Below are 115,343 nucleotides of genomic sequence, written 5' to 3' on the forward strand. Positions count from 1 at the left end.
TACGTGATCATCGCGCACGACCTCTCCGTCGTCCGCCATGTCTCGGACCGCATCGCGGTGATGTACCTCGGCAAGATTGTCGAACTCGCCGACCGCACCTCGCTGTACGAGGCGCCGATGCACCCGTACACCAAGGCCCTGATGTCGGCCGTGCCGGTGCCGGACCCCAAGCGCCGGGGTGCCAAGAGCGAGCGGATCCTGCTCAAGGGCGACGTGCCCTCGCCGATCTCGCCGCCGAGCGGCTGCCGCTTCCACACGCGGTGCTGGAAGGCGACGGAGATCTGCAGGACGGCCGAACCGCCGCTGCTCCAGCTCGCCCCCGGACGCCAGGTGGCCTGTCACCACCCGGAGAACGCCGAGGACCAGGCGCCGGGCGACACCAAGCTGCTCGCGGTCGCCAAGGAGGCGATCGAGGTGGTGACGCTGGCGCGGACGGAGGCGGACGACGCCGACGACGGGTCCGAGGTGCCGGCCAAGTCGGCGGCCGAGGAGTCGGCCGCGGAGCCGGCTGCGGATGCGGTTGAGGTGCCGGCTGAAGAGTCTGCCGATGCTCCCGAGGCGGATTCCGGCACCGGTGACGACAGTGGCGTACAGCCGTCGGACGACGCGGGTGACGCGGACGGGACGGACGAGGCACAGGGGTCGTCGGACACGTAGCGGGGATTTGACCGAGCAGGTCATGTACACGCCCTGACGGGAGAGTGCAGAGTCTGCGTGTCCCTTACATCGGAACACGCGTGAAGGGACGACTTATGGCACTCTCCCGTTCGGCACGTCTGGCGGCGGTCGCGACAGCGGCCGCCCCGTTCTGTCTGATCGCCGCGGCCCCGGCCCCCACCCCCGGCTCGGACGGCATCGGCGACCCGTACTTCCCGCAGCTCGGCAACGGCGGTTTCGACGCCACCCGCTACGACCTGAACGTGGCGTACGACCCCGCGACCGACCGCCTCGACGGCGTCACCACCGTCACCGCGCGCGCCACTCAGAACCTCTCCTCCTTCGACCTGGACCTCCAGAAGCTGACCGTCACCTCGGTCGAAGTGAACGGCAGACGCGCCCACTTCATGCGGCAACGCGCAGACCGCCGACTTCATCCGCCTTGCCGAGAAGGCCTCCGGGCAGGACCTCGACGGCCTCTTCCAGACGTGGCTCTACACGAAGGGCAAGCCCGCGCTGTAGGCCACGCGCCACACCTGGCTCGGGGCGGCACCCGGCCGTGCGTAACAATGTCGGGTGCTTCTGGAACTCTTCACCCCCTCCGTCCAGCACTGGCTGGACCTGGTCGGGATCTTCGTCTTCGCGATCTCCGGCGCCCTCCTCGCGGTCCGCAAGAACTTCGATGTCTTCGGCATCGCCGTTCTCGCCGAGGTCACCGCGCTGGGCGGGGGGCTGTTCCGCGACCTGGTCATCGGCGCCGTCCCGCCGGCCGCGTTCACCGACCTCGGGTACTTCCTGACCCCGCTGTTCGCCGCCGGCCTCGTGTTCTTCCTGCACCCGGAGGTGGAGCGCACCCAGGTAGCGGTGAACATCTTCGACGCGGCGGGCCTCGGCCTGTTCTGCGTCACCGGCACGGTCAAGGCGTACGACTACGGGCTCGGGCTCACGGCCTCCGCGGCGCTCGGCCTCGCGACCGCCGTGGGCGGCGGTGTGCTGCGCGACATCATCGCCAACGAGGTCCCGTCCCTGGTCCGCTGGGACCGCGACCTGTACGCGGTACCGGCGATCGTCGGCTCGACGATCATCGTCCTGTGCATCCGCTTCGACGCGCTGTCCGCGTTCAGCAGCGGCGCCGCGGTCATCACGGTGTTCGTGCTGCGGCTGCTCGCGATGCGCTACCACTGGCGGGCGCCACGGGCCTGGCACCGCAGGTCGTCGGCGACGGAGGTGCTGGAGGAGACGCCCTGACCTGGACTGTTATGCAGGTCGACCGCAAAAGCTACCGCTTAGTAGTTTTCTGTTGTACCGTACCTGCATGGCACAGGTATCGTCCGCCGCGCAGGCGGTCATCGGCGACAGTGAGTTCGACCGCGACACCGCGGTCACCCGGCGCGAGCCCGGTGTGTACGACATCGACCTCTCGGCCGGCTGGACGATCATCAGCGCCGTCAACGGCGGCTACCTGCTCGCCGTTCTCGGCCGCGCCCTCGGCGACGCGCTGCCGCACAGCGACCCGTTCACCATCTCCGCGCACTACCTGACCGCGTCCCGGCCCGGCCCCGCCGTGATCAGGACCGACGTCGTACGCACCGGCCGCACCCTCTCCACCGGCCAGGCCTCCCTCTTCCAGTACGACGACGAGGGCGCCGAGGTCGAGCGGATCCGCGTCCTCGCCTCCTACGGTGACCTTGACGCGCTCCCGGACGACGTCCGTACCACCGCGAAGCCCCCGCACTTCCCGCCGGTCGAGCAGTGCTTCGGCGCACAGGACGGCCCCACGCCGATCAAGGGCAGCTCCGCCATCACCGAGCGGCTCGCCCTCAAGCTCGATCCGGCCACGCTCGGCTGGGCGATCGGTTCGCCCTCCGGCAAGGGCGAGATGCGGGCCTGGTTCGGCCTCGCGGACGGGCGTGACGCGGACCCGCTCTCCCTGCTCCTCGCGGTGGACGCGCTGCCGCCGACCGCGTTCGAGATGGGCCTGACCGGCTGGGTCCCGACGGTCGAACTGACCGTCCACGTCCGCCACCGCCCCGCCCCCGGCCCCCTGCGTGTCTCCATCACCACCCGCAATCTCGCGGGCGGTTTCCTGGAGGAGGACGCCGAGGTCTGGGACAGCGAGGACCGTCTGGTGGCCCAGTCCCGGCAGCTCGCGCGCGCGAAGCTGAGCTGAACGGGGCGGCGGATCCGGGTGGGCTGAGCCCGGAGCCGTAGCGGCGTGCACCGGGTCGAGGTGAGCCCGTTGCCGTAGAGCGGCGGCGCCCCGGAGTCCAGCCGGCCGATGCCTGGGCCGTGTTGAAACGCCAGGTCAAGGACAGGCCGGAGGCCGTCGAGGCCACCGCGCGCGTGCGGCGCACCCACATCGACCTGTTCCTGCGGCTGGGCGGCAACGCGCTGACCGCGCCGCCCGCCGACGACGGGCCGCAGCGAGTGGATCACCGTGCGCCTCGGCTACGGGTAGGTGCGCGAGGCGCGCTCGCTCCTGCCCTTCGCCGACAACGTCGAGGTCGCCGGCCCGCCCGAGACCCGGGAGGAACTCGCCCGCTGCGGCGCCGCGATCACCGCCGTGTACGGTCCGCCCACAGGAACTCCGTGACAGCACCGGTCAGTTCGGCGGGTGCGTCTTCCTGCACGAGATGCCCCGCGCCCTCGATCAGCCGCAGTTCGGCGCCGGGGATCAGCTTCGCCAGTTCGTGCCCGCGCGCGACCGGGATCCAGGTGTCCTGCGTGCCCCAGCAGATCAGCACAGGCAGGTCCAACTCCCCGTACCGGCCCTGGATCTCGTCGGTGAAGCGCTGGTCGTTCTGCTCGATCTGACGGTAGAACGCGGGCTGTCCCTCCGGCGTGCACCAGGGGGCGACCAGCCGGTCGAGGGTGGCCGGGTGCAGGCCCCGGTGGCTCGCCGACCTGATGTACTCGCGCACGAGCGCCTCGTGCAGGGCCGGCGGGAGCTGGGCGAACACGTCGGCGTGCGCGCCGAGATGGCGGTACGTGGGGGAGCCCCAGGGGGTGAGCGCCACCGGGTCGACAAGCGCGAGCCGCTCGTAGCGCGCGCCGTGCAGCAGCCGGGCGCGCAGCGCGACACAGCCGCCGAAGTCATGGGCGACGACGGCGGGTTCGGCGCCGGGCCGGTCCAGGCCCCAGTGCCCGAGCAGCTCGGTCAGGACGCGGGCGTGGGCGGCGAGGGTGACGTCCTGCCCGTCGTGTTTCGCCGAGGCGCCGTACCCGGGCAGATCCGCTACGTAGACGCGATGCCGGGCGGCGAGCGCGCGGGCCGGGCCGCGCCAGACGTACGAGGAGAAGGGCGTGCCGTGGACGAGGACGACCGGCGGCGCGTCCGCCGGGCCGAGCACGGCCCAGGCGACGTCGCCGGACGAACTGGCATAGGAGCGGTCGAGATTCCAGTCGGCGGTCATGCATGTCAGGCTAGGGGGTGTCCCGGCTGGGGCGCGGGGACTTGGGCGCCGGTGGGTGGTGGCCCGTGGCCGGCGGCGGTCAGTCAAGCCAGTGCGCCCTGCCGAGGTTGACGAGGCGCAACTGCCGTGTGGCGACGTCGATCGCCGCGTCCATACGCTCCGGCGGGGTCTCCAGGAAGACGGACGCGGTCATCACCATGTGCTCGACGTAGTGCCACGCCAGCATCCGCAGGTCGTCCTGGCTCCAGCCGGCGGACACCGGGTCCGCGGCAAGACCCTCGGCCACCTCCTCGGCGAACCGCGCGAGCTGCCCGCCGATGGCGTCCCGCACGCGCTGGACGCCGCCGTGCCGCTCACGCGCGATGAAGCGCACGTGGGAGGGGTGTGTGCGGACCAGACGGGCGATCAACTCGACTGTCCGGCCCAGACGTTCCTCGTTGCTGCCCGTCGTGGTCAGCATCGTGGTGATCGTCTCGTGCAGGCTGCCGAGCGCCTCCTCGACGAGCGCGACGCCGAGCTCGGCCGTCGAGTCGAAGTGCCGGTAGAACGCGGTCGGAGCGACCCCGACGGCCCGGGTGACCTCGCGCAGCCCCAGGCTCGACAGGCTCTGGTCCTCGAGCAGCTCCAACGCCGCGTCGAGCAGCGCCTGTCGGGTCTTCTGCTTCTGGGCCTGCCGGATGCCGAGGGTGTGACTCATGCCATGCAGTTAACACTTGTTCTCTGTAATTCGGAAGCCGCGTGCGCGCTAGACTCAAGAGTCAGTGAACGGTTGTAATCCTAACCGTCACCGACCCGACCATGAGAGGCACTCATGCTGTTCCTCGTAGCCGCCCTGCTTCTGCTGGGCGTCGCGCTGGGCTCCGTGGCCCACGCGCCTCTTCCCGTCACCCTCGCCGCCGCCGCCGTCATCGGCATCTGGCTGGTTGTCTTCGCCGTGCGCGAGCGGACCGCCCGGCGACGTCACCAGCACTGATCCATCAGCCTGATCACGCCTGATCACGCCTGAACCAAGAGGGGGTACCACCATGAACATCACCGCTGACACCAGTGCCGGCACCGGCACCAGCACCAGCACCAGCACCAGCACCCACGCCGACGCGGTGGCCGGCACGGCCCCTGCGGAGCAGCCCCGCACCGGTGCGCGCGACGCCGACGGAATGGCCGTCGCCTCGTTCGTCCTCGGGCTGCTCGGACTGCTCGTCCTCAACCTCTTCCTCGGCCCGATCGCCATCGTGCTCGCCGGTCTCGCCCTCATGCGCGGCACCGCCCGCCGTGGCCGCGCGCTGCTCGGACTCGGGCTCGGAATCGCCGACCTGGCGGTCCTCGCGGCGTTCGTCGCGACCGATCACACGCTGTCCTGGAGCCTCACGGGCTGACACCTTTGACGCTCTGCGTGGGACGGGACCCCACGCGGCGCGGAGCACCGGGACAGGGGCTCGTAGAATCGAGCCCACCATGGCTTACCTCGACCACGCCGCGACCACTCCGATGCTCCCGGAGGCCGTCGAGGTGATGACCGCCCAGCTCGCCCTCACCGGCAACGCGTCCTCGCTGCACGCAGCGGGCCGGCGCGCCCGACGCACCGTCGAGGAGTCCCGCGAGACCCTCGCCGAATCCCTCGGCGCCCGCCCCAGTGAGGTCGTCTTCACCTCGGGCGGTACCGAGGCCGACAACCTCGCGGTGAAGGGCCTGTACTGGTCCCGCCGGGACGCGGACCCCGCCCGCACCCGCGTCCTCGCCAGCCCCGTCGAACACCACGCGGTCCTCGACGCCGTGCACTGGCTCGGCGAACACGAGGGCGCCGCCGTCGAATACCTGCCCGTCGACGCGTACGGGCGCGTGCACCCGGACGCCCTGCGCGAGGCGATCGCCCGCAACCCCGACGACGTGGCCCTCGCCACCGTCATGTGGGCGAACAACGAGATCGGCACGATCCAGCCCGTACGTGAACTCGCCGACGTGGCCGCCGAGTTCGGCGTCCCGCTGCACGCCGACGCCGTCCAGGCCTTCGGTCAGATCCCCGTCGACTTCGCAGCGTCCGGCCTCGCCGCGATGACCGTCTCCGGCCACAAGATCGGCGGCCCGTACGGCATCGGGGCGCTCCTCCTGGGCCGCGAGTACACCCCCGTACCCGTGCTCCACGGCGGCGGCCAGGAGCGGCATGTGCGCTCCGGGACGCTCGACGTGCCGGCCGTCGCCGCCTTCGCCGTCGCCGGACGGCTCGCCGCCGAACAGCGTGAGTGGTTCGCCCGCGAGATCGGGGGACTGCGCGACGACCTGGTCGACGCCGTGCGCGCGGCCGTCCCCGAGGCGATCCTCGGCGGCGACCCGGCCCCCGGCGGCCGGCTGCCCGCCAACGCCCACTTCACCTTCCCCGGGTGCGAGGGCGACTCCCTGCTGCTGCTCCTGGACGCGCAGGGCATCGAGTGCTCCACCGGCTCCGCGTGCACGGCCGGTGTGGCGCAGCCCAGCCACGTACTGCTGGCCACCGGCACGGACCCGGACCTGGCCCGCGGCACCCTGCGCTTCTCCCTCGGCCACACGTCGACCGAGGCGGACGTAGCAGCGGTGGCGGACGCGATCGGACCGGCGGTGGAGCGGGCCAGGACGGCCGGGCTGAGCTGACGGCCGGGCTCGGCTGACGGCCCGGGCTGAGCCAGGACGCCTTACGCCTTGGCCGTGCGCCCCTCTTCATGGGCGCGCTTCACCAGGCGCATGTACCGGTCCCAGTCCCAGTGCGGGCCCGGATCGGTGTGGTCCGTGCCCGGCACCTCGACATGCCCGATGATGTGCCGCCGGTCGACAGGTATCCCGTAGCGCCTGCATATCCCGGCGGTGAGTCGCGCGGAGGACGCGTACATGGCGTCCGTGAAGTCGGCCGGGCGGTCCACGAACCCCTCGTGCTCGATCCCCACACTGCGCTCGTTGAATTCCTTGTTCCCCGCGTGGAACGCCACGTCCAGCTCGCGGATCATCTGCGCTATGTGGCCGTCCTTGCGCACCACGTAGTGCGCGGCCGCCCCGTGCCACGGGTCCCTGAAGACCTTCAGCGTCCCCTGGTAGCTGCCCTGTGTGACATGGATGATCACGCGGTCGATCATGTAGTCGGCGGGGCGGTCCGCCCGCCGCCAGTTCGCCGCCGCCGCGGCCACCCACTCCGCGCCCCTGAAGTCGACCTCGCCGGCCTTGCGCGGCTTGTCGATGCCGGGCATCTGCCACCACATGTGCGCCAGGTCGCTGCGGGCGAGCAGGCCCACACCGACGGCCGTCGCCGCGCCGCCGATCAGCAGCGTCCGCCGGCTGACCCCCCGGTCACCGTCGCGCTTCGCGCGGCCCCCGGACTTCTGCCGCGACTTCCCCTGTGCTCCCACGACCCGCCCCCCCGTTCACGTCGTACGAGATCCACAACGGATACTCGCGGGATTCGGTTCCCGCGGCCCCGTACCCTGTTAGAGCTATGACTTCGCAGACTCCGCAGAGCACCCGCCCCCTTCGCGTCCTCGCCGCCATGTCGGGCGGCGTGGACTCCGCCGTCGCCGCCGCCCGCGCGGCGGAAGCGGGCCACGACGTGACGGGCGTCCACCTCGCCCTCTCGGCGAACCCGCAGTCGTTCCGCACCGGAGCCCGCGGCTGTTGCACCGTGGAGGACTCCCGTGACGCCCGCAGGGCCGCCGATGTCATCGGCATCCCCTTCTACGTCTGGGACCTCGCCGAGCGCTTCCGCGAGGACGTCGTCGACGACTTCGTCGCCGAGTACGAGGCCGGGCGTACCCCGAACCCGTGCCTGCGCTGCAACGAGAAGATCAAGTTCGCCGCGCTCCTCGACAAGGCGCTCGCCCTGGGCTTCGACGCGGTCGCCACGGGCCACTACGCGAAGGTGGTCGAGCACGCGGACGGCACCCGCGAGCTGCACCGCGCCTCCGACATGGCCAAGGACCAGTCGTACGTCCTCGGAGTGCTCGACGACCGCCAGCTCGCGCACGCCCTGTTCCCCCTCGGCGACACGGTCACGACGAAGGACGAGATCCGCGCGGAGGCCGAGCGGCGCGGCCTCGCGGTCGCCAAGAAGCCCGACTCGCACGACATCTGTTTCATCGCGGACGGCGACACCCAGGGCTTCCTCGCGTCGCGCCTGGGCAAGGCAGAGGGCGACATCGTCGACGAGACGGGCAGCAAGGTCGGCACGCACGAGGGCGCGTACGGCTTCACGATCGGCCAGCGCAAGGGCCTGCGCATCGGCACTCCAGCCCCCGACGGCAAGCCGCGCTACGTCCTGGACATCTCGCCGGTGAACAACACGGTGACGGTCGGCCCCGTCGGCTCCCTCGACGTCACCGCGCTTACCGCCATCAAGCCCCGCTGGTGCGGCACGGCTCCCTCGGGACCGGGTACGTACACCGCGCAGCTGCGCGCCCACGGCGACGAGACACCGGTGACGGCGGAGCTGATCGACGGCACCCTGACCGTCACCTTCGACGAACCCGTACGCGGTGTCGCCCCCGGCCAGGCCATCGTGCTCTACGACGGCACGCGCGTGGTCGGCTCGGCGACGATCGCGACGACCACGCGCGCGAAGACGGCTGCCTAAGGGCTGACCGGGCCTACGCCGGGAAGAAGTCGGTGAGCGGCGGACCGAGCGCGTCCGGATCCACCGCGTGGGTCTGGCCGTCCAGCCGTCGGGAGAGTTCGTCCTCTTGTCCATGTCTGTGAGGACTCCCTCGCCCGGCGGAACTCGTCACGCGGTCAGACGGTCTCCACCTCGTAGAAGCACAGGTGGTCCTTGATCTCGGCCACGTCCGGCTTCGGGTCCGGGTAGGCCCACACCAGGTCGGGGGCGTCCGGCAGGGACCAGTAGGACGCCGTTCCCTTGAAGGGGCAGTACGTCTGTGTGTCGGACGGGGTCAGCAGGTCCGTGCGGACGTCCGCCGGCGGGATGTAGTAACGCACCGGACAGCCCGTCTCGCGCAGCAGCAGCGGGCGGGCGCTCTGCGCGAGCACCACCCCGCCGTGGACTACGCGTACGGAACCGGTGCCCTGCTCGATCGTGATCGTGTGTCCATCAGCCATACCTGCGACAGCACCGGCAAGGCCGCCGTTCTTCCCCCGTACGGTAGGACGCATGAACATCTGCGTCTTCCTCTCCGCCGCCGACCTCGCCGCCCGCTACACCCGACCCGCCCGTGAGTTCGCCGAACTTCTCGGCAAGGGCGGGCACACGCTCGTATGGGGCGGTTCGGAGAGCGGGCTCATGAAGGTGGTCGCGGACGGCGTCCAGGAGGCCGGAGGGCGCCTCGTGGGCGTCTCCGTGGACTTCCTGGCCGCCAAGGCGCGCACGAACGCCGACGAGATGGTGATCGCCCGCGACCTCGCCGAACGCAAGGCGCTCCTCCTGGAGAAGGCCGACGCCGTCGTGATCATGGTGGGCGGCACGGGCACGCTCGACGAGGCCACCGAGATCCTGGAGCTGAAGAAGCACGGCAGGACCACCAAGCCGGTCGTCCTGCTGAACTCGGCGGGCTTCTACGACGGCCTCAAGGAGCAGTTCCGGCGCATGGAGGACGAGGGGTTCCTGCCGGTGCCGCTCACCGAACTCGTCTTCTTCGCCGAGGAGCCCGTCGGCGCGCTGGCCTACCTGGAGGAAACAGTCGGCACGCTCTGATGCGAGCATGGCCCGTATGGCAACACATGTGATCACCGGGGCCGGATCAGGTATCGGCGCGGCCGTGGCGCGCCGTCTGCACGCACGCGGGGACGAACTCGTCCTCCACGCGCGCGACGCGGCCCGCGCCAAGCAACTCGCGGCCCAGTTCCGCGGATCGGGCACACTCGTCGGCGACCTCGCCGACCCGGACAAGCTCTCCTGGGCGTTCTCGCACCAGTCCCTGCCCGACCGGGTGGACTCGCTGCTGCACATCGCGGGCGTCGTCGACCTCGGCCCGGTCGGCGAGCTCACCCCCAAGTCGTGGCGCCACCAGCTGAACGTGAACCTGGTCGCCCCCGCCGAACTGACCCGCCATTTCCTGCCCCAGCTCCGCGTCGCCCACGGCCACGTGATCTTCGTCAACTCGGGTGCGGGCCTCAGCGCGCACGCCGACTGGTCCGCGTACGCCGCCTCCAAGCACGGCCTGAAGGCGCTCGCCGACTCCCTGCGCCAGGAGGAGCACGGCAACGGCGTGCGGGTCACGTCGGTCTACCCGGGCCGCACGGCCAGCGCGATGCAGGTCAAGGTGCACCAGCAGGAGGGCAAGCCGTACGACGCCGCTCGCTGGATCGACCCCGAGTCGGTCGCCACGACGATCGTCATGGCGCTCGACCTGCCGCGCGACGCCGAGGTCAACGACCTCACGGTGCGCCCGGGCCGCTGAGTTCCCCGGCGGGTTCCGCCCGCCCGCGGCGCGTTACGTACGCTTCGCGGGTGAGCGAAAACAGCAAGTTCAGGCCGGGGCCCGCCACCGGTGTCGGATCGATGCCCGGTGGCGACGCGCGCGAGGCGGCCAAGACGGTCACCGGCAGTGTCGAGGAGTTCCCGTATCTGGCGGAACTGCCCGCCCGCGGACCCGGCGCCGACATGATCGGCCGGACCGCCGGACTGCTCGTCGAGCTGTACGCGCGCGTGGAGCCCAGCGGCTGGCGGCTCGGGGACCGGCCGGGCCGCGACACCCGGCGGGCCCGGTCCTGGATGGGCGAGGACCTGGACGCGCTCGAGGAGTTCACGCAGGGCTACCAGGGGCCCTTGAAGGTGCAGGCGGTCGGCCCCTGGACACTTGCCGCCGCCCTGGAACTGCGCAACGGAGAGGTCGCCCTCTCCGACGAGGGCGCCTGCCGGGACCTCGCCGGCTCGCTCGCCGAGGGCCTGCGCCTCCACCTCGACGACGTGCGCCGCCGCGTCCCCGGCGCCGAGATCGTGCTCCAGCTCGACGAGCCGTCCCTCATCGCCGTACTGCGCGGCCAGGTCAGGACCGCCAGCGGATACCGCACCCACCGCGCCGTCGACCGCCAGCTCGTGGAGAGCACGCTCCGCGAGGTCGTCTCGGTCCACGACGGGCCCGTCGTCGTGCACTCCTGCGCCCCCGACGTCCCGTTCGCCCTGCTGCGCCGCGCGGGCGCCGACGCCATCTCCTTCGACTTCTCGCTGCTCACCGAACGTGACGACGACGCGGTCGGTGAGGCCGTCGAGGCCGGAACGCGGCTCTTCGCCGGTGTCGTGCCGGGCACGGACAGCCCTTTGTCAGACCCCGCCGATATCGTCATGGGAGTCAGGACGCTGTGGCGCAGGCTGGGGCTGAATCCCGGCTCCCTCGCGGAGTCGGTCACGGTCACACCGTCGTGCGGGCTCGCGGGGGCCTCTCCCGCGTACGCGCGCGCCGCGCTCGCCCACTGCGTCCGGGCGGCGAGATCACTCGCGGACAACCCAGAGTGACGGCTCGGGATCCGCACAGGGACAAACGGGAGGACGAGACGGTGGCCGGCGAACAGCAGCACGCACAGCCCGCAGAGGTGCCCACGACGGCACGGGAGCAGCACGCGCAGCTCGCCGAGCAGATCGAGGAGCACCGCTTCAGGTACTACGTGAAGGACCAGCCGGTCATCAGCGACGGCGAGTTCGACAAACTCCTGCGCTCCCTGGAGGCGCTGGAGGAGCAGTACCCCGAGCTGCGCACCCCCGACTCGCCGACCCAGAAGGTCGCGGGCTCGTACGCGCCGGTGTCCACGACGTTCACGGCCGTCGAGCACCGCGAACGCATGCTCTCCCTCGACAACGCCTTCGACGACGCCGAGTTGGCCGCCTGGGCGGACCGCATCGCCCGGGACGTCGGCACGTCCGACTACCACTTCCTGTGCGAACTCAAGATCGACGGCCTCGCGGTCAACCTCACGTACGAGGACGGCAGGCTCACCCGCGCCGCCACCCGCGGCGACGGCCGCACCGGCGAGGACATCACGCCCAACGTGCGCACGATCGCCGAGATCCCCCACCGCCTCAAGGGCGACCGCGTCCCGGCGCTCGTGGAGATCCGCGGCGAAGTCTTCTTCCCCATGGAGAGGTTCGAGGAGCTCAACGCGCGCCTGGTCGAGGCCGGGGACAAGCCCTTCGCCAACCCCCGCAACGCGGCGGCGGGTTCGCTCCGTCAGAAGGACCCCCGCGTCACCGCGACCCGCCCGCTCCACATGGTCGTCCACGGCATCGGCGCCCGCGAGGGCTTCGACATCGACCGCCTCTCCCAGGCCTACGAGCTGCTGCACGAATGGGGCCTGCCCACCGCCCGGCACAACAGGGTGGTCGACGGCGTCGAGGACGTACGGGAGTTCATCGCCCACTACGGGCAGAACCGCCACTCCATCGTCGAGCACGAGATCGACGGCGCCGTCGTCAAGCTCGACGAGATCCCCCTCCAGGGCCGCCTCGGCTCCACCTCGCGCGCGCCGCGCTGGGCCATCGCCTGGAAGTACCCGCCGGAGGAGGTCAACACCAAGCTGGTCAACATCCGCGTGGGGGTGGGCCGCACCGGCCGCGTCACGCCGTACGCGCAGGTCGAACCGGTCACCGTGGCCGGCTCGGAGGTCGAGTTCGCGACCCTGCACAACCAGGACGTCGTCAAGAAGAAGGGCGTCCTCATCGGCGACACCGTCGTCCTGCGGAAGGCCGGCGACGTCATCCCCGAGATCCTCGGCCCGGTCGCCGACCTGCGCGACGGCAGCGAGCGGGAGTTCGTGATGCCCGCCCAGTGCCCCGAGTGCGGCACCCCGCTGCGGGCCATGAAGGAGGGCGACATCGACCTCCGCTGCCCGAACGCCCGGTCCTGCCCGGCCCAGTTGCGCGAGCGCCTCTTCTATCTCGCGGGCCGCAAGTCCCTCGACATCGAGAACTTCGGCTACGTGGCGGCCGCCGCCCTCACCAAGCCCCTGGAGCCGTCCGAGCCGGCACTCTCCGACGAGGGCGACCTGTTCGACCTCACCATCGAGCAGCTGCTGCCGATCAGGGCGTACGTCCTCGACCAGGACAGCGGACTGCCCAAGCGGGACCCGAAGACCGGCGAGGAGAAGATCGCCACGGTCTTCGCCAACCAGCAGGGCGAGCCCCGCAAGAACGCCCTGTCCATGCTGGAGAACATCGCGGCGGCCAAGGAGCGGCCCCTCGCCCGCGTCATCACCGGCCTGTCCGTCCGCCATGTCGGTCCCGTCGCCGCCGAGGCACTGGCCCGCGAGTTCCGCTCCATCGACCGCATCGAGCAGGCCACCGAGGAGGAGCTCGCCGCCACCGACGGCGTCGGGCCGATCATCGCTGCCTCGCTCAAGCAGTGGTTCGCCGAGGACTGGCACCGCGAGATCCTGCGCAAGTGGCGGGCCGCCGGGGTCCGGATGGAGGAGGAGGGCGCAGGCGAGGACCAGGGCCCGCGCCCGCTCGAAGGCCTCACGGTCGTCGTCACCGGCACGCTCGAGCACCACACCCGAGATGGCGCGAAAGAGGCCCTGCAGAGCAGAGGGGCCAAGGTGACGGGCTCCGTTTCCAAGAAGACCTCCTTCGTCGTAGTGGGGGACAATCCGGGCTCCAAGTACGACAAGGCGATGCAGCTGAAGGTTCCGGTTCTGAACGAGGACGGGTTCGCCGTCCTGCTCGAACAGGGGCCGGAGGCGGCGGCGGACGCTGCGCTTCCGACCGAGGAGTAGCGGTTGAAGGCCACCCGTTCGGCGCATACCAGATGCATACGGGTGGCTGGGGCGCATTCGGGCAACCGTGGTCGACCGGTGCCCCTGGAAGCCTTCTGCGGCCTACTGTTGAGGGGTGCGCCTGCCGTGCCCGGCTGCGGATGGGGCATCCCGTGCCCACGACAGGCACGGGGCAGGGAACGAGGACGCGGTACCGCTGACGGAAGTCGTCCGCATCGGATCGCGTGGCGTGGGCACCGCCGGCTGTGAGAGGGACGGGAATGGAACCGACCGAGAGCGCCGCTCCGGACTCACGGCTGCGCACGCGCTGGCGCGTGTGGCGAGGCACCGCGAGCCCGGCGCCTGCCGCGCGCACCGTGCCGCGACCGGACGAGACGGACCAGTCCGGTGAGACGGACAACGACACCGGCGAGACGGACCAGTGCAACGGGCGCCCCAGGCGCGGTGGGTGGCGCGCGGCCCTCGGGGACCGCGGCGGTGGGCGTACGCGCCGTCGCGCGGGCTCCGGTGCCCGGGGCGAGAGCGGACGAAGTGGCTCCGCCGGCGCATCGGCCGGATCCGGGGCGCCCGCACCCGGCTGGCCCGCGTCCGGTTCGAACGGCGGAGCCGGGATCGGCGCCTACGGCGTCCGGGGTTCCGGTGCGGCGGCGTCCGGCTGGCCTGCCCCGGGTTCGAACGGCGGGGCGGGCATCGGTGCCCTCGGCGGGACCGGCTCCGGAGCGGCGGTGAGCGGCGGGACCGGCTGGACCGGGGCCGCCGCTGACGGTGGTTCCGGGTGGACGGGCGCCGACGCGGGCGACGCGGGCGGCTGGCCGCACCGCGGATACGGGACCTTCGGCGGAGCCTTCGGTGAGGAAGGGGACGGCCGGGAGCGCTCCTGGCTCGGCGCGCTGCCCATGCTGCCCCTCGCGATCGTCGCCCTCGCCTCCGCCGTGCTCGGCACCGGCTTCTACCGCGCCTTCACCGGCAGCCACGCACTCTTCCCGTCCGGCGCCGCCGGCTGGTCCCTCGCCGTACTGACCGGCATCATCGTCGGCCACCTCGTCGCGCTCGGCCGCGACCGCTGGTGGGGCGGCACCGGCTCGGGCGCGGCCTTAACGCTCGCGGTCCTGCTGCTCTACGGCTGGGTGCCCGCCGGCATGGTCAGCCTCACCGTCGTCGTCCTCGTCGGCATCGCCCGCCGGCACCGCTGGCGCCAGGGCATCCTGCACGGCGCGGTCGACATCATCGGCATCGGCGCGGGCGCCCTCGTGCTCGCCGTGTCCGGCCAGGTCCCGACCGTGGAGTCCCCCTGGAAGCCGGAGACCTGGACGGTTCTCAACGCCCCCGAGGTGGCGCTCGTCGCGGCCGCCTACCTCGCCGTCACCCGCAGCCTGCTCTGGTACGTCCACGCGCCGCGTGCCTCCGGGCTGCCCACCGTCGCCCGCACCGCCCTTCTCCGGCAGGGCCTCGTCGGCGTCGCGCTGCTCGGCATCGCGCCGCTGATCTGCGTGGTCGCCATCGCGCTGCCCGTGCTGCTGCCGCTGTTCGCCGTCCCGCTCATCGCGCTCGACTCGACGCTGTGGATCGCCCGGGCTCGCGCCGAGGAGCAGCTGCGCGACCCGCTCACCGGGCTGCCCAACCGGCAGTGGCTCCTGGAGCGGACGTGGACCGCGCTCGACGACGCCGAGCGGATCGGCGCGCGCAGCGCCCTCATGCTGATCGACCTGGACCGCTTCCGGTCGGTCAACGACACCCTCGGCCACCTCGCGGGAGACCGGCTCCTGCTCCAGATAGCCGACCGGCTCCGGATGGCCCTGCCCCGCGGGGCGGAGGCCGCGCGCCTCGGCGGCGACGAGTTCGCCGTACTCCTGCCCGTGGCCGACTCCACGACGTCCGCCACCCGAGTGGCGCGCACCCTGGTCGCCGCCCTCGGCTCACCGCTCGACCTGGACGGGCTCACGCTGGTCCTGGAGGCCAGCGCCGGACTCGCCGTCTTCCCCGACCACGCGCTCGACGCCGAAGGGCTGCTGCGCCGCGCGGACGTCGCCATGTACCAGGCGAAGCGCGACCGTACGGGCGTCGAGGTCTACGAGTCGAAGCGGGATTCCAACACCCCCGACCGCCTCGGCCTGCTCGGCGATCTGCGCCGCGCGCTCGACGCGGGCGACGTGGAGGTGCACTACCAGCCGAAGGTCCGCTTCGACGGACAGGTCGCCGGCCTCGAGGCGCTGGTGCGCTGGGTGCACCCCGAGCGGGGCAAGGTCCCGCCGGACGAGTTCATCGCCATCGCCGAGTCGTCCGGACTCATGCCCCATCTGACCGAGTACGTCCTGGAGACGGCGCTCGCGCAGGTCGCCCGGTGGCGGGCGCAGGGCCTGCGCGTGCCGGTCGCGGTGAACGTGTCGCCGAGGGACGTGCACACCCCGGGATTCGCCGGCGCGGTTGCCGCGCGGCTCGCCCGGCACGGCGTCCCCCCGGGCGCCCTGCAGCTGGAGATAACCGAGCACGTGCTGCTGGAGGACCCCCAGCGCGCCGCCGACACCCTCGCCGGGCTCACCGGGCACGGCGTGAAGATGTCCCTCGACGACTTCGGCACCGGCTACTCCTCCCTCGTCCACCTGCGTCGCCTCCCGGTCAGCGAGCTGAAGATCGACCGCTCGTTCGTGGCCCGCCTGGCCGTGGACAACGAGGACGCGGAGATCGTCCGCTGCACCGTCGACCTGGCGCACTCGCTCGGACTGCTCGTCGTCGCCGAGGGCGTCGAGGACGACGAGACCTGGGAGCGCCTGCGCGACCTCGGGTGCGACGCCGTCCAGGGCTGGCTCGTCGCCGCCGCGATGCCGCCGGACGAGACGACGGCGTGGCTGCGGGCGCGCGGCTCCCGCGGATGGCAGCGGCCCTCCGTCCTCGCCGCCGAGGCCGAGGACCAGTCGTCGGGCCAGACCGTGAAGTAGCCCGTCCAGGGGTGGGTGAGGGGCGGCCGGGCGCCCGAACGGGAAACCGTTTAACAGGCATGGCCTTGGGCGCCATAGGATTGGGGCCAGTCGTCCCCTTCCCGTCTGTCGTGCGACGCCCGGCACGCACGCTCGCCGCGTTGCCGAATCGTCCACGTGGCTCCGCCACGAGGACGCTCCGGCGCCTTGCGATCGCACGCACCAGACGACGCACGACCCGCCCTTCGGGCGGACGACGGGAAGGGGACGACTGGCCCCGGCTCAAACCACACACACTCACCCCAGAGGATCGCTGCATGCCTGGCATCACGCGCGAGGAGGTCGCACACCTCGCACGGCTGGCGCGTCTGGAGCTGAAGGACGAAGAGCTCGACCACTTCGCCGGACAGCTCGACGACATCATCGGCGCGGTCGCCCGCGTCTCGGAGGTCGCCGACCAAGACGTACCGCCGACCTCCCACCCGCTCCCGCTGACGAACGTCATGCGGGCGGACGAGGTCCGTCCGTCGCTCACCCCCGAGCAGGCGCTCTCCGGCGCCCCGGCCCAGGAGCAGCAGCGTTTCAAGGTGCCGCAGATCCTGGGGGAGGACTAATCACCATGACGGACAGCAACATCATCAAGCTCACCGCCGCCGAGATCGCCTCGAAGATCGCCGCCGGCGAGCTCACGGCCGTCGAGGTGACCGAGGCCCACCTGGCCCGGATCGAGGCCGTCGACGAGAAGGTGCACGCCTTCCTGCACGTCGACCGTGAGGGCGCGCTCGCGCAGGCCCGCGCCGTCGACGCCAAGCGCGCCGCGGGCGACAAGCTCGGCCCGCTGGCCGGCGTACCGCTCGCGCTGAAGGACATCTTCACCACCGAGGGCATCCCGACCACAGTCGGTTCGAAGATCCTCGAAGGCTGGATCCCGCCGTACGACGCCACCCTGACGCGCAAGCTCAAGGAAGCCGACGTCGTCATCCTCGGCAAGACCAACATGGACGAGTTCGCCATGGGGTCCTCCACCGAGAACAGCGCGTACGGCCCGACCGGCAACCCGTGGGACCTCACCCGCATCCCCGGCGGCTCCGGCGGCGGCTCCTCCGCGGCCCTCGCCGCCTACGAGGCCCCGCTCGCCATCGGCACGGACACCGGCGGTTCGATCCGCCAGCCCGCGGCCGTCACCGGCACCGTCGGCGTCAAGCCGACCTACGGCGGCGTCTCGCGCTTCGGCATGGTGGCGTTCTCCAGCTCCCTCGACCAGGGCGGCCCCTGCGCCCGTACGGTCCTGGACGCGGCGCTCCTGCACGAGGTCATCGCCGGCCACGACCCGCTCGACTCGACGTCCATCGACGCGCCGGTCCCGCCGGTCGTCGAGGCCGCTCGCAACGGCTCGGTCCGGGGCATGCGCGTCGGCGTCGTCAAGCAGTTCTCCGGCGAGGGCTACCAGGCCGGCGTCGTCCAGCGCTTCAACGAGTCGGTCGAGCTGCTCACGTCGCTCGGCGCCGAGATCGTCGAGCTGGACTGCCCGACCTTCGACCTGGCCCTGTCGGCGTACTACCTGATCGCGCCGTCCGAGTGCTCGTCCAACCTGGCCCGCTTCGACGCCATGCGCTACGGCCTGCGGGTCGGCGACGACGGCACGACGTCGGCCGAGGACGTCACCGCCCTCACCCGTGAGGCCGGCTTCGGCGACGAGGTCAAGCGCCGCATCATCCTCGGCACGTACGCGCTCAGCTCCGGCTACTACGACGCGTACTACGGCAGCGCCCAGAAGGTCCGCACCCTGATCACCCAGGAGTTCGAGCGGGCCTTCGAGCAGGTCGACGTGATCGTCTCGCCGACGACGCCGACCACCGCCTTCCCGATCGGCGAGCGCGCCGACGACCCGTTGGCGATGTACCTGGCCGACGTGTGCACGATCCCGATCAACATGGCGGGCAACGCCGCCATGTCCCTGCCGTGCGGCCTCGCGCCGGAGGACGGTCTTCCGGTCGGACTGCAGATCATCGCCCCCGCCATGAAGGACGACCGTCTGTACAAGGTCGGCGCTGCCGTCGAGGCCGCCTTCGTGGAAAAGTGGGGTCACCCGCTGCTCGAGGAGGCTCCGTCGCTGTGAGTGCCATGGCAAAGAAGGCCAAGAACTTCAAGAAGTCCAAGACCGGCGCGTACATGTCGCTGGCGAGCACCGCTTTCGGCGCGATCAGTGTCGCGAAGCAGGCGAAGCTGGCCCGCAACGATCACGACACCCTGCGGCTCATCGACGCCGCGGTGTCCGCCGCCGCCATCGTTACCGGCCTGGCGATCCTCTACCGGGAACTGAAGCGCCTGGGCGACGACGACGTCCTGCTGGGCTGAGAGGGAAAGTCTCACCGTGACCGTCACTGAACTGATGTCGTACGACGCGGCACTCGCGACGTACGACCCCGTCATGGGCCTCGAGGTCCATGTCGAGCTGGGTACGAAGACGAAGATGTTCTGCGGGTGCTCCACGGAGCTGGGCGCCGAGCCCAACTCGCAGACCTGCCCGACCTGTCTCGGCCTGCCCGGCTCGCTCCCGGTCGTCAACGCGATCGGCGTCGAGTCGGCCATCAAGATCGGCCTCGCGCTCAACTGCGAGATCGCCGACTGGTGCCGCTTCGCCCGGAAGAACTACTTCTATCCGGACATGCCGAAGAACTTCCAGACCTCCCAGTACGACGAGCCCATCGCCTTCAACGGCTACCTCGACGTACAGCTGGAGGACGGCGAGATCTTCCGCGTGGAGATCGAGCGCGCCCACATGGAGGAGGACACCGGCAAGTCGCTGCACGTCGGTGGCGCGACGGGCCGTATCCACGGCGCCTCGCACTCCCTGCTCGACTACAACCGCGCGGGCATCCCCCTCATCGAGATCGTCACCAAGCCGATCGAGGGCGCCGGGGAGCGCGCGCCGGAGGTCGCGAAGGCGTACGTCGCCGAGCTGCGCGAGGTCATCAAGGCGCTCGACGTCTCCGAGGCCCGCATGGACAAGGGCCAGATGCGCTGCGACGTGAACCTGTCGCTGCGCCCCGGTCCCGAGGCGCCCTTCGGCACCCGCTCGGAGACGAAGAACGTCAACTCGCTGCGTTCCGTCGAGCGCGCCGCCCGTTACGAGATCCAGCGGCACGCCGCTGTCCTGTCGTCCGGCGGCACGATCGTGCAGGAGACCCGTCACTTCCACGAGGAGGACGGCTCCACCACGTCGGGCCGCATCAAGGACAACGCCGAGGACTACCGCTACTTCCCCGAGCCGGACCTGGTGCCGGTGGCGCCGGCCCGCGCCTGGGTGGAGGAGCTGCGCTCGGGGCTGCCCGAGATGCCGCGCGTGCGCCGCAACCGGCTGCGCGAGGACTGGGGCGTCTCCGAGCACGACATGCAGTCCATCCTCAACGCGGGCGCGGTCGACCCGATCGTCGCCACGGTCGAGGCCGGCGCCGACTCCGTCTCGGCCCGCAAGTGGTGGATGGGTGAACTCGCCCGTCACGCCAACGAGTCGGGCACGGCGCTCGACGAGCTGCCCATCACCCCGGCCCAGGTGGCACGGGTGGCGGCGCTCGTCTCCGCCGGTGATCTCAACGACAAGCTGGCGCGCCAGGTCATCGAGGGTGTCCTCGCGGGCGAGGGCGACCCGGACACGGTCGTCGAGAAGCGCGGCCTGAAGGTCGTCTCGGACGAGGGCGCGCTCGGCGCGGCCGTCGACGAGGCCATCGCGGGCAACGCCGGGATCGCCGACAAGATCCGTGGCGGCAAGGTCGCCGCCGTCGGCGCGCTCGTGGGTGCCGTCATGAAGGCGACCCGGGGTCAGGCCGACGCGGCGCGCGTCAAGGAACTGATCCTGGAGAAGCTGGGCGTCTCCGAGGGCTGACGGTTCTTGCGGGGGCTCTGCCCTCGCACCCCCGCCTCCCTTGGCCTCACACGCCGGCCGGACTGAGATGCCCGGCCGGCGTTCGCCTTGGGGGGTACGAATGCGTGGAGCCGCACGTTGAGCACCATCCCCGCCGAACTCCTCTCCGTCACCCTCCTCCTGCTCATCCTCGGCTTCGCCGTGGCGCGTCCCCGGCAGCTGCCGGAGGCCGTCGTCGCCGTGCCCGCGGCGGCGATCGTCGTGGCGGCCGGCGCCGTGTCGCCCGCGCACGCGTGGGCCGAGACGCGGGAGCTGCTGCCGGTCGTCGGATTCCTCGCCGCCATCCTGGTCCTGGCACAGCTGTGCGCCGACGAGGGCCTTTTCAAGGCCGCGGGCGACGCGATCGCGCGCGCCTGCAAGGGCAGTCCGCGCCGCATGCTCGGCGGGGTCTTCGCCGCGGCCGCCGTGATCACGGCCGTACTGAGCCTCGACGCCACCGTCGTACTGCTCACGCCGGTCGTCCTCGCCACGGCCCGCCGGATCGGCGCGAGGCCGCGCCCGCACGTCTACGCGAGCGCCCACCTCGCCAACTCCGCCTCGCTGCTCCTGCCGGTCTCGAACCTCACCAACCTGCTCGCCTTCACCGCGAGCGGACTCACCTTCGCCCGGTTCGCGGGGCTCATGGCCCTGCCGTGGCTGGGCGCGATCGCCGTCGAGTACGCGGTGTTCCGGCGGTACTTCGCCGACGACCTGGCGGCGCCCGCGCATGAGCCGGCCGCGGAGGAGCCGCCGGGCGTGCCGGTGTTCACACTCACCGTCCTCGCCCTGACGCTCGTCGGCTTCGTCGTCACCTCGTTCGCCGGGATCGACCCGCTGTGGGCGGCGATCGTCGGCACGGCCGTCCTCGCGGCGCGGGCGCTCGGGCAGCGGCGCACGACCCCGCTCGCGCTGGTGAAGTCGGCGCACCCGTACTTCTGCCTCTTCGTCCTCGCGCTCGGGATCGTGGTCAAGGCGGTCGTCGACAACGGGCTCGGGGACGGCATCGACCGGCTGCTGCCCGAGGGCTCGTCGCTGCCCGCGCTGCTCGCCGTCGCCGGGGTCGCGGCCCTGCTCGCCAACCTGATCAACAACCTTCCGGCCGTTCTCGCGCTGCTCCCCGTGGCGGGGCCCGCGGGTCCGGGGCCGGTCCTCGCCGTCCTCATCGGCGTCAATCTCGGCCCCAACCTCACCTATGTGGGCTCGCTCGCCACGCTCCTGTGGCGCCGCATCGTCCACGCCCACGACGTGCATCCCGGGCTCGGCGACTTCACGCGGCTCGGCGTGCTCACGGTGCCGGCCACGCTGGTCGTCTCAACGGTCGTGCTCTGGGCGGGACTTCAGTTCCTGGGCTGAACAGCCGTGCGCCCTTGTGACTAAGGCCACGAAAGCGACAAAGGATCACTTCTTGCTGCAAGAGTGTTTGCTCTTGCTCATGTGTTCTTTGCGGGCTGTTCCCGGTGAAGATCCACAAACCCTGGGAGCACGTCCATGGCAGCTCTCGCACGATGGTGTGCACGGCACCGCCTCGTAGTCGTCCTGCTGTGGCTCCTCGCCCTCGGCGGCACGAGCGCCGCGGCGGCCGTCGCGGGCTCCTCGTACTCGAACGACTACGAGGCACCGGGCACCGAGTCGGGGCGCGCCACCCAGCTCCTCAACGACGGTTTCCCCGGCCTCGGCGGCGACAGCGACACCGTCGTCTGGCACACGGACGGCAGCATGATCCGCGCCGCCGACGTGAAAGAGCGCATGATCCGCACGCTCGACAGGATCGAGCGCCTGCCCGGCATCGCCGCTGTCACCGGCCCGTACGAGCAGCAGGGCACGAGTCAGATAAGCGCCGACGGACGCACCGCCTACGCCACGGTCACCTTCGACCAGCAGTCCGGCGACATCGCCGAGGCGGACGCCCAGCGCCTCGTCGACACGGCCAAGGCCGCCGAGAAGAACGCCCCCGACGGACTGCGGGTCGAACTCGGCGGCAGCGCCGTCGCCCTGACCGAGTCCGCCCAGGGACATGCCGCCGAGATCGCCGGCGTCGTGGTCGCCGCCGTCGTCCTCCTGCTGGCCTTCGGCTCCCTCGCGGCCAGCGCCCTGCCGATTGCCACGGCCCTGGTCAGCGTGGGCACCGCCGCCTCCGGCATCGTGCTCCTCGGCCATGTGATGACCGTCGCCGACTTCGCCCCGATGCTCGGCATGCTCGTCGGCCTGGGCGTCGGCATCGACTACGCCCTGTTCATCGTGACCCGGCACCGGCGCGGTCTGAAACAGGGCCTGCCCGTGAACGAGGCCGCGGAGCGCGCCGTCGCCACCACCGGGCGCGCGGTGGTCTTCGCCGGCGCCACCGTCTGCATCGCGCTCCTCGGCATGCTGATCCTGCGCCTCAGCTTCCTCAACGGTGTCGCGATCGCCGCGTCCCTGACCGTGCTCCTCACCGTCGCCGCGTCCGTCACGCTGCTGCCCGCGCTCCTGTCGTTCATCGGCATGCGCGCGCTCAGCAGGCGCCAGCGGCGCAGACTCGCCGAACACGGGCCCGAGCCGGAGCGGCCGACCGGGTTCGCCGCCCGCTGGGCCGCCTTCGTGGAGCGCCACCCCCGGCTCCTCGGCGGACTCGCGCTCGGCGTGATCGCGGTGCTCTCGGTGCCCACGCTCTTCCTGCACCTGGGCACGTCCGACCAGGGCAACAACGCGTCTTCGTCCACGACCAGGCAGGCCTACGACCTCCTCGCCGACGGCTTCGGGCCCGGTGTGAACGGGCCGCTGACCCTTGTCACACCCATAGACGGCGCCGGCGACCAGGTCGCCATGAGCCGTCTGGAGGCCGTGATCGGCTCCGCCGAGGGCGTCTCCTCGGTGACCCCGGCGACGTACAACGGCAGCGGCACCGCCGCCTTCCTGACCGTCGTGCCGAAGTCCGCGCCGCAGTCCCAGAGGACCAGCGAGCTCGTCGACCGACTGCGCAGCGACGTCATCCCCGCGGCCGAGAAGGGCACCTCCCTCGACGTGCAGCTCGGCGGAGTCACCGCCAGTTACGACGACTTCGCCGACGTCATCGTCGGGAAACTGCCGCTGTTCGTGGGCGTCGTCATCGGACTCGGCTGCGTCCTGCTGCTCCTGGCCTTCCGCTCCATCGGCATCCCCCTCAAGGCCGCCGCGATGAACGTCGCGGCCGTCGCCTCCGCCTTCGGCGTCGTCGTCGCCATCTTCCAGTGGGGCTGGGGCAGCGAGATGCTCGGCCTCGGCAGAGCGGGCCCGATCGAGCCCTTCCTCCCCGTGATCATGGTGTCGGTCCTGTTCGGACTCTCCATGGACTACCAGGTGTTCCTGGTCAGCCGCATGTACGAGGAGTGGCTGGAGACCCGCGACAACCGGCGGGCCGTCCGCGTCGGGCTCGCCGAGACCAGCCGCGTCATCAACTCCGCGGCCGTGATCATGATTTCGGTCTTCCTGGCCTTCGTCCTCAGCGGTGACCGCGTCATCGCGATGTTCGGCATCGCCCTGGCCGCCGCCGTCGCCCTCGACGCGTTCGTCCTGCGCACGCTCCTCGTGCCCGCCCTCATGCACATGCTCGGCGGCGCCAACTGGTGGCTGCCGAAGTGGCTGGACCGCCGGCTGCCCCGCATCAGCATCGAGCCGCCCGAGTGCGGCGAGGCGCATGCGAGTATGCCTGGGCAGCGCCCGACCGAGGACGACGCGCTGCTGGACGTACTGGTGAAGGCCGAAGCCGAGGAGCACAAACGCGATGTACACGATCTCCCTGGGTGACGACGGCGCGGAGCTGCGGCCACTTGAGACGTGGCACGCCGAGCAGTTCCTCGCCCATCTGGAACGCGGGCGCGAGTTCATCGGGCAGCACATCGGGTTCGGCTCGAAAGTCAAGGACGCCGCCTGTGCCCGGGACCTGCTCCAGTCCTACGCCGACAAGCGCGCCGCCGACAGCGGGAGCCTGCACGGGCTCTGGCTGGACGGGACGCTCGTCGGCGGCCTGCTCTTCCGGATCTTCGACGCGGAGGGCGGCAACTGCGAGATCGGCTGCTGGCTTGAGCCCGCCGCCGCCGGACGCGGCCTCGTCACGCGCGGCGCGCGCGTCCTCATCGACTGGGCGGTCCTCGAACGCGGCATCCACCGCGTGGAGTGGGTCGCCTCCTCCGCGAACGAGCCCAGCCTGAACGTGGCGCGGCGGCTCGGCATGCGGCGCGACGGGGTGCTGCGCGAGGCGGGCTCGCACAAGGGCGTCAAGCAGGATCTTGAGGTGTGGTCGGTGCTCGCGCCGGAGTGGCGCGCGCGTTAGGCCGTCTGTCCGGGCAGAACACCTAGCTCGCCGGTTGTGAGGCGGGTGACTCGGGGGCGGCGGACTCCGCGCTCGACGGCGGGGCCGACGACGCTCCGGGGGCCTCGGACGACGGTGGCTGCGAGGACTCGGATGACGGGGACGACTCAGCAGACCGGGAAGTCCCGGACGAGGGGGCTGTCGAGGGGGTCGAGGCCCCCGAGGAGGAGACCCCGGGCGGGGTGTGCGCCGTCGTCTTCTGGTCAAAGGCGCCCGTGCTGCCCGCGGTTCGGGTGAACCAGCTCTTGGTCACCGGGTCGTACATCACGAAACTGCTCACCGGCTGCGGCGCCGGCGAAACGACCACCACGTCCGACGAGTTGTACCCGGACCAGGCCTTGCCCTGACGCTTCACCGAGCCCTGCAGAGGCACCGGCGCGAGCAGCGGATTCCCGCACGAGCACCGCACGCGCGGCTCGCCGCGGTCGTTCACGAGCACGGCGGTGCCGGACTGGAGCACGGACTGGAACTTCGTCGGGGCGCCGCTGCGGAAGCCGTGATTCGTGACCCGGGTGTCGAGGCGGAGCTGAACCGGCGTCAGCGACCGCAGATACGCGGGGACCCCCGACGGATCGATGCCGAGTACCGAGGCGAACGCCTTGTTCTTGTCCGGCTCCGCGCCCAGTGCGCGGATCTGCTTCTCCACGTCGCAGCTGGAGACGTTGCGGGTGCCGCCGTACAGGCCGGGGGCGGAGCCCTCGACGCCCCGGACCACGTTCGCGTTCTCCGAAGAGGTCTCCCCGGACGCGCTCGGCAGCGCGGTGGGCGTCGTCGCGGCGGCGCCCTTCCGGGTGCTCGACTCGGTGTACGGATCAGGGCCGGACGAGTCGGCGCTCTGGAGGAAGAGTTCGTCACCGGCCGCGGTTCCCCCGCCACCATTGCCGCCGGAGCTGGTGAGGACGACGGCGAGGACCACAGCGGCGACGATCAGGGCGCCGAGCCCCGCGAGCTTCTTGGGTGTGAACCGCCACCAGGGACGGTCGGGGTGCGGGCCGTGCGGGGGCGGGGTGCCGCCCGGGGGCGGCGGACCGCCGGAGCCGCCGCCCGTGCTGCCAGAGCCAGAGCCAGAGCCAGAGCCGGAGCCAGAGCCGGAGCCAGAACCGGCGCCGGAGCCCGTGCCTTCGCCGGACGGCGGTTCCGAGGGGTGCTCGGGCGGCGGCGGGGGTGCGGGCGCCGCGGGCCGGGTCGGGCCCGAGAGCGGGCCAGATGGGGGGCCGGTGGGGCGGCCGGGCTCCGTCGGTCGGTCACTCACGGGCGCTTCTTCTCACCGTAGGAGGCATGGGGCGGAGAGAGGGAGGGCCCGCCTCTCGGTCCGGCGGCCCGGTCCCCTTTGTCCTGTCACCTCCACATTGTGTGCTCCGTACTCGTACGGCTCGCAAGCCGAACCCGTACGGTCCGCGAGGCGACGCGGTCGGCCCTCCCGAGGGGCGGACCGCCGGGCGCCTGCCTAGCGTGGCCCCGTGAGTGAACAGGCATCCGACGGCCGGTCCGGCACCAGGCGCAGCGCGAAACACGGCTGGGCCGCGGCCCTCGTGGCCGTGCTCGCCGGGCTCGTGGCCATGGTGGTCACGGCCGCCCTCGGACTGTGGGCGGCGGGCGCGACCGGCCTTCCCGGCAGCGCCTTCCCCCGGGTGGTCGCCGCCGTCGTGGTGATGGCGGCCGGCGGCTCCGTCGACCTGGCCGGAAACGCCGGAGAACTCGCCCAGACACACGCCGACATCTCGGTCCTGCCCCTCTCCGTGACCCTCGCCGGAGCGCTGGTGATCGCCGCGGGCTTCCTGCGGCCCCTGCGCCACCGGGCCATCGCGAGCAGCGGCGAACTCCTCGGCTGGGCCGGGCGGGTGGCCGTGCCGTGGGTGGTGGCGCTCATCGCCCTCTCGCTCCTGGCCAGGCAGGACTTCGCCGTCTCCGTCACGGACCCGACCGGCGGCATCATCGAGGACGTCCTGGACGGCGCACCCAAGGTCGGATTCCGGACGAACATGGCGCTCACCCTCCTCTTCGGCCTGCTGTGGCTCGCGGGCGTCATGATCCTCGCCGTCCTCGTGTCGCGCGGCGCCCCGCTCCCCGCCCGCCTCGTCCGCTTCCAGGAGTCGGTGCGCCCTGCCGCGTACGCGATGGTCGCGCTGCTGCTCGCCTACGTGGCCCTGGGCGTCGTCATCGGTCTTGTGGTCGCCGCGACCCGCGGCCACCCGGCCGAGACGTTCGCCGTGATCCTCCTCGGTCTGCCCAACCTCGTCTGGTTCGTCTACACCATCGGCCTCGGCGCGTCCTGGGACGGCAAGGTCGACGGCCCGTTCGGCCTGCCCATGCCGCACATCCTCGACGTCGTACTCCGTACGCCCGACATCTCCACCGTCAACGTCAGCACGCTCGCCGAACAGGACGGCCGGATCTGGTGGTCGATCGTGGTGGCCGCGATCCTGACGCTGGCGGCCGCCTTCGGCATGGCGCTGCGGTCACCGGCCCGGATGCGGGCCTGGCAGCACGCCCTCCACATGGCGGTGGCCCTCGTCCTGACCGTGCTCGCCATCTGCCTCCTCGCCCGGATCTCCGCGCACTACGGCCTGTCGCTCCTCGGCATCGGAGACATCGGCGGCGGGCTCGGCGGCGAGGTGGCGCTGCGCCCGAAACTGTGGACCGCGCTCGGCCTGGCGGTCCTGTGGGGTCTGGTCACCGGGTTCCTCGGCGGCCTCCTCGCGTCCCGGCTCCACCGGCGCGGGGAGGTGGAGACGGCGAAACCGGAGCGGAGTTGACCGGATCGGAGCCAAGGGAGGGGGAGGAGCTGAGGGAGGGGGAGCTGAGGGAGGGGAGCGGCTAGCGCACGAGGCCCGTGAAGACCGGCAGCGCCCATCGCGGCGGGGCGGGCGGGGGTTCGGCCGTGGGGGACCACGTGCTGACGCGGCGGTCCACCTGCGTCGGAGGGTGGTCGTCCCGGACGCCGCCGCGCGCCGCCGCGCGCAGGGCCGCCACGAACTGGAGGCACGAGTCGTAGCGGTCGTCCGGGCTCTTGGCCAGCGCCTTGGCCAGTACGTCGGTCATCGCCGCCGGGAGTTCGGGGCGCAGTCCGGTCAGGGGCGGGGGCGGGTCGAACTGGTGGGCCCACAGCAGCGCCATGTCGTCGTCGCGCTGGAACGGCGGCAGACCGGTCAGGGTCTCCTGGACGACGCAGGCGAGGCTGTAGACGTCGCACCTGCCGTCGACCGGGCGGCCGGAGATCTGCTCGGGCGCCACATAGTCGAGCGTCCCGACGAACTGGCCCACGGACGTGAACCCGGTCAGCGACAACGACTTCTTCGTCAGGCCGAAGTCGGTGAGGTAGACGTGCTCGGGGTGGTCGCTGTCCGTTCCCGCCGCGACCAGGATGTTGCCGGGCTTCACGTCCCGGTGCACCAGGTCGTGGTCATGGGCGGCGTCGAGCGCGGACGCGACCTGCGAGGCGATCCGTACCGCCGTCCCCACGGGCAGCGGCCCCTCGCGGTCGATGAGCGCGCGCAGGTCCTGGCCCGCGACGAAGCGCATGGCGATGTAGAGGATGCCCTCGGTCTCGCCGGCCTCGAAGACGGGCACGATGTGCGGATGGTCGATCGCGGCGGCGACGCGCGACTCGTGCGTGAACCGCTGACGGAAGGTGTCGTTACGGGCGAGTTCGGGGGCGAGCAGCTTGAGCGCGACCGTGCGGTCGAGGCGTAGATCCATGGCTCGGTAGACGACGGCCATGCCGCCCCGGCCGATCTCGCTCTCCACGCGGTATCCGGCGATCTGCCGCCCGAGCAGATCGGACGGGCGGCCGACGGGCAGCTGCGGATCGTTCGCCATCACCGCTCACCTGGCGCGCGGGCGCTGCGCTCGCGTTCGGCCGGGACGTGGCCGTTCAGCTCTTCCGGGTCCACGATCCGGGTCGGCTCGGCGGCGTTCGGGGTCGGGGTCGGGGTGCGTGTGGGGGTGGGGGTCTGGCTCGGGGCCGGGGGTGCTCCGGAGGCGTTCTCGTGCGGGCCGGAGTCGGTCGTGTCGCCCTCCGGGCCGGTGTCGGCGACGTCCTCGGCCGGCCCCGAGTCGGCGACCTCTGCCGGGTCCACGACGCGCGTGGGTTCCGGGTCCACGACGCGCGTGGGTTCCGGGTCCGCGGCCCGAGCGGGCGAGGGCGCCGGTGTCGCCCCGCTCGGCCGCCCCGGTCCCGCCCCCGCCGCGTACGTGCTCAACTGCGTACCGTCGCAGTACACCCAGCGCTCGTGCTCGGCGTCGTACAGCCACACCGCCTCGCCGTCGACGACCATCCCGACCCGCAGCCCCCGCGTCCGGCGCTGGAACGTCTCCCCGTCGATGCGCTCCTCGGCCAGTTCCTGTGCGGCGCGCCGGTACTGGCCCGCCGCCTCCTCGACGCGGGCCATCAGCGGCCGCGGATCCGCCGTGCGGGCCATGGGCTTCCCGGCCTCCGGCGGGTCGCGCGGCACGGCGACGAGCAGGCGACCGTCGACCCATGCCGACCAGCCGTTGGCGCATACGATCCGGCCCCAGTCCGCGCGCCGGTCGACCAGTTCGACCGGGAGCAGCGGGTCGAGCGGCTGGGTGGGCCGGTTGACGTCCGGCTCCTCCCAGGCGGGCATCCCGTCCGGGGGCACGACATGGGTGGGGCGGAACTCCGGTGTCGCCATGGGCGCCTCTCCGCTGTCTTTCCGCTACTTCCGCATGATCGCGGGCCGCTGTCTTTCCCCTACTTCCGCATGATCACTTCCGCATGATCGTGGGCTCGTGCCGGCGCAGCAGCCGTGCGACGGCGATTCCGAAGACGACCGAGAGCACGACCAGCATCCCCATGTTGAGCAGCCACACCCCGGTGGAGTGTTCGAACAGGGGGTCGCTGGTCAGCTTCCCCGGCACGATCCGGGACAGACCGACCGTGCCCGCCATCGCGCCCATCGCCCAGCGCGACGGGACCAGCCACGACAACTGCTCGATTCCGGGCACCCCGTGCAGCTTGAGCAGCGCACCGCAGAACACGACCTGGATGATCGCGATCAGCACCAGGAGCGGCATGGTGACCTCCTCCTTGCGCACCAGGGCGGACACGAGCAGCCCGAGCATCATCGCCGTGAACGACAGGAGCGCCACGGTCAGCGTGATCTCCACCAGCGGAGGCATCAACACCCCCTTGCCGCCCGGCGCGTTGAGGTCGACACCGACGAGCCCGACCAGCGTCAGGACGACGGCCTGAAGGACCGTGATGGTGCCGAGGACGACGACCTTGGACATCAGATACGCGGATCTGGACAGCCCGACGGCACGTTCCCGCTGGTAGATCACCCGCTCCTTCACCAGCTCGCGCACGGCGTTGGCGGCGCCCGTGAGTACACCGCCCACACACAGGAGGAGCAGCGCGTTCATCGCCGACTCCTGCGTGAGGCGGCTGCCGGCCAGCGCACGCACCATCGCACCCATCACGAACGGCAGCGCGATCATGATGGCGAGGAACGTCCGGTCGGCGCCGAGCGCGGCCGCGTACCGGCGTACGAGCGTCCACAGCTGCGCGCCCCAGCTCCGCGTCCTCGGCGGCGGGGCCACCTCCGCCGACGGAGCGTTCGGCAGCCGGGGCTGCGCCGTGGAGTTCACGATGTACTGACGGTGGAACAGGGACGAGTTGTAGTCCTCCGCCCAGCCGCGGTCCCGGTCGTTCTCGAAGGCCTCGAACGCCTCCGGCCACTCCTCGAAACCGAAGAACCCGAGCGCGTCCACCGGAGGCCCGTAGAACGCGATCTTCCCTCCGGGGGCGAGGACCAGCAGCCGGTCGCACACCTCCAGGCTGAGGACGCTGTGGGTGACGACGATGACGGTCCGCCCGTCGTCGGCGAGGCCGCGCAGCATGTTCATCACCGATCGGTCCATGCCCGGGTCAAGCCCGGACGTCGGCTCGTCGAGGAAGAGCAGCGACGGCTTCGTGAGCAGTTCGAGGGCGACGCTCACGCGCTTGCGCTGACCGCCGGAGAGGCTGTGGATCGGCTGCGTCGCCCGCTGTTCGAGGCCCAGCTCGCGGACGACCTCGTCGACGCGGTCGCGCCGCTCGGACCGTTCGGTGTCCTGCGGGAAGCGGAGTTCGGCCGCGTAGCCGAGGGCCCGGTGCACGGTCAGCTGGGAGTGCAGGATGTCGTCCTGCGGTACGAGCCCGATGCGCTGGCGCAGCTCGGCGTAGTCGCGGTACAGGTCGCGGCCGTCGTAGAGGACCGTGCCCTGGTCGGCGGGGCGCAGCCCGGTCAGCGCGTTGAGCAGCGTGGACTTGCCCGCGCCGCTCGGGCCCACGACGGCGAGCAGACACTTCTCCCCGACGGGGAACGAGACGTGATCCAGCAGCGTCTTGCGGCCCCGGTCCACCGTGACCGCAAGGCCCTGGACGTCGAGCGAGACCTCGCCGGTGTCGACGAACTCCTGCAGCGTGTCGCCGACCAGGCAGAACGCGGAGTGGCCGATGCCCACGATGTCCCCGGGCGAGACCCGGGCGCGGGAGACCGGCGCGCCGTTGAGGTAGGTGCCGTTGTGCGAGCCGAGGTCCACGATCTCGTACGTGCCGTCGGGCTGGGCCCGCAGCTCCGCGTGGCGTCGGGAGACGATCAGGTCGTCCACGACGAGGTCGTTGTCGGCGTTGCGGCCGATGTGCACGGTGCGGGCGGGCAGCGGCCGCACGGTCGTCGGCTGCCGGAACGTGCCGGTCGCGCCCGGCATGGAGACGGACGAGGGCCGTTCGGCGGCGCGGGGCGTCGCTGCCACCGAATCAAGTACGTGGTCCGGGATGCGGTCCGGTACCTGATCCGCCAAGTGTTCCGTCACGGGCTTGGGCGGCGGCGGTGGCTCATGGCCGACCAGCACGGCGCGCGGCCCGTCCGCGGGGTGACCGAACCGGATGACCGTGCCGGGTCCCACCCCCGACTCGTGGATGCGCCTGCCCCCGGTGTACGTCCCGTTCGTACTGTCCTCGTCCTCCAGAGACCAGTGGTCGGCGACGGGCCGGAGGACCGCGTGGTGCCACGAGACGCGGACATCGTCGATGACGATGTCACTCAGGGGATCGCGGCCGACGTGGTAGTCCCGGCTCGGGCTCATCACCGTGGGTCCGGCTTCGGTTTCGAGCACAAGCTCGGGCGCGGTCGGCGAGACTGGCCGCTCTGACATGTTCGAATTCTATCGATGTGCTCTGGTATGCGCCTGATCGGACGACTGCCCCCGCCGCGCACAGGCCCCGCACAGGCCGGTCTCAGCCCGGACTCAGCTCGTTAAGAGAGCTCTCAGACTCCGTCCGTACGGTGCGGGGCATGGTTACGAAGACTGATGACGAGACGGCCGAGACCGCTGAGGCCACCACCACCGAGGCCACCGAGGCTGCTGCCGAGAATGCTGAGGCCATTAAGGTCACCAAGGAGGCTGAAGCCACCGATGCCGTCGAGGCTTCCGAGGACACGAACACGGACACGGACGGGGACGCGGACGCGGATCTCGACGACGAGCCGTTCGCGCCCGCCGCGCCCGTGGAGGACTCCTCCGGTGCGGGACAGGGCGCCGGCGCCGTCGTCTCCGCCGCACTGGGCGTCGTCGCGCTCAGCGGCAGCTGGGTCGCGACCGTCGCCTCGGCCCGCGAGTCCCTGATCGGCCAGCTCCAGACCTCGCAGGGCGCGAGCGTCGCCAAGCAGGTTTCCGAGGTCTACGGCGACTCGTGGCACGCCACCGCCCTGGTCGGCGGAATCTTCGCCCTGCTCGCGCTGATCGTCGGCGCGGTCGTCCTGGCCAGGCCCGCGTTCGGCGCCCCGGGCAAGCCGCAGGCCGTGTGGATCAAGTCGGTCGCCTGGGCGGGCGTCTCCCTCGGCATCCTCGGTCTCCTGCTCGCCGTCGCGAAGTACACCGACATCCTGATGGCGCTCCCCTCGGCCTCTTCCTGAGTCGTTCCTCGGGGGTACCTCAGGCGCCTCAGGCCGGTCTGAGGACCTCTGAGGAATCTCTGAGTTACGTCTAAGGCACCCCGTACCCGGAACATGCGGCACTCTCCCGATGTGGTGGACCCCCCTGGGAGACGAGTGTTGAGGCATCGCGGAAAGCGAAGCCGAGACCCACTCGCCACCAGGGAGCACCAGATGTACGAGTACGAGATCCACCAGATCCGCGCCGCCGAACTGGTCCGCCAGGCCGAGCACAACCGCCTGGTCCGTGAGGCCCGCGAAGCCCGGCGCAACCGGCGCGCGGAGCGCCGCGCCGCCTCAGCCGGCCAGGACACGGAGGGGCGGGTGAACAGTCCGCGCTCACGCCGCTCCCGTTTCGCACGCGCGGCCTGACGATGAAGGCGGAGCCGAGGGAGGGCCACACGGGTGTGGTCCTCCCTTTCCACTTCAACGCGGCTGACAGGCCCATCGGCGCAACCGCCCCGCGCCCGGCTCCGCCCTCGGAGATAACGGGTGCCGCGGTGTCGGACCCTTGTGCGATGCTCCCCCCTGTGGAGACCAGGTGCGTCAGCCCGGTGTTCGTCGGCCGCACCGGCGAACTGGGCGTACTCAGCAAGGCGCTCGCCCGTGCCACCACGGGGGAGCCGCAGGCCATGCTGCTCGGCGGGGAGGCGGGGGTCGGCAAGACCCGTCTCGTCGAGGAGTTCGCGCTCGCCGCAGGCCGCGAGGGCGCCGTCGTCGCGCTCGGCGGCTGCGTCGAGATCGGTGCGGACGGGCTTCCGTTCGCCCCCTTCTCGACCGCTCTGCGGGCCCTGCGCCGGCTGCTGCCCGAGGAGTTCGTCGCGGCGGCCGCCGGACAGGAGACCGAACTCGCGCGGCTCCTGCCCGAACTCTCCCCGGCGCCGACCGGACGCGACGGACGCCACGACGAGGAGAGCATGGCCCGGCTCTTCGAGCTGACGGCCCGTCTCCTGGAGCGCGTCGCCGCTGACCGCACCGTCCTCGTCATCCTGGAGGACCTCCACTGGGCCGACGCCTCCACCCGCCACCTCCTCTCCTATCTCTTCCGTACGCTGCGCAGCGGCCGCCTCGTCATCGTGGCCACCTACCGCGCCGATGACATCCACCGCCGCCACCCCCTGCGCCCGCTCCTCGCCGAACTCGACCGCCTGCGTACCGTCACCCGCCTCGAACTCGACCGCTTCAGCCGCGACGAGGTGTCCCGCCAGATCGCCGGGATCTTCGCGGCCGAGCCCGAACAGGCCCAGGTCGACGACATCTTCGAGCGCTCCGACGGCAACGCGTTCTTCGTCGAGGAACTGGCCGTCGCCACCAGCGAGGGCAGCTGCGCCGGCCTGTCCGAGACGCTGCGCGACGTGCTCCTCGTCCGCGTCGAGAGTCTTCCCGACGACGCGCAGCGCGTGGCCAGGATCGTCGCCGAGGGCGGCTCCACCGTCGAGTACGCGCTGCTCGCCGCCGTCGCCCGGCTCGGCGAGGACGAACTGATCGAGGCCCTGCGCGCCGCCGTCGGCGCCAACATCCTGCTCGCCACCCCCGACGGGGACGGCTACCGCTTCCGCCACTCCCTGGTCCGCGAGGCCGTCGGCGACGACCTGCTGCCCGGCGAACGCTCCCGCCTCAGCCGCCGCTACGCCGAGGCGCTCGAGGCCGACCCCTCGCTCGTCCGCGCCGACGAACGCATCACGCGCCTGGCGAGCTACTGGTACCACGCCCACGACCCGGCGAAGGCACTGCCGGCCGTCCTCGACGCGTCCGTCGAGGCCCGCCGCCGGCACGCCTACTCCGAGCAACTGCGGCTCCTGGAACGGGCGATGAACCTCTGGGACGAGACCCCCGAGGACATCCGCGCCGCACTGCGCCCCGTCGACTACACCGAGGTCTATCCGCCCCCACTGCCTAAAAGGCGTGGGGGGACCCCCAGCGGCTGCGACCCCGCGACCACGCCCCTGCGCTATCTCGATCTGATGGCCGAGGCCGCCGTCGCGGGCCGTCTGTGCGGCGAACGCGAACGCGCCCTGAAAATCATCAAACGCGCCCTGCGCCTCATCGACGACTCCGACGCCGAGCAGGACCCTCTGCGCGCCGCCTGGTTCTGGATCCAGCGCTCCCGTCTCGTCCCGTCCCTCGGCCGCGGCGACGGCTGGGCCGAGATCGCCACCGCCCAGGAACTCGTACGCGGACTGCCGCCGTCCGAGGTGCACGCCGAGGTCCTCACCAACGTCGCCTCCTGGGGCATGCTCCACAACCCCGGCGAGGAGACCCTGGCCGCCGCCGAACGGGCCGTCGAATACGCCCGCATGGTCAAGGCCGAGGACATCGAGCTGAACGCCAGGCTCACTCTCGGCGGCCTCCTCGTCGACGCGGGCGAGACCGACCGCGGCTTCGCCGAGATGTACGCCGTCCGTGACCGGGTCGTCGAGATCGGCCTCGTTCCGCAGATCGGCCGCGTCCACATCAACTTCTCCTCCGTCCTGGAGGGCGCGGGCCGCTCCCTCGAGTCCGTGACCGTCGCCGAGTCGGGCATGGAACTGTGCCGCCGGTACGGCCTCCTCGAGGCGGAGGGCTGGGTCCTGACGAACCTGGCCGAGTCCCTCACCTCCCTGGGCCGCTGGACCGAGGCCACCGCCGTCGTCGACACGGCACTGCGGTCCTCCGCCCTGAGCGCCAAGCCCCGCGGCACGGCGGCCACCCGCCTCGCGGCCGTCGCTCTCGGCCGCGGCGACCACATCGAGGCGGCCGCCCAGCTCACCGCCGCCCGTGCCCACTACGGCACCCACGACACCATGCCCCAGTACACCCTGCCGCAGTCCGCCCTCACGGTGGGCATCGCGGCGGCCGTCGGCGGCACCCAGGGACTCCTCGACGCCCGCGCCGAACTCGCCCGCGTCGTCGCCGAGGGCATCCCGCCGAGCCACCAGCGCTACGTCTGGCCTCTCCTCGTCGCGGCGGCCGTCGCCGAGGCCGACGCGCGGGGCCTGCCGGCCGCGGAGCCCGGCCGCGCCGCAGCCGTCGACCGCATCCGCACGGCCGCCAAGCGCGTGGCCACCCCCATGCCCGTGTGGCTCGCCCACGAACAGTGGCTCCGCGCCGAACTCCTGCGCGCCGAAGGCCGCGACACCCCTGACGACTGGTCCCATCCCCTCACCGCCTTCGAGTCGCTCGACCGCCCCTACGACCTCGCCCGCGTCCGCTTCCGCGCCGCGGAATCCCTCCTCGCGTCCGCCGCCACGTTCGACGACGAGCGGGAGCGGGCCACGGAACTGCTGCGGCTCGCCGGAGCCGTCGCCGGCCACCTCGGAGCGCGCCCGCTCACCGAAGCGGTCGCCCTCCTCGCGCAGCGTGCCCGCCTCACCCTGAACCCCGCCGCACCACGCCCCCAGATCCCTGCCGACCCCGCCGAGGAACTCGGCCTGACCAGCCGCGAACGCGACGTCCTGCGCCTCGTCGCCGCCGGACGCAGCAACCGCCGGATTGCCGAGGAGCTCTTCATCTCCCCGAAGACGGCGAGCGTTCATGTCTCCAACATCCTCGCCAAGCTCGGCGTAGCCGGCCGCGGCGAGGCAGCCGCCCTGGCCCACCGCCTGAGGCTGTTCGCGCCGACGGGCTGATCACGAAGGGGGAAAATTCGCGCTGTCGTACGCTGGAATGAGGTTTCGGCCACCCGGAGGCGCCGTGTTCAACATGTTCGACGAGCTGTTCTCGCCCGGCCGCAAGCACACCAACGAGGAGCGCAAGCGGCTGGAGCTGACCCGCGTCGACCTCAACGACGGCGACCCGGGCCGCGGCCCCATAGACCTCACCTCCGGCAAGGTGGTGGTCCGCGTCCCCCACCAGACCCCACCGGAGCCGACGGAGGGACCGGAGACAGCGGCGACGGAGCCGCCCGAGTCGGCCGAGCCGGCCCCCGAGGCGAGCGCGACCCCAACGACCGACCCCGGCCGCGACCCGAGTCACGACTCCGCGCCCCATCCCGACCCCACCGCCCCCTCCGACGACGAGACCTGAGCGCTACCGCTCCCGCACTGCCAGGGACAGGCCCCCTCAGGACACCTCCAGCTCCAGAATCCGGTCGTCGCCCTTCCGTGGCCTGCCTCTCGAGTCCGTGTTGCTCGTCGTCAGCCACAGCTTGTTCCCGCCCGCGGCGACCACCGTCCGCAGCCTCCCGTACCTGCCCTGCTCGGTCGCGTCGTCGATGAGGAAGGACTCTGGCTCGGCCGCCACCTGCGCCCCCTTCAGGGGGATCCGCCACAGCCGCTCGCCCCTCAGGCCCGCCATCCAGACCGAGCCCTCCGCGTAGGCGATGCCGCTCGGAGAAGCCTCGGACGTGTGCCACACGGCCACCGGATCGTGGAACCCGGAATTGCCGCTCTTGCCCTCCACATCGGGCCAGCCGTAGTTGTCACCCGGCACGATCAGGTTGAGCTCGTCCCACGTGTCCTGGCCGAACTCCGACGCCCACAGCCGCTTGTCCTTGTCCCAGGCGAGCCCCTGCACGTTGCGGTGACCGTACGTATAGACCACGGAGTCACCGAAGGGGTTTCCTGGCGCCGGTCTGCCGTCCGGGGTCATCCGGAGGATCTTGCCGCCCGGGGACTTCTTGTCCTGGGCGTACTTCTTCACGTAAGTCTCGCCCGTGCCCACGTAGAGCAGCTTGTCCGGGCCGAACGCAATGCGCCCGCCGTTGTGGTTCGAGCCCTTCGGGATGCCCGTGAACACCGTCTCGGGCGCGCCCAGTTGATCGCCGGGCGGCTTCTTCGCGTCGTACCTCATCTGCACGATGCGGTTGTCGGACTTCGCGGTGAAGTACGCGTAGAGCCAGTGGTCGGAGGCGAACGACGGGGAGAGGACCAGGCCGAGCAGTCCGCCCTCGCCGCCGGGGACCACCCCGGGCACGGTGCCGACCTCGGTCTTCTTGCCGGTCTGCGTATCGACCCGCGTGATCGTCGCCTCGTCCCGCGAGGACACCAGCAGGCCACCGCCGCCCGGCAGCGGGGCAAGGCCCCAGGGGGAATTCAGGCCCTCGGCGACCGTGCGCACCACCTTCACCGAGCCCTCCGCCGGAGCGTTGCCGCCCCCCGCGCCCCCGGAAGCGGACGTGCCCGGTTCGGACGAGCCGGGGGAGGTGCTGTGCCGGCTGTCCGACGGGCCGTCGTCACCCGAGGAACACCCCGCCGTGAACAGGATCGAGGCGCAGGCCAACACGGCCAACACGGGCTGCACACCTGGACGTTGCACGATCGGATCCCCTCGACGCTGCGGACTGGGCTGCTCTTCTGCGCTGCGGTTCTCCTGTTCATACACCGCAGCCACCCCGCAGGTTCCCGATGAACCCCGACGCGTTCGGACCAACCTGCTCCGCCCGCCGCTCGCACAGCCCCGAAGAACAAGCACCCCGAGCCTCAGTCCCAAGACCCCCGAGCCCGCGGCAGCCCCCCGATCTCCGCCACGTCACGGTCAGTGAGCCGCAGCTGCGCAGCCTCCGCGTTCTGCGCCGCCCAGCGCTCCCGCTTGGCACCCGGCACCGGCACCACATGCCGCCCGCGCCCCAGCACCCACGCCAGCGCCACCTGCGCCGGAGTCACCCCTTCCCCGTGCCGCGCGGCGATCCGGCGCAGGCCCGCCACGATCGGCTGGTTGGCCGCCATCATCTCCGCGGTGAACCGGGGATGCCGGGCCCGCAGATCGTCCGGTTCGAAGCCCTGCCCGGGCGTCAGCGTGCCCGTGAGGAAGCCGTTGCCCAGAGGCATCGCGGCGAGGAACCCCACGCCCCGTGTCTCGCACCACGGCAGCAGTGTCTCCAGGGCCTCGGGTGACCACACCGAGAGCTCGGCCTCGACCGCGCTGACCGGGAACACCTGCTGCACCCGCTCCAGTTGCCGGATCGTTCCCGCATGCAGCCCGGCCCTGCCCCGCCGCGTCGCCCGCGCCCCCACCGCGCACAGCCCGAGCGCCCGCACCTTTCCCGCGCCCACGAGCTCCGCCATGGCGCCCCACGTCTCCTCGACGGGCACCTCGGGGTCGGCGCGGTGCAACTGGTACAGATCGATCGTGTCCGTCTGGAGCCGCCGCAGCGACGCGTCGCAGGCCCGCTTCACATACCCGGGCCGGCCGTTGGCGACGATGTGCTGCTCACCGACGAGCAGCCCGCACTTGGTCGACACGAAGGCGTCGCCGCGGCGCTCCTTCAGGACCCGTCCGAGCAGCAACTCGTTCGTGAACGGCCCGTACATGTCCGCCGTGTCCAGCAGGGTCGACCCCCGGTCCAGCGCGGCATGCACGGTGCGTACGGACTCGTCCCCCCGCTGCCGCGAGCCGGTATAGGCCCAGCTCATCGGCATGCACCCGAGTCCGATCGCGCCCACCTCGAGCGCTGCCGCCCCGATCGTCCTGCGCTCCACCTGGAAGTAACCTCCCCCTGCGAGTTCGAGAGGCACCCAAACTAACCTCTGGGACCCGGCCCGCCGCGCACAGCCCACCTCCCATTAGCCTCCTGACCATGAGTGCTGAGGTATCCGCCGACGTATGGCTCCCGTTCCGTGAGGACGAGGTCCCCGGGCTTCCCGAGGGGCTCAACTATTGCTTCTGGGACGGCGGCCCCGACTTCCCCGCCGACCCGGCCGACTGCGCCTTCTACGTGGTCCCCTACATGAAGGGCGCGGACGTCGGCGTACGGCCCATGGCCGAGATGACGTCCGTACGGGCCGTACAGACGCTCTCCGCCGGCGTCGACCACGTACAGGGAGGCCTCAAGTCGCTCCCGTCGGGCGTGCGGCTGTGCAACGCGCGCGGTGTGCACGAGGCGAGCACCGCCGAGCTCACCCTCGCCCTGATCCTGGCGTCCCTGAGGGGCATCCCGGGCTTCGTGCGAGGACAGGAGAGCGAGGAGTGGCGCTCCGGCTTCTATCCGGCGCTCGCCGACAAGAACGTACTGATCATCGGGTACGGGTCGATCGGCTCCGCCATCGAGGACCGGCTCGCTCCCTTCGAGTGCGCGCGGGTGGTGCGCGTCGCACGCTCCGCCCGCACGACCGCACGCGGCCTCGTGCACCCGCTCACCGAACTGCCCGCCCTGCTCCCCGACGCGGACGTGGTGATCCTTTCGACGCCGCTCAACGAGGCGACGCGAGGCCTCGCGAACGCAGCCTTCCTGGCACGACTCAAGGACGGCGCCCTCCTCGTGAACGTCGCGCGCGGGGCCGTCGTGGACACCGAGGCGCTCCTGACCGAACTGGAGAGCGGCCGGATCACCGCCGCCCTCGACGTCACCGATCCCGAACCCCTGCCCCAGGGGCACCCGCTGTGGCACGCTCCGGGAGTACTCGTCAGCCCGCACGTAGGCGGCTCCACATCCGCCTTCTGGCCGCGGGCCAAGCGCCTGCTCGCCGCGCAGCTGACCCGGTTCGCGGCGGGAGAACCGCTCGAGAACGTCGTCCTGACGACGGACTGAGGGCGGGCTCCACAGAGGCCCATCCGCCGCCTCCCGGCCCGACTTCACATGCCCCCGCACACGCTCCGCGCCCGGCCGGATGCGCCCCGTGCGCGCATCGCCGCTGGTCGTCACGGAGAGTAGAGACACTATGTCCCTGAGTGACGAGTCTGGTGTATCGTCCCGACTGGGGCAGCGCCGTGGAGAGTTCGGCGCCGGGGACCGACCGGGACTGTGAGGGGGGCGACGGGCGATGCACGGCCAATGGGCTGACGATCCGACGCGGCGGGGCCGCCGGCGGCGACCCGCGCGCGCACCGGTCCGCACAAGCCGGCCCAGCTGCCACGGCGGCCGCAGGGGCGGACGCCACAGGAGCGGCGGACGCCGGAGGCCTCAAGCAGAGCACGGACACCGGGACACGGGGGCGGCACGGACCGGAGTGTCCCCGTGAGCGCCCCCGGAATCGTGGTCACCAGCCGCCGCCTGTTTCAGCGCGGAGGGGCCGGCCTCGGCTCTCAGCTCACGCTCGCGCTCCTGTGCGCCGGGTACGCCACCGGGTCCGTGCTCGGCTGGGGATCCGACCGACTCGCCCTGTTCATGGGCGACTTCGGACTCAGCGCCGCCGCCGCGGTCGCCGCCGTGTCGAACTACGCGTACGCACGCAGCCGGCACAGCCGCTTTCGACCGGCCTGGATCCTGTTCGCGGTCTCCTCCGCCATGGCCTCCCTGGGAAACGGGGTGTGGGGCTGGTACGAGGTCGTCCTCCAGCGCCCGGTGCCGACCCCGAGCCTCGCCGACCTCTTCTTCCTGTGCTTCGCACCGCCCGCCATCGTCGGACTGCTCGTCCTCGCCAAGCGGCCCTTCACCAAGGCCGGGTGGGTCTGTCTCGCGCTCGACTCCTGGCTCATCGCCGGCTCGCTGATCACGCTGTCCTGGAGCCTCGCCCTCGCGCACACCGCGCGGTTCGAGGGGCAGAGCGTCACCCGTACCGCGCTCTCCCTCGCGTACCCGCTCCTCGACATCGTGCTCGTCAGCATGGTGCTCGCGCTGCACTTCCGCCGTTCGCCCGGCAACCGCACGGCGGTGAACACCGCGATCGGCGCGCTCGCCCTGACCGTGATGTGCGATGCCTTGTTCACCTCGCCCCTGCTGCACGCGAGTTACCACTCGGGGGAGATCCTCGACGCCGGCTGGTTCGCCGGATCGCTGCTGCTCGCGTACGCGCCCTGGGTGGGGCCGCGGCGCGGGGAGCACGGCGGAGGGCCCGCGTTCACGCGCTACCAGGTCACCCGCCCCATCTCCGGATCGCTCGCGGCGCTCACGCCCTATCTGGCCGCCGCCGTCTGCACGTTGGGGATTCTCTACAACGTCCTGAACGGCCACAGGGTGGACCGCGTGGTCCTCTTCACGGCATGCACCGTCGTCCTGGCCCTCGTCGTGCGCCAGGGCATCATGCTCCTCGACAACATCACCCTCACCCAGGAGCTGGCGCAGAAGGAGAACCACTTCCGCTCCCTGGTGCAGGGCTCCAGCGACGTCATCATGATCGCCGCTCCGAACGGCATCCTCAGATACGTCAGCCCGGCCGCCGCCGGGGTCTACGGGCGCGACGCCGAGGAACTCGTCGGGTCCGAGCTCGCCTCGATCATCCATCCCGAGGACCTCGGGCGCGTGGTCCACGAGCTGCGCCGCTTCCTCGCGGCGAGCCAGATCGAGGAGCCCACGACCCGTATCGAGTGCCGCTTCCGCTCCGGTGCCGGAGCCTGGCTGAACGTGGAGTCGACGGTGAACCGCCACCACGGCGGCCTCATCCTCAACAGCCGGGACGTCACCGAACGGGTGCGTCTGCAGGCGCAGTTGCAGCACAACGCCGAGCACGACCCGCTCACCGACCTGCCCAACCGCGCCCTGTTCACCAAGCGGGTCGGCCGCGCGCTGGGAGGCCGCCGCGCCACCGACCACGGCACGGCCGTCCTCTTCATCGACCTCGACGGCTTCAAACAGGTCAACGACACCATCGGCCACCAGGCGGGCGACGAGCTCCTCGTCCAGGCCGCCCGGCGGCTGGCCGAATCCGTGCGCTCGGGAGACACCGCCGCCCGTCTGGGAGGCGACGAGTTCGCGGCGCTGGTCGTCGGCGACGGAAGCCGCGACGACACCGCACGTGAGCAGCACATCTACGAGCTCGCGGACCGCCTCAGGATCACCCTCTCCCAGCCGTACACCATCGACGGCAACGATGTCCGGGTGGCCGCCTCCATCGGTGTCGCCTTCGCCGAACCCGACGTATCCGCAGGCGAGTTGCTGCGCAACGCGGACCTGGCGATGTACCGGGCGAAGGCCGCCGGAAAGGGCCGGGTGGAGCTGTACGCGCCCCAGATGCAGGCCGACGTCGTGCGCAAGGCGGAGCTCGCCACGCGGCTGCGCACCGCCCTGCACGAGGGTGAGTTCGCCCTGCTGCACCAGCCGGTGGTCTCCCTGGACACGGGCCGGATCACGTCGGTCGCCGCGCAGGCCCGCTGGCGCTCGACCCAGGGCATCCTGTTCACGCCCGCCGAGTTCCTGCGCACCGCAGAGGAGGGCGAGCGCACCGCCGAGCTCGGCCGCTGGATGCTGGAGGAGGCCGTCGAGCAGGCCGCCGAGCGCGGGCGCCGAGGCCATGCCGTACCCGTGGCCGTCCGGATCAGCGCCCGCAGGCTCCTCGACCGGTCGCTGCCTCTCGGCTCCATCGAGGCGCTCCTGACCCGGCACGGGCTGCCCTCGGGCGCGCTGGTCATCGAGCTGGCCGACAGTGAACCCAGGGTGCCCCTGGACGAGCTGGAACGCCGTCTCACCGCGCTGCGCCGACTGGGTATCCGGATCGCCCTCGACGGCTTCGGCAGCGGATACGCGGCCATCACGGCGCTGCGCAGGCTCCCTGTCGATGTGCTGAGACTCGACCGCAGCCTCGTGGAAGGGGTGGTGGAGTCCGCCCGTCTGCACAAGATCACCAGTGGTCTGCTGCGCATCGCCGGCGACCTCGGCCTGAGTTCCGTGGCCGACGGCGTCGACCTGCCCGAGCAGGTCGTCGCACTGCGCTCCATGGGATGCACACATGGACAGGGGATGGCCTTCTCCGGGCCGCTCGACGAGTACCGGCTGCGCCGCGCGCTGGCCTCGGGGAACTACCCGGTGCCGAGCGGTCCGGCCGAGCCGGTGTTCGCGGGCGCACCGTTGCCGTCCGGCCGGACGACCCTGCTCCGCTCACATAATGAGACCCCCGTCCCACCTACTTGACACGCATAGCGCGCCGGAGAGAGGGTCAATGCCATGCGCACCCGAATTCTCGTACTTGGAAAGCGCGTCGGCTGAAGCTGGGGCCCACCGGTCCGAACACCGGATCCCAGCTACCGCACCCGGCGCGCTCCCCTCGCTTGCCTCACGGCACGAGGGGTTTTTTGTTGCACAAGCGCGTGTAGTCCAGTAACTGAACACCGCACAAACCTCGCAAAAACCCTCAGCATCGAGAAGAGAATGCCGATGACCGAGCAGGCCACCGGGGCCCACCATCCGCAGCCGCGGCCCCGAGGACAGCAGTCCGCCCCCGTCGAGCACGTCACGGGTGCGAAGTCCCTCATCCGTGCGCTCGAGGAGGTCGGGGTAGACACCGTCTTCGGCATTCCCGGCGGCACGATCCTTCCCGCGTACGACCCGATGATGGACTCCAAGAAGGTCCGTCACGTCCTCGTCCGCCACGAGCAGGGTGCGGGCCACGCGGCGACGGGTTACGCGCAGGCCACCGGCAAGGTCGGCGTCTGCATGGCGACGTCGGGTCCGGGTGCCACCAACCTGGTGACGCCGATCGCCGACGCGTACATGGACTCGGTGCCGCTGGTCGCGATCACCGGTCAGGTCGTGTCCGCCGCGATCGGTACGGACGCCTTCCAGGAGGCGGACATCGTCGGCATCACGATGCCCATCACCAAGCACAGCTTCCTCGTGACCAAGGCCGAGGACATCCCGAAGGCGATCGCGGAGGCCTTCCACATCGCCTCGACCGGTCGCCCCGGCCCGGTCCTCGTGGACATCCCGAAGGACCTCCTGCAGGCGCAGACCACGTTCTCCTGGCCGCAGCAGCAGGACCTGCCCGGCTACCGCCCGGTGACCAAGCCGCACGCCAAGCAGATCCGCGAGGCCGCGAAGCTGATCACCGCCGCGAAGCGGCCCGTCCTCTACGTCGGCGGCGGTGTCCTCAAGGCACACGCCACCGCCGAGCTGAAGGTCCTCGCGGAACTCACCGGAGCGCCCGTCACCACCACCCTGATGGCGCTCGGCGCATTCCCCGACAGCCACCCGCTGCACGTGGGAATGCCGGGCATGCACGGTGCGGTCACCGCCGTCACCGCGCTGCAGAAGGCCGACCTGATCGTCGCCCTCGGAGCCCGCTTCGACGACCGCGTCACCGGCAAGCTGGACAGCTTCGCCCCGTTCGCGAAGATCGTCCACGCCGACATCGACCCGGCCGAGATCGGCAAGAACCGCGTCGCCGACGTGCCGATCGTCGGTGACGCCCGCGAGGTCATCGCCGACCTGGTCCAGGCCGTGCAGAAGGAGCACAGCGAGGGCCACAAGGGTGACTACAGCGCCTGGTGGAAGGACCTCAACCGCTGGCGCGACACCTACCCGCTGGGCTACGACCAGCCCGAGGACGGCTCGCTCTCGCCGCAGAACGTCATCGAGCGGATCGGCCAGCTCGCGCCCGAGGGCACGATCTTCGCCGCGGGCGTCGGCCAGCACCAGATGTGGGCCGCGCACTTCATCCAGTACGAGAAGCCCGCCACTTGGCTCAACTCCGGCGGCGCCGGAACGATGGGCTACTCGGTGCCGGCCGCGATGGGCGCCAAGGCCGGTCAGCCCGACCGCACGGTCTGGGCGATCGACGGCGACGGCTGCTTCCAGATGACCAATCAGGAACTGACCACCTGCGCGCTCAACAACATCCCGATCAAGGTCGCCGTCATCAACAACGGCGCCCTCGGCATGGTCCGCCAGTGGCAGACGCTGTTCTACAACCAGCGCTACTCCAACACCGTCCTGCACAGCGGCCCCGACGACGTCAACCCGGAGGCCAAGGGCACGCGGGTCCCGGACTTCGTGAAGCTGTCCGAGGCCATGGGCTGCCACGCCATCCGCTGTGAGCGCCCCGAGGACCTGGACAAGGTCATCGCCGAGGCCAACTCCATCAACGACCGCCCCGTCGTCGTGGACTTCATCGTCCACGAGGATGCCATGGTGTGGCCGATGGTCGCCGCCGGCACCTCCAACGACGAAGTCATGGCCGCCCGCGGGGTCCGCCCCGACTTCGGCGACAACGAAGACGACTGAGACCGAGAGCGAAAGAGAGACCAAGAGCCATGTCCAAGCACACGCTCTCCGTCCTGGTCGAGAACAAGCCCGGTGTCCTCGCCCGGATCACCGCACTGTTCTCCCGCCGCGGGTTCAACATCGACTCCCTGGCGGTCGGCGTCACCGAGCACCCCGACATCTCCCGCATCACCATCGTGGTGAATGTCGAGGACCTGCCGCTCGAACAGGTCACGAAGCAGCTCAACAAGCTGGTCAACGTCCTGAAGATCGTCGAACTGGAGCAGGGCCACGCCGTCCAGCGTGAGCTCGTCCTCGCCAAGATCCGCGCCGACAACGAGACGCGCTCGCAGATCGTCGAGATCGTCCAGCTGTTCCGCGCCAAGACCGTGGACGTCTCCCCGGAGGCCGTCACCATCGAGGCCACCGGCTCCAGCGACAAGCTGGAAGCCATGCTCAAGATGCTGGAACCCTTCGGCATCAAGGAGCTCGTCCAGTCGGGCACCATCGCGGTCGGCCGCGGCTCGCGCTCCATCACCGACCGGAGCCTGCGGGCGCTCGACCGCACGGCCTGAGCCCCCAGGTGCCTTCGAGCACCCTCTCGTATACCGAGACCCGAAAACTTCCCTCCGCAATCCCGCCGTACGGTGGGACGCAACACCTGCACACCAAGGAGAAAATCCAGTGGCCGAGCTGTTCTACGACGACGATGCCGACCTGTCCATCATCCAGGGCCGCAAGGTCGCGGTGATCGGTTACGGCAGCCAGGGCCACGCCCACGCGCTGTCGCTCCGTGACTCCGGTGTCGACGTCCGCGTCGGTCTGCACGAGGGCTCCAAGTCCAAGGCCAAGGCCGAGGAGCAGGGCCTGCGCGTCGTGACGCCGTCCGAGGCCGCCGCCGAGGCCGACGTCATCATGATCCTGGTCCCGGACCCGATCCAGGCCCAGGTCTACGAGGAGTCCATCAAGGACAACCTGAAGGACGGCGACGCGCTGTTCTTCGGCCACGGCCTCAACATCCGCTACGGCTTCATCAAGCCCCCGGCCAACGTGGACGTGGCGATGGTCGCGCCCAAGGGCCCGGGTCACCTGGTGCGCCGTCAGTACGAAGAGGGCCGCGGCGTTCCGTGCATCGCGGCCGTCGAGCAGGACGCCACGGGCAACGGCTTCGCGCTGGCCCTCTCCTACGCGAAGGGCATTGGCGGCACCCGCGCCGGCGTCATCAAGACGACCTTCACCGAGGAGACCGAGACCGACCTGTTCGGCGAGCAGGCCGTTCTCTGCGGTGGCACCGCCGCGCTGGTCAAGGCGGGCTTCGAGACGCTGACCGAGGCCGGCTACCAGCCGGAGATCGCGTACTTCGAGTGCCTCCACGAGCTGAAGCTCATCGTCGACCTCATGTACGAGGGCGGCCTGGAGAAGATGCGCTGGTCGATCTCCGAGACCGCCGAGTGGGGCGACTACGTCACCGGCCCGCGCATCATCACGGACGCCACCAAGGCCGAGATGAAGAAGGTCCTCGCCGAGATCCAGGACGGCACGTTCGCCAAGAACTGGATGGACGAGTACCACTCGGGCCTGAAGAAGTACAACGAGTACAAGACCCAGGACGAGAACCACCTCCTGGAGACCACCGGCAAGGAGCTCCGCAAGCTCATGAGCTGGGTGGACAACGACGAGGCGTAAGCCTTGCGACGAGGGGGCCGGGGCATTCGCCCCTGCCCCCTCGTCGAGGTGGACGGCCCGCGTCAACTTGGTTGTCCACCGTGTCCAGCCACGGACGGGTGATCCTTCCGTGGAGGCGCAGGACCACCTCCGAAGCGCCACTAGACTGCAGAACACATACGCGTCGGGCCCACAGCGTCGTGCGTCTACCACGCGGCACAGCGACATCGAAGAAGTGCATGCACGCCCCGGCGTCTGCGAACGACGCGGGAACGCACCCGCACTTCCCCGGCGCCGCTGACACCCCTCCACCGCCTGCGGCCGTCGGGACGGCCGTCCGCAATGGGACTTGTGAGGACTCACGTGAGCACTGCTGCAACCGGCAAACCTGTCGTACTCATCGCGGAAGAGCTGTCTCCCGCGACCGTAGACGCGCTTGGCCCTGACTTCGAGATCCGCCAGTGCAACGGCGGAGACCGGGCCGAGCTGCTCCCGGCCATCGCCGATGTCGACGCGATCCTGATCCGCTCGGCCACCAAGGTCGACGCCGAGGCGATCGCCGCCGCGAAGAAGCTGAAGGTCGTCGCACGAGCCGGCGTCGGCCTCGACAACGTCGACGTCTCCGCCGCCACCAAGGCCGGCGTGATGGTCGTCAATGCCCCGACCTCCAACATCGTGACCGCCGCCGAGCTCGCCTGCGGCCTGCTCATCGCCACCGCGCGCAACATCCCGCAGGGCAGCCAGGCCCTCAAGGCCGGCGAGTGGAAGCGCTCCAAGTACACGGGTGTCGAGCTGGCCGAGAAGACCCTCGGCGTCGTCGGCCTCGGCCGCATCGGCGCGCTCGTCGCGCAGCGCATGTCGGCCTTCGGCATGAAGGTCGTCGCGTACGACCCGTACGTGCAGCCCGCGCGCGCCGCCCAGATGGGCGTCAAGGTCCTCACCCTCGACGAGCTGCTCGAGGTGTCCGACTTCATCACCGTGCACCTCCCCAAGACCCCCGAGACGGTCGGCCTCATCGGCGACGACGCGCTGCGCAAGGTCAAGCCGACCGTCCGCATCGTCAACGCCGCGCGCGGCGGGATCGTCGACGAGGCGGCGCTGTACTCGGCGCTCAAGGAGGGCCGCGTCGCCGGCGCCGGCCTCGACGTGTACGCCAAGGAGCCCTGCACGGACTCCCCGCTGTTCGAGTTCGACCAGGTCGTGGCCACCCCGCACCTCGGTGCCTCCACGGACGAGGCGCAGGAGAAGGCCGGTATCGCCGTCGCCCGCTCCGTGCGACTCGCGCTCGCCGGTGAGCTCGTGCCGGACGCGGTGAACGTCCAGGGCGGCGTCATCGCCGAGGACGTCAAGCCGGGCCTGCCGCTCGCCGAGAAGCTCGGCCGGATCTTCACCGCGCTCGCGGGCGAGGTCGCGGCCCGCCTCGACGTCGAGGTCTACGGCGAGATCACGCAGCACGACGTGAAGGTGCTCGAACTCTCCGCTCTGAAGGGCGTGTTCGAGGACGTCGTCGACGAGACGGTGTCGTACGTGAACGCTCCGCTGTTCGCACAGGAGCGCGGTGTCGAGGTCCGCCTCACCACCAGCTCCGAGTCCCCGGACCACCGCAACGTCGTCACCGTGCGCGGCACGCTGACCGGCGGCGAGGAGATCTCCGTCTCCGGCACGCTGGCCGGCCCCAAGCACCTCCAGAAGATCGTCGCCATCGGCGAGTACGACGTGGACCTCGCCCTGGCCGACCACATGGTCGTCCTGAGCTACGAGGACCGTCCCGGTGTCGTCGGCACCGTGGGCCGTGTGCTCGGCGAGGCGGGCATCAACATCGCCGGTATGCAGGTCGCCCGTGCGAACGTGGGCGGCGAGGCGCTGGCCGTCCTGACCGTCGACGACACGGTTCCCGCCGGGGTGCTCAGTGAGCTGGGTGACGAGATCGGCGCGACGTCCGCGCGCTCCGTGAACCTGGCTGACTAATTCTTGGTACGTGGTGGGGCCCGAGTCACCCTTGTGGGGGGCTCGGGCCCTACTTTTTCTCCTCCACCCCGCCCCTTCCCGAAAGTCCCCGGGCTCCGCCCCGGACCCCGGTCCGGGGCGCCGGACGGGCTGCATTTCAGCCCGTCCGGCGTTTGAGGACATTCGGGAAGGGGCGGGCCTGGGACAGATTCAGACCGACGCCCGCTCCGGCTCCGGCTCCGGCTGAGGGACGGCCACCCCCTTCAGGCCCCGCGCCGCGAGCACCGCCGCCCCCAGCAGGACCACCCCGCCCGCCACCGCGGCGATGTGCATGCCGCTCGTGAACGCTTCCCGGGCCGATGTGAGGAGCGCGTCGCCCGCCCGGCCCGGCAGGTGCTGCGCCACCGCGAGCGCTCCGCCCAGTGTCTCCTTCGCCTCGGCCGGCGCGTCGCCGATCTCGTGGCGGTAGACCGCCGTACCGATCGAGCCCAGGACGGCCATGCCGAGGGCGCCGCCGAACTCCTGGCCCGTCTCGAGGAGGGACGACGCCGCGCCCGCCTTCTCCGCCGGGGCCGCGCCGAGCGCCAGGTCCGTGAGCTGGGAGCCCACGATCACCGCGCCGGAGGCGAGCACACCCGCGCCGGCCAGGGCGGTCCACAGGGAGTCCGTGCCGGTCAGCGTCAGGAGGCCGTAGCCGCAGGCGCTGGTCAGGAAGCCGACGGTGACGACGGACCCGCGGTGCACGCCCCGCTGCACGAGGACCGTCGCGAGGGGGGCGGCGAGGCCGATGAAGACGGTCGGCGCGAGCGCCCACAGCGCCGCTTCGAGCGCGCTCTTGCCGAGGACGGCCTGGAGGTACTGCGTGGTGAAGTACGCCGAACCCATCATCGCGAAGGCCGAGATGAGGTTGAGGGTGACAGCGGGGCCGAAGCCGCGGCCCCGGAAGAGGGCCGGCGAGATCATCGGTGACTCGACGGTGCGCTGGCGGCGTACGAACAGGGCGGCGAAGACGAGGCCCACCACGATCGAGGCGACGTAGAGCGGCTCGAAGCCCTCGGAGGGGATCTCCTTGATGCCGTAGACGAGGGGGAGCACCGCGGCCATCGACAGCGGGACGCTCAGGAGGTCGAAGCGGCCCGGCTGCGGGTCCTTGAACTCGGGGAGCAGGACCGGGGCGAGCAGCAGGAGCAGGGCCATCGCGGGCAGGTTGACGAGGAAGACCGAGCCCCACCAGAAGTGCTCGACGAGGATGCCGCTCATCACCGAGCCGAGCGCGATGCCTCCGGTCATGACGCCGGACCAGATGCCGATGGCCGTCGCGCGCTGTTTGTCGTCGCGGAACATGTTGCGCACCAGCGCCATCGTCGTGGGCATCAGGGTCGCGCCGCCGATGCCGAGGAGTGCGCGGGCCGCGATGAGCATCTCCGCGCTGTTCGCGTAGGCCGCGCAGACGGAGGCGGCGCCGAAGGCGGTGGCGCCGATCATCAGGAGCTTGCGGCGGCCGATGCGGTCGCCGAGGGAGCCCATCGTCATCAGCAGGCCGGCGAGCACGAACGCGTAGATGTCGAAGATCCACAGCTGCTGGGTGCCGGTCGGCTCGAGGTCCGCGCTGATGGAGGGGATCGCGAAGTAGAGGACGGAGACGTCCATCGAGACGAGGAGCAGCGGAAGCATCAGGACCGCGAGTGCCGTCCATTCACGGTGCCCCGCACGGGAGTTGGTGCTCGGTGAGTTCGTCATGAGAAGGACTGTACGGGCGTCTTAAACGCTTGTCTAGTACGTGTGTATAGATCGCTTGTGTAAGACGTTCGTCCTGGGTGGGCGTATGGGACGCGCGTATGGGACGGCTGTATGAAACGGGGGTACGGTGGCGGCATGGGACATCGCGAGGATCTGCTCGAAGGCGCCAAACGCTGCCTTCTGGAGAAGGGGTTCGTGCGCACGACGGCGCGCGACATCGTCAAGGAGTCCGGGACGAATCTGGCGTCGATCGGCTACCACTACGGCTCGAAGGACGCGCTGCTCGCGCAGGCGTACGTGGCGCTGGCCGAAGGGGCCTCGGAAGACTGGAGCGACGTGGGCGTACTGCCCGGTGCCCCCGGCTCGCTGGAGCGGTTCCGGGCTGTGATGGCCGGGATCACCGACAGTCTCGGCAAGCCCGGGTCGATCTGGCACCTGAGCATCGAGCTCGTGACGATGGGCGACAAGGTGCCGGTCGTGCGCGAGCATCTGGCGCAAGCCCAGCACGAGGCGGGGCGGGGCCTCATCGGCATGGTCATGGGCGAGGAGCCGCCGGTCGACGATCCGAGTGTGCACACGCTCGGGAAGCTCTTCTCGGTGCTGGTCCTCGGGCTCATCGCCCAGCACACCTTCGACGCGGACTACTCGCCCAGCGCCGACGAACTCACCGAGGGCGTACGGCTGTTGCTGGACGCGATGCGCACGTCACAGGCGTGACGCCTTCAGCCCCATGTGCAGCAGCAGCCGGTCCTCTCCGTCGTCCAGGTCGAGGCCGGTGAGCTGCTCCACACGGGAGAGCCGGTAGTAGAGGGTCTGGCGGTGGATGCCCAGCTCCGCCGCCGTGCGGCCGGCCTGGCCCGCACAGTCGAGGAACACCTCGGTGGTGCGGGCCAGTTGGCGGTTTGCGGCCAGCAGGAGCGGGGCCAGGACCGGGTCGTGCGCCGCGTCCGGGGGCAGCGCGGTGAGCAGGCGGTACGGGCCGATCGCCGCCCAGTGCGCGTCCGGGCCGAGACGCGGCTCGGCGAGTGCCGCGCGCGCCGCGGCCGTCGCCTCCTGCCAGGCGGCGCCCAGGTCGCCCAGCTCACGCCGCGGGCCCGCGAAACCCGCCGCGACGACCGCCGTACCGGCGCGCTCCCGCAGCTTCGCCGCCGCCGCCAAGGCCGGCCCGGGCGCGTCCGCCGACCGCAGCCGCACCAGGAGGGCCAGGGCCTGCCCGGCCGCACCCCACGGCACCATGCACAGGGCGTCGGCCGCGGGGATCGTACGGAAGGAAGGCGCGTCGTCCGGGTCCTCCGACGGCCACGGCGCGACGCACACCACCGCGTGCAGCCCGTCCGCGCGCGACCCGAGCGCCGTGCGCAGGGCCGCCACTGCCATGTCCCGCTGCCAGCCGCGCTCGGTTGTGAGGACCTCGCGGAACTCACGGGTCAGGTCGGCGCCCGCCTGCGCCTCGTCCGCGAGCAGCGCGCCGATGCGGTCCGCCACCTCCATCGCGGCGGTCAGCTGCTGCTCGGTCGGCCCCGGGTCGTCGTCGAGCAGCCACACATAGCCGAGGACGACACCCCGATGGCGTACGGGAAGGCAGATGCGGCCCCGGTAGACCCCGGCCTCCGGGGTCGCCGGGATGCGGACGGGGCCGGTGGCGCGGGCGATGCCGAAGCCCTCGAACCACGTGCGCACCGCCGCGGTGGAGCGGCGGGTCAGGATCGAGCGGGTACGTACGGGGTCCAGCGTCGATTCGTCGAATTGGCTGCCGCTGTCGTGCGCGCCGAACGCGATCAGCCCGAAATCCCGGTTCTCCAGCGTCGCGGGGGCACTGAGCAGCGCGGAGATCTCGTCGACCAGTTCCTGGTAGTCGCCCTTCACTCCGCCATTCTCGCGCACCCCGCCGCACGCTTCAGACAAATGTCTGAGGTGGTGGCCACAGATGCGTGACAGCTGTCGATGGCACACGCTCGGAGGGATCCTTAGATTTCACGGTGGTTCTCCGCGCCGTACCGGTCTGTTGCGATTCAGTTCGTTTACGCCGATACGGCCACTCGTTCGTACTCTCCCCGTGGAGGTGGCCCGTGCTGGGTCCCGTGATTCTCGCCGCCTCGCGCAGCGACAAGATGCGCCGGTTCATCTCGGCAGCCCCCGGCACGAAGCAGGTCGTCGACCGGTTCATCGCCGGTGAGAGCGTCGACGACGTCGTGCCGATCGTCGTGGACGCCTGCGGCAAGGGCCTCGAGGTCACCCTCGACGTGGTCGGCGAGGACATCACGACCCCCGAACAGGCCGCCGCCGCGCGCGACGCCTACCTCGAGCTGGTCGCGCACCTCAAGGACCTGGGCCTCAGCACCAAGGCGGAGATGTCCGTCAAATTGTCGATGTTCGGCCAGGCGCTGGAGGGAGGCCACGAGCTGGCCCTCGCCAACGTCCGCCCGGTCGTCGAGGCCGCCGCCGCGATCGGCACCACGGTCACCCTGGACGCCGAGGACCACACCACCCTCGACTCGATGTTCGCCATCCACGAGGAGCTGCGGAAGGACTTCCCGCAGACCGGATGCGTCATCCAGGCCTACCTCTTCCGCACCGAGGACGACGCCACCCGCCTCGCCGCCGCCGGCAGCCGCGTACGCATCGTGAAGGGCGCCTACAAGGAGCCCGCCTCCGTCGCGTACCAGGACAAGGCCGAGATCGACAAGGCGTACGTCCGCATCCTGAAGATTCTGATGGAGGGCGCCGGGTACCCGATGATCGGGTCTCACGACCCGCGCCTCATCTCCATCACCCAGGAGCTCGCCCGCCGCGCCGGGCGCAAACTGGACGAGTACGAGTTCCAGATGCTGTACGGGATCCGCAGCGACGAGCACGTCCGGCTCGCCGCAGAGGGTCACCGGATGCGCGTCTACACCGCGTACGGCACCGACTGGTACGGCTACTTCATGCGCCGCCTCGCGGAGAAGCCCGCCAACCTGCTGTTCTTCGCCCGCTCCATCCTCACCAAGGGCTGAGCGCAATGAACGGTGTCAAAGGAGTTCAGAGACTCGTGACTCCGCCCCGAAGGGCTTCTCACCCGACCGACGCCGCGGTCTCGTGAAGGTCAGGCCCTGACCACCAGACAACGTACGACGCGGTTTCAGATCCTCCCCGCTGAAGCCCGAGATTCACTCGGAAGAGGTAAGTCATGGACGCCGTAACCCAGGTCCCCGCTCCCGTCAACGAGCCGGTGCACGGCTACGCCCCCGGTTCCCCGGAGCGGGCGCGCCTCGAGACCAAGCTCAAGGAGCTGGCCGAGAACCCGATCGAGCTGTCGATGACCATCGGCGGCGTCAAGCGCCTCGGTGGCGGTGACGAGTTCACTGTCGTCCAGCCGCACAACCACAAGGCCGTCATCGGTACGGGCCGCGGCGCCACGCAGGCGGACGCGCAGGACGCGATCGACGCCGCGCTCGCCGCCGCCCCGGCCTGGCGCGCGATGTCCTTCGACGACCGCGCCGCGATCATCCTGCGCGCAGCCGAGCTGCTCTCCACGACGTGGCGCGAGACCCTCGCCGCGTCCACGATGCTCGGCCAGTCGAAGACCGCGCAGCAGGCCGAGATCGACACCCCCTGTGAGCTCATCGACTTCTGGCGCTTCAACGTGCACTACGCGCGCCAGATCCTCGCCGAGCAGCCCCCGGCGAACTCCACCGGTGTGTGGAACCGCATGGACCACCGCCCGCTCGAGGGCTTCGTCTACGCGATCACGCCCTTCAACTTCACCGCCATCGCGGGCAACCTCCCCACCGCCCCCGCCCTCATGGGCAACGTGGTGGTCTGGAAGCCGTCCCCGACGCAGACGCACGCCGCCGTGCTGCTCATGCAGCTCCTCGAAGAGGCCGGTCTGCCCAAGGGCGTCATCAACCTCGTCACCGGTGACGGCATCGCGGTCTCCGAGGTCGCCCTGAACCACCGCGACCTGGCCGGCATCCACTTCACCGGCTCGACCAAGACCTTCCAGCACCTGTGGAAGACGGTCGGCACGAACATCGACAAGTACCGCACCTACCCGCGGCTCGTCGGTGAGACCGGCGGCAAGGACTTCGTCGTCGCCCACCCGAGCGCCGACCGCGCCATCCTCAAGACGGCCCTGACCCGCGGCTCCTTCGAGTTCCAGGGCCAGAAGTGCTCCGCGTCCTCGCGCGCCTACGTCCCGGCCTCCATCTGGAACGACGGGTTCAAGGAGGAGTTCGCGGCCGAGGTCGACGGCATCAAGATGGGTGACGTCACCGACCTGACGAACTTCATCGGCGCCCTCATCGACGACCGCTCCTTCGCGAAGAACAAGGCCGCGATCGACCGCGCCAAGGCGGACGACTCCTGCACGATCGTCGCGGGCGGCACCTACGACGACTCGGTGGGCTACTTCGTCCGCCCGACCGTCATCGAGTGCGACGACCCGGAGAACGAGGTCTTCACGACCGAGTACTTCGGCCCGATCCTCGCCGTGCACGTCTACGACGACGCCAAGTACGACGAGATGCTGGCCCAGATGGAGTCCGTCTCCGACTACGCGCTCACGGGCTCGGTCATCGCGAACGACCGCGCCGCCGCCGCGCACACGATGGACAAGCTCCGCTACGCCGCGGGCAACTTCTACATCAACGACAAGTCGACCGGCGCCGTCGTCGGCCAGCAGCCCTTCGGCGGCGGCCGCGCCTCCGGCACCAACGACAAGGCCGGCGCCCCGCAGAACCTGCAGCGCTGGACCCTGACCCGCGCCATCAAGGAGACGCTGGTCCCGCCGACCGAGTACGGCTACCCGCACATGGGCTGACGCCCACCCCGGGCGGCCCGCACGGACCGCCCCCACCCGCCCCCGCCTCCGACCAGGGCCCCACCCCGGTCGGAGGCGGTGTCGTGTCCGGGGTCAGAGCAGCGCGTCCACGGCGACGCGGGTGATGTCGGCGGCGATCCGGTCCTCGCCCGGGGTGTCCGGGTCGAGCCGGGTCGTGTACACGGAGACGATCAGGGGAGCCCCGCCGCCCGGCGGCCAGGCCACGGCCACGTCGTTGACTCCGCCGTAGGCGGGCGACCCGGTCTTGTCGCCGGCCCGCCAGCCCGGCGGGAGCCCCGCGCGGATCCGCTTGTCGCCGGTGGTGTTCTCCACGAGCCACCGGGTCAGCTGGCCGCGGTCGAGCGGGTGGAGGGCGTCGCCGAGGACCAGCGCGCGCAGGTCCGCGGTCATGGCCGCGGGCGTCGTGGTGTCCCGCCGGTCGCCGGGGATGTTCGTGTTGAGGTCGGTCTCCCACCGGTCGAGCCGCGTTACGGAGTCGCCGAGCGAGCGGGCGAACGCGGTGACGCCGGCGGGGCCGCCGATCCGGCGCATCAGCAGATTGGCCGCGGTGTTGTCGCTGTACGTGATGGCGGCGTCGCACAACTCCCTTACCGTCATGCCGGTTTCGAGATGCATCTCGGTGCGGGGTGAGGCGGCCACGAGGTCGTCGCGTCCGTAGCGGATCAGTACGTCGAGCAGCCCGGGCTCCTCCTCGCGCGACCTGCGCAGGATCGCCGCTCCGGCGAGCACCTTGAACGTCGAGGCGATCGCGAAGCGTTCGTGCGCGCGGTAGGCGAGGACGGCGCCGGTGCCGGTGTGCAGGGCGTGCACTGCGATGCGTCCGGGGTAGCCCGCCTCCAGCTCGCGCAGCCGCCGCCGTGCGTCACCGCCGGTATCGGAGGAGGGCGCCGCGCTCGCGGCGCCGGGCACGGAGAGAAGGACGGGCGCCAGGGCCGCGGCGCCGAGGAGGGTCCTGCGGGAGGGAGGTAAATTCATGATCTCGAAGGTACGTGAACGGGTTCGGGGACGCGGCGAGGATCGCCAGGCCCGAAGGCCCGCGCCCTTCTGTGACGGCCCGCGCCCCTCTGTGACGGCCCGCGTCCGCTGTGACGGTCCGCGTCAGCTCCAGCCCGCCACGATGAGCGAGAGACCGGCCGCGAAGCCGCCGCACAGCAGGCCCAGGTAGAGCCCGTAGAGCCTGCGGAGCCGGTGCACCAGGAAGCCGAAGGCGCCGAACGCCAGGCCCACGGTGAGTGTGCGGGCGCCGCGCGCGCGTGCCGACTCGGTCAGCCAGTGCGTGACGGGGACGTCCTTGCGGCCCGCCTCCTTCCCGTAGACCTTGAACGGGATGCCGTTCCAGGGCTGGTGGCGTACCGCCGACGCGCCCTCGACGGACAGTTCGTGACGGACCTCCGCCCGCATCCGGTCCGTCGTCAGGGGTGCGGGCAACGAGACGCCCGCGGACGCCAGTTGGAGCGCGAGCAGGCCGCCCGCGAGGCTGCCCGCGAGCGCCGTGACGGACAGCTTCAGGGCCCGGCGCGGCACCGCCACGCACGCCACGGCGAGGAACAGCTCCGGCATCAGCGGCCAGCTCAGCGCCTCCGCGCACGCCCACGCGAACGCCAGGAGCAGCCCGGGCCGCGCGCTGATCACGCGGGCCAGGACCTTGCGGACGCGGGAGTCCCGCAGCGGCTCCGCGACCGTACGGGCATGAAGGGCGGCCACCGCGATACGGGCCTCCTCCGGTGTCGCCGTGGACGGGAGCGGTTCGCCGATCCGCACCCGGACCAGGGACGGGCGCAGCCTGCCGTGCTTGGGCAGGAGCCGGTCCGTGCCCGCGATACCGACCGGCACGACCGGCACGCGCGCGTGCTGCGCCAGGACCAGCGCGCCCCGGTGGAACGAGCCCAGCTCACCCGCACGCGCGCGCGTGCCCTCGGGGAAGAGGACGACGGCGTGGCCCGCGCGCAGCGTGTCCGCCATGCCGAGCAGGTCGTCCAGGCCCCCGCCGGAGCGCCGCACCGGGAACCCGGCGGCGAGGCGGCTGCAGATCCGGCTGCGCCAGGGCGAGGCGAACCAGTAGTCGGCCGCCGCGCCGATCGCCGGCGCGTGGGACGCGTCGAGCGCGGCGAGCAGCGCGGCGGTGTCGGCGTGCGAACTGTGGTTGGCGACCACGACACAGCCGCCGCGTGGGAGCCGGCCCCGGCGCTCCACACCGCCGGTGAGGGTGAGGACGAGCCACCACAGGGCGTGGCGAAGCCGGGCGGCCGTACGGGCCGGGCGCACACGGGCCGGAGCGGTCACGGTCGTCCTCACAGGGTCACCACCATCACGAGAAGCAGGGCCACGAGGAGCGAGTCGACACGGTCGAGGAGCCCGCCGAACCCCGGCAGCCAACTGCCCGCGTCCTTCACGCCCGCCTCGCGCTTCACCATCGACTCGACGAGATCACCGAGGACGCAGCCGGCCAGCACGGCGGCCCACAGGACCGGCGTGAACGCGCCGACTGCCGTAAGTGCGGCGGCAGTTGCGGCGGCGGCGCCCACCACGCCGGCCCATGTCTTGTTCGGGGACAGCGGCGAGAGGCGGCGCGAGAGCGGCCCCCGCCGGCCGAGCGCGGTACCGCCGCACCACGCGCCCACGTCACCGAACGCCACCGCGACCCCGACCGCGAGCGCCGTGCCGCCGAGCAGCACCAGGCCGCTCAGCGACACCGGGATCCACAGGAGACCGAAGAGCGTGCGGGACGCGCGCGTGAAGCCCTGTTCGGCATCGCCCGCGCAGACCGCCGCGAGCACGGCGAGTACGAGAAGTGCCCCGGTCGTACGGGGGTCGGGCCCCGCAAGTGCCGCGCCAGGCACGGCAATGGCCGCGGCCACCAGTACGGCCCGCTCGGCGCGGGGCAGGCCCGCCATCCGCGCGTACTCTGCCACCGCGACCACGCCGAGCCCGGCCGCGAGCACGAACGCGCCCGCGCGGCCCACGCAGAAGGCGCCGATGAACAGCGGCGCGGACAGCGCCCAGGTCCGCCAGCGCCTGCGCAGCTCGGTCCGTATCCGTACCCGGGACGGCAGCGAGGCGACGGCGACACCACCGGCCCCGAGGACCCCGGCCACGACCGGCACGGCCCGCCCGGCCACCTCACCGGCGACGAACACGGCGCTCATCGGGTGCCCCGCAGCTGCGTGCCGCGGTCCGCGGGGGACTGCGGGCGGGTGTGGGTGATGCCGCCGGACACTTCGCCGGGGTCGAGGGGGAGGCCTTGATCGGGCTTCGGGGGCGGGCGGCGACGGGTGGTGGCAGGGCCCGAGGGCTCCGCCACGGGCGTCGGCACCGGCGCTGGCACCGGCACCGGCACCACAGGCTTCTCAATCGCCACAGCCGTATCGGGCTGCCCAAGTTCCCTCCACACCCGCACTCCCCGCACCACCGCCGTCACCGCGGACCCCGCCGCGACGACCGCGAGCACAGGGACCGCCCAGCCCGAGGCCGCGGCCACGACCGCGAGGAGGCAGCGCTCCGTCTTGCCGACCGGGCCGCCGTTGCGCCGGGGCGCACCCGCCGCCGCGCCCGCCAGGGAGACCCACGAAGGGAGCGTCGCCGCGAGGGCCGCCGCGGCCACCAGCCACAGCGGGGCCAGCGGCAGGAAGCCCGCGATGACGAGCAGGTCGGCCACGCGGTCACCCAGCTCGTTGAGGAGAGCGCCGCGACGCGTCGTGCGGCCGGTGTCGCGGGCGAGCGCGCCGTCCAGGTTCGCGAAGGCGAGCCGCGCCGCGAGCAGCACCGCCACCGGCGGCGCGGCCAGCGGCGCCGGCAGCCAGGCGAGCGCGGCCGCCGCGCCGGCGGCGCACACGACACCGGCCGCCGTCAGGGTGTCGGGCGAGACCTGCCGGGCGGCGAGCGCGCGGCGCAGGCCGGAGAGCCGGTCCGCGTACCAGGGCTTGAGAGCGTAGAGGCCGTTCATGAGGACGACTGTGCCGTCGCGCACGCGGCGTGAAATCGGCGCGCGTACTCAAATAGCGCGTGAGTACGGTGTCACGGTGACCACGCTGAGCACCGCACACACCGCCGACCTCACCCGAGCTGAACTCCGGTCCGTGCGCGCCCTGTTGGACGACGCCTTCGACGGCGGCTTCAGTGACGACGACTGGGACCACACCGTCGGCGGCGTGCACGCTCTCGTGCGCGACAGCGCCGGCGGCCTCGTCGCGCACGGCTCCGTCGTGCAGCGCAGGGCCGCGCACGCGGGCCGCTCGCTGCGCACCGGCTACGTCGAGGGCGTCGCCGTCCGCGCCGACGCGCGCAGGAGTGGCCTGGGCGGGCAGGTCATGGCGGCTCTGGAGCGGGTGATCGACGCGGCCTACGACCTGGGCGCGCTGTCGGCGTCCGCCGACGGGGCCGGGCTCTACCGGGCGCGCGGCTGGGAACAGTGGCAGGGCGACTTCGCCGCGTACGGCCCCGACGGGCCGGTGCGGCTGCCGGACGACGAGAGCGCGCCGTACCTGCGCCGCGTCAGCGCCGTACTCGACCCGGCCCACACGCTCCTCTTCGACTGGCGGGGCGGCGACATTCTCTGACCAGGGGGAGCGCCGGCCGGCCCCGCGCGAAGCGACCCGTCTCCGTGACTCCCGTCTCAGATAGTAGGAAGTCCGAGTAATTGTGGAGACAGAAGCAGGCTCCTCGCTTAGCTTTGTAGGAGCCGAACGTCTCGCTCGATCCAGCGAATGGCGGTCGTGAGCTGAGCAGAAGGCAGGCAATCCCTGTCGCTCCGGGCTCCCCGCCTCTTCCGGCGCCTCGAAATCCCCCGTGATCTCAAGGAGTCGATCTCTCATGGCCACAGCGACGCCCGTCCGCCGCCGAGTCCGTCACGCATCGCCGTCCGATTCAGACCGCAAGAACGCCGCCGCCGCCCTGCAGCGAGCCCTCGACCGCAGGGACAACGGCGGCGAGACGGGGCACGAGTCCCGTTAGGGCCCGCGCCCCTACGGCTGCGCGCCCCGCCTGATCTCGAAGTAGTCGATGCGCTCGCCGCTCTCGGCCAGCGCGGAGACCTTCAGCCTCGGGGTCACGCCCGCCCCGCCGGTCTCCGCCTCCACCGCGAGGAAAGAGAAGCCGGTGTACCGCACCCGCGACCACTCCACGGTGTCCGGGTCCGGCAGGCGTGACTTCGTCCAGTGGAACGTCACGATCGACTCGCGGTCCTGGACATGGCCCTCGTAGCTGTCCTTGACCCCGAGGCCGAACGCGTAGAGGTCCTTGCCGGCGCCGCCCGCGGTGACGTACACGATGCCGTCGCGCGTCGGATCGGTCGACGCGCCGACCGGCACCGGCTTGCCCACCTCTCCGTCCTTGATGGCGTCCGTGCGCTCGTACACGTGGTTGTGCCCGTTGATCACCAGGTCCACCTGGTGCTCGGCGAACAGCGGCAGCCATGCGGCGCGCACCCCGCCGTCGGAGGCATGCGTCGACGTCGAGTACGCGCAGTGGTGGAAGAAGACCACCACGAAGTCGATGTCCTTGCGCGCGCGCAGCTCACCTAGCCGTTCGGCCAGCCACGCGGTCTGCTTACCGTCCGTGTAGCCCTTGTTCGCGGGGATCTCGTACGAGACGTCGTTCGCGTCGAGCGCGACGACGCCCACATTCCCGTACACGAAGGAGTAGACGCCCGGCGCGTTCCGCGGGTCCGGGCCGTTGTCCGGCAGTGTCCAGCGGGCCGACTGGCCGCCGTACCCGTTGGGGGAGTACCAGGCCTCCATGTCGTGGTTGCCGGTCGTCACCATCCACGGCACCGACTTCGCGACCGACTCGGTCTGCGCGAGGAACTGGTCCCACACGCGCGCGTCGTACGTGTCCGACTCCTTGCCGTGCCCGCTGCTGTCGGCGTAGCAGATGTCGCCCGCGTGCAGATGGAACGAGGGGTTCTGGCCCAGGATCAGCTGGTCGTTGGCGAGCGCGTCATAGCTGACGCCCTGGTCACCGAAGGCCGTGAAGACGAACTTCTCCGCCTTCGCCGGAGCCGTGCGGAAGGAACCGATCGTCGCGATGCGCTCCGCGGACGCCGGATCGAAACCGTCGTGGCCCACTCCGTAGTAGTACGTCGCCCCGGGGGTCAGGCCGTCCAGGGCCGCGTGCAGATAGTGCTGCTCGACCGCCGGGAGCTTCTTCGACAGGCTCGGGGTGTGCAGCGCGCGCACCTCCGCCTCGATCTTCCGGCTGAGGTCCCAGGGCTTCAGGCCCACCCGTACGAACGGCTTGCGCACCGCGAACGGCACCTGCCAGGAGATCCGCATCTGCGTCTTCGGGTCGGCGCCGAAGGCGAGATGGCGGGCGAAGGGCGCGACGAGGGAACCGTCGACCTGCACGGCCGCCGAGCGGACGGGAGTGGCGGCCGAGGCGGCGGCAGCGGAAGGCGCCGCGTACGCCGAGGAGGACGAGCCGCCCAGCAGGGTCAGGCCGCCCACGCTCGCCGCGGTCCCGGTCAGCGCGCGCCGCCTGCTGAACCGGGCCCGCAGGTACTCGTGCTGCTCCGGCATGCTCAGGCGGCGGGCCAGCTGCTCGGGAATGCCGACGTTCGGAGTGAGGGGTCCGGGGGGTGTCCCCCTGGAAGGCACAGTCATGGGAAGAAAACTTCCCAGCACCAACCAACGAGGGCCATACCTGCGGGTGAACAGAAATCGGCCGCGCGGCGACCCGTAGGGCGGAGCGCCCGACGGACCGCACGGCGCATGTCCGAATGGCGGACACCGAGTGTCATCCCATGGGACGCCGAAGTAGGGTGCCCGTATGTCGGCTAGCTCTCGCATCCTCAATCTCGCAGTGATCCCCGGTGACGGCATCGGCCAGGAGGTCGTGGCCCAGGGGCTCAAGGTCCTCGGCGCCGTCCTCCCGCAGGATGTGAAGCTGGAGACCAAGGAATACGACTTCGGTGCCAAGCGCTACCACGCGACCGGTGAGACCCTCACCGACGCCGATGTCGAGGCGCTCAAGCAGCACGACGCCATCCTGCTCGGCGCGATCGGTGACCCCTCGGTCCCGTCCGGCGTCCTCGAGCGCGGCTTCCTGCTCAAGCTCCGCTTCCTCTTCGACCACCACGTCAACCTCCGCCCGAGCAAGCTGCTCCCGGGTGTGGCGACGCCCCTCAAGGGCCAGCCGGAGATCGACTTCATCGTGGTCCGCGAGGGCACCGAGGGCCCGTACACGGGCAACGGCGGCTCGATCCGCACCGGCACCCCGCACGAGGTCGCCACCGAGGTCTCCGTCAACACGGCGTTCGGTGTCGAGCGCGTGGTCCGTGACGCCTTCGCCCGCGCCCAGGCCCGCCCCCGCAAGAAGCTCACGCTGGTCCACAAGAACAACGTGCTGTCCTTCGCGGGCCACCTCTGGACGAACATCTTCAACAAGGTGGCCGCCGAGTTCCCCGAGGTCACCACCGACTACCTGCACGTGGACGCGGCGACGATCTTCCTCGTCACCGACCCCGAGCGCTTCGACGTGATCGTCACCGACAACCTCTTCGGCGACATCATCACCGACCTCGCCGCTGCCGTCTCCGGCGGCATCGGCGTCGCGGCCTCCGGGAACATCAACCCGTCCCGCGAGTTCCCGTCGATGTTCGAGCCGGTCCACGGCTCGGCCCCCGACATCGCCGGCCAGGCCAAGGCCGACCCCACGGCCACGGTCCTGTCCGTGGCGCTCCTGCTGCGTCACCTCGGTTACGAGGCCGAGGCCGCCCGCATCGAGGACGCCGTCTCCGCCGACCTGGCCGAGCGCGGCACCACCGCGCGGTCGACCGACGAGATCGGCGACGCGCTCGCCGGACGAGTAGCCGGCTGACCCGCCGCTCTTCATGCACTTAAGGAGCCGCCGGGTCGCATCCGCACCCGGCGGCTTCACCTTTGCGGTCCCCGGGTGCCACCATCAACCCCTGGGCCGCACCTCACGCTGTACCCGTACCGGGCGTTTTCGTCCATCGGACCCCACGAGCGATAATCGGACGTGGGGCCGCGTTGAACGCGAAAGCTCGGACGACCAAGTAGTCGGGAAGTTCGTGCTTCCAGCTGCGCGAGCGTGACAGCGGTCCGTCACACACAACCGGTGAAGGACACGCAACCATGACGACGCCCACGATCGAGCTCAAGCCCTCCTCGACCCCGCTGTCCGGCGCGGAGCGCGAGGCGATCCTGGCCAACCCGGGATTCGGCCGCCACTTCACCGACCACATGGTGACGATCCGGTGGACCGAGGGCCGCGGCTGGCACGACGGGCAGCTCGTGCCCTACGGACCGCTCTCCCTCGACCCCGCGACGAACGTCCTGCACTACGCGCAGGAGATCTTCGAGGGCCTCAAGGCCTACCGCCAGCCCGACGGCACCGTCGCCACCTTCCGCCCCGAGATGAACGCCAAGCGCTTCCAGGCCTCGGCGCGCCGCCTCGCCATGCCCGAGCTGCCGGTCGAGACGTTCATCGAGGCGTGCGACGCGCTGGTCAGGCAGGACATCGCATGGGTCCCGGCGCACGGCGGCGAGGAGTCCCTCTATCTGCGCCCCTTCATGATCGCGACCGAGGTCGGCCTGGGCGTGAAGCCCGCCAACGAGTACCTCTTCATCGTGATCGCCTCGCCCGCGGGCGCCTACTTCGCCGGTGGCGTCAAGCCCGTGTCGATCTGGCTGTCCGAGGACCGCGTGCGCGCCGTTCCCGGCGGCATGGGCGACGCCAAGACCGGCGGCAACTACGCGGCGTCCCTGCTCGCCCAGGCCGAGGCCGCGGCCCAGGGCTGCGACCAGGTCGCCTACCTCGACGCCGTCGAGCACAAGTGGGTCGAGGAACTCGGCGGCATGAACCTGTACTTCGTGTACGGAGACAAGATCGTCACCCCCGAGCTGACCGGTTCGCTCCTCGCGGGCGTCACCCGTGACTCGCTCCTGTCGGTCGCCCGCGACCTGGGTTACGAGTCCGTCGAGGGCCGCGTCTCCATCGACCAGTGGCAGGCCGACTCCGAGAACGGCACGCTCACCGAGGTCTTCGCCTGCGGCACCGCGGCGGTCATCACTCCGGTCGGCACCGTCAAGCGCGCCGGCGGCCAGTGGACCCAGTCGGGCGGCGAGCCCGGCGAGGTCACGCTGAAGCTGCGCGAGGCGCTGCTCGACATCCAGCGCGGCACGAGCGTGGACAAGCACGGCTGGATGCACCAGCTCGGCTAGGGCCTCTCGTTTGGATCAGGCTGGGCTCGCGGGGTCCGGCACGCACATCTGCGGCGTTGTCGTCAATCACCGACGCTCCGCGTCGCCTCAATCCTCCGCCTTGCAGCTGCACGCACCAGACCCCGCTCCCTGATCCAGCCTGATCCGAACGAAAGACCCTAGGACCCCTCGCCGGCCGGGTCGTCACTCACCGCTCGTGACCAGGGCCGCCTCGGACTTAGTGTCCGCGGCGGCCCTGACGCGTACCGAGCGCACCTCACGGGCCGTCAGCGCCAGGTAGGCCGCCCCGCCGACCAGGCCCGACAGCAGGAAGCTGCAGTCCACGCCGCCCGTCAGCGAGAGCAGCGGGCCCTCGTACGACGGCAGGGACACCGCGAGCAGTCCGACGAACGCGCCCAGGGCCCAGGAGACGGTGGCGCGGGGGTTCCAGCCGCCCCGGTACCAGTAGACGCCGCCGCGCGAGCGCCGGTTGAAGACCTGGAGCGCGTCCGCGTCGTAGACGCCGCGGCAGCGGACGAAGCCGATCAGGGTGATCACGGCCCAGGGGGTGCCGATCGCGGTGAGGAGCAGGACGAACGACGTCATGGCGTCCTGCGCCGCCCACGCGAAGTGGCCGACGAAGACGCAGACCGTGGCGACGGCCGCGACCGCGTAGGTCGCCGCCGTGCGGGAGGCGCGGGGCAGGATCGCGTCCAGGTCGAGGCCCATGGAGTAGAGCATCAGGCCCGCGTTGCCGACCGAGCCCGCGGAGGCGGCGAGCAGCAGCGGGATCAGGTACCAGGTGGGCGAGGCGGAGACGAGCGAGCCCGCGTAGTCGAGGGCGGCGCGCGCCGCGTACGCGGTGAACGTGCCGAACAGCTGGGGCGTGAGCAGGCCGACGATCAGGCCGAGCCAGGTGGCGCGCAGGACGCTGCGCTGCGAGTGGCGGGCCGGGGACACGTAGCGCGTGTAGTCGCCGAGGAGCGTGATGAAGGCGATGGGGCCCGACAGGCCGGCGGCGACGAGGGCGAGCAGCCAGGTCGGCCAGAACGAGCCGAGGAGGTAGCCGCCCGCGTCCGGCAGCGGCGCCGTGGTGAAGTGCGGGGCGTACGCGACGACGCCGAGAGCCAGGAGCGCGGTCATGCCCACGGCCAGGACGCGGGACAGGCGCAGCAGGACGCGGTAGCCGTAGACCGCGCCGATCACGGTGGCGGCGGCCAGGAGCGCGTAGACGATGCCGTAGGTGAGGCCCGACTCGGGCACGCCGAACAGGCGGTGCAGGACGCCCGTCATCGCGTCGCCGCCGATCCACACGGTCAGCGCGGTGTAGCCGAGCGACAGGAGCAGGCCGACGACCGAGCCGACGAGCCGCCCGCGGACGCCGAACTGGGCGCCCGACGACGTCGACAGGTTCGTGCCGGTGCGCAGGGAGACCAGGGCGAGCGGGGCGGTGAGTGCGGTGCCTAGGAGCGTGCCCGCGATCACCGAGGTGACCGAGGCCCACCAGCCGAGTCCGAACGACACGGGCAGCCAGCCGAAGATGATCACCCCGAGGCAGAGGTTCGAGCCGAGGAGGATCGAGACGATGTCCCGGGGACCGCTCGTGCGTTCCTCATCGGGGATGGTGTCTACACCGCGCTGTTCTATCGCCATGGGGGGATCCCTGATCTTTGCGTCGTTGCATCGGTCACATCGAGTGCTTTAGAGCAGCGTTCAATGTGTCCCATCGCAATGTGACACGTCAATGTTTCCGAGTTGTGAATCGTATGATTAGAGTGAAGTTCTAAACCTGTACGGGAGGTGTGGTGGCGTGCGTCTGACCCCCACGGAACGTGATCGGCTGCTGCTGTTCGGGGCCGCCGAGCTGGCCAGGGCCCGGAAGAGGCGGGGCCTGCGGCTCAATGTCCCCGAGGCGACGGCCCTGATCGCGGACACGGTGTGCGAGGCGGCCAGGGACGGCCGGCGGCTCGCCGAGGCCATCGAGGCGGCGCGCTCCGTCCTAGGCCCCGACGATGTGCTCCCCGGCGTCAGTGACGTCGTGACGGAGGTACACGTCGAGGCCGTCTTCGACGACGGGTCCCGGCTCGCCGTGGTCAGCGACCCGATCGGCTCGTCGCTGGGCGACGAGGCGCCGGGCGCGCTGCTCCCGGGCCCCGAGCACCGCGACCCGCCGGCCACGGTGACGCTCACGGCGACCAACACGTCGAGCGTCCCCGTCTCCGTCACCTCCCACTTCCACTTCTTCGAGGCCAACCCGCGGCTCGACTTCGACCGCGCGGCCGCGTACGGCATGCGGCTCGCCGTCCCCGCCGGCTCCTCGGTGCGGTTCGGGCCGGGGGAGAGCGCCGAGGTGGGCCTCGTGCCCATCGGCGGCGCGCGCGTCGCGATCGGCTTCGCCGGGCTCGTCGACGGCCCGCTGGACGCGCCGGGCGCCAAGGAGGAGGCCCTGCGCAGGGCAGCCGCCTGCGGATATCTGGGAGTGAAGGGAACGGGCGCATGAGCAGGCCCACCAAGCACAGCGACCACTGCGCACCGGGCAGCCGGCACATCGACCCCCACGCGTACGCCGCCACGCACGGCCCGCGCGCCGGTGACCGCGTCCGCCTCGGCGACTCGGGCCTGACCGTCCGCGTCGAGTCCGACGCGCAGTTGTACGGCGACGAGTTCCTCGCCGGGTTCGGCAAGACCGCCCGCGACGGACTGCACCTCAAGGCCGCGGCCGTCCGCGAGACCTGCGACGTCGTGATCAGCAACGTCCTCGTGATCGACGCCGTGCAGGGGATCAGGAAGGTCTCCATCGGCATCCGCGAGGGCCGGATTCACGCCATAGGGCGCGCCGGAAACCCCGACACCCTCGACGGGGTCGATGTCGTCGTCGGCACCGGCACGTCCATCGTGTCGGGCGAGGGCCTCATCGCCACCGCGGGCGCCGTCGACACCCACGTACACCTGCTGTCGCCGCGCATCATGGAGGCCTCGCTCGCCTCCGGCGTGACCACGATCATCGGCCAGGAGTTCGGGCCCGTGTGGGGCGTCGGCGTCAACTCGCCCTGGGCGCTGCGCCACGCGTTCAACGCCTTCGACGCCTGGCCCGTCAACATCGGCTTCCTCGGCCGGGGTTCGTCCTCGCACGACGCCCCGCTGATCGAGGCGCTGGCCGAGGGCGGCGCGTCCGGCTTCAAGGTGCACGAGGACATGGGCGCCCACACCCGCGCCCTCGACACCGCGCTGCGCGTCGCCGAGGAGCACGACGTCCAGGTCGCCCTGCACAGCGACGGCCTGAACGAGTGCCTGTCCGTCGAGGACACCCTCAGGGTCCTCGACGGCCGCACCATCCACGCCTTCCACATCGAGGGCTGCGGCGGCGGACACGTACCGAACGTCCTGAAGATGGCGGGCGTCCCGAACGTCATCGGGTCGTCCACCAACCCCACGCTGCCCTTCGGCCGCGACGCCGTCGCCGAGCACTACGGCATGATCGTCTCGGTCCACGACCTGAAGACCGACCTGCCGGGCGACGCCGCCATGGCCCGCGACCGGATCCGCGCAGGCACGATGGGCGCCGAGGACGTTCTGCACGACCTGGGCGCCATCGGCATCACGTCGTCGGACGCGCAGGGCATGGGCCGCGCCGGTGAGACCGTGCGCAGGACCTTCGCCATGGCCGGGAAGATGAAGGCCGAACTCGGCCCGCTCGACGGATTCCCCGACACGGACGACGACAACGCGCGCGTCCTGCGCTACATGGCGAAGCTGACCATCAACCCCGCCATCGCGCACGGCCTCTCCCACGAGGTCGGCTCCATCGAGGCCGGCAAGCTCGCCGACATCGTGCTGTGGCGCCCCGAGTTCTTCGGTGCGAAGCCGCAGCTCGTCCTCAAGTCCGGCTTCCCCGCGTACGGCGTCGTCGGCGACCCGAACGCGGCCACCGACACCTGCGAACCCCTCGTCCTGGGGCCGCAGTTCGGGGCGCACGGCGCGACCGCGGCGGACATCTCCGTGGCCTTCGTGGCCCAGGCCGCCCTCGACCAGGGAAACGACAAGATGCCCACCCGCCGCCGCCGCGTCGCCGTCCGCGGCACCCGCGGCATCGGCCCCGCCGACCTGCGCCTCAACTCGCGCACCGGCTCCATCGACGTCGACCAGGCCACCGGACTCGTCACGCTCGACGGCGACCCGGTCCGCTCCGAACCGGCCGACTCCGTCTCCCTGAACCGTCTCTACTTCCTGTGAGGACCCGCTCATGAGCAGCTTCCACATGCCCCCCGAGTGGGCCCCGCACGAGCGCACCTGGATGGCCTGGCCGAGCCCCAACCCGACCTTCACCAACGACGAGGAGCTGGCCGAGGCGCGCGAGGCCTGGGCGTCCGTCGCCCGCGCCGTACGCCGCTTCGAGCCGGTGACCGTGATCGTCGCCCCCGGCCAGAGCGACTCGGCCCGCGCGCTCCTCGGCGACGGCATCGAGCTCGTCGAGCGCGACCTCGACGACGCGTGGATGCGCGACATCGGCCCCACGTTCGTCGTCGGCGACGGCCAACTGGCCGCCGTGGACTGGACGTTCAACGGCTGGGGCGCCCAGGACTGGGCCGTGTGGGAGCACGACGCGAAGATGGCCCGCCACATCGCGGACCTCGCCGGCGTCCCCGTCCACTCCTCCTTCCTCGTCAACGAGGGCGGCGGCATCCACGTCGACGGCGAGGGCACCGTGCTCCTCACCGAGACCGTGCAGCTCGACCCCGACCGCAACCCGGGCCGCACCAAGACCGAGGTCGAGCAGGAGATCCACGCCCGGATCGGCACCACCAAGGCCATCTGGCTGCCGCGCGGCCTCACCGGCGACTACGGCGTCTACGGCACCCGCGGCCACGTCGACATCGTCGCCGCGTTCGCCGCCCCCGGCGTCGTCCTGGTCCACTCGCAGCAGGACCCCGCCCACCCGGACCACGAGCTGAGCCGGCAGCTCATCGCGCAGCTCAAGGACGAGACGGACGCCAAGGGCCGGCCTCTGGAGGTCGTCGAGGTCCCCGCGCCGACCGTCCTCAAGGACGACGAGGGCTGGGTCGACTACTCGTACATCAACCACTACCTGTGCAACGACGGCGTCGTCCTGTGCTCCTTCGACGACCCGAACGACGAGGTCGCGGCCGGGATCTTCCGCCGCCTTTTCCCGGGCAGGACCGTCCAGCTCGTGGACGCCCGTACGATCTTCGCCGGGGGCGGTGGCATCCACTGCATCACCCAGCAGCAACCCGAGATCACGCCCGCACACTGAAAGACCCGCAGGAGTCCCCGTGGCCCAGGCCCGCCGGAAGAACGCCCCTCCGCGCGAAGAGGTCCTCGCCGCGGCCATGGAGATGATCGCCGAGCGCGGCCTGGAGAAGCTCACCATGGCCGCGCTCGGCCGCGAGGTCGGCATGAGCAGCGGCCACCTCCTCTACTACTTCGGTTCGAAGGACGAACTGCTCCTGCGGACCCTGGAGTGGAGCGAGGGCCGCCTCGGCGCGGAGCGGGCGCGGCTCCTGTCCGGCGGCGGCACGGTCCGCGAGCGTCTCGACGCGTACGTCGACCTGTATGTCCCCGACGCCCAGGGCGACCCGCACTGGACGCTGTGGCTGGAGGTCTGGAACCGCTCGCAGAACGCCGAGGCCGACGGCGACGCGCGCGAGCGGCAGGCCGCGATCGAGCTGGCCTGGCACCGCGACCTCGTCGCGCTGCTCGCCGAGGGCACCTCGCGCGGCGAGCTCCCGCCGCTCGACCCCGACCGGTTCGCGTCCCGGCTGCGGGCGCTGCTCGACGGCTTCTCCATCCATGTCGCGATCGGCCTGCGCGGCACGGACCGGGCCCAGATCCTGTCCCATGTACGGGAGTTCCTGGACGAGGCACTGGCCAAGAACCCCGCGTAGCCCTTCGCGCGCGCCGCATCCGCTGACGTTCCGTGAACACTATGAACACAAGTACGCGTGATCGTTGCGTGGTACACCCTTGTCACGGAGCGAAGCATTCCGGCACCGTGGCCGCCCATGGGACGAGAGCAATGGAAGAAGATCCTGGTCGGCTCAGCCGGGAACATGGTCGAGTGGTTCGACTGGTTCGTGTACGCGAGCTTCGCCACCTACTTCGCGGGGGCCTTCTTCCCCGACGGGAACCCGACGGCACAGCTGATGAACACGGCCGGCATCTTCGCCGTCGGCTTCTTCATGCGGCCCGTGGGCGGCTGGCTGCTGGGCAGGGTGGGTGACCGCAAGGGCCGTAAAGCGGCGCTCACCCTGACCGTCACGCTGATGTCGGCGTCCGCCGTCCTCATCGCGGTCGCGCCCACCTACGCGGTCGCCGGGTACGGCGGCGCCGTCGTCCTGCTCGTCGCCCGCCTCCTGCAGGGCCTCTCGGTCGGCGGCGAGTACGCGGCCAGCGCCACCTACCTCACCGAGGCGTCCGACCCGAGCCGGCGCGGCTTCGCGTCCAGCTTCCAGTACGTCTCCATGACCGCGGGCCAGATCGTGGGCCTCGGCCTCCAGATCGTCCTCCAGCGCACCCTGTCGGACGACGCGCTGCACAGCTGGGGCTGGCGCATCCCGTTCATCATCGGCGCGCTCGGCGCCGCGATCATCTTCTATCTGCGGCGCAACATGCTGGAGACCGACGTCTACGAGGAGTCCGCCGACGACGCGGGCGCCGACAGCAAGGGCACCCTCACGGCGCTGTGGGCGCACAAGCGCGAGGCGTTCCTCGTGATGGCCCTGACGATGGGCGGCACCGTCGCGTACTACACATACACGACCTACCTCACCAAGTACCTCTCCAACTCCGCCGGGCTGAGCAAGCAGACCGCCACGCTCGTCTCGTTCTGCGCGCTGATCGTCTTCGCCTGCATCCAGCCGCTCGCCGGCAAGCTGTCCGACCGGATCGGCCGCCGCCCGCTCCTGATCACCTTCGCGGTCGGCTCCACCTTCCTGACCGTGCCGATCATGACGATGCTCAAGCACGCGGGCTCCTTCTGGCCGGCCCTCGGCCTCGCCCTGCTCGCCCTCGTCGTCGTCACCGGCTACACGTCGATCAACGCGTGCGTGAAGGCCGAGCTGTTCCCGACCGGCATCCGCGCCCTCGGCGTCGCCCTCCCGTACGCCATCGCCAACGCGCTCTTCGGCGGCACCGCGGAGTACGTGGCCCTGTGGTTCAAGGACGCGGGCCTGGAATCGGGCTTCTACTGGTACGTCGCCGGGTGCGCCGCCGTATCGCTGATCGTCTACCTGACGATGCGCGAGACGAGGGACATCGACCTGAACCGGGTCGAGGCCGCCGTGCCCGAGGCCGGGCAGCGCGCGGCCGAAGCGGTCTGAGCCCACATCGTGAGACCACGGTCCGGGCCACGCCCGGGCTGTGGCAGACTGCCGACGTGCTCTCGTTCGCCATGATTATTGGCAGCAGGCGCGCCGGTCCGCAGTGACCGCCACGTACGACCACGTACGGGCGGACATCGTCGTCTCGACCCGCGCGCAGACCTCTCGCACCCGCGAGGGGTTTTTTCGTTTCCTGGACCACCACACACCAGGACCGGAGCGCGAGGGATCATAGGGGGACGGTGGAGCCGGTCATTCCGGTAGACCGAGATCCGACACAGGAGCCAGATCAGCATGACGGACGCAACCGACGACCATTTCCCCGCTTCCCGCGTCGACGACGACTTCCACGTCTTCGACACCACGCTGCGCGACGGCGCGCAGCGTGAGGGCATCAATCTGACCGTCGCGGACAAGCTGACCATCGCCCGGCACCTGGACGACTTCGGCGTGGGTTTCATCGAGGGCGGCTGGCCCGGCGCCAACCCCCGCGACACCGAGTTCTTCGCCCGCGCCCGGCACGAGATCGACTTCAAGCACGCGGAGCTCGTCGCGTTCGGGGCCACCCGCCGCGCCGGCGCCAAGGCCTCCGAGGACCCGCAGGTCAAGGCGCTCGTCGAGTCCGGCGCCCCGGTCGTGACCCTGGTCGCCAAGTCGCACGACCGCCATGTCGAACTGGCTCTGCGCACCACGCTCGAGGAGAACCTGGAGATGGTCCGCGACACCGTCTCCCACCTGCGCGAGCAGGGCCGCCGCGTCTTCGTCGACTGCGAGCACTTCTTCGACGGCTACCGCGCCAACCCCACGTACGCCAAGGCCGTCGTCACGGCCGCGCACGAGGCGGGCGCCGACGTGGTCGTCCTGTGCGACACCAACGGCGGCATGCTGCCCGCGCAGGTCCAGGCGATCACCGCCACGGTCCTCGCCGACACCGGGGCCCGCCTCGGCATCCACGCCCAGGACGACACGGGCTGCGCCGTCGCCAACACCCTCGCCGCCGTCGACGCGGGCGCGACGCACGTGCAGTGCACGGCCAACGGCTACGGCGAGCGCGTCGGCAACTCCAACCTCTTCCCGGTCGTCGCCGCCCTGGAGCTCAAGTACGGCAAGAAGGTCCTCCCCGAGGGCGCCCTGCGCGAGATGACCCGCATCTCCCACGCCATCGCCGAGGTCGTCAACCTCACGCCCTCCACGCATCAGCCGTACGTGGGAGTTTCGGCGTTCGCCCACAAGGCGGGCCTGCACGCCTCGGCGATCAAGGTGGACCCGGACCTCTACCAGCACATCGACCCGGACCTCGTCGGCAACCGCATCCGCATGCTGGTCTCCGACATGGCAGGGCGCGCGTCCATCGAGCTCAAGGGCAAGGAGCTCGGCGTCGACATCTCAGACGACCGCGAGCTCGTCGGCCGCGTCGTCGAGCGCGTCAAGGAGCGCGAGCTCGAGGGCTACACGTACGAGGCGGCCGACGCCTCCTTCGAACTCCTCCTGCGCGAGGAGGCCGAGGGCCGCGCCCGCCGCTACTTCCGCGTCGAGTCGTGGCGGGCCATCGTCGAGGACCGCCCCGACGGCAGCCACGCCAACGAGGCGACCGTGAAGCTGTGGGCCAAGGGTGAGCGCATCGTTGCCACGGCCGAGGGCAACGGCCCGGTCAACGCCCTCGACCGCGCCCTGCGCGTCGGCCTGGAGCGGATCTACCCGCAGCTCGCCAAGCTGGAGCTCGTCGACTACAAGGTCCGCATCCTGGAGGGCAAGCACGGCACGTCCTCCACGACCCGCGTGCTGATCTCCACCAGCGACGGCGCGGGCGAGTGGTCCACCGTCGGCGTCGCCGAGAACGTCATCGCTGCGTCGTGGGGCGCTCTTGAGGACGCCTACACATACGGGCTTCTGCGGGCCGGGGTCGAGCCGGTCGAGTAGGCAGCACAGGTGCGGACGCCGGAGGGGCCGTGGTCGGTCCCTCCGGCTTTCCGTTGCCTCGGCTGCCGGTCTGCTACCAGGTGAAGGTCGCCGACGTCTTCGCGGGCAGCGAGTAAGTGGCGTGCTGCCCGCCCCAGTTGACGGTCACCGTTTTCGCGGACGTGCCGCCGTTGTACGCGATGAGCGCCTTGGAGCCGTCCGGGTTGCGCCAGGCGACGTTCGGCACGGCCGAGCTGCCGGTCGACGCGATGCGCTGGGCGCCGGGCCGGACGAACTTCGTCAGATGGCCCATCGTGTAGTACTCGACGGTGTAGTCGACCTGTCCGCTGCGCCCGTCACCGTTGTGCACGGTCACGAGCCCCGTGCAGGTGCCGCAGCCGCCGTTGTGCGGGCCCATGTTCTGGTCCACGGCGAGCGACCACTTGGTCACCGACTTCGCCCAGTTGCGGCTGTAGTCAACGATGTTGAGCATGTCCTCGCGCTGCTGGTCGGCGATCCACGTGCCGCCCGAGTGCTCGGTCCCGAAGGCGTCGAGCTGGGGGTAGCGGTCATGGACGGTGCTCTGCTTGGCGACGTCGCCGCCGTAGCCGTGCCACGCGATCCCGCCGAAGTTCGGGTGCGAGCGCACCGCCGCGTCGTCCACGGTCTGCGCCGCGTACCCGTCGTACGTGTCCCAGTTCCAGTCGTGCGCGAGGACCTTGGTGTTCAGACCGGCGGCGGCGAGCTTCGGCAGCAGCTCGCTCTTGCTGAAGTAGGCGAGCCCCGAGGCGTTCCAGCTCATCGAGGGGTAACCACCGCAGCACGTCGGCTCGTTCTGCGCGCTGACGTAGTCGACCGGGACGCCCTGGTCCCGGTACGCCTGGAGGTACTTCACGAAGTACGAGGCGTAGGTGCCGTAGTCCTCCGCTTTCAGCCAGCCGCCGTTGAGCTGTCCGCTGTCCTTCATCCAGGCCGGCGCGGTCCACGGGGAGGCCATCACGGTGACGTTCGGGTTGAGCTGACGGGCCTGCTTCGTGAGGGGCAGGACGTCCGCGAGGTCGTGGGCGACGGAGAACTCGGAGAGGTCGGGATCGGTCTGTCCGGCGGGCACGTCGTCGAACGTGTAGCCGAAACGGGCCAGGTCGGAGCCGCCCATCGGGTTGCGCAGGAACGACAGGCCGATGCCGTCGGTGGGGGAGAACAGCTTGCGCATCGTGGCGTCGCGCGTGGCCGGTGACAGGGCTCCGCTGCTGTTCATCAGCCAGGCCGCGGTGTCCGTGAACGAGGCGCCGCCGCCGGTGAAGGTCTGGTAGCGGGTGGTGTCGTCGACGGTGATGTTCTCGCCACCGCCGCCGGTGCCCGCCTGGAAGGAGAACGGGGCCTGCTGTTCGAGACCGCGGACGACATGGCGTCCGCCGGCGTCGTCCGTGGTCGTGAGCCAGGCCGTGACCGGCTCGCCCGCGGCCTGCGCGGGGGAGGCCACGAGCCCGGTCAGACCCGCGGTCGTGAGCAGCCCTGCGGCGAGCAGACGGGCCGCCCGGCGCGGGCCCGAACGGACTCTTCTGGAGGTTCTCATGGTGCGCCGCCCTTCGTGGGGGTGAGGAGATGGGGCGTGCGAGGCGTGAGTAAATGACGGCTGCGAACGGGAGTCAAGGGGGCGCGCGTTCAGAAACTGAATGCTCAACTGCCCAGTGACCCAGCAGGAATTGGCTGTGCACCGGTTCCGACGTGAAGTCTTGACGGTTTCACGGGGCGCCAGTTAACTCACGCCGTGAGCTAAGTCGTGAGCTTCACCAGGGACTCCCGTCACCCCCAGAGGTTGCGGCGCGTACCCGAACCGGCCGAAGGGAAGTCCATGCGAAGAACCGCCCTGCTGGTGAAGGCCGGCCGGGTCAGCGAGAAGCGGATCGACGACGCGGTCTCGCGGATCCTGACCCCGCCAGGCGGTGGCACGCTCACCCTCAAGGCCCTCGCCGTGGCGGCCCCCGCGGCGCAGAAGACCGGGTCGGCCGAGGCGGGCCGGGCGGTCGTGGGCAGGGCCCGGCTGCTCGTCCAGCAGAAGGTGGGACAGGACATCACGCCGGCGGTGGCCAAGCCGTTCGCCGACGCCGACCACCTGCTGCTGTCCGGGCGCTACGCGGACTCGGCCGCGAAGCTGACCGAGGCGTACCGCGCCGCGTGAGACGGCGCGGGGAGGGGCCCACCACGGAGTGCGGTGGGCCCCTCCTTGCGGTACAAACGGCATCCGGATCCCTCCTGGGTTAGCGTCGGGGTATGAGCCCCATCCGTCGGGCATCGCGCCTGATATCCGTCCTGTCCGGTTCACTCCTCGCCCTGGGTGCCATGACGGCGGTGACACCGGGGGCCCAGGCGGCTGCCTCCGACGTCTCGACCGTGGCCGACGCCCTCAAGAAGAGCCCTGTGTACGTCGACCCGGCCGCCTCCGCGCAGCTGTCCGCCGGGGACGCCGACGCCCTCGCCAAGAAGATCAAGGACGCGGACAAGCCCGTCATGGTGGCCGTCCTGCCCGCCGGCTTCCCCAAGCAGGACCTCTTCACCGACCTGCGCACCAAGACCGGCGTCACCGGCGTCTACGCGATCCGTCTCGGCCAGCAGTTCGACGCCAAGGCCGACAGCCGGGTCATGTCCCAGGACGCGGTCAAGAATCTGACGACCAGCGTCCAGGGCGAGAACGTCACCAAGCAGCTCAACGACTTCGTCGACACGGCCGTCCGCAACGCGAGCGGCTCCGCGCCCTCCGCGTGGGGTGCGGGCGGCGGCGGTGACAGCGGCGCACCGGTCGGCGCCCTGATCGGCATCGGCGCGGTCGTCGTCGCGGGAGGCGGCGCCGCGTACGCCGTGTCCCGCAGGCGGCGCCGGCAGCGCGAGGACGAGCAGCGGGCCGCCCTGGAGCAGCTCCGCGTGGTCGTCGACGAGGACATCACGGCGTTCGGCGAGGAGCTGGACCGGCTCGACTTCCACCCCGCCGAGCCCGGCGCCGACGACGCGATGCGCGCCGACTACGAGCGGGCGCTCGACTCGTACGAGAAGGCGAAACAGTTCATGGCCGCCGCTCAGCGCCCCGAGGAGGTGCGCGGGGTGACGGAGGCCCTGGACGACGGACGGTTCTCGCTGTCCCTGCTGGCGGCGCGGCGTGAGGGCAGGCCGCTGCCCGAGCGCCGGGTGCCCTGCTTCTTCGACCCGCGGCACGGGCCGTCCGTGACGGACGCGCCGTGGGCGCCCCCGTCCGGCGCCGAGCGCGAGGTCCCGGTCTGCGCGGCCGACGCGACCCGGCTCAAGGACGGCGTCGACCCCATGGTCCGCACGGTCGACACGGGTTACGGGGAGCGCCGCCCCTACTACGACGCGGGCCCGGCCTACGGCCCCTGGGCGGGCGGCTACTTCGGCGGCGGCATCCTGCCCGGGCTCCTCCTCGGCACGGTGCTCGGCTCGATGATGTCGAGCCCCGCCTACGCGGCCGACTACGGCTCCGGATACGGCGACTTCGGCGCGGGAGCCGGATATGACGGCGGGGACTACTCGGGGGCGGACTTCAACTCGAACGACTTCGGGGACTTCGGAGGCGGCGGGGACTTCGGAGGCGGAGGCGACTTCGGGGGAGGCGGGGACTTCGGCGGCGGCGGCTTCTGAGCGCTCTGCTGGTCCCAAAAATCTGAGCGCTCCGCTGGTCCAAGAAAGGGGGAGGCACGAAGGCCTTCGCCAAGCAGACCGCGGCCCTCGACCGGATGTCCGACGGCTGCTTCACGCTCGGCATCGGCATCGGCGTCGGCCTGGCCGACGTGCTGTTCTGACGCCACCTGCCTGCCTCACCGGTGCTCGCGCCGCGCCTCCTCGTACTCCCGCGCGGTCGGCTTCGGCACCTGCGCGCCCTCTCCGTTCAGGCCGCGCGAGAGACGCACCCGGAGCCGCTCGGCCCGGGGTATGCGCCGCCGCACGCCGTTCACGTCGGTCTCCGGCCCGCTCTCCAGGGCCGGGGGCTGTTCGTGGGCGGTCAGGGTGTGCAGCTGCGCCTGGGTGAGCGGCTCGTGGATCTCCACGTACTCGCCGTGCGGGAGGCGCTTGATGCGGCCCGACTCCCTTCCGTGCAGCACCAGTTCGCGGTCCCGGTGCTGGAGCCCGAGGCAGATCCGCCGCGTGGCGACGAAGGTGATCACCGGGCCTACGACGAGGGCGACGCGCACGAACCAGGTGACCGCGTTCAGCGACACATGGAAGCGGGTGGCCCACAGATCGTTGCCGCCGCCCACCAGGGCCACCAGGAAGAACGTCAGCCAGGCCACCCCGAGCCCGGTGCGCACCGGCCGGTTGCGCGGCCGGTCCAGGAGATGGTGCTCGCGCCGGTCGCCCGTGACCCAGGCCTCCAGGAACGGATACACGCCGATCACGACGAGCACCGCGGGGAAGACGACCAGCGGGACGAGCACGCCCAGGGCCAGCGTGTGCCCCCACAGCGTGATCTCCCACCCCGGCATCACCCGCAGCAGCCCCTCCGCGAACCCCAGATACCAGTCGGGCTGCGCTCCCGTGGACACCTGGTCGACCCGGTAAGGCCCGTAGTTCCAGACGGGGTTGATGGACGCGACGGCCGCGAGGAACGCGACGACGCCGAACACCAGGAAGAAGAAGCCGCCGGCCTTGGCGAGGTAGACGGGGAAGAACGGCGCCCCCACGACGTTCCGCTCGGTCTTTCCCGGACCCGGGAACTGCGTGTGCTTGTGGTGGACGACCAGGATCAGATGGGTCACCACGAGCGCCGCCATGATGCCGGGGAACAGCAGCACGTGCACCGAGTAGAACCGCCCCACGATGTCGTGTCCCGGGAACTCGCCGCCGAACAGGAACATCGACAGATACGTCCCCACGACGGGCACCGACAGGATCGCCCCGTCGAGGAAGCGCATGCCCGTACCGGAGAGCAGGTCGTCCGGCAGCGAGTACCCCAACAGGCCCTCGAACAGGCCGAGCAGGAGCAGCGTCCAGCCGAACACCCAGTTCAGCTCGCGCGGTTTGCGGAACGAGCCCGTGAAGAAGTGCCGCATCATGTGCAGGAGCATTGCGGCGACGAAGATCAGCGCCGCCCAGTGGTGAATCTGCCGGATCAGCAGTCCGCCCCGCACGTCGAAGCTGATGTCGAGCGTGGAGGCGTACGCCTCGGACATCCGGATCCCGTTGAGGGGGACGTAGCTGCCGTGGTACTCCACCTCGTTCATCGACGGGTGGAAGAACAGGGTGAGATAGACCCCGGTCAGGACCAGGATCACGAACGTGTAGAGGCAGACCTCGCCGAGCAGGAACGACCAGTGGTCCGGGAAGACCTTGCGCAGGTATTTCCTGGACAGGGTGTGCAGGCCGAGCCGGCCGTCCGCCCAGTCCGCGAGGCGCTCACCGGCCGGCGTCGGCCCTCTCTCCCGCGTGGTCCCCGTGCTGCCTTCCGCGGCCCTCTCGGACATCAGGCTCGCTCCTCCCCTGGGCGCTCACCGCATGGGTGCTCGCCCCTTGGACGGAAGGGACGGGCCGGAATGTGACATCACGGCGGAGCTTTGTGGCTCACGTCACATTCGCGTAGGGCCGGTCACCCCAGGAGCTTCGACTGCCAGCGCGTGAAGATCTCCTCCGGGGCGCCGTGGCACGACCACGGGACACGGGTCGCGTGCCCGTCGAGAAGCCGGAAGAGATGCGTGGCCTCGCCGGTCAGATCGGCGTAACAGGACGCGTGCGCAAGGATGTTGAGGTCCGCGATGTCCTGGGCGTACGTGTACTGCCGCTGCGTGATCCACAGGTGCCAGGTACGCCGGGCCTGCGACGCGGAGTTCTCGTTGTTCCAGAACTGGAGCAGGCCGATCGCCTGGGCGCCCTCCCGCTCGACGCGGTAGCGGTACTCCTCGATACGGGCGACCTGCGGCAGCACGGCGAGGGGCGACCCGGGCGCGAGCGTCGCCGTCACGTCCTGGGCGAAGTTGTACATGACGCCGTGCGAGCCGTGCCAGCGCGCCGAAAGGTGGCGCAGCACCTGGTGGTTGCCCTCGCGGTTGTACGGGTCACGCTGGTGCAGCTCCTTCCACCAGTGCTCCAGGGACGGATGCCCCCCGGGGAACAGGCGGGCGACCGTCAGGAGCGAGACCCAGGGCACCGGATCCGCGGGAAACGCCTCCGCCGCCCGCAGCGCGGTCCGCACGGCCCGCTCCAGCTGGTCCGGGTCGACCGAGTTGCCGGGGCCGGCCGCCGTCGCCAGGTTGAACGCCCGCATCACCTCGGTCTCGGCCCGCAGGACCAGCGCGTCGGCGTTCCGCGGCTGCGACTCGTGCCAGGACTCGGCGACGGACGTGCCCGCGGTGGCCTGGGCGAGCAGCCGCATCCGAAAGGTCCGCCGGTCCCAGTCGGACCCGGTCGCCGCGCACAGCTCGGGCAGTCCCTGCCAGCGGCCGATCGCGATGTCCTCGCGGGCCTCCGCCAGGGCCCGGTCGCCGTTCGTGGGATCGAAACGGACGGTCATCGGCGTCCTCGCCAGTCAGTAGTCGGTGGTGGTCCTGGGGGCAGACGGCCGGTCCGCAGGCGGAGGGTGCCGCTCAGAAGTCCGTGGACAGGGTGTCGCCGGACGACGCCGCGTACACCGGCGCCTGATCCCCGTACTCGGCGTGCACCTGCTCCGAGCGTGCCGCGTCCAGGCGGGCGGGCCGGTAGTAGTCGGAGCCCTTGGCGCGGTACCAGAGCATCGGGACCAGGCCCACGGCGATGCCGCCGACACCGATCGCGACGGCCGTGCCCGACAGGCTGCCCAGCGACTCGACGAACACCCAGATCATGAAGAGCGCGCCGGTCAGCGGCCACAGACCGCCGAAGAAGAAGTTGGCCGCCGACTTGAACAGCAGCTTCCGGTACGCCACGACGACGGCGAGGCCCGCGAGGCCGTAGTAGACCGCGATCTGCAGTCCGATCGCGGCGACGGCGTCCTCCAGGACGGCCGAGACCGAGCCGAGCGCGGTCGATGCCACGAAGAGGGCGAGGGCGACGACACCGACGACGACGATCGCGACCCACGGCGTCTGCCGGCGCGGGTGCGACCTGCCGAGGGCGGAGGGCAGCGTCCGGTCGCGGCCCATCGCGAAGAGGGAGCGCGTCACCTGGATCAGCGTGGTCTCCAGGGTGGCGATGGTGGACAGCATCACCGCGACGATCAGCAACTCGCCGCCGGGGCCCGGCAGTACGCGCTCGCCGAGCAGCCCCAGGATGTTGTCACTGGTCGCGATCTCCTTGGGCGTGAGCAGCATGTTCGTGGTGATCGTGAAGACCTCGAAGAGCACGAACACGATGCCGACGCCGATCAGCCCGGCGAGCCCCGAGGTCCTCCGGCTGTCACGGGTCTCCTCGCTGAGGTTGCTGGTGACGTCCCAGCCCCAGTAGTAGAACGCGGCGATCAGCGCGCCCGCGGCGAACCCGGATGCCCCGTCGAAGTGCCCGAACCCCAGCCAGGACCAGGAGAATTCGGTGACCCGCTTGTCGCTGAACAGCGCGGCGACGGCCACCGCGAGCAGGATGACCAGCTCGATTCCGGACATCAGGAGCTGGGCGTGGACGGTCAGCTTGGCGCCCATCAGCACGACGACCAGCATGGCCAGGAACCAGACCGCGCCCACGGCGGCGGCGAGCGCGGTGTTGCCGGCGTGGGAGGGGGCGAGGAGTTCGAGCGTCATGGCGCCGGCCGGGAGCGAGCCCGCGACCATGAAGATGGTCGCCGAGATCACCAGGGACCAGCCGCTGATGAAGCCGAGGAAGGGGTGCAGGGCGCGGCCGACCCAGGAGTAGCTGGCGCCCGCGTTCACGTCGAGGCGGCCCAGGTAGTTGAAGGCCCAGGCGATGCCGAGCATGGGTATCGCGCAGTAGAGGAGCGCGGCCGGTGCGGCGAGGCCCACCGTGCCGATCAGCACGGCTGTGGTGGCGGCGATCGAGTAGGCGGGCGCGCTGCCCGCCACTGCCATCACGATGCTGTCGGAGGTGCCGAGGGCATTGGCCTGAAGCCCTCTGTTCGTGCTCATGGGAACGGTGGCGCCTTTCGGGAGCGGCAGACGGCCTGCCCTGCGGCGCCGCCGGGGCGCGACGGGGTTGGGGGAGGCCCCTGGGGACGAGCCTGGGGACGAGCGGAGTCGATTCGGGCGGGAGTCGATCGCTCGGCGGTCCACGCAGCGTAGCGCCGTGTGATGCCCAAGTGAAGGGAGAGTAATGAGTCGTCTCAAGTGACGGGATGACCGGAAGGCAGCCTTCAACCTCCTTCGCTTTGAGCCATGTTGAGCCATGTTGAGCCATGTTGAGCCCCGGTTGGGCCCCATATACGACGAGAGCCCGCCCTTCGTCCGCGGGGGACGGGAAGGCGGGCGTGCTCGTGGTGCGGGGAGCCGCGAGGGGTGCGGCTCGCGGCGGCAGCGTCAGGCGGCGTTCTTGATCGCCGAGATGTCGAAGGTCAGCTTGATCTTGTCCGAGACGAGGACGCCGCCGGTCTCCAGGGCCGCGTTCCAGGTCAGGCCCCACTCGGAGCGCAGGATCTCGCCCTTGCCCTCGAAGCCGACGCGCTCGTTGCCGAACGGGTCCGTCGCAGAGCCGTTGAACTCGAGGTCGATCGTGATCGGCTTGGTGGTGCCGAGGATCGTCAGGTCGCCGGTCATCCGGTAGTCGTCGCCGCCCAGGGACTCGGCGGAGGTGGAGCGGAACGTCATCGTCGGGAACTCGTCCGTCTTGAAGAAGTCGGAGCTCTTCAGGTGGGTGTCACGGTCGGCGGAGCCGGTGTCGATGCTGTTCATCGTGACGTCGATCGACGCGGTCGACTTCGCCGGGTCCGCGCCGTCCAGGTGCAGGGTGCCCGACGACTCGGTGAACGAGCCCTTGACGTTGGTGACCATGGCGTGGCGGGCCACGAAACCGATCGTGGTGTGCGCGGGGTCGATGGCGTAGTCGCCGGTCAGCGCGGCGAGGTCGGGGCCGGTGGCGGCGGGGGTGGCGTTGTCGTTCTTGCGGCCGAAGAGACCCATGACTGCTCCTTGGGGACGGGGCGTGGCGGGGGAGTCAGTTGAATGTTTAATGTTCAACGAGAGCGACTGTAGCGCCGTTCTGTTCAACTTTCAACATCAAACATCTTGTGTCTACTCGATTACACCGTGTCGCTGTCCGACGCGCTCTGGCGGACGCGCGTAGAACTCGGGCACTATCTCCTTGCTCCACCTGCACAGCCGTCTCACAGTCAGCACGGTCACCAGCAGGAAGGACCTCCTCCTCATGAGAATCCGCTCGGTCGTGAGCGCCCTCGCGCTCGTACTCGGCGCCCTCTTCGCCCCCGGCTTCGGTGTGTTCAGCTCCGCCACCGACGCCCAGGCCGCCACCAAGATCAGTCATGCCACCGCGACCTCGATGTTCCGCCAGGTGGGCATCACCTGGTCGTCCTCCGGCGGCTGCTCCGACCGCAACAACCCCACCTGTACGTCCTTCGAGCAGCTCAACCTCGCCACCGCCCAGGGCGCCCAGACCCTCAAGCGCGCCACCGGCTGCGCCCTGAACATCACCGGCGGCACCGAGACCGGCCACGCGAGCGGCACCTACTCGCACTGGAACGGCTACAAGCTCGACTACGGCAAGAACACCTGCGTGACGAACTACATCAAGAACACGTTCACGTACATCGGCCTGCGCGGCGACGGAGCCCCGCAGTACAAGTCGGGCTCCGGCAACATCTACGCCGACGAGGGCAGCCACTGGGACGTCCTCTACTACAACTGCGGCGGCTGCTGAGCCAACCGGCGCCCGCAGGCGCTGACTTGGACTTCCGGGCGGCGGTTGTTGGACTGCCGCCGCCCGGAAGCGCCGAGTCCGTTGACCGGCCGCGCCCCGCGCCGATACCCAGTCCCCTATGTCACGAAGATCTCGCGCCGCCTGCGCGGTCGCAGCCGCCGCCGCATCGTCCGCCGTGTTCGCCCTCACGGGCCCCGTACTGCCGGCCGCCGCCGACCCCGCGCCCGCCGTGGCGCAGGCCGTCATCGGGTCCGCGCAGCTGTCCGTCGCCGTCGCCGACGACTTCCCGCGCGTCCTGACGTACACCGACCGCGCCTTTGGGGCCGAGCTCCTGGGGAGTACGAGGCCGGTGGACAAGGTCACGCTGAACGACAAGGCGTACACGGTGGCCGTGAAGGGCGCCCCGGTTCTCACCGGGTCCAAGGCCTCGTACACGCTGACCTTCCCGGATCTCGCGGGCGTCGAGATCGACGCCTCGCTCAGCGTCAGCGGGCGCGCGACGACCTTCAAGGTGACCGCCGTGCGGAACACCGCGGCCTTCCGGGTCGGCACGATCGACATACCCGGGCACGACCTTGTCTCCGTGGGCAGCTCGGACGGCGGCGCCGAGACCGCGTTCACGACGCTGGACAACGACTCGACGCGCACCGCCGACGTCTTCGGCAAGGTCACGGCGGACACCACGGCCGACGCCTCGCCCGTCGGCGCCTCGTACGCCCTCGTCAACACCGGGCGGCTCGCCGCCGCCGTCGAGTCCAACTCGGCGTACGACAAACCGAGCGGGAAGACGGGCGGCGACGACGCCCGCTTGTGGCATCAGGCGCGCAAGTCGGCCGACGGCTCCACCCGCGTCGGCGTCTGGTCGGGCCAGTGGACCTACCGCGGCGAAGGGGCCCCGGCGCCGGACAAGGACCTGCCGTGGGCCAAGGTCGTCGTCACCCCGGATGCGAACGGCGACGGCAAGGTCGACTGGCAGGACGGTGCAGTCGCCTTCCACTCGATCGGCGTGAAGGCGAAGGGCAGCGACGGCACAGCCGACCGGGTCATCACGCACATCCCGTTCAACTTCGCCAGCCAGGCCACGCACCCCTTCCTGCGCACGCTCGACGACGTCAAGCGGATCTCGCTCGCGACCGACAACCTCGGCCAGTTCGCCCTGCTCAAGGGCTACGCCTCCGAGGGCCACGACTCCGCCCACCCCGACTACGGCGGCAACACCAACAAGCGGGTCGGCGGCCTGAAGGACCTCAACGCGCTGCTCAAGGGCGGCAAGAAGTTCGGCACCAGCTTCGGCGTGCACGTCAACGCCACGGAGGCGTACCCCGTCGCCAAGCACTTCAGCGGCGACCTCGTCGACCCGAAGGCGCCGGGCTGGAACTGGCTCGACCAGAGCTACTACATCGACCAGCGCCGCGACATCAACAGCGGTGACCTCGCCGCCCGGTTCAAGCAGCTGCGGGACGAGACCGACCCGAACCTGACGACGATCTACCTCGACGTGTACTACACGCACGGCTGGATCGCCGAGAAGACCGCCAAGGCCGTCAGCGACCAGGGCTGGAGCCTGGCCACCGAGTGGGCCGACAAGTTCGAGCGCCAGTCCCTGTGGTCGCACTGGGCCAATGACCTCGACTACGGCGGCGCCACGAACAAGGGCCTCAACTCGAAGATCATCCGCTTCATCCGCAACGGCGAGAAGGACGTCTGGAACAACGACCCGGTCCTCGGCCAGAGCGCCATCGCCGAATTCGAGGGCTGGACCGGCGAGAACGACTGGAACGTCTTCTACGACAACGTCTGGCAGCGCGACCTGCCCGCCAAGTTCCTCCAGCACCAGCAGATCACCCGCTGGAACGGCAACGACATCACCCTCACCGGCGGCCTCCGCGGCACCGTCGAGGACGGAAAGCGCACCTTCTACGACGGCGGCAGGAAGGTCCTCGACGGGACCTCCTACCTGCTCCCGTGGGACGGCGGCAAGAAGCTCTACCACTACAACAAGGACGGCGGCACGACGAGCTGGGCCGTGCCCGGCTCCTCGTACACCGTCTACAAGCTCACCGACAACGGCCGCGTGAAGACCGGCACCGTGCGGGCCTCCGGCGGCAAGGTCACGCTGAACGCCGACGCGAAGCAGCCGTACGTCCTCTACCCGGCGGACAGGACACCAGAGGCGCTCGACCCGGCCTGGGGTGAGGGCACGCACCTCAAGGACCCCGGCTTCAACGACGCCCGCCTCGCCGCCTGGGACAAGGCCGGCACGGTCAAGCGCGACACCGACGACCACGGCCGCAACAGCGCCGCGCTGAGCGGTCCCGGCACCGCCGCGATCGAGCAGCGCGTGAGCGGACTCGACGCGGGCAAGCGCTACTCCGCCTCCGCCTGGGTCGAGGTCGAACCCGGCAAGTCCCGCCGTACGACGCTCAGTGCGGGCGGTAAGTCCGTCGCGGTCGAGCGCTCCACCCTGGAGAACAGCGTCGCCTCGAACGACTGGGGCGGCACCTACCTGCAGCGCGTGAAGGTCAACTTCACGGCGCCCGCGAACGGCCGCACCACGCTGCGGATCGAGGCCGCCAAGGGCTCGCCCGCGAAGGTCCGTATCGACGACGTACGCCTGGTGGGCAACGCCCCGGCGACCAAGCCCGGCACCGTCGTGCACGAGGACTTCGAGGACGTCGACATGGGCTGGGGCCCCTTCGACAAGGGCGACGCGGGCGGGGTCACGGACCCGCGCACGCACATCGCACAGAAGAACGCTCCGTACACCCAGGCCGGCTGGAACGGGAAGCTCGTCGACGACGTCATCGGGGGCGACGAGTCCCTGAAGTCCCACGAGGAGAACACCGGCGTCGTCTACCGCACCTCGCCGGCCGACGTGCCGATGGCGGACGGGCACGCCTACAAGGTCGCGTTCGACTACCGGTCCAGCCACGCGGGCGCCTACCAGTGGGTGAGCGGATACGACCGGATCGCCGCCGACGGCACCCCCGACCAGGTCGAGACCGCGAGCACCCAGATCGGCCAGCAGCGCACCACGGGCCACTACGAGGGCACCGTCACGGCGGGCTGCGGCGACACCTGGACCGGCCTGCGCAAGCTCGAAGGCGCCCCGGACGGCGCCGACTTCGTGCTCGACGACTTCACCGTCACCGACCTCGGCCCGGCCGGGGAGAAGGCGGCCTGCGGCACCCTCGCCCTGAAATCGGACGAGACGCTGGAGCCCGGCGGGAAGAACAAGGTCGAGGCCACCTTCACCAACTACGAGGCGAGCGAGGTCAAGGGCGCGTCCCTCTCGCTCGACCTCCCGGAGGGCTGGCAGGCCGAGCCCGTGGGCCCGGTCGCGCTCGACCCGGTCGCACCCGGCGCCAAGGCGACGGCCACCTGGCAGGTCATCCCGCCGGTCGACGCCAAGTACCAGCCATACCAGTTGAGTTCGAAGGCCGTGTACACCGTCGGGGACAGCGCGCGGACGCTGACCGCGGGCACCGCCGTGCGCACTCTCCCGCCGCCGCCCACCACGGACACGTACGCCAGTGACCTGGACTGGACGGCCATGGAGAACGGCTGGGGCCCCGCCGAGAAGGACCTGGAGAACGGCGAGACCGGCGCCGGCGACGGCAAGCCGCTGACCGTCAACGGCACCGTCTACGCCAAGGGCCTCGGCACCGCATCCCCGGGGAAGATCCGCTACTACCTGGGCGGCCGCTGCACCTCGTTCACCGCCGAGGTGGGCCAGGACGACTCGCAGGGGACGCGCGGCAGCGTGCAGTTCTCCGTCGAGGCCGACGGCGCCCAGAAGGCCCGGTCGCCGGTCCTCAAGGCCGCCGACAACGCCTGGTCCCTGAGCGCCGACGTGACCGGCGCCAAGTACGTCGACCTGATCACGGGCGACGGCGGCGACGGACCGGGCAACGACCACGCCGACTGGGGCGACGCCCGCTTCCACTGCGGCAGCTGATCCCACCGAGCCCCGGGGCCCCGCTCCCAGCGGCGGGGCCCCTTCCGCACACACCGTAGACAGTGCTTTCTACGTGGTGGGTAACCCCCCGTGCCCCCAGCCGGACGGCCGGGGGCGCGGGGGCAAGGACCGAGAAACCAGCACGGCAACTGGTGGATTGGCCTCTCCCCGCGCAGGGCGCGAGGACCGCTCCATGCGCGCCGCGGGAGCGGCCGGGCTTGGGCAGGGTTCTGCTTCACCGCGCTCCGCCCTGATTGCGACCAGGGTCTTACGTGCGCTCCGCAAGCGTGTACCTCGCGTGTGCGAGGGCCCCCGGTCCGGGGGCGGATGGTGCATACGATGCCGTCAGGGCGCGGCGGCCTCGGTCGAAGTGGTCGCCACGGGCCGTAGGCTGCGGCTGCGTGTCACTCCGGGGGCGGCATGTGTGAGCCATCGGTGTGAGCTGACTCTCAGCTGAGCCATTTGTGTGACCCCTACAAGGCAGCAGGGCCCTGAGCAGTCACTTCGCCTGCATGGCGATGGCGTTCTGTTCGGGGGTACCAGGAAAACGGGCCGGAGACTGTTCGGAGTCGACGGGCCGTTTTGCTTGGTTGCCTTCGTAAGGTCGCTACATGACCGTTTTGGACGACACCGCCTCAGCCGGTTCCCCCGGGGATGAGCCCACCGACGCCCGTGGACGTGTGGCCGAGTTGCACGCGATCCGTGAGCAGGCGCTGCGCGGGCCCAGTGACAAGGCGACCGAGGCCCAGCGTGCGAAGGGCAAGCTGACCGCGCGTGAGCGGATCGAGCTGCTGCTCGACGCGGGATCGTTCAACGAGGTCGAGCAACTGCGCCGGCACCGGGCGACGGGTTTCGGCCTGGAGGCCAAGAAGCCCTACACCGACGGTGTCATCACCGGCTGGGGCACGGTCGAGGGCCGCACGGTCTTCGTCTACGCGCACGACTTCCGGATCTTCGGCGGCGCTCTGGGTGAGGCCCACGCCACCAAGATCCACAAGATCATGGACATGGCCATCGCGGCCGGTGCCCCGCTGGTCTCCCTCAACGACGGCGCGGGCGCCCGTATCCAGGAGGGTGTCTCCGCTCTCGCCGGTTACGGCGGCATCTTCCAGCGCAACACCAAGGCGTCCGGGGTCATCCCGCAGATCAGCGTGATGCTCGGCCCGTGCGCGGGCGGTGCGGCCTACAGTCCCGCTCTGACCGACTTCGTGTTCATGGTCCGCGAGACCTCGCAGATGTTCATCACCGGACCGGACGTCGTCAAGGCAGTCACCGGCGAGGAGATCACCCAGAACGGCCTGGGCGGCGCCGACGTGCACGCCGAGACCTCGGGCGTGTGCCACTTCGCGTACGACGACGAGGAGACCTGCATCGCCGAGGTCCGCTACCTCATCTCGATGCTGCCCTCCAACAACCGCGAGAACCCGCCGGCCGTGGCGTCCGAGGACCCCGCCGAGCGCCGCTCGGAAGTCCTGCTGGACCTGGTCCCGGCGGACGGCAACCGCCCGTACGACATGGCCAAGGTCATCGAGGAGCTCGTCGACGACGGCGACTACCTCGAGGTCCACGAGCGCTGGGCGCGCAACATCATCTGCGCGCTGGCCCGTCTGGACGGCCAGGTCGTCGGCATCGTCGCCAACCAGCCCTCGTCCCTCGCGGGCGTCCTGGACATCGAGGCATCGGAGAAGGCTGCACGTTTTGTGCAGATGTGCGACGCTTTCAATATTCCGATCGTGACCTTCCTCGACGTTCCCGGGTTCCTGCCCGGTGTCGACCAGGAGCACGGCGGGATCATCCGGCACGGCGCCAAGCTCCTGTACGCGTACTGCAACGCCACCGTTCCCCGGATCTCCCTCATCCTGCGCAAGGCGTACGGAGGTGCCTACATCGTCATGGACTCGCAGTCGATCGGTGCCGACCTCACCTACGCCTGGCCCACCAACGAGATCGCCGTGATGGGTGCCGAGGGCGCCGCCAACGTCATCTTCCGCCGTCAGATCGCCGAGGCCGAGGACCCCGAGGCCATGCGCACCCGCATGGTCAAGGAGTACAAGGCCGAACTCATGCACCCGTACTACGCGGCCGAGCGGGGCCTTGTCGACGACGTCATCGACCCCGCCGAGACCCGCGAGGTGCTCATCCGCTCCCTCGCGATGCTCCGCACGAAGCACGCCGACCTGCCTTCGCGCAAGCACGGCAACCCCCCGCAGTAACCCCACAAGGAGATCACTGCACATGACTGCACACGACATCCGCGTTGAGAAGGGCCACGCCGAGCCCGAGGAGGTCGCGGCCCTGACCGCGATCCTGCTGGCCCGCGCCGCCGCCGCATCGACCGACAGCCCCGCCCTGCGCGGCCGCGACAAGGCCGGCTGGCGCCGCCTGGAGCGCCAGCACGGCTTCCGCGCCCCGCACAGCTGGCAGGGCTAGGCCGGACGGGCATGCGGCCCGTCCGGCCTCTCAGGACGGGCCCACAGCGCGAAAAAGCCCCCGGTGACCCAAAGGGTCCCGGGGGCTTTTCCATGCCTGGAGGCGCCGGAGGCTACCGGAGGCGGGCCATCAGCGCGTGCTCCACGAGCGTGATGAGCGCCGACTTCGCATCCGCGCGGTGACGGGCGTCGGTCGTGATGATCGGGGTGTCCGGGCCGATCTGGAGCGCCTCACGGACCTCGTCCGGCTGGTACGGCTGGCTGCCGTCGAAGCCGTTGAGGGCGACGACGAAGGGCAGTCCGGAGTTCTCGAAGTAGTCGACGGCCGGGAAGCAGTCGGCGAGACGGCGGGTGTCGACGAGCACGATGGCGCCGATCGCGCCGCGCACGAGGTCGTCCCACATGAACCAGAAGCGGTCCTGACCGGGTGTACCGAAGAGGTACAGGATCAGGTCCTGGTCCAGGGTGATGCGGCCGAAGTCCATGGCGACGGTGGTCGTCGTCTTGTCCCCGGTGTGGGTGAGGTCGTCGATGCCCGCGGACGCGGATGTCATGACGGCCTCGGTGCGCAGAGGGTTGATCTCCGAGACGGCGCCCACGAAGGTCGTCTTGCCGACGCCGAAGCCGCCCGCCACCACGATCTTCGCGGACGTGGTGGAGCGGGAAGGCCCTCCGCTAGAGCTTGCGAAGTCCACTGAGCACCCTTTCGAGCAAAGTCACGTCTGGCTGGCCGCCGGCGTTCTCTTCGCCGCCGGGCTGATGAATGGCGACCAGGCCCGCCTCCGCCAAGTCGGCGACGAGAATCCTGGCCACGCCGAGGGGGATGCTGAGCAGGGCCGAGACTTCGGCCACTGACTTGATCTCTCGGCAGAGGGTGCAGATCCGCTGGTGCTCGGGCAACTGGCCCTGCAACTGGTGCGGCTGCGCGGTGGTGTGCACCAGCGCCTCGATGGCGAGCTGGTAGCGCGGCCTGGTGCGGCCACCCGTCATGGCGTAGGGACGCACCAGGGGATTGTTGGCGGCCGGTGCGGGGCTGTCGGGGCGCCGCTGCGGCTGCACGGGCTGGATGCGCGGTGCCGACGGCTGGTCGTACGGCCCCGGCTGCCGCGGCTGCGGCGGGTGCGGGGGCGCGTACGGCTGTCGCCGGTGGCTCGGCGCGGAGGGGAAGTTGTACCGGTTCGGCGCATCACCCTGACCCTGCTCCTGACCCTGACCCTGGCCAGGCCCGTAGGACCAGTTCGCCGATGAACCGCTCGGGGGTGTTGCAGAACCAGCCACGCTTTCCTCCTCCAACTGTGCCGGGCACCATCACCGTGGAGCCGCGTCCCGAAACCTTACGGCTACGGAACGCGAAATCGCACCGTCTGTCTGTCAGTTGAGAAGGCTCCCCTGAAGCTCGGCCCGCAGGTCGGGAGTGAGAACCGTCCCCGCACGGTCGACAAGAAGTGCCATCTCGTACCCGACGAGGCCAATGTCCGCCTCCGGGTGTGCGAGGACCGCGAGGGAAGAACCGTCGGAGATGGACATAAGGAAGAGGAATCCTCGCTCCATCTCCACAACTGTCTGGTTCACGCTGCCGCCCTCGAAGATGCGGGACGCGCCCGCGGTCAGCGAGGTAAGTCCCGAAGCGACGGCCGCCAGCTGGTCGGCACGGTCACGCGGGAACCCTTCGGACATCGCCAGAAGGAGTCCGTCGGCGGAGACCACCACCGTGTGGGACACCCCAGGGGTGTTGTCCACGAAGTTGGTGATCAACCAGTTCAGGTTCTGTGCCGCCTGGCTCATCGGGCTCACACTAACGCTCCTGGTTGTAGGTGCTGTCAGGACCACTGTGCTGATTCGTGGCCTGGCCGTTCGTGTCACTTCCTGCTTCGCGTCCCCGCTGCACGCCACGGCGCAGGTTGCTCAGCCTGCCCCTGACGTCCTCAGGCGCGCGGGAGACCTGGGGGCCGCCCTGCGGGGTCGATTCCGCCGTGCCCTCGACCAGGTTGGCCTTGGGCACCCGGCGCGGCAGACCGGAGGAGGTGACTCCGCCCGCCTTGGGCTTGCGGAGCTGCTCCGCGCGGACCCAGCGCTCGTCGTTGGACGAACGCCAGTCGTCGGGGCCGCTGCCGTCGCCGCTGCCGTTGTCCTGGGTGGTGTTGTCGCCGCGGTCGGGCGCCGGCGTCGCCGCCGGGGCCTGGCGCTGCGGCCCGCCCGGACCGCGCATCGGAAGACCGGCGTCGGTGAGCGAACGCGCGGCGGACGGGGTGGGCCCGGCCGGCGCCGCGGGACCGTGCGGGTCGAAGCCTACGCGCTCCTGCTGACCGGCGTCAGCGCGCTGCGCGGATTCCGCTTGAGCGCTGCGCTCGGACCGGTAGGACTCCTGATAGCCGTCCTGCGCCTGCCAGCCGCCCTGCTGCGAGCCGCGCAGCGGCGAATCACCGAAGGCCGAGTACGTCTCCTGGACGGGTTCCGTATAGGCGTCCTGGGACGCGTAGCCGTCCTGCGGCGCGAAGAACGAGTCGTTGTAGGAGCCGTTCTGCGGCTGCTCGTCGTACGTCTGCCGGCCCTGCGCATAGACGGACGAGGGATCCTCGTACGCCTGCTGCTGATGGTTGTCGTACGCGGGCTGCGCCGGAGCGTAGGTGGTCTGCTGCTGCTCGTACGGGTCCTGCCCCTGCGCCGCCGTGATCTCGTCGCGGAACAGGGGGCGGTCGTCGCCCGGCTCACCGGTGTGCGCCTGGGCCTCCAGGGCCGCGCGGCGCTCCTCGCGCATCAGCGAACGGCCGACCGGGTCCAGGTCGCGCAGGTCGTCGGGGACCTCGCCGTAGCGGCTGTCGTCGAAGCCGAGCTCCGCGGCGGTGCGCAGCGGGGCCGGCTCGTAAGCCGACTGCGACGGGATCATCGACGAGACGGTGAACTCGGACTCGGGGAGGTGCTCGCCGCTGCCACCGTGGGTGATGACGTCGGGCAGCATGACGAGCGACGTCGTGCCGGCCTGCTCGCCCGAGGGGCGCAGCTGGACGCGGATGCCGTGCCGGTCGGACAGGCGGCCGACCACGAACAGGCCCATGCGCTGCGAGATCGCGGCGTCCACCGTCGGCGGGTTGGCCAGCTTGTGGTTGATGTCCGCGAAGTCCTCGGCGGTGAGGCCGATGCCCTTGTCGTGGATCTCGACCATGACGCGGCCGTCGGGGAGACGGGTCGCGGTGACGCGGACCTTGGTCTGCGGCGAGGAGAACGTGGTGGCGTTCTCCAGGAGCTCGGCGAGCAGGTGCACGAGGTCGGTCACCGAACGGCCGTGGATCTCGGCCTCCGGCACACCCGACAGCTCGATGCGCTCGTACTGCTCCACCTCGGAGGCGGCGGCGCGCAGGACGTCGACCAGCGGGACCGGCTGGTCCCAGCGGCGGCCAGGCTCCTCGCCGGCGAGGACGAGGAGGTTCTCACCGTTGCGGCGCATACGGGTCGCGAGGTGGTCCAGGCGGAAGAGGTTCTCCAGCTGGTCCGGCTCGGCCTCGTTGTTCTCCAGGTCCGTGATGAGGGTCAGCTGGCCCTCGATCAGGGACTGGTTGCGGCGCGACAGGTTGGTGAAGATCGCGTTGATGTTGCCACGGAGCAGGGCCTGCTCCGCGGCGAGGCGGACGGCCTCGCGGTGCACCTGGTCGAAGGCGCGGGCGACCTCGCCGATCTCGTCCGTGGAGTTGATCGGGATGGGCTGCACACGGGTGTCGACGCGGCCCGGGTCGGTGCGCGAGAGCTGGTCGACGAGCATCGGCAGACGCTGCTCGGCGACGTCGAAGGCGGCGGTGCGCAGGCGGCGCATCGAGCGGCTCATCTGGCGCGCCATCATCCCGGCCAGCGCGAACGCGGCGAGCAGGGCGACCAGGACGACCGCACCGGTGACGAACGTGGACTGCTTGGCGTCGTCGGCGATGCCGGAAGCCTCGTTCACCGCCTTGTCGGCGAGGTCGGACTCGATGGTGCGGTACGCGTTGAACTTGGCGGTGTTGACCGCCCACCAGTTCTCCGCCGTGACGCCGTCCTGCGCGATGGCGAGGCGGGCGCTCGGCTGCGTGGTGGGCAGCGTCGCGATGGCGGCCACCATGTCGGTGGGGTCGGCCGGCGGCGGGACGTAGGTCTTGCCCTGCGCCTTCGCGGCCGCGACGGCCTGCTTCGCCTGCTTCGCGCCGTCGATCGCCAGCTGCTTCTGGGCGGCTGCGAGCTTGTCGACGTCGGCCTGCGTGCCGCCGCCCTTGTACTCCTCGACGGCGATGCCCTCGAGGTAGGCGTAGGAGGAGAGCGCGATCTTCTGCTTGCCGAAGGTCTCGGCCGTCGGGCCCGGCTTGACCAGCAGGTGCATTCCGATGGACCGCTCAAGGGAGAGCGCGGCCTTGGAGAGCGAGATGGCGTAGACCGTGCGGCCGTAGCTCGTGATGTTTCCGGTGCCGAGGCCGAGCTCGTTGGCGAACTCCATCAGCGGGTGCTGGATGCCGACGTAGCCCTCTTCGGTCTGCACGGCGGGGAGCTTGCTCGTGTACGCGGCGGCCCGCAGCTTCTCCAGGCCGGGCTCGACCTGACGGAACTGCGTGAGGCGGCGCTCCAGGCCTTCCTTTGCCGGCATGTTCTTCGCGGCGGCGTCGAAGGCGTCGGCGGCCTCGTTCGTCGTCTCGCGGGCCTTGACGACCTTCGGGTCGTTCTTCTTGCCGAGCAGGAGAGGGGCCGCGGAGATGTCGCGCTCCTCGATCAGGCTGTTGGCGTACGTCAGGGACGCCTGCACCAGACGCGCGGTGTTCTCCGCGTCCTCGGCCTCGTTCCAGGTGTCGATCGAGCCCTTGACCTGGAAGCCACCCATGATCAGACCCACGAGCACGGGTATGAGCAGGATCGCGTTCAGCTTGGTGGGCACACGCCAGTTGCGCGGCGACATCCGGCCGCCGGACGGCGCCGGGGGCGCCTCGTCCCGTGGCACATGCGCGGCCGGCGCCGCTGCGCGCGGCGGCGGGGTGAAGTTGCCCCGCGCCGACGACGGCTCGGGACTGCTCTTGCTTCGCCTCACTCGACCAACAACCTCTCGGCGTCGGCACTTACGCTGTGCCGCTGTCTCCAGGCCCTTACCTACTGGGCAGTTCAGCGCATTCCAGCACGTCAGGCGGTTCTCTTCCAAACACTGGGAACCGGAACCTCCGAGTGACGTATGCCCCAGATAAAACGGTCATAAAGAGCGAGCCCCGCCAAAAGGCGGGGCTCTTGTGCGCACAGTGGAACCGGGTGTGCGCGACCTGTGTCTGAGGCGCTGGAATTCTCTGTCGAAACGTTATGAACACGGAGGCCGACCGTGTCAAAGGACACAGCGGTCTCCGGGCGCACTACGGCAACTGCCGTATGGATCTAGCCACTTGATGGCGGGTTTTTCGGCGGCAGAGCTACTTCAGGCGGGCCATCAGCGCATGCTCGACCAGCGTGATCAGGCCACTCTTTGCATCCGCACGGTGTCGGGCGTCCGTGGTGATGATCGGGGTGTCCGGGCCGATCTGGAGCGCCTCGCGCACCTCGTCGGGCGTGTAGGGCTGGTGACCCTCGAAGCCGTTGAGGGCGACGACGAAGGGCAGTCCGGAGTTCTCGAAGTAGTCGACGGCCGGGAAGCAGTCGGCGAGACGGCGGGTGTCGACGAGCACGATGGCGCCGATCGCGCCGCGCACGAGGTCGTCCCACATGAACCAGAAGCGGTCCTGACCGGGTGTACCGAAGAGGTACAGGATCAGGTCCTGGTCCAGGGTGATGCGGCCGAAGTCCATGGCGACGGTGGTCGTCGTCTTGTCCCCGGTGTGGGTGAGGTCGTCGATGCCCGCGGACGCGGATGTCATGACGGCCTCGGTGCGCAGAGGGTTGATCTCCGAGACGGCGCCCACGAAGGTCGTCTTGCCGACGCCGAAGCCGCCCGCCACCACGATCTTCGCGGACGTGGTGGAACGGCCGCCTCCGCCGTTAGAGCTTGCGAAGTCCACTGAGCACCCTTTCGAGCAAAGTCACGTCTGGCTGGCCGCCGGCGTTCTCGTCGCCACCGGGCTGGTGGATGGCCACCATTCCCGCTTCCGCCAGGTCCGCGACGAGGATCCGGGCCACACCGAGAGGCATCGACAGCAGGGCCGACACCTCCGCCACCGACTTGACCTCTCGGCACAGGTGGCAGATGCGCTGGTGCTCGGGGAGCAGCCCTATCAGCTGGGCCGGGTCGGCGGTCGTGCTGACGAGCGCCTCGATGGCGAGCTGGTAGCGCGGCCGTGTCCGGCCACCGGTCATCGCATAAGGACGCACCAGCGGCTGGTCGCCCTCAGGACCGTACGAGGCGTGCGGAGACACGCCGTACGGGTCGTGAGAGGCGGTGGGCGGGGTCATGGATCCTCCGGGCGGGACAGCAGGTGGTCTGCGTGCCGTCTGACGGGGCCGGTGGGGGACGGTGACGGCCTGACGGTGCGGTCATACGTGCGTGTGGGGGAGGGCGTGACTAGTGCAGCAGGCTGCCCTGCAGTTCGGCGCGGAGATCGGGGGTGAGCACGGAACCCGCACGGTCCACGAGCAGCGCCATCTCGTAGCCGACGAGGCCGATGTCGCACTCGGGGTGCGCGAGCACCGCGAGCGACGAGCCGTCCGAGACCGACATGAGGAAGAGGAACCCCCGCTCCATCTCCACCACGGTCTGGGCCACCGTGCCGCCCTCGAAGATCCGGGACGCGCCCGCGGTCAGCGAGGTGAGGCCCGAAGCGACGGCGGCCAGCTGGTCGGCGCGGTCCCGGGGGAACCCCTCCGACATGGCGAGCAGCAGGCCGTCCGCGGACACGACGACGGTGTGGGAGACCCCCGGCGTGTTGTCCACGAAGTTGGTGATCAACCAGTTCAGGTTCTGTGCCGCCTGGCTCATCTGGGTCAACTAACGCTCCTGCTGGTGAGTGGGGCTGGGGAAGCTGCCGGTCTGGCCCGTACCGGCCTGGCGACCCTGCTGGATGCCCCGACGGAGATTGGTCAGCCGGCCGCGAACGTCATCAGGCGAACGCGAGACCTGCGGACCGGTTTGGTGCTGTTGCTGCTGAGCCGTACCCGCGACGAGGTTCGCACGCGGGACGCGACGCGGAAGCCCGGAGACGGTGACTCCGCCGGCCGAGGGCTGGCGGACCCGCTCGGCCTGGCGGCCGAGCTCGTCGTTGGGCGACTGGCGCCAGTTGGCGGGCGCCTGAGCCTGCTGGGGCGCCGCGGGTGCGGCGGCCGCCGGGCGGGCGGGCGCGGGGGAGGCGGCGGGCGGCTGGGGCTGCTGCGGCGAGCGCTGCGGCAGGCCGCCCGGCCGGCCGTTGTTCTGCTGGGGTGCGGGCGCCTGCGGCCGGTCCTGCTGGCCCGGCTGCTGGCCGTGGAACCAGTTGGTCTCAAGGGTGTCGAAGAGAGGCGTGCGGCCGTCGCCGGGTCCGGCGGGCGGCAGGTCGTCCTGCCGGCCGGGGGCCTGCGGCTGCGCCGGGAAGCCCTGGTCCTGACCGCCCTGGACGGGCGGTCGCGGCATCGAGAAGTCCGCCGCGTCCCGGGAGCCGAGCTGCGGCAGGTCGCGGGCGGGACCGCCGGGGCGGCCCAGCGGCTGGCCCTGGCCCTGTCCCTGCTGCGGCTGCCCGAAGCCGTCGCCGCCGGGGAACTGGCCGTCCTGGCGCGGATGCCCGGAGTTGTTCTGACCGGGGGCCGCGAACTGGCCGGTGGCGGACGGGTCCTGAGCGCCGGGGCGCAGACCGTCACCGAAGCCGGGCGCCGCGAACTGGCCGCTCTGGTGGTTGGGGTTCTGCGGCTGGTTCTGGGGGTGCTGGTGGTTCGGGTTCTGCGACTGGCCCTGGTGGCCGCCGAAGACGTCGTTACGGACGAACGCCCCCGTGTCCTGGCCCTGACCCTGACCGTGGTCGTGCGGGGCGGGCCCGCCGGGACGGGGCCCGTCGAAGTCGGGCCGGGCGAACTCGGCCGTCGAGCCGGGGCCCTGGCGGTCGTCCACCCGCGGGAACTGCGACGTGGAGTCCGGCTCCTCGTGCCCGCGAGGCGCGTCCAGCGAGGCGCGCGGCACCGGCGGCTGCGCGTCGTCGTTGCCCCAACTCGGCACGCGCGGCTGGGGGTTGTTGCCCCCGGGCAGCTCGGCGCGGGGACCGCCACGCGGCGGCAGGACCGGCCGGCGGCCCTGCTCGGGCGCCTGGTTCGTACGCTGCTGGGGCGGCACGGGACCGTTCTGGCCCGGGCCCGGGCCCTGGCCGAGGCCCTGGCCCTGCGGCTGACCCTGGCCGGGACCGCCCTGCAGACCCTGCGCGCCGAACGCGCCGGCCGGAGCCGGACGACCCTGCTGAGGCGACTGCTGCGGCTGCTGGGACTGAGGTGCCTGCGGGCCACCGGCCTGCGGGCCGCTGCCGTCACGGCCGGGCAGCGCAGCGCGCGGACCCGAGCCCGCGACCTGCGGACGCGCCGCGCCGGGACCTGCACCGAGCCGGCCCGTGCCACCGGGGCCACCCGGACCGCCCTGCGCACCCGGGCCGACCCCACGCCGTGCGGCGGCCACACCGGCGGCGGCCTGCGCGGCGGCGGGACCACCGGAGGCGGCACCGGGACCGGGCTTGCCAGGAGCCTTCTTGCCGCCCTGGGCGACGTCGACGGGCAGCATGACGAGGGCCGTCGTGCCACCGGAGTCGGACGGGCGGAGCTGGATACGGATGCCGTGACGCTGCGACAGACGGCCGACCACGAACAGACCCATGCGGCGCGAGACCGACACGTCCACGGTGGGCGGCGACGCGAGCCGCTCGTTGATCGCGGCGAGGTCCTCCGGGGAGAGGCCGATACCGGTGTCGTGGATCTCGATGAGCACACGGCCGTCGGGCAGCGCGTGACCGGTGACCTTGACCTTGGTCTGCGGCGACGAGAACGAGGTCGCGTTCTCGAGCAGCTCGGCGAGCAGGTGCACGAGGTCGTTGACGACGCGTCCGGCGACCTCGGTCGTGGGGACCGAGGCCAGCTCGATGCGCTCGTACTGCTCCACCTCGGAGGCGGCGGCGCGCAGGACGTCGACCAGCGGGACCGGGCGGGTCCAGCGGCGGCCGGGCTCCTCACCGGCGAGAACGAGGAGGTTCTCGCCGTTACGGCGCATGCGGGTCGCGAGGTGGTCGAGCTTGAACAGAGAGGACAGCTGGTCGGGGTCGGCCTCGCGCGACTCCAGCTCGGAGATGAGCGAGAGCTGGCGCTGGATAAGACCCTGCGAACGGCGCGAGAGGTTGGTGAACATCGCGTTGACGTTGCCTCGCAGCAGGGCCTGCTCGGCGGCCAGACGGACCGCCTCGCGGTGCACGTCGTCGAAGGCCGAGGCCACCTGGCCGATCTCGTCGCGCGAGTGCACACCGACGGACTCGACGGAGGTGTCGACGTCCTGCGGGTCCGACTCGGACAGCTGCTTGACCAGCTCGGGCAGCCGGTCCTGGGCGACCTTGGTCGCGGTGTCCTGGAGCCGGCGCAGCGAGCGGATCATGGACCGGGCCACGACGAACGCGCCGACGAGCGAGACGCCGAGGACGAGCAGGATCAGCGCACCGTTGATGATGGCCGTGCGCTCGGACTCGTTGCGCAGCTCGCGGGCCTGCTGCTCCATCTGGTTGAGCAGCGTCAGCTCGATCTTCGACATTTCCTGCAGACGCTGGCTGTCCGCGTCGACCCAGTCCTTGTAGGACCGCTTGTCCTGGATCCTGATGCCGCCCTCCTGGCTGAGGGCACGGCGGGCGTACTGGTCGGCGGCCTTGATCGTCGCGTTGCCCGAGTCGATGGGCTTCATCAGCTCGGTGGCGGCGACGTTTCCGTAGACGGAGCTGAAGCCCTTGAGGTCGGACTCCTGGTTCTCCAGCGCGGACTCGCCGTAGCGGCGGTCGGTCTCGGAGAGCTTGCCGAAGTCACGGTCGTTCGGGGGCAGGGCGGCCGCGATGACGGCGCGCTGCACGGACGCGTACTCCTTGGCGGAGGAGAACGACGCCAGGGCGCGCGTGCGCTTGATCATCTCGGGGTTGCTGGTCGCCTGCGCCATGTCGGTGGACAGCGACAGGAGCTGCTCGACGAGGCGGCTGTAGGCGTCGATCGTCTGGGACGAGGTGCTGCGGTCCTTGAACGCGTCCTGCCGGATGCCCTTGAGATTGTTGAGCTGGCCGGCGATCTGCGTGACGTGGTCCTGCACACCGTCGAGACCGCTGTTGCTGGTCCCGTCGGTGATCTCGTACGTGCCTTCCATGAAGGCCTTGCGCGCGCGGTCGGTCTTCTCGCGCGCTCCCTTGACGGTGTAGTCCTCGGTCGCCTTGCCGCCGTTGGCCAGCGGGCCCGCCGACTGGTCGCGCTCCTCCTGGAGCGCGGACGCGAGCTCGGTGGCCTGCTTGGTCATGTCGGTCAGCAGCTTCATGTTGTCGAGCTGCTGGATGTCGCTCATCGACTCGCCGATACGCAGCGCGCCGAGGGAGGTCGCGGCGACCACGGGGAGGGCGAGCAGCGACACCAGGCGGGTGGAGATACGCCAGTTGCGCAGCGCTATTCGCGAGCCGGGGCCGCTCGGGCTCTTCGGCTTCGCGGCGGCCTTGGGCGCGGCCGAGGAGGCGGTACTGCCCTCGACGGAGGCGGTCCGGCCCGGGTTCTGGGCGTGCTGGGGCGAGGAACTGCCTGTCATCGGGCCAGTCCCGCCGCGCGGCTCCGGCTCCGCCGCAGCGCTGCCATCCCTGTTCTTACGTCCCTGCACTAGCGTCGCAACCTCTGGACCAGGCGTCCCCCGCGTGCGCGGACGGGACGGTGTCGGCGTAGTTCGGGGGCGAGCGAACACGCCCCCTTCGGTCGTCGGTGACCGGCGCTGCTCCCCCTTCCCGCCGCGACTCGGCGCTGCGTTGCGCCCCGTGCGCGCCGGCTCGATCTCGCGGCGGTCCCGCGAATTCCAGCACAGTGCAGGATCTCCAACAAGGGCCGAGCGTCAGCGCGGGACGAGTGTGACGCCGTGTGAGGGGTGTGTCACGAGACGTAGAAAGTGATCTCGTCGATAAGGGACTTTTGCTGACGTTCCACCTACGCCCCGGGGGTGCCCCAGTCGCCATGATCGGGAGCGGAATGGTGGCTTCAGTGGCGGAATGCCCGTTTCGGTACGGCGCACTTCGGGTCCGAATTGAAACTTTTGCCCGCCCTCTGGTGAGGAAACTCACATGAAGAACATCGTCTCTTCCTGTCTTTCGACGGGAATCAGATGTTTAGCCTGACGCTTTACAGGGATGGCGAATCCGACAACCGGCGCCCTGCGGGCGCCCGCACCGACAAGGTCACGAGCGACACATGAAGACTGTGAAGTCCGCGATGTTCCGCAACATCGCCAACCCGCGGCGTACGACGCTGATGCACCTCAAGGACGCCGACGAGCTGCAGGCGGCACCGGAGCAGCCGGAGTACTCCGTCGACCTCCCCGCGCAGACCGCCAACCCGCGCCGCGCCATCCTGATGGAAGCACCGGAGACGACTCCGGCGGCATGAGGAAGCGCCCCTGAAACACGCGCCCCGAGGGCGCGGGACCGTGCGATGTGCGGCTCCGCCGCGTGGGCGCGACAAGTCCCCACCGGCGGTGCGCCGCAATACAACGGGATGGCGCCCGCGCGCCCGCGTTAGCCTGAAGCGTCACACTCCACCAGGCACAAGCAAGCAAAGGGGCGCAGCCAACCCGTGCGCATCGCCAGATTCTCCATCGACGGCAATGTCGCCTTCGGCGCGGTCGAGGGCGACAAGCCTGACGAGCTTGTCCTCGACATCATCAAGGGCATCCCGTTCGCGGACTTCGAACTCTCCGGCACGAAGGTCCCGCTGAGCAAGGTCAGGCTTCTGCCGCCGGTGCTCCCGAACAAGGTCGTCGCCTTCGGCCGCAACTACGCGGAACACGCGAAGGAACTGGGCAACGAGGTCCCGGACGCCCCCTTCGCGTTCTTCAAGCCGTCCACCTCGGTGATCGGCCCCGGCGACCAGATCGCGTACCCCTCCTTCTCGCAGGAACTGCACCACGAGGCCGAGCTCGCCGTCGTCATCGGCCGCATGTGCCGCGAGGTCCCGCGCGAGCGCGTCAAGGACGTCATCCTCGGCTACACCTGCGCGAACGACGTCACCGCGCGTGACGTCCAGAAGCGCGAGAAGCAGTGGGCCAGGGCCAAGGGCTTCGACACCTCCTGCCCGCTCGGCCCCTGGGTGGAGACGGACCTCGACCCCAGCGACCTGACGATCCAGTGCACGGTCAACGGACAGCAGCGCCAGCTCGGCCGCACGTCCCAGATGATCCACTCGATCGAGGACCTGATCGTCAACATCTCCGAGGCCATGACGCTGCTCCCCGGCGACGTGATCCTCACGGGCACCCCGGAAGGGGTCGGCCCGCTCAACGTCGGCGACGAGGTCGCCGTCACCATCGAAGGCATCGGCACTCTCACCAACAAGGTGATCAAGCGTGGCTAACGCGAACTCCCCCCAGCTCTCGAATCCGCTCGACCAGGGGGTACCCCCTCGCGTACGTTTCTGTCCGTCCCCGACCGGCAACCCCCACGTGGGCCTGGTCCGCACGGCGCTGTTCAACTGGGCCTACGCCCGGCACAACCAGGGCTCCCTGGTCTTCCGTATCGAGGACACCGACGCGGCCCGCGACTCCGAGGAGTCGTACGAGCAGCTCCTCGACTCGATGCGCTGGCTGGGCTTCGACTGGGACGAGGGTCCCGAGGTCGGCGGCCCCCACGCGCCGTACCGCCAGTCGCAGCGCATGGACATCTACCGGGACGTCGCCGAGAAGCTCCTGGCCGCCGGCCACGCGTACCGCTGCTACTGCTCCACCGAGGAGCTCGACGCCCGCCGCGACGCCGCCCGCGCCGCCGGCAAGCCCTCCGGTTACGACGGCCACTGCCGCGACCTGAGCGCCGAGCAGATCGCCGCGTACGAGGCCGAGGGCCGGCAGCCCATCGTCCGCTTCCGCATGCCCGACGAGGCGATCACCTTCGAGGACCTGGTCCGCGGCGAGATCACCTACCAGCCGGAGAACGTCCCGGACTTCGGCATCGTCCGCGCGAACGGCGCCCCGCTGTACACGCTGGTCAACCCGGTCGACGACGCCCTGATGGAGATCACCCACGTCCTGCGCGGCGAGGACCTGCTCTCCTCCACGCCCCGCCAGATCGCCCTCTACAAGGCGCTCACCGAGCTCGGCATCGCGAAGCTCATCCCCGCCTTCGGCCACCTCCCGTACGTCATGGGCGAGGGCAACAAGAAGCTCTCGAAGCGCGACCCGCAGGCCTCGCTCAACCTCTACCGCGAGCGCGGCTTCCTGCCCGAGGGACTGCTCAACTACCTGTCCCTGCTCGGCTGGTCCTTCTCGGCCGATCAGGACGTCTTCTCCATCGAGGACATGGTCGCGAAGTTCGACCTCGCGGACGTCAACGCGAACCCGGCGCGCTTCGACCTCAAGAAGGCCGAGTCGATCAACGGCGACCACATCCGCATGCTGGACGCGAAGGCGTTCGCGGCGGCCTGCGAGCCGTGGCTGCGCGCCCCGTTCGCCAACTGGGCGCCCGAGGACTTCGACCAGGCGGCCTGGGAGGCCATCGCCCCCCACGCGCAGACCCGTGTGACGGTCCTGTCCGACATCACGGCCAACGTCGACTTCCTGTTCCTCAAGGAGCCGGTGGAGGACGAGGCGTCCTGGACCAAGGCGATGAAGGGCGACCCGGCCGGCCTCCTGAGCTCGGCCCGCGCCAAGCTCTTCGCCGCCGACTGGACCTCCGCCGATGCCCTCAAGGAGGCCGTCCTGGCCGCCGGCGAGGAGCACGGCCTCAAGCTCGGCAAGGCGCAGGCCCCGGTCCGCGTCGCCGTCACCGGCCGCACGGTCGGCCTGCCCCTCTTCGAGTCCCTGGAGATCCTCGGCAAGGAGAAGACCATGGCCCGCATCGACGGCGCCCTGGCGAAGCTGGCGGCGCAGCAGTCTGGCTAAGCTCGGACACATGCCGATCCGCGCGGTCCTGTGGGACGTAGACGACACGATCTTCGACTACGCGAACGCGGACCGCGCGGGAATGCGGGAACACCTTCGGGCCGAGGGCCTGGCCGACGGATTCGCCTCCGTCGGCCAGGCCCTCGCCCGTTGGCGCACCCTCACCCAGGAGCACTGGGCGCGCTTCGAGTCGGGCGAGACCGACTGGGAGGGGCAGCGCCGCGATCGCGTACGGGCCTTCGTGGGGCGCGGCGCCGACGGCGCCGCCACCATGGGTGACGCCGAGGCCGACGCCTGGTTCGGGCGCTACATCGTCCACTACGAGGCCGCCTGGGCGCTGTTCCCCGACACCGTCCCCGTGCTCGACCTCCTCGCGGACCGCTACCGGCACGCGGTCCTGTCCAACTCCTCGCTGCACAACCAGGACCGCAAGCTGCGCGTCCTCGGCGTCAGGGACCGCTTCGAGGCCGTCGTCTGCGCCGCCGAACTCGGCGTGGCCAAACCGCAGGCCGCCGCCTTCCACGCCGCCTGCGAGGCCCTGGAACTGCCCCCGCGCGAGGTCGCGTACGTCGGCGACCAGCCCGACACCGACGCCCGCGGCGCCGAGGAGGCGGGGCTCACCGGCATCTGGCTGGACCGTGCGCGGACCGGCGGCCGTCCCGAACTCACGCGCATCACGGCGCTCGACCAGCTCCCCGCCCTGCTGGCCCCGGATACCCGTTTTGGAGCGCCGTCCACCTTCGGGTAATGTTCTTCCTGCGCCAAGGGAAACGGGCCGACAGGCCGGACCCGGAAGCGTAAATCAAACAGAACCCTCGCAGGGGGTTGCTTTTTGATGGCCTATGGTGTAATTGGCAGCACGACGGTTTCTGGTTCCGTTAGTCTAGGTTCGAGTCCTGGTAGGCCAGCTCGCAGAGCTTATCTGCATCGCGGATTCCAGATTCGCAAAGCCCCCGTTGTGTAGCGGCCTAGCACGCTGCCCTCTCAAGGCAGTAGCGCCGGTTCGAATCCGGTCGGGGGTACAGATCCTTCCCAGGGGGACAGTCCGGGTCGCACCCGCTGTTTCTCATGCAGGATCGCTAGGGCCCCCGTTGTGTAGCGGCCTAGCACGCCGCCCTCTCAAGGCGGTAGCGCCGGTTCGAATCCGGTCGGGGGTACTGATCGGGCCATCCAGGCCTGGATCTCATTGGGCTATGGTGTAATTGGCAACACGACGGTTTCTGGTTCCGTTGTTCTAGGTTCGAGTCCTGGTAGCCCAGCTGGATCGTGTGGCATCACAAGATCCTTGCCCCCGTTGTGTAGCGGCCTAGCACGCCGCCCTCTCAAGGCGGTAGCGCCGGTTCGAATCCGGTCGGGGGTACAAGACAGCAAGAGGCCCTCCCCAGCAGGGGAGGGCCTCTTCGTGTTACCCGGAGCGTGTGCCCGTGAAGTCCAGCCGAGTCTCAACTCGGGCCGGTCGCTGCGGCGTTGAAGCGGCCGGCCCGAGGGGGAGCGGTGTGGTGGAGGAGGGTCAGCCGGTGCGGCGCAGGGCCTCGGAGAGGCGGCCCGCCGCGTCGATGACGGCCTGCGCGTGCATCCGGCCCGGGTGGCGCGTCAGGCGCTCGATCGGTCCGGAGACCGAGACCGCCGCGACGACGCGGTTCGAGGGGCCGCGCACCGGCGCGGAGACGGACGCGACGCCCGGCTCCCGCTCGCCGATCGACTGGGCCCAGCCGCGGCGCCGTACGCCCGACAGGGCGGTCGCCGTGAAGCGGGCGCCCTGGAGGCCGCGGTGAAGGCGCTCGGGCTCCTCCCAGGCCATCAGGATCTGCGCCGACGAGCCCGCCTTCATCGTGAGCGTGGAGCCCACGGGGACGGTGTCCCGCAGGCCCGACAGGCGCTCGGCGGCCGCGACGCAGATACGCATGTCGCCCTGTCGGCGATAGAGCTGCGCGCTCTCGCCCGTCACGTCGCGTAGGTGGGTGAGTACCGGGCCCGCCGTCGCGAGCAGGCGGTCCTCGCCCGCCGCCGCGGCCAGCTCGGCCATGCGCGGGCCGAGGATGAAACGGCCCTGCATGTCACGCGCCACCATGCGGTGGTGTTCCAGTGCCACGGCGAGACGGTGAGCCGTGGGTCTTGCCAGTCCGGTCGCCGCGACCAGCCCCGCGAGGGTGGCCGGACCGGACTCCAGGGCGCTGAGAACAAGGGCCGCCTTGTCCAGAACGCCGACGCCGCTAGAGTTGTCCATGCGTCGATACTCGCGTCTCACTCTGTGAAACGCAAGTTCAATTTCCCGTGAAACTTGACACCCTGTACGTACAGCGGCCCGCAGACCAACGGGCCGGGACGTTCACGTCCGGTACGAGGGGTACGGACGTCGGCGACCACGATCTCTAGTTGGGCCGGCTCACGATGCCGGCCGGAGGGAAAGCGATGGGTAGGACACTCGCGGAGAAGGTCTGGGACGACCACGTCGTCCGGCGCGCCGAGGGCGAGCCCGACCTCCTCTTCATCGATCTGCACCTGCTGCACGAGGTGACCAGCCCGCAGGCCTTCGACGGCCTGCGCCAGACCGGTCGCCAGGTGCGGCGCCTCGACCTCACCATCGCCACCGAGGATCACAACACCCCGACCCTCGATATCGACAAGCCGATCGCGGACCCGGTCTCGCGCGCCCAGCTGGAGACGCTGCGCAAGAACTGTGCCGACTTCGGTGTGCGCCTGCACTCGCTGGGTGACGTCGAGCAGGGAGTCGTGCACGTCGTCGGCCCCCAGCTGGGCCTGACCCAGCCGGGCACCACGGTCGTCTGCGGCGACTCCCACACGTCCACGCACGGCGCGTTCGGCGCGCTGGCCTTCGGTATCGGCACCTCTCAGGTCGAGCACGTCCTGGCGACCCAGACGCTGCCGCTGGCCCGTCCCCGCACGATGGCCATCACCGTCGACGGCGAGCTGCCCGAGGGCGTCACCGCCAAGGACCTGATCCTCGCCATCATCGCGAAGATCGGTACGGGCGGCGGCCAGGGCTACATCCTGGAGTACCGCGGCTCCGCCATCGAGAAGCTCTCGATGGAAGCCCGCATGACCATCTGCAACATGTCGATCGAGGCCGGTGCCCGCGCGGGCATGATCGCCCCCGACGAGACCACCTTCGCCTACCTCGAGGGCCGTGCGCACGCGCCCGAGGGCGAGGACTGGGACGCAGCGGTTGCGTACTGGAAGACGCTGAAGTCGGACGACGACGCGGAATTCGACGCCGAGGTCGTCATCGACGCCGCGGCGCTGTCGCCGTTCGTCACCTGGGGCACCAACCCCGGCCAGGGCTCACCCCTGTCGGCGCACGTCCCCGACCCTGCTTCGTACGAGGACGCTTCGGAGCGCCACGCCGCCGAAAAGGCCCTGGAATACATGGGGTTGACCGCCGGGCAGCCGCTGCGCGACGTCAAGGTCGACACCGTCTTCGTAGGTTCGTGCACCAACGGCCGCATCGAGGACCTGCGCGCCGTCGCCGAGATCGTCGGTGGCCGCAAAGTCGCCGACGGCGTACGGATGCTGGTCGTTCCCGGCTCCGCGCGGGTGGGTCTGCAGGCCGTCTCCGAGGGCCTGGACAAGGTCTTCAAGGAGGCCGGCGCCGAATGGCGGCACGCGGGCTGCTCGATGTGCCTGGGCATGAACCCCGACCAACTCGCCCCCGGCGAGCGCTCCGCGTCCACCTCGAACCGCAACTTCGAGGGCCGGCAGGGCAAGGGTGGCCGTACCCACCTGGTCTCGCCCCAGGTCGCCGCAGCCACCGCCGTGCTCGGCCATCTGGCCTCTCCGGCCGACCTGTCCGACACTGACGCCCGTACGCCCGCTGGAGTCTGATCAGCCATGGAAGCATTCACCACGCACACCGGCCGGGCCGTACCGCTGCGCCGCAGCAACGTCGACACCGACCAGATCATCCCCGCCCACTGGCTCAAGAAGGTCACCAGGGACGGTTTTGAGGACGGGCTCTTCGAGGCCTGGCGCAAGGACCCCGAGTTCGTGCTGAACAAGGCCGAACGCGAGGGCGCCACGGTCCTGGTGGCAGGTCCCGACTTCGGCACCGGATCCTCCCGCGAGCACGCGGTGTGGGCGCTGCAGAACTACGGTTTCAAGGCCGTCATCTCCTCGCGGTTCGCCGACATCTTCCGCGGCAATTCGCTCAAGAACGGCCTGCTCACGGTGGTGCTCGACCAGAAGGTCGTGGACGCGCTGCAGAGCCTCGTGGAGAACGACCCCCAGGCCGAGATCACGGTCGACCTTCAGGCGCGTGAAGTACGGGCCGAGGGCGTCACCGCCGCCTTCGAACTCGACGAGAACGCGCGCTGGCGGCTGCTGAACGGCCTGGACGACATCAGCATCACGCTCCAGAACGAGGGCGACATCGCGGACTACGAGTCCAAGCGTCCGTCGTTCAAGCCGCAGACCGTGCAGATCTGAACTCTGCAAGGCTGATTCCGGCCATCGCAACAAGCATCTGTACCCCCAATCGTGGACGGTTGGGGGTACAGCTGTGTCCGGCCTCCGGCCGCTCGCCAAGTGTCGTTCCGGGGGTCTCAACTCGCCTTGCGTTCAAGGGAGTTCACGACGTACGTGCGACCCGTGGCGCTCGTGCGCGCATGCCCCGCGAAGGGGTCCAGGAGCCCCGCCAGGGACGGCAGTTACCCCCTGCGGAGGCGACAACTCGCCCCAGATGGCACAATCTGTGCATGGAACACGACGGCCAACTCCAGCTCTATGCGGCGGTCGCGGACCAACTCAAGGAAGCGCACTCCAGAGTGCGCGCACTGCAAGTCCCGGAGGGCGTACGGATGGCGCTGACCCGGAAGCTGCTGGTCATTACGGCCGCGGCCAAGCACGATCTCGCCGGTGCGGCAAGGCGACTGGACCGATTCATGGTGGACCTCGACGAGGGTCGATTCCCACAAGAGGACCACTGAAGAACTTCGAGACAGCCCGAGTTCGTTGCGGCACAAGGGTGATTAGCCCGTTTCGTGTTTGATTTGCGGTATATATCTGCCTAACGTGCGAAAAAGCCGGACTGGATACGTTCCGGCAATGTCTCCGAAGGGGAAGACGTGAACAAGGCGCAGCTCGTAGAAGCGATTGCCGACAAGGTCGGCGGCCGTCAGCAGGCCGCGGACGCCGTCGACGCGGTCCTGGACGCCCTCGTCCGTGCCGTCGTCAGCGGGGACCGGGTCTCGGTCACCGGCTTCGGCTCGTTCGAGAAGGTCGACCGCCCGGCCCGTTACGCGCGCAACCCGCAGACGGGCGAGCGCGTGCGGGTCAAGAAGACCTCCGTTCCGCGTTTCCGTGCCGGTCAGGGCTTCAAGGACCTCGTCGCGGGCTCGAAGAAGCTCCCGAAGAACGACGTGGCCGTGAAGAAGGCGCCCAAGGGCAGCCTGACCGGCGGCGCTTCGGCGACGGTCAAGAAGGCCGCGGCCAAGAAGGCCACGACCGCCAAGAAGGCGGCGGCGAAGAAGACCACCGCCAAGAAGGTCACCGCCAAGAAGACGACGGCGAAGAAGACCACGGCGGCGGCGAAGAAGACCACCGCCAAGAAGGCCGCGGCCACGGCGAAGAAGACCACCGCCAAGAAGGCCGCCCCGGCGAAGACCGCCGCGAAGAAGGCCACGGCGAAGAAGACGGCGCCCGCCAAGAAGGCCGCGGCCAAGAAGGCGCCCGCCAAGAAGTCCACTGCGCGCAAGACGACCGCCAAGAAGACCACCGCCCGCAAGAAGTAAGGGCGACGGCCTCAAGGGCCCCTCACGCGCCGGGCCGGGCTCCCCTAGGGGAGCCCGGCCCGCGGTGTTTCGCGAAGGCCCAGTTCGTGCGAAGGCCCAGTTCAGAAGGGGTTCAGAGCGTCTGCAGCGTCACCAGGGTGATGCGCCGCGCCTCGCCCTCACCCTCGACCTCGATACGGACCCGCTGCCCGGGGCGCAGCAGCCGGAGGCCGCCCGCGTCGAACGCCGGGGCGTCGAAGGGCAGGGGGGTGCCGTCGTCGAGCAGCACGCTGCCGGAGCGGGAGTCGGAGTCGTATGTGTACGCGGTGGCCTGCATGCAGGCAGCGTACTCAGTCCGGGATCAGCAGCCCGGCGGCCGCCCCCGCGGTGCGCGGGCCGACGCCGAGCGACAGCGCCGCCCGCAGGTCCTCGCCGGTGTCCACGTCCTGGCGGACGGAATCGACACCCGTCAGCGGGAGTTCCACCGCGCCGGAGGCGGCATGACGGGCTCGGGACGCGGTGCCGAATGCCGGGCGCAATTCATTGCCGGGACCCGCACTGAGAAGAGTCGTCCCGATTCCCGCCCTATCGGGGAGAAATGCGCGGGGAAATAGCGCGGCCTCCGCGAGAACCCGGGACAATTCCGCCGACCGCAGAGCCGGCAGATCGGCGTTGAGCGCCGCGACGGCCGCGTCCGGGCGCCGGGCCCGCGCCGCCGCCGCACCGTGCGCCAGGGCGGCGTTCAGGCCCGCTCCCGGGGCATCGGGGACGATCAGGGCACCCAGGGCGGCCAACTCCCTCCCGGCAAGCTCGTCGTCCGTGACTACCACCACATCCCGCACCCCGGCCGAGGCGGTCGCGGCGGCCACGGTGTCCTGCGCAAACGCGAGCGCGAGTCCGGGACGCACCCCGTCACCCGCCGTGGGCGCCAGCCTGCTCTTGGCCCGCACCAGGGGTTTCAGCGGGATCACCAGGGTCCACTGCACGTGAGGTCCGTCCCTTCTGGTCGCGCTCATTGTGGCCCGGCGCGTGAGGTGGGCATAAACGTGCGGGCGTACGGTGTTCTCGACAGACCGGCGGCCCGGGGCGACACTTGTGCGGCTGACCAGGTCCGAGAGGGCCTTCAAAGGTCCATAGAGGAAGGTGTCCGAGTGTCCCGCCGCAGAATCGGCTTCTGGTACCGCCTGGCGGCGGTCATCGCTAAACCGCCGCTCGTGGTTCTGATCAAGCGGGACTGGCGCGGAATGGAGAACATTCCGGCCGAAGGCGGCTTTATTACCGCGGTGAACCACAATTCGCATCTGGACCCGTTCGCGTACGCGCACTTCCAGTACAACACCGGACGCGTTCCGCGATTCCTCGCCAAGCACGGGCTCTTCAAGAAGGGGTTCATCGGCGCCATCATGCGCGGCACCGGACAGATCCCCGTCTACCGCGAGACCACGAATGCGCTCAGCGCGTTCCGTGCCGCCATCGACGCCGTCGAGCGCGGGGAGTGCGTCGCCTTCTACCCCGAGGGCACCCTCACCCGCGATCCGGACCTGTGGCCCATGACCGCCAAGACGGGCGTCGCGCGCGTGGCACTGCAGACCAAGTGCCCCGTGATTCCCGTCGCCCAGTGGGGCGCCAACCTCGTGCTCGCGCCATACGCGAAGAAGCCCGACCTGCTGCCGCGCAAGACGCACCACGTCCTCGCCGGACCGCCGGTCGACCTGGAGCGCTTCTACGACAAGGAGATGACCCCGGAACTCCTCAAGGAGGCAACCGAGGTCATCATGACGGCGATCACCGGACTGCTCGGTGAACTGCGCGGCGAGCAGCCCCCGCAGCGGCGTTACGACCCCCGTGAGGCGCGCATCGCGCAGCGCCGTAAGGCCGCCGAGGTCAACACCCTTACGGAACAGGCCGGTTCGCCGGTCATCGAGCACGGAAGTCCTGAGGAGAGCAAGTGACCCCACCCGTCAAGGCAGCCGTCTTCGGAACCGGCTCCTGGGGTACGGCCTTCGCCATGGTGCTCGCCGACGCGGGGTGCGACGTCACCCTGTGGGCGCGCAGGCCCGAACTCGCCGAAGCGGTCAACTCCACGCGTACGAACCCCGATTACCTCCCCGGCGTCGAACTCCCGGGCAGCATCAGGGCCACCGCGGACGCCGCACAAGCCGCGGACGGCGCCGAGTTCACGGTGCTCGCCGTGCCCTCGCAGACGCTGCGCGCCAACCTCGCCGAGTGGACGCCGCTGCTCGCGCCCGGCACGGTCCTCGTCTCCCTCATGAAGGGTGTCGAACTCGGCTCCGCGATGCGGATGAGCGAGGTCATCGAGGACGTCACCAAGGTCGGCGAGGACCGCATCGCGATCGTCACGGGCCCCAACCTCGCCCGGGAGATCGCCGCCCGGATGCCCGCCGCCGCCGTCGTCGCCTGCCGCGACGAATCGGTTGCGCAGCGCCTCCAGACCGCCTGCCACACGCCGTACTTCCGGCCGTACACGAACACCGACGTGATCGGCTGCGAGCTCGGCGGAGCCGTGAAGAACGTCATCGGGCTCGCCGTCGGCATCGCCGACGGCATGGGCCTCGGCGACAACGCGAAGGGCTCGCTCATCACGCGCGGGCTCGCCGAGACCACCCGGCTCGGCCTCGCGATGGGTGCCGACCCGCTCACCTTCTCCGGGCTCGCGGGCCTCGGCGACCTCGTCGCCACCTGCTCCTCGCCCCTGTCGCGCAACCACACCTTCGGCACCAACCTGGGCAAGGGCATGACCCTCCAGGAGACCATCGCGGTCACCAAGCAGACCGCCGAGGGTGTCAAGTCCTGTGAGTCGGTGCTCGACCTGGCACGCCGGCACGGCGTCGACATGCCGATCACCGAAACCGTCGTCGGCATCGTGCACGAGGGGAAGTCCCCGGTCGTCGCCCTGAAGGAGATGATGTCGCGCAGCGCCAAGCCCGAACGGCGCTGACGCGGGGCTCGCCGGACGCTGACTCCGCTGCTACCAGCAGGTACGCTCAACGCGATATGAGCAGCGAGAACCTTCCCCAGAGCAGCCGCCCGTCGGGCCAGAAGCCCCGTGTGGCCGTCGTCTTCGGCGGTCGCAGCTCCGAGCACGGCGTTTCCGTCGTCACCGCAGGCGCCGTACTGCGGGCCATCGACCGCACCAAGTACGACGTGCTGCCGATCGGCATCACGCGGGAGGGACGTTGGGCGCTGACGGCCGACGATCCCGATCGGATGGCCATCACCGACCGCAAGGTGCCGGACGTCGCCGCCCTCGCCGAGTCCGCCGAGGGCGGGGTCGTGCTGCCCGTCGACCCGTCGAGCCGCGAGGTCGTCTACACGGAGCCCGGCTCCGTGCCCAAGGTCCTCGGCGACGTCGACGTCGTGTTCCCCGTCCTGCACGGCCCGTACGGCGAGGACGGCACCATCCAGGGCCTGCTCGACCTGTCCGGGACGCCGTACGTCGGCTGTGGCGTCCTGTCCTCGGCCGTCGGCCAGGACAAGGACTACATGAAGCGGGTGTTCACCTCGTTCGGGCTGAAGGTCGGCCCCTACCTGGTGATCCGGCCGCGCGAGTGGGAGAGCGACCGGGAAGGGTCGCGGCGCCGCATCGCGGACTTCGTCGGCGAGCAGGGCTGGCCGCTGTTCATCAAGCCCGCGCGCGCGGGTTCGTCGATCGGCATCACCAAGGTCGACTCCTTCGAGGGCCTCGACGAGGCGATCGAGGAGGCCCGCAGCCACGACCCGAAGATCATCGTGGAGGCGGCGCTCGTCGGCCGCGAGATCGAGTGCGGAGTCCTGGAGTTCGAGGACGGGCCGCGCGCGAGCGTGCCGGCCGAGATCCCGCCGGTCCAGGCCCACGACTTCTACGACTTCGAGGCCAAGTACATCGACTCGGCGTCCGGCATCGTGCCCGCGCCGCTCACCGACGAGCAGACGGCCGAGGTGCAGCGGCTCGCGGTCGAGGCGTTCGACGCGGCGTCCTGCGAGGGCCTCGTGCGCGCCGACTTCTTCCTCACCGAGGACGGCGAGTTCGTGATCAACGAGATCAACACGCTGCCCGGCTTCACCCCGATCTCCATGTACCCGCGCATGTGGCAGGAGAGCGGGGTGAGCTACCCGGAGCTGGTGGACCGCCTCATCCAGGCGGCGCTGAACCGCTCCACGGGACTGCGCTAGCCCCGTAGCGAAGCACGCACGTCAGTCGGCGATCCCTTCGGGGATCGCCTTCTTGACGGGACCGGCGAAGTCGACCAGGGGCGAGGCCCCCTCGGCAGCCAGCTCCTTGGGCAGGGTGACCTCCACGTAGGCGACCCGCAGCGTCGTCGTGAGCACCTGCGTGCCGTCGTCGCGCTTCTCGTACGCCCAGCCCACGCCGTTCACCTTCACCGGCAGGGCCTGGGGGTCGTCCATCAGCGCGGGCCGTTCGACACCGCAGCGCAGTATGATCGCCGGATCTCCCCACCCCGCGGTCAGCTCGGACCGCGGAGAGGGGTCGTTCCTTCCGTGCCCGTCCACCGTGTCCGGAAGCCTTTTGTGCAGGTTGCGGCACAGGTCGGTGACCTTGGCGTCAGGGGTGGGAACCGCTGCGTGCGCCGTGTCGTCTGCTGAGAAGCAGCCCGAGACGGCGAGCAGCAGGGCCAGGGCGGGGAGCCCGGTGGCAAGACGGGGCCGGTGGCGGAAGAACTTCACCGGCCAAGGTTAGACGGGGGCTACAAGTGCACGACCGGGCAGGTCAGGGTGCGGGTGATGCCGTCCACTTGCTGGACCTTGGCGACCACCATGCGGCCCAGCTCATCGACTGTGTCGGCCTGCGCGCGCACGATGACATCGTAGGGACCTGTCACGTCCTCGGCCTGGATCACCCCCGGGATCTTGCCGATCAGCTCGGCTACGGTCGACGCCTTGCCGACTTCGGTCTGAATCAGGATGTACGCCTGTACCACGGAACCTCCAGGGCGGCCACGAGGATCATGTGGGGAGAAGGGACGCCACGGTATCGCGTCGCTGCTCGCCGCGGGGAGACCTGCGGTGGCTGTGGCGTACACACTGCGACTTACGGACGGCGGGCACCGGTCAACCGGACGGTCCCGCCCACGACAATGACCGTACCGATGACAGAGACGGCTCGCGACCGCAAGCGGACCGGGGCAGAAGGGGCAGTACGCGCATGAAGGGCACCGTCGGCGAGCTGGGCGAGTTCGGGCTCATCCGAGAGCTCACCTCCCGGCTCACCACCACCCCGGCCGTACGACTCGGCCCGGGCGA

General features: G+C 70.7%; 96 protein-coding genes, 5 tRNA genes and 2 pseudogenes (2 of these 103 running past the window's edge). 67 read left to right on the forward strand and 36 right to left on the reverse strand.

All coding sequences use genetic code 11. From position 1 onward, the window contains the following. The 4 genes and pseudogenes from ACY0PA_RS28925 to ACY0PA_RS28940 all read left to right on the forward strand — a co-directional run. On the forward strand, window positions 1–657 hold the 3' portion of the coding sequence (locus ACY0PA_RS28925; protein ID WP_473080491.1) for an ABC transporter ATP-binding protein. 696 nt of this gene lie to the left of the window's left edge; the window shows 657 of its 1,353 coding nt (coding positions 697–1,353); the start codon falls outside the window, past its left edge; the stop codon is at window positions 655–657. Between the two features lie 95 nt (window positions 658–752). Then, window positions 753–1,124, forward strand: a pseudogene (locus ACY0PA_RS28930) (M1 family peptidase); the annotation flags it as partial. Between the two features lie 109 nt (window positions 1,125–1,233). Beyond that, window positions 1,234–1,905, forward strand: a complete 672-nt coding sequence (locus ACY0PA_RS28935) for a trimeric intracellular cation channel family protein (RefSeq protein ID WP_473080492.1) — start codon at window positions 1,234–1,236, stop codon at window positions 1,903–1,905. Between the two features lie 67 nt (window positions 1,906–1,972). Continuing rightward, window positions 1,973–2,827 (forward strand): thioesterase family protein, encoded by an 855-nt coding sequence (locus ACY0PA_RS28940; protein WP_473080493.1) that lies wholly within the window; start codon window positions 1,973–1,975, stop codon window positions 2,825–2,827. Between the two features lie 385 nt (window positions 2,828–3,212). Here ACY0PA_RS28940 and ACY0PA_RS28945 read toward each other — a convergent pair whose 3' ends face one another. Both ACY0PA_RS28945 and ACY0PA_RS28950 read right to left on the reverse strand, forming a co-directional pair. Beyond that, window positions 3,213–4,070, reverse strand: coding sequence for an alpha/beta fold hydrolase (locus tag ACY0PA_RS28945; RefSeq protein WP_473080494.1), 858 nt, complete (start codon window positions 4,068–4,070; stop codon window positions 3,213–3,215). Window positions 4,071–4,149: 79 nt separating this feature from the next. Beyond that, window positions 4,150–4,767: a TetR family transcriptional regulator gene (locus tag ACY0PA_RS28950; protein ID WP_326773996.1), complete on the reverse strand. Its 618-nt coding sequence runs from the start codon at window positions 4,765–4,767 to the stop codon at window positions 4,150–4,152. Window positions 4,768–4,881: 114 nt separating this feature from the next. Here ACY0PA_RS28950 and ACY0PA_RS28955 point away from each other — a divergent pair, with 114 nt between their 5' ends. The 3 genes from ACY0PA_RS28955 to ACY0PA_RS28965 all read left to right on the forward strand — a co-directional run bounded on the left by ACY0PA_RS28955 (window position 4,882) and on the right by ACY0PA_RS28965 (window position 6,695). Continuing rightward, window positions 4,882–5,043: a hypothetical protein gene (locus tag ACY0PA_RS28955; RefSeq protein WP_473080495.1), complete on the forward strand. Its 162-nt coding sequence runs from the start codon at window positions 4,882–4,884 to the stop codon at window positions 5,041–5,043. 184 nt (window positions 5,044–5,227) lie between these two features. After that, complete coding sequence (locus ACY0PA_RS28960) at window positions 5,228–5,446, forward strand: DUF4190 domain-containing protein (protein ID WP_453654200.1); 219 nt, start codon at window positions 5,228–5,230, stop codon at window positions 5,444–5,446. Between the two features lie 79 nt (window positions 5,447–5,525). Continuing rightward, entirely contained in the window at window positions 5,526–6,695 is a 1,170-nt protein-coding gene (locus ACY0PA_RS28965) for a cysteine desulfurase family protein (protein WP_473080496.1), read from the forward strand. Window positions 6,696–6,736: 41 nt separating this feature from the next. Here ACY0PA_RS28965 and ACY0PA_RS28970 read toward each other — a convergent pair whose 3' ends face one another. Continuing rightward, entirely contained in the window at window positions 6,737–7,441 is a 705-nt protein-coding gene (locus tag ACY0PA_RS28970; protein ID WP_473080497.1) for an N-acetylmuramoyl-L-alanine amidase, read from the reverse strand. A gap of 86 nt (window positions 7,442–7,527) precedes the next feature. Here ACY0PA_RS28970 and mnmA point away from each other — a divergent pair, with 86 nt between their 5' ends. Continuing rightward, window positions 7,528–8,658 (forward strand): tRNA 2-thiouridine(34) synthase MnmA, encoded by a 1,131-nt coding sequence (mnmA, locus tag ACY0PA_RS28975; RefSeq protein WP_383090443.1) that lies wholly within the window; start codon window positions 7,528–7,530, stop codon window positions 8,656–8,658. A gap of 155 nt (window positions 8,659–8,813) precedes the next feature. On the opposite strand, the gene ACY0PA_RS28980 is transcribed toward mnmA, so the two are convergent. Then, the gene (locus ACY0PA_RS28980; RefSeq protein WP_100598279.1) at window positions 8,814–9,137 is read right to left on the reverse strand and encodes a DUF427 domain-containing protein; all 324 of its coding nucleotides are present in this window, start codon (window positions 9,135–9,137) and stop codon (window positions 8,814–8,816) included. 52 nt (window positions 9,138–9,189) lie between these two features. Between ACY0PA_RS28980 and ACY0PA_RS28985 the strand changes: the two genes are divergently transcribed. The 12 genes from ACY0PA_RS28985 (at window position 9,190) to ACY0PA_RS29040 (ending at window position 24,846) form a co-directional block, all read left to right on the forward strand. Further along, window positions 9,190–9,729, forward strand: a complete 540-nt coding sequence (locus ACY0PA_RS28985) for an LOG family protein (protein ID WP_473080498.1) — start codon at window positions 9,190–9,192, stop codon at window positions 9,727–9,729. A gap of 7 nt (window positions 9,730–9,736) precedes the next feature. After that, window positions 9,737–10,435, forward strand: a complete 699-nt coding sequence (locus ACY0PA_RS28990) for an SDR family oxidoreductase (protein WP_473080499.1) — start codon at window positions 9,737–9,739, stop codon at window positions 10,433–10,435. A gap of 50 nt (window positions 10,436–10,485) precedes the next feature. After that, entirely contained in the window at window positions 10,486–11,490 is a 1,005-nt protein-coding gene (locus ACY0PA_RS28995) for a methionine synthase (RefSeq protein ID WP_473080500.1), read from the forward strand. Between the two features lie 41 nt (window positions 11,491–11,531). Next, window positions 11,532–13,739, forward strand: a complete 2,208-nt coding sequence (gene ligA, locus ACY0PA_RS29000; protein ID WP_473080501.1) for an NAD-dependent DNA ligase LigA — start codon at window positions 11,532–11,534, stop codon at window positions 13,737–13,739. 689 nt (window positions 13,740–14,428) lie between these two features. After that, window positions 14,429–16,675 carry a putative bifunctional diguanylate cyclase/phosphodiesterase gene (locus ACY0PA_RS29005; RefSeq protein WP_473086466.1) on the forward strand — a complete coding sequence of 749 codons (2,247 nt, stop codon included), beginning with the start codon at window positions 14,429–14,431 and terminating at the stop codon, window positions 16,673–16,675. A 296-nt stretch (window positions 16,676–16,971) separates the two neighbouring features. Next, entirely contained in the window at window positions 16,972–17,268 is a 297-nt protein-coding gene (gene gatC / locus ACY0PA_RS29010; protein WP_016642027.1) for an Asp-tRNA(Asn)/Glu-tRNA(Gln) amidotransferase subunit GatC, read from the forward strand. Continuing rightward, window positions 17,268–18,773, forward strand: coding sequence for an Asp-tRNA(Asn)/Glu-tRNA(Gln) amidotransferase subunit GatA (gatA, locus tag ACY0PA_RS29015; RefSeq protein ID WP_473086467.1), 1,506 nt, complete (start codon window positions 17,268–17,270; stop codon window positions 18,771–18,773). Before gatC ends, gatA begins: the two co-directional genes overlap by 1 nt. A 5-nt stretch (window positions 18,774–18,778) precedes the next feature. Continuing rightward, window positions 18,779–19,012 carry a hypothetical protein gene (locus tag ACY0PA_RS29020; protein WP_473086468.1) on the forward strand — a complete coding sequence of 78 codons (234 nt, stop codon included), beginning with the start codon at window positions 18,779–18,781 and terminating at the stop codon, window positions 19,010–19,012. A gap of 16 nt (window positions 19,013–19,028) precedes the next feature. Beyond that, window positions 19,029–20,540 carry an Asp-tRNA(Asn)/Glu-tRNA(Gln) amidotransferase subunit GatB gene (gene gatB / locus ACY0PA_RS29025; protein ID WP_473080502.1) on the forward strand — a complete coding sequence of 504 codons (1,512 nt, stop codon included), beginning with the start codon at window positions 19,029–19,031 and terminating at the stop codon, window positions 20,538–20,540. 117 nt (window positions 20,541–20,657) lie between these two features. Beyond that, on the forward strand, window positions 20,658–21,911 hold the full coding sequence (locus ACY0PA_RS29030; protein ID WP_473080503.1) for an SLC13 family permease: 1,254 nt from the start codon (window positions 20,658–20,660) through the stop codon (window positions 21,909–21,911). Window positions 21,912–22,046: 135 nt separating this feature from the next. Then, window positions 22,047–24,320 carry an MMPL family transporter gene (locus tag ACY0PA_RS29035; RefSeq protein ID WP_473080504.1) on the forward strand — a complete coding sequence of 758 codons (2,274 nt, stop codon included), beginning with the start codon at window positions 22,047–22,049 and terminating at the stop codon, window positions 24,318–24,320. Next, window positions 24,298–24,846: a GNAT family N-acetyltransferase gene (locus ACY0PA_RS29040; protein WP_473080505.1), complete on the forward strand. Its 549-nt coding sequence runs from the start codon at window positions 24,298–24,300 to the stop codon at window positions 24,844–24,846. The genes ACY0PA_RS29035 and ACY0PA_RS29040 overlap by 23 nt, the downstream gene beginning before the upstream one ends. Window positions 24,847–24,868: 22 nt before the next feature. On the opposite strand, the gene ACY0PA_RS29045 is transcribed toward ACY0PA_RS29040, so the two are convergent. After that, entirely contained in the window at window positions 24,869–26,137 is a 1,269-nt protein-coding gene (locus tag ACY0PA_RS29045) for a DUF6777 domain-containing protein (protein WP_473080506.1), read from the reverse strand. A gap of 208 nt (window positions 26,138–26,345) precedes the next feature. On the opposite strand from ACY0PA_RS29045, the gene ACY0PA_RS29050 reads away from it, so the two are divergent. Further along, window positions 26,346–27,641: a streptophobe family protein gene (locus ACY0PA_RS29050; protein ID WP_473080507.1), complete on the forward strand. Its 1,296-nt coding sequence runs from the start codon at window positions 26,346–26,348 to the stop codon at window positions 27,639–27,641. Between the two features lie 61 nt (window positions 27,642–27,702). Here ACY0PA_RS29050 and ACY0PA_RS29055 read toward each other — a convergent pair whose 3' ends face one another. From ACY0PA_RS29055 to ACY0PA_RS29065, 3 genes are all read right to left on the reverse strand, one after another. Further along, entirely contained in the window at window positions 27,703–28,704 is a 1,002-nt protein-coding gene (locus tag ACY0PA_RS29055) for a serine/threonine-protein kinase (RefSeq protein ID WP_473080508.1), read from the reverse strand. Further along, window positions 28,704–29,540 (reverse strand): hypothetical protein, encoded by an 837-nt coding sequence (locus tag ACY0PA_RS29060; RefSeq protein ID WP_473080509.1) that lies wholly within the window; start codon window positions 29,538–29,540, stop codon window positions 28,704–28,706. Before ACY0PA_RS29060 ends, ACY0PA_RS29055 begins: the two co-directional genes overlap by 1 nt. A gap of 73 nt (window positions 29,541–29,613) precedes the next feature. Then, window positions 29,614–32,046: an FHA domain-containing protein gene (locus ACY0PA_RS29065; RefSeq protein WP_473080510.1), complete on the reverse strand. Its 2,433-nt coding sequence runs from the start codon at window positions 32,044–32,046 to the stop codon at window positions 29,614–29,616. A gap of 140 nt (window positions 32,047–32,186) precedes the next feature. On the opposite strand from ACY0PA_RS29065, the gene ACY0PA_RS29070 reads away from it, so the two are divergent. The 4 genes from ACY0PA_RS29070 (at window position 32,187) to ACY0PA_RS29085 (ending at window position 36,830) form a co-directional block, all read left to right on the forward strand. Continuing rightward, window positions 32,187–32,807, forward strand: a complete 621-nt coding sequence (locus ACY0PA_RS29070; protein ID WP_473080511.1) for a hypothetical protein — start codon at window positions 32,187–32,189, stop codon at window positions 32,805–32,807. Between the two features lie 192 nt (window positions 32,808–32,999). Then, entirely contained in the window at window positions 33,000–33,197 is a 198-nt protein-coding gene (locus ACY0PA_RS29075; protein WP_100594979.1) for a hypothetical protein, read from the forward strand. Window positions 33,198–33,343: 146 nt separating this feature from the next. Continuing rightward, window positions 33,344–36,433 (forward strand): helix-turn-helix transcriptional regulator, encoded by a 3,090-nt coding sequence (locus ACY0PA_RS29080; protein WP_473080512.1) that lies wholly within the window; start codon window positions 33,344–33,346, stop codon window positions 36,431–36,433. Between the two features lie 73 nt (window positions 36,434–36,506). Beyond that, window positions 36,507–36,830 carry a DUF6191 domain-containing protein gene (locus ACY0PA_RS29085; RefSeq protein ID WP_473086469.1) on the forward strand — a complete coding sequence of 108 codons (324 nt, stop codon included), beginning with the start codon at window positions 36,507–36,509 and terminating at the stop codon, window positions 36,828–36,830. 36 nt (window positions 36,831–36,866) lie between these two features. Here ACY0PA_RS29085 and ACY0PA_RS29090 read toward each other — a convergent pair whose 3' ends face one another. Together ACY0PA_RS29090 and ACY0PA_RS29095 are read right to left on the reverse strand one after the other, a co-directional pair. Further along, window positions 36,867–38,045, reverse strand: a complete 1,179-nt coding sequence (locus ACY0PA_RS29090; RefSeq protein ID WP_473080513.1) for a PQQ-dependent sugar dehydrogenase — start codon at window positions 38,043–38,045, stop codon at window positions 36,867–36,869. A 179-nt stretch (window positions 38,046–38,224) separates the two neighbouring features. Then, a complete protein-coding gene (locus tag ACY0PA_RS29095) occupies window positions 38,225–39,223 on the reverse strand; it encodes an aldo/keto reductase (protein WP_473086470.1) in 999 nt (332 codons plus the stop codon). 98 nt (window positions 39,224–39,321) lie between these two features. Here ACY0PA_RS29095 and ACY0PA_RS29100 point away from each other — a divergent pair, with 98 nt between their 5' ends. From ACY0PA_RS29100 to serA, 6 genes are all read left to right on the forward strand, one after another. After that, window positions 39,322–40,272 carry a 2-hydroxyacid dehydrogenase gene (locus tag ACY0PA_RS29100; RefSeq protein ID WP_473080514.1) on the forward strand — a complete coding sequence of 317 codons (951 nt, stop codon included), beginning with the start codon at window positions 39,322–39,324 and terminating at the stop codon, window positions 40,270–40,272. A 426-nt stretch (window positions 40,273–40,698) separates the two neighbouring features. Further along, window positions 40,699–43,527, forward strand: coding sequence for a putative bifunctional diguanylate cyclase/phosphodiesterase (locus ACY0PA_RS29105; protein WP_473080515.1), 2,829 nt, complete (start codon window positions 40,699–40,701; stop codon window positions 43,525–43,527). Between the two features lie 243 nt (window positions 43,528–43,770). After that, window positions 43,771–45,615: an acetolactate synthase large subunit gene (locus ACY0PA_RS29110; RefSeq protein ID WP_473080516.1), complete on the forward strand. Its 1,845-nt coding sequence runs from the start codon at window positions 43,771–43,773 to the stop codon at window positions 45,613–45,615. A gap of 29 nt (window positions 45,616–45,644) precedes the next feature. Next, the gene (gene ilvN / locus ACY0PA_RS29115; protein WP_266559769.1) at window positions 45,645–46,169 is read left to right on the forward strand and encodes an acetolactate synthase small subunit; all 525 of its coding nucleotides are present in this window, start codon (window positions 45,645–45,647) and stop codon (window positions 46,167–46,169) included. Window positions 46,170–46,278: 109 nt separating this feature from the next. Continuing rightward, window positions 46,279–47,280 (forward strand): ketol-acid reductoisomerase, encoded by a 1,002-nt coding sequence (gene ilvC, locus ACY0PA_RS29120; protein WP_376259290.1) that lies wholly within the window; start codon window positions 46,279–46,281, stop codon window positions 47,278–47,280. A 321-nt stretch (window positions 47,281–47,601) separates the two neighbouring features. Beyond that, the gene (gene serA, locus ACY0PA_RS29125; RefSeq protein WP_473080517.1) at window positions 47,602–49,227 is read left to right on the forward strand and encodes a phosphoglycerate dehydrogenase; all 1,626 of its coding nucleotides are present in this window, start codon (window positions 47,602–47,604) and stop codon (window positions 49,225–49,227) included. Window positions 49,228–49,416: 189 nt separating this feature from the next. Here the strand turns inward: serA and ACY0PA_RS29130 are convergent, their stop codons facing one another. Beyond that, window positions 49,417–50,946 (reverse strand): MFS transporter, encoded by a 1,530-nt coding sequence (locus ACY0PA_RS29130; protein ID WP_473080518.1) that lies wholly within the window; start codon window positions 50,944–50,946, stop codon window positions 49,417–49,419. Between the two features lie 135 nt (window positions 50,947–51,081). On the opposite strand from ACY0PA_RS29130, the gene ACY0PA_RS29135 reads away from it, so the two are divergent. Further along, a complete protein-coding gene (locus ACY0PA_RS29135; protein ID WP_473080519.1) occupies window positions 51,082–51,663 on the forward strand; it encodes a TetR/AcrR family transcriptional regulator in 582 nt (193 codons plus the stop codon). On the opposite strand, the gene ACY0PA_RS29140 is transcribed toward ACY0PA_RS29135, so the two are convergent. Then, window positions 51,652–52,830, reverse strand: a complete 1,179-nt coding sequence (locus ACY0PA_RS29140) for a PucR family transcriptional regulator (protein WP_473080520.1) — start codon at window positions 52,828–52,830, stop codon at window positions 51,652–51,654. The genes ACY0PA_RS29135 and ACY0PA_RS29140 overlap by 12 nt on opposite strands. 185 nt (window positions 52,831–53,015) lie before the next feature. Here ACY0PA_RS29140 and ACY0PA_RS29145 point away from each other — a divergent pair, with 185 nt between their 5' ends. Both ACY0PA_RS29145 and pruA read left to right on the forward strand, forming a co-directional pair. After that, window positions 53,016–53,942: a proline dehydrogenase family protein gene (locus ACY0PA_RS29145; RefSeq protein ID WP_473080521.1), complete on the forward strand. Its 927-nt coding sequence runs from the start codon at window positions 53,016–53,018 to the stop codon at window positions 53,940–53,942. 173 nt (window positions 53,943–54,115) lie between these two features. Further along, window positions 54,116–55,747: an L-glutamate gamma-semialdehyde dehydrogenase gene (pruA, locus tag ACY0PA_RS29150; RefSeq protein ID WP_473080522.1), complete on the forward strand. Its 1,632-nt coding sequence runs from the start codon at window positions 54,116–54,118 to the stop codon at window positions 55,745–55,747. A gap of 93 nt (window positions 55,748–55,840) precedes the next feature. Here the strand turns inward: pruA and bla are convergent, their stop codons facing one another. The 4 genes from bla to ACY0PA_RS29170 all read right to left on the reverse strand — a co-directional run bounded on the left by bla (window position 55,841) and on the right by ACY0PA_RS29170 (window position 59,711). Next, complete coding sequence (gene bla, locus ACY0PA_RS29155) at window positions 55,841–56,743, reverse strand: class A beta-lactamase (RefSeq protein WP_473080523.1); 903 nt, start codon at window positions 56,741–56,743, stop codon at window positions 55,841–55,843. A 123-nt stretch (window positions 56,744–56,866) separates the two neighbouring features. Further along, window positions 56,867–58,063 carry a lysophospholipid acyltransferase family protein gene (locus ACY0PA_RS29160; RefSeq protein ID WP_473080524.1) on the reverse strand — a complete coding sequence of 399 codons (1,197 nt, stop codon included), beginning with the start codon at window positions 58,061–58,063 and terminating at the stop codon, window positions 56,867–56,869. Further along, window positions 58,060–58,914, reverse strand: coding sequence for a phosphatidate cytidylyltransferase (locus ACY0PA_RS29165; RefSeq protein ID WP_473080525.1), 855 nt, complete (start codon window positions 58,912–58,914; stop codon window positions 58,060–58,062). The genes ACY0PA_RS29160 and ACY0PA_RS29165 overlap by 4 nt, the downstream gene beginning before the upstream one ends. Then, the gene (locus ACY0PA_RS29170) at window positions 58,911–59,711 is read right to left on the reverse strand and encodes a CDP-alcohol phosphatidyltransferase family protein (RefSeq protein ID WP_473080526.1); all 801 of its coding nucleotides are present in this window, start codon (window positions 59,709–59,711) and stop codon (window positions 58,911–58,913) included. Before ACY0PA_RS29170 ends, ACY0PA_RS29165 begins: the two co-directional genes overlap by 4 nt. A gap of 76 nt (window positions 59,712–59,787) precedes the next feature. On the opposite strand from ACY0PA_RS29170, the gene ACY0PA_RS29175 reads away from it, so the two are divergent. Next, window positions 59,788–60,324 (forward strand): GNAT family N-acetyltransferase, encoded by a 537-nt coding sequence (locus ACY0PA_RS29175; protein ID WP_473080527.1) that lies wholly within the window; start codon window positions 59,788–59,790, stop codon window positions 60,322–60,324. 253 nt (window positions 60,325–60,577) lie between these two features. Then, complete coding sequence (locus tag ACY0PA_RS29180) at window positions 60,578–60,718, forward strand: hypothetical protein (protein ID WP_356285772.1); 141 nt, start codon at window positions 60,578–60,580, stop codon at window positions 60,716–60,718. Between the two features lie 11 nt (window positions 60,719–60,729). On the opposite strand, the gene ACY0PA_RS29185 is transcribed toward ACY0PA_RS29180, so the two are convergent. Next, entirely contained in the window at window positions 60,730–62,364 is a 1,635-nt protein-coding gene (locus ACY0PA_RS29185; RefSeq protein ID WP_473080528.1) for a purple acid phosphatase family protein, read from the reverse strand. A 166-nt stretch (window positions 62,365–62,530) separates the two neighbouring features. On the opposite strand from ACY0PA_RS29185, the gene ACY0PA_RS29190 reads away from it, so the two are divergent. Both ACY0PA_RS29190 and ACY0PA_RS29195 read left to right on the forward strand, forming a co-directional pair. Then, entirely contained in the window at window positions 62,531–63,580 is a 1,050-nt protein-coding gene (locus ACY0PA_RS29190; RefSeq protein WP_473080529.1) for a 3-isopropylmalate dehydrogenase, read from the forward strand. Between the two features lie 278 nt (window positions 63,581–63,858). After that, window positions 63,859–64,947 carry a branched-chain amino acid aminotransferase gene (locus ACY0PA_RS29195; protein WP_473080530.1) on the forward strand — a complete coding sequence of 363 codons (1,089 nt, stop codon included), beginning with the start codon at window positions 63,859–63,861 and terminating at the stop codon, window positions 64,945–64,947. Window positions 64,948–65,130: 183 nt separating this feature from the next. Here ACY0PA_RS29195 and ACY0PA_RS29200 read toward each other — a convergent pair whose 3' ends face one another. Continuing rightward, window positions 65,131–66,579, reverse strand: coding sequence for a cytosine permease (locus ACY0PA_RS29200; RefSeq protein ID WP_473080531.1), 1,449 nt, complete (start codon window positions 66,577–66,579; stop codon window positions 65,131–65,133). Between the two features lie 157 nt (window positions 66,580–66,736). On the opposite strand from ACY0PA_RS29200, the gene ureA reads away from it, so the two are divergent. The 6 genes from ureA to cimA all read left to right on the forward strand — a co-directional run bounded on the left by ureA (window position 66,737) and on the right by cimA (window position 74,183). Beyond that, window positions 66,737–67,426 (forward strand): urease subunit gamma, encoded by a 690-nt coding sequence (ureA, locus tag ACY0PA_RS29205; RefSeq protein ID WP_473080532.1) that lies wholly within the window; start codon window positions 66,737–66,739, stop codon window positions 67,424–67,426. After that, window positions 67,423–69,159, forward strand: a complete 1,737-nt coding sequence (locus ACY0PA_RS29210) for an urease subunit alpha (RefSeq protein ID WP_473080533.1) — start codon at window positions 67,423–67,425, stop codon at window positions 69,157–69,159. Before ureA ends, ACY0PA_RS29210 begins: the two co-directional genes overlap by 4 nt. Before the next feature lie 10 nt (window positions 69,160–69,169). Beyond that, window positions 69,170–70,198, forward strand: a complete 1,029-nt coding sequence (locus ACY0PA_RS29215) for an agmatine deiminase family protein (RefSeq protein ID WP_473080534.1) — start codon at window positions 69,170–69,172, stop codon at window positions 70,196–70,198. A 76-nt stretch (window positions 70,199–70,274) separates the two neighbouring features. Beyond that, the gene (locus ACY0PA_RS29220) at window positions 70,275–70,829 is read left to right on the forward strand and encodes a TetR/AcrR family transcriptional regulator (protein WP_454405092.1); all 555 of its coding nucleotides are present in this window, start codon (window positions 70,275–70,277) and stop codon (window positions 70,827–70,829) included. A 117-nt stretch (window positions 70,830–70,946) separates the two neighbouring features. Continuing rightward, window positions 70,947–72,263, forward strand: coding sequence for an MFS transporter (locus ACY0PA_RS29225; protein ID WP_473080535.1), 1,317 nt, complete (start codon window positions 70,947–70,949; stop codon window positions 72,261–72,263). Window positions 72,264–72,557: 294 nt separating this feature from the next. Next, window positions 72,558–74,183, forward strand: coding sequence for a citramalate synthase (cimA, locus tag ACY0PA_RS29230; RefSeq protein ID WP_473080536.1), 1,626 nt, complete (start codon window positions 72,558–72,560; stop codon window positions 74,181–74,183). Between the two features lie 76 nt (window positions 74,184–74,259). Here the strand turns inward: cimA and ACY0PA_RS29235 are convergent. After that, a pseudogene (locus tag ACY0PA_RS29235) lies at window positions 74,260–75,815 on the reverse strand (glycoside hydrolase family 30 protein); the annotation flags it as partial. A 202-nt stretch (window positions 75,816–76,017) separates the two neighbouring features. Here ACY0PA_RS29235 and ACY0PA_RS29240 point away from each other — a divergent pair. Next, window positions 76,018–76,344 (forward strand): hypothetical protein, encoded by a 327-nt coding sequence (locus tag ACY0PA_RS29240; RefSeq protein WP_473080537.1) that lies wholly within the window; start codon window positions 76,018–76,020, stop codon window positions 76,342–76,344. 92 nt (window positions 76,345–76,436) lie between these two features. Further along, window positions 76,437–77,813, forward strand: coding sequence for a hypothetical protein (locus tag ACY0PA_RS29245; RefSeq protein ID WP_473080538.1), 1,377 nt, complete (start codon window positions 76,437–76,439; stop codon window positions 77,811–77,813). Window positions 77,814–77,989: 176 nt separating this feature from the next. On the opposite strand, the gene qcrB is transcribed toward ACY0PA_RS29245, so the two are convergent. From qcrB to ACY0PA_RS29265, 4 genes are all read right to left on the reverse strand, one after another. Then, window positions 77,990–79,633, reverse strand: coding sequence for a cytochrome bc1 complex cytochrome b subunit (gene qcrB / locus ACY0PA_RS29250; protein ID WP_473080539.1), 1,644 nt, complete (start codon window positions 79,631–79,633; stop codon window positions 77,990–77,992). A gap of 122 nt (window positions 79,634–79,755) precedes the next feature. After that, a complete protein-coding gene (locus ACY0PA_RS29255; RefSeq protein ID WP_473080540.1) occupies window positions 79,756–80,676 on the reverse strand; it encodes a hypothetical protein in 921 nt (306 codons plus the stop codon). Between the two features lie 73 nt (window positions 80,677–80,749). After that, entirely contained in the window at window positions 80,750–82,216 is a 1,467-nt protein-coding gene (locus ACY0PA_RS29260) for an APC family permease (RefSeq protein WP_473080541.1), read from the reverse strand. 387 nt (window positions 82,217–82,603) lie between these two features. Continuing rightward, a complete protein-coding gene (locus ACY0PA_RS29265; protein ID WP_473080542.1) occupies window positions 82,604–83,203 on the reverse strand; it encodes a YceI family protein in 600 nt (199 codons plus the stop codon). Window positions 83,204–83,447: 244 nt separating this feature from the next. Between ACY0PA_RS29265 and ACY0PA_RS29270 the strand changes: the two genes are divergently transcribed. The 4 genes from ACY0PA_RS29270 (at window position 83,448) to ACY0PA_RS29285 (ending at window position 90,345) form a co-directional block, all read left to right on the forward strand. Continuing rightward, the gene (locus ACY0PA_RS29270) at window positions 83,448–83,957 is read left to right on the forward strand and encodes a hypothetical protein (RefSeq protein ID WP_473080543.1); all 510 of its coding nucleotides are present in this window, start codon (window positions 83,448–83,450) and stop codon (window positions 83,955–83,957) included. 118 nt (window positions 83,958–84,075) lie between these two features. Then, a complete protein-coding gene (locus tag ACY0PA_RS29275; protein ID WP_473080544.1) occupies window positions 84,076–87,915 on the forward strand; it encodes an endo-alpha-N-acetylgalactosaminidase family protein in 3,840 nt (1,279 codons plus the stop codon). A gap of 611 nt (window positions 87,916–88,526) precedes the next feature. Further along, window positions 88,527–90,128 carry an acyl-CoA carboxylase subunit beta gene (locus tag ACY0PA_RS29280; protein ID WP_473080545.1) on the forward strand — a complete coding sequence of 534 codons (1,602 nt, stop codon included), beginning with the start codon at window positions 88,527–88,529 and terminating at the stop codon, window positions 90,126–90,128. Window positions 90,129–90,150: 22 nt separating this feature from the next. After that, window positions 90,151–90,345, forward strand: a complete 195-nt coding sequence (locus tag ACY0PA_RS29285; protein ID WP_473080546.1) for an acyl-CoA carboxylase epsilon subunit — start codon at window positions 90,151–90,153, stop codon at window positions 90,343–90,345. Window positions 90,346–90,457: 112 nt separating this feature from the next. On the opposite strand, the gene ACY0PA_RS29290 is transcribed toward ACY0PA_RS29285, so the two are convergent. From ACY0PA_RS29290 to ACY0PA_RS29325, 8 genes are all read right to left on the reverse strand, one after another. Further along, complete coding sequence (locus tag ACY0PA_RS29290; RefSeq protein ID WP_054239772.1) at window positions 90,458–91,039, reverse strand: GTP-binding protein; 582 nt, start codon at window positions 91,037–91,039, stop codon at window positions 90,458–90,460. Next, window positions 91,020–91,622, reverse strand: coding sequence for a DUF742 domain-containing protein (locus ACY0PA_RS29295; protein WP_473080547.1), 603 nt, complete (start codon window positions 91,620–91,622; stop codon window positions 91,020–91,022). The genes ACY0PA_RS29290 and ACY0PA_RS29295 overlap by 20 nt, the downstream gene beginning before the upstream one ends. Before the next feature lie 93 nt (window positions 91,623–91,715). Next, entirely contained in the window at window positions 91,716–92,129 is a 414-nt protein-coding gene (locus tag ACY0PA_RS29300) for a roadblock/LC7 domain-containing protein (protein ID WP_100595178.1), read from the reverse strand. Window positions 92,130–92,139: 10 nt separating this feature from the next. Next, window positions 92,140–95,385 carry a sensor histidine kinase gene (locus tag ACY0PA_RS29305; protein ID WP_473080548.1) on the reverse strand — a complete coding sequence of 1,082 codons (3,246 nt, stop codon included), beginning with the start codon at window positions 95,383–95,385 and terminating at the stop codon, window positions 92,140–92,142. A 367-nt stretch (window positions 95,386–95,752) separates the two neighbouring features. After that, window positions 95,753–96,334 carry a GTP-binding protein gene (locus ACY0PA_RS29310; protein WP_100595019.1) on the reverse strand — a complete coding sequence of 194 codons (582 nt, stop codon included), beginning with the start codon at window positions 96,332–96,334 and terminating at the stop codon, window positions 95,753–95,755. Next, on the reverse strand, window positions 96,315–96,725 hold the full coding sequence (locus ACY0PA_RS29315; protein WP_100595020.1) for a DUF742 domain-containing protein: 411 nt from the start codon (window positions 96,723–96,725) through the stop codon (window positions 96,315–96,317). The genes ACY0PA_RS29310 and ACY0PA_RS29315 overlap by 20 nt, the downstream gene beginning before the upstream one ends. Before the next feature lie 109 nt (window positions 96,726–96,834). After that, window positions 96,835–97,248: a roadblock/LC7 domain-containing protein gene (locus ACY0PA_RS29320; RefSeq protein ID WP_067164664.1), complete on the reverse strand. Its 414-nt coding sequence runs from the start codon at window positions 97,246–97,248 to the stop codon at window positions 96,835–96,837. A gap of 9 nt (window positions 97,249–97,257) precedes the next feature. Then, complete coding sequence (locus tag ACY0PA_RS29325; protein WP_473080549.1) at window positions 97,258–101,100, reverse strand: sensor histidine kinase; 3,843 nt, start codon at window positions 101,098–101,100, stop codon at window positions 97,258–97,260. 578 nt (window positions 101,101–101,678) lie between these two features. Between ACY0PA_RS29325 and ACY0PA_RS29330 the strand changes: the two genes are divergently transcribed. The 9 genes from ACY0PA_RS29330 to ACY0PA_RS29370 all read left to right on the forward strand — a co-directional run bounded on the left by ACY0PA_RS29330 (window position 101,679) and on the right by ACY0PA_RS29370 (window position 105,715). Then, entirely contained in the window at window positions 101,679–101,873 is a 195-nt protein-coding gene (locus tag ACY0PA_RS29330) for a hypothetical protein (RefSeq protein WP_356288319.1), read from the forward strand. Between the two features lie 186 nt (window positions 101,874–102,059). Then, complete coding sequence (locus ACY0PA_RS29335) at window positions 102,060–102,836, forward strand: fumarylacetoacetate hydrolase family protein (protein ID WP_329569980.1); 777 nt, start codon at window positions 102,060–102,062, stop codon at window positions 102,834–102,836. After that, entirely contained in the window at window positions 102,829–104,355 is a 1,527-nt protein-coding gene (gene gltX, locus ACY0PA_RS29340; protein ID WP_473080550.1) for a glutamate--tRNA ligase, read from the forward strand. Before ACY0PA_RS29335 ends, gltX begins: the two co-directional genes overlap by 8 nt. Before the next feature lie 10 nt (window positions 104,356–104,365). Then, on the forward strand, window positions 104,366–105,103 hold the full coding sequence (locus tag ACY0PA_RS29345) for an HAD family hydrolase (RefSeq protein WP_473080551.1): 738 nt from the start codon (window positions 104,366–104,368) through the stop codon (window positions 105,101–105,103). 88 nt (window positions 105,104–105,191) lie between these two features. Next, a tRNA-Gln gene (locus ACY0PA_RS29350) sits at window positions 105,192–105,263 on the forward strand. Between the two features lie 41 nt (window positions 105,264–105,304). After that, window positions 105,305–105,377: transfer RNA gene (locus ACY0PA_RS29355), tRNA-Glu, on the forward strand. A 62-nt stretch (window positions 105,378–105,439) separates the two neighbouring features. Then, window positions 105,440–105,512 (forward strand) — tRNA-Glu (locus tag ACY0PA_RS29360). Between the two features lie 30 nt (window positions 105,513–105,542). Further along, window positions 105,543–105,614 (forward strand) — tRNA-Gln (locus tag ACY0PA_RS29365). A 28-nt stretch (window positions 105,615–105,642) separates the two neighbouring features. After that, window positions 105,643–105,715 (forward strand) — tRNA-Glu (locus tag ACY0PA_RS29370). Between the two features lie 150 nt (window positions 105,716–105,865). On the opposite strand, the gene ndgR is transcribed toward ACY0PA_RS29370, so the two are convergent. Further along, the gene (gene ndgR / locus ACY0PA_RS29375) at window positions 105,866–106,582 is read right to left on the reverse strand and encodes an IclR family transcriptional regulator NdgR (RefSeq protein WP_100595026.1); all 717 of its coding nucleotides are present in this window, start codon (window positions 106,580–106,582) and stop codon (window positions 105,866–105,868) included. A 185-nt stretch (window positions 106,583–106,767) separates the two neighbouring features. On the opposite strand from ndgR, the gene leuC reads away from it, so the two are divergent. From leuC to ACY0PA_RS29395, 4 genes are all read left to right on the forward strand, one after another. After that, the gene (gene leuC / locus ACY0PA_RS29380) at window positions 106,768–108,198 is read left to right on the forward strand and encodes a 3-isopropylmalate dehydratase large subunit (RefSeq protein WP_473080552.1); all 1,431 of its coding nucleotides are present in this window, start codon (window positions 106,768–106,770) and stop codon (window positions 108,196–108,198) included. Window positions 108,199–108,204: 6 nt separating this feature from the next. Next, window positions 108,205–108,798, forward strand: coding sequence for a 3-isopropylmalate dehydratase small subunit (leuD, locus tag ACY0PA_RS29385; RefSeq protein ID WP_454406925.1), 594 nt, complete (start codon window positions 108,205–108,207; stop codon window positions 108,796–108,798). Window positions 108,799–109,067: 269 nt separating this feature from the next. After that, window positions 109,068–109,298, forward strand: coding sequence for an SCO5555 family protein (locus tag ACY0PA_RS29390; RefSeq protein ID WP_454406924.1), 231 nt, complete (start codon window positions 109,068–109,070; stop codon window positions 109,296–109,298). 138 nt (window positions 109,299–109,436) lie between these two features. Next, window positions 109,437–110,102 (forward strand): HU family DNA-binding protein, encoded by a 666-nt coding sequence (locus ACY0PA_RS29395; RefSeq protein WP_473080553.1) that lies wholly within the window; start codon window positions 109,437–109,439, stop codon window positions 110,100–110,102. A 112-nt stretch (window positions 110,103–110,214) separates the two neighbouring features. Here the strand turns inward: ACY0PA_RS29395 and ACY0PA_RS29400 are convergent, their stop codons facing one another. Continuing rightward, window positions 110,215–110,418 carry a hypothetical protein gene (locus ACY0PA_RS29400; RefSeq protein ID WP_473080554.1) on the reverse strand — a complete coding sequence of 68 codons (204 nt, stop codon included), beginning with the start codon at window positions 110,416–110,418 and terminating at the stop codon, window positions 110,215–110,217. Between the two features lie 13 nt (window positions 110,419–110,431). After that, the gene (gene cofC / locus ACY0PA_RS29405) at window positions 110,432–111,067 is read right to left on the reverse strand and encodes a 2-phospho-L-lactate guanylyltransferase (RefSeq protein WP_473080555.1); all 636 of its coding nucleotides are present in this window, start codon (window positions 111,065–111,067) and stop codon (window positions 110,432–110,434) included. Window positions 111,068–111,232: 165 nt separating this feature from the next. On the opposite strand from cofC, the gene ACY0PA_RS29410 reads away from it, so the two are divergent. From ACY0PA_RS29410 to ACY0PA_RS29420, 3 genes are read left to right on the forward strand one after another with little or no spacing between them, the layout of a single operon-like run. After that, complete coding sequence (locus ACY0PA_RS29410; RefSeq protein WP_473080556.1) at window positions 111,233–112,033, forward strand: lysophospholipid acyltransferase family protein; 801 nt, start codon at window positions 111,233–111,235, stop codon at window positions 112,031–112,033. Then, window positions 112,030–113,040 carry an NAD(P)H-dependent glycerol-3-phosphate dehydrogenase gene (locus ACY0PA_RS29415; protein WP_473080557.1) on the forward strand — a complete coding sequence of 337 codons (1,011 nt, stop codon included), beginning with the start codon at window positions 112,030–112,032 and terminating at the stop codon, window positions 113,038–113,040. The genes ACY0PA_RS29410 and ACY0PA_RS29415 overlap by 4 nt, the downstream gene beginning before the upstream one ends. Before the next feature lie 56 nt (window positions 113,041–113,096). Continuing rightward, window positions 113,097–114,254 (forward strand): D-alanine--D-alanine ligase family protein, encoded by a 1,158-nt coding sequence (locus ACY0PA_RS29420; protein ID WP_473080558.1) that lies wholly within the window; start codon window positions 113,097–113,099, stop codon window positions 114,252–114,254. Window positions 114,255–114,275: 21 nt separating this feature from the next. Here the strand turns inward: ACY0PA_RS29420 and ACY0PA_RS29425 are convergent, their stop codons facing one another. Both ACY0PA_RS29425 and ACY0PA_RS29430 read right to left on the reverse strand, forming a co-directional pair. Beyond that, entirely contained in the window at window positions 114,276–114,767 is a 492-nt protein-coding gene (locus ACY0PA_RS29425; RefSeq protein ID WP_473080559.1) for a DUF3515 domain-containing protein, read from the reverse strand. A gap of 20 nt (window positions 114,768–114,787) precedes the next feature. Continuing rightward, a complete protein-coding gene (locus tag ACY0PA_RS29430) occupies window positions 114,788–115,021 on the reverse strand; it encodes an Lrp/AsnC family transcriptional regulator (RefSeq protein WP_016642988.1) in 234 nt (77 codons plus the stop codon). Window positions 115,022–115,245: 224 nt separating this feature from the next. Here ACY0PA_RS29430 and ACY0PA_RS29435 point away from each other — a divergent pair, with 224 nt between their 5' ends. Further along, on the forward strand, window positions 115,246–115,343 hold the start of the coding sequence (locus ACY0PA_RS29435) for a thiamine-phosphate kinase (protein ID WP_100595034.1). It continues 868 nt past the right edge of the window; only the first 98 of its 966 coding nucleotides appear in the window; the start codon lies at window positions 115,246–115,248; its stop codon lies off the right edge, out of view.

It is taken from the genome of Streptomyces sp. DS1-CR2 (genome assembly GCF_055760475.1).

Bases quoted from the DNA above. Each gene is read 5' to 3' on its own strand.
- ACY0PA_RS28940 (WP_473080493.1), top strand. From the start codon at position 1,973: ATGGCACAGGTATCGTCCGCCGCGCAGGCGGTCATCGGCGACAGTGAG.
- ACY0PA_RS28945 (WP_473080494.1), bottom strand. From the start codon at position 4,070: ATGACCGCCGACTGGAATCTCGACCGCTCCTATGCCAGTTCGTCCGGC.
- ACY0PA_RS28950 (WP_326773996.1), bottom strand. From the start codon at position 4,767: ATGAGTCACACCCTCGGCATCCGGCAGGCCCAGAAGCAGAAGACCCGA.
- ACY0PA_RS28955 (WP_473080495.1), top strand. From the start codon at position 4,882: ATGCTGTTCCTCGTAGCCGCCCTGCTTCTGCTGGGCGTCGCGCTGGGC.
- ACY0PA_RS28960 (WP_453654200.1), top strand. From the start codon at position 5,228: ATGGCCGTCGCCTCGTTCGTCCTCGGGCTGCTCGGACTGCTCGTCCTC.
- ACY0PA_RS28965 (WP_473080496.1), top strand. From the start codon at position 5,526: ATGGCTTACCTCGACCACGCCGCGACCACTCCGATGCTCCCGGAGGCC.
- mnmA (WP_383090443.1), top strand. From the start codon at position 7,528: ATGACTTCGCAGACTCCGCAGAGCACCCGCCCCCTTCGCGTCCTCGCC.
- ACY0PA_RS28980 (WP_100598279.1), bottom strand. From the start codon at position 9,137: ATGGCTGATGGACACACGATCACGATCGAGCAGGGCACCGGTTCCGTA.
- ACY0PA_RS28985 (WP_473080498.1), top strand. From the start codon at position 9,190: ATGAACATCTGCGTCTTCCTCTCCGCCGCCGACCTCGCCGCCCGCTAC.
- ACY0PA_RS28990 (WP_473080499.1), top strand. From the start codon at position 9,737: ATGGCCCGTATGGCAACACATGTGATCACCGGGGCCGGATCAGGTATC.
- gatC (WP_016642027.1), top strand. From the start codon at position 16,972: ATGCCTGGCATCACGCGCGAGGAGGTCGCACACCTCGCACGGCTGGCG.
- ACY0PA_RS29020 (WP_473086468.1), top strand. From the start codon at position 18,779: ATGGCAAAGAAGGCCAAGAACTTCAAGAAGTCCAAGACCGGCGCGTAC.
- ACY0PA_RS29035 (WP_473080504.1), top strand. From the start codon at position 22,047: ATGGCAGCTCTCGCACGATGGTGTGCACGGCACCGCCTCGTAGTCGTC.
- ACY0PA_RS29040 (WP_473080505.1), top strand. From the start codon at position 24,298: ATGTACACGATCTCCCTGGGTGACGACGGCGCGGAGCTGCGGCCACTT.
- ACY0PA_RS29055 (WP_473080508.1), bottom strand. From the start codon at position 28,704: ATGGCGAACGATCCGCAGCTGCCCGTCGGCCGCCCGTCCGATCTGCTC.
- ACY0PA_RS29060 (WP_473080509.1), bottom strand. From the start codon at position 29,540: ATGGCGACACCGGAGTTCCGCCCCACCCATGTCGTGCCCCCGGACGGG.
- ACY0PA_RS29065 (WP_473080510.1), bottom strand. From the start codon at position 32,046: ATGTCAGAGCGGCCAGTCTCGCCGACCGCGCCCGAGCTTGTGCTCGAA.
- ACY0PA_RS29070 (WP_473080511.1), top strand. From the start codon at position 32,187: ATGGTTACGAAGACTGATGACGAGACGGCCGAGACCGCTGAGGCCACC.
- ACY0PA_RS29075 (WP_100594979.1), top strand. From the start codon at position 33,000: ATGTACGAGTACGAGATCCACCAGATCCGCGCCGCCGAACTGGTCCGC.
- ACY0PA_RS29080 (WP_473080512.1), top strand. From the start codon at position 33,344: ATGCTCCCCCCTGTGGAGACCAGGTGCGTCAGCCCGGTGTTCGTCGGC.
- ACY0PA_RS29085 (WP_473086469.1), top strand. From the start codon at position 36,507: ATGTTCGACGAGCTGTTCTCGCCCGGCCGCAAGCACACCAACGAGGAG.
- ACY0PA_RS29100 (WP_473080514.1), top strand. From the start codon at position 39,322: ATGAGTGCTGAGGTATCCGCCGACGTATGGCTCCCGTTCCGTGAGGAC.
- ACY0PA_RS29110 (WP_473080516.1), top strand. From the start codon at position 43,771: ATGACCGAGCAGGCCACCGGGGCCCACCATCCGCAGCCGCGGCCCCGA.
- ilvN (WP_266559769.1), top strand. From the start codon at position 45,645: ATGTCCAAGCACACGCTCTCCGTCCTGGTCGAGAACAAGCCCGGTGTC.
- serA (WP_473080517.1), top strand. From the start codon at position 47,602: ATGGGACTTGTGAGGACTCACGTGAGCACTGCTGCAACCGGCAAACCT.
- ACY0PA_RS29130 (WP_473080518.1), bottom strand. From the start codon at position 50,946: ATGACGAACTCACCGAGCACCAACTCCCGTGCGGGGCACCGTGAATGG.
- ACY0PA_RS29135 (WP_473080519.1), top strand. From the start codon at position 51,082: ATGGGACATCGCGAGGATCTGCTCGAAGGCGCCAAACGCTGCCTTCTG.
- pruA (WP_473080522.1), top strand. From the start codon at position 54,116: ATGGACGCCGTAACCCAGGTCCCCGCTCCCGTCAACGAGCCGGTGCAC.
- bla (WP_473080523.1), bottom strand. From the start codon at position 56,743: ATGAATTTACCTCCCTCCCGCAGGACCCTCCTCGGCGCCGCGGCCCTG.
- ACY0PA_RS29165 (WP_473080525.1), bottom strand. From the start codon at position 58,914: ATGAGCGCCGTGTTCGTCGCCGGTGAGGTGGCCGGGCGGGCCGTGCCG.
- ACY0PA_RS29170 (WP_473080526.1), bottom strand. From the start codon at position 59,711: ATGAACGGCCTCTACGCTCTCAAGCCCTGGTACGCGGACCGGCTCTCC.
- ACY0PA_RS29180 (WP_356285772.1), top strand. From the start codon at position 60,578: ATGGCCACAGCGACGCCCGTCCGCCGCCGAGTCCGTCACGCATCGCCG.
- ACY0PA_RS29185 (WP_473080528.1), bottom strand. From the start codon at position 62,364: ATGACTGTGCCTTCCAGGGGGACACCCCCCGGACCCCTCACTCCGAAC.
- ACY0PA_RS29190 (WP_473080529.1), top strand. From the start codon at position 62,531: ATGTCGGCTAGCTCTCGCATCCTCAATCTCGCAGTGATCCCCGGTGAC.
- ACY0PA_RS29195 (WP_473080530.1), top strand. From the start codon at position 63,859: ATGACGACGCCCACGATCGAGCTCAAGCCCTCCTCGACCCCGCTGTCC.
- ACY0PA_RS29200 (WP_473080531.1), bottom strand. From the start codon at position 66,579: ATGGCGATAGAACAGCGCGGTGTAGACACCATCCCCGATGAGGAACGC.
- ACY0PA_RS29210 (WP_473080533.1), top strand. From the start codon at position 67,423: ATGAGCAGGCCCACCAAGCACAGCGACCACTGCGCACCGGGCAGCCGG.
- ACY0PA_RS29215 (WP_473080534.1), top strand. From the start codon at position 69,170: ATGAGCAGCTTCCACATGCCCCCCGAGTGGGCCCCGCACGAGCGCACC.
- ACY0PA_RS29220 (WP_454405092.1), top strand. From the start codon at position 70,275: ATGGAGATGATCGCCGAGCGCGGCCTGGAGAAGCTCACCATGGCCGCG.
- ACY0PA_RS29225 (WP_473080535.1), top strand. From the start codon at position 70,947: ATGGGACGAGAGCAATGGAAGAAGATCCTGGTCGGCTCAGCCGGGAAC.
- cimA (WP_473080536.1), top strand. From the start codon at position 72,558: ATGACGGACGCAACCGACGACCATTTCCCCGCTTCCCGCGTCGACGAC.
- ACY0PA_RS29240 (WP_473080537.1), top strand. From the start codon at position 76,018: ATGCGAAGAACCGCCCTGCTGGTGAAGGCCGGCCGGGTCAGCGAGAAG.
- ACY0PA_RS29245 (WP_473080538.1), top strand. From the start codon at position 76,437: ATGAGCCCCATCCGTCGGGCATCGCGCCTGATATCCGTCCTGTCCGGT.
- qcrB (WP_473080539.1), bottom strand. From the start codon at position 79,633: ATGTCCGAGAGGGCCGCGGAAGGCAGCACGGGGACCACGCGGGAGAGA.
- ACY0PA_RS29255 (WP_473080540.1), bottom strand. From the start codon at position 80,676: ATGACCGTCCGTTTCGATCCCACGAACGGCGACCGGGCCCTGGCGGAG.
- ACY0PA_RS29260 (WP_473080541.1), bottom strand. From the start codon at position 82,216: ATGAGCACGAACAGAGGGCTTCAGGCCAATGCCCTCGGCACCTCCGAC.
- ACY0PA_RS29265 (WP_473080542.1), bottom strand. From the start codon at position 83,203: ATGGGTCTCTTCGGCCGCAAGAACGACAACGCCACCCCCGCCGCCACC.
- ACY0PA_RS29270 (WP_473080543.1), top strand. From the start codon at position 83,448: ATGAGAATCCGCTCGGTCGTGAGCGCCCTCGCGCTCGTACTCGGCGCC.
- ACY0PA_RS29275 (WP_473080544.1), top strand. From the start codon at position 84,076: ATGTCACGAAGATCTCGCGCCGCCTGCGCGGTCGCAGCCGCCGCCGCA.
- ACY0PA_RS29280 (WP_473080545.1), top strand. From the start codon at position 88,527: ATGACCGTTTTGGACGACACCGCCTCAGCCGGTTCCCCCGGGGATGAG.
- ACY0PA_RS29285 (WP_473080546.1), top strand. From the start codon at position 90,151: ATGACTGCACACGACATCCGCGTTGAGAAGGGCCACGCCGAGCCCGAG.
- ACY0PA_RS29300 (WP_100595178.1), bottom strand. From the start codon at position 92,129: ATGAGCCAGGCGGCACAGAACCTGAACTGGTTGATCACCAACTTCGTG.
- ACY0PA_RS29315 (WP_100595020.1), bottom strand. From the start codon at position 96,725: ATGACCCCGCCCACCGCCTCTCACGACCCGTACGGCGTGTCTCCGCAC.
- ACY0PA_RS29320 (WP_067164664.1), bottom strand. From the start codon at position 97,248: ATGAGCCAGGCGGCACAGAACCTGAACTGGTTGATCACCAACTTCGTG.
- ACY0PA_RS29330 (WP_356288319.1), top strand. From the start codon at position 101,679: ATGAAGACTGTGAAGTCCGCGATGTTCCGCAACATCGCCAACCCGCGG.
- ACY0PA_RS29345 (WP_473080551.1), top strand. From the start codon at position 104,366: ATGCCGATCCGCGCGGTCCTGTGGGACGTAGACGACACGATCTTCGAC.
- ndgR (WP_100595026.1), bottom strand. From the start codon at position 106,582: ATGGACAACTCTAGCGGCGTCGGCGTTCTGGACAAGGCGGCCCTTGTT.
- leuC (WP_473080552.1), top strand. From the start codon at position 106,768: ATGGGTAGGACACTCGCGGAGAAGGTCTGGGACGACCACGTCGTCCGG.
- leuD (WP_454406925.1), top strand. From the start codon at position 108,205: ATGGAAGCATTCACCACGCACACCGGCCGGGCCGTACCGCTGCGCCGC.
- ACY0PA_RS29390 (WP_454406924.1), top strand. From the start codon at position 109,068: ATGGAACACGACGGCCAACTCCAGCTCTATGCGGCGGTCGCGGACCAA.
- ACY0PA_RS29400 (WP_473080554.1), bottom strand. From the start codon at position 110,418: ATGCAGGCCACCGCGTACACATACGACTCCGACTCCCGCTCCGGCAGC.
- ACY0PA_RS29420 (WP_473080558.1), top strand. From the start codon at position 113,097: ATGAGCAGCGAGAACCTTCCCCAGAGCAGCCGCCCGTCGGGCCAGAAG.